Here is a 115,343-nt window from a genome sequence, read left to right on the forward strand (position 1 = left end):
CCTGTCAGTCTCACAGTCAAGCTCCCTTGTGCACTTGCACTCGACACCTGATTGCCAACCAGGCTGAGGGAACCTTTGGGCGCCTCCGTTACCCTTTGGGAGGCAACCGCCCCAGTTAAACTACCCACCAGGCACTGTCCCTGAACCGGATCACGGTCCGAAGTTAGACACTCAGTACGATCAGAGTGGTATTTCAAGATTGACTCCACAACCACTGGCGTGGCCGCTTCACAGTCTCCCACCTATCCTACACAAACCGAACCAAGCACCAATACCAAGCTATAGTAAAGGTCCCGGGGTCTTTCCGTCCTGCCGCGCGTAACGAGCATCTTTACTCGTAGTGCAATTTCGCCGGGCCTATGGTTGAGACAGTCGAGAAGTCGTTACGCCATTCGTGCAGGTCGGAACTTACCCGACAAGGAATTTCGCTACCTTAGGATGGTTATAGTTACCACCGCCGTTTACTGGCGCTTAAATTCTCAGCTTCGCCCCGAAGAGCTAACCGGTCCTCTTAACGTTCCAGCACCGGGCAGGCGTCAGTCCGTATACATCGTCTTGCGACTTCGCACGGACCTGTGTTTTTAGTAAACAGTCGCTTCTCGCTGGTCTCTGCGGCCACCTCGCCCTAGCCTGCAAGAGGCTTCAAGCGCTGTGGCCCCCCTTCTCCCGAAGTTACGGGGGCATTTTGCCGAGTTCCTTAACCATAGTTCACCCGATCGCCTTGGTATTCTCTACCTGACCACCTGTGTCGGTTTGGGGTACGGGCCGCGTGGAAACTCACTAGAGGCTTTTCTCGGCAGCATGGGATCACTCTACTTCGCCTCATTCGGCTATGCATCACGTCTCAGCCTATGTGTGACACGGATTTGCCTATGTCACGGCCTACACGCTTACACCAGTCACCAACTGCTGGCGGAGCTACCCTCCTGCGTCACCCCATCGTTTGGCTACTACCGGATCAGGTCCCGCGCTCCACGCACCAGACCCGAAGGTCCGGATTGCTTTGGGCGGTTAGTATCACCGAGCTCACCAGGGACGCGTCCACACGGGTACGGGAATATCAACCCGTTGTCCATCGACTACGCCTGTCGGCCTCGCCTTAGGTCCCGACTTACCCTGGGCGGATTAGCCTGGCCCAGGAACCCTTGGTCATCCGGCGGAAGAGTTTCTCACTCTTCTTTCGCTACTCATGCCTGCATTCTCACTCGCACAGCCTCCACGACTGGATCACTCCGCCGCTTCCATGGCTGCACGACGCTCCCCTACCCATCCACACCACTGCACCCGAACCCGAAGGAACGAGTGGATGTATTGTGTGAATGACACAGCTTCGGCGGTGTGCTTAAGCCCCGCTACATTGTCGGCGCAGGACCACTTGACCAGTGAGCTATTACGCACTCTTTCAAGGGTGGCTGCTTCTAAGCCAACCTCCTGGTTGTCTGGGCGACCCCACATCCTTTCCCACTTAGCACACACTTAGGGGCCTTAGCTGGTGTTCTGGGCTGTTTCCCTCTCGACTACGAACCTTATCGCCCGCAGTCTCACTGCCGCACTCTAACACACCGGTATTCGGAGTTTGGTTGATTTCGGTAAGCTTGTAGGCCCCCTAGACCATCCAGTGCTCTACCCCCGGCGTGAAACATGCGACGCTGCACCTAAATGCATTTCGGGGAGAACCAGCTATCACGGAGTTTGATTGGCCTTTCACCCCTACCCACAGCTCATCCCCTCAGTTTTCAACCTAAGTGGGTTCGGGCCTCCACGACGTCTTACCGTCGCTTCACCCTGGCCATGGGTAGATCACTCCGCTTCGGGTCTAGACCACGCGACTCAAGCGCCCTATTCAGACTCGCTTTCGCTACGGCTACCCCACACGGGTTAACCTCGCCACGCAGCACTAACTCGCAGGCTCATTCTTCAAAAGGCACGCCATCACCCCGAAAGGCTCTGACGGCTTGTAGGCACACGGTTTCAGGTACTCTTTCACTCCCCTCCCGGGGTACTTTTCATCTTTCCCTCACGGTACTAGTCCGCTATCGGTCATCAGGAAGTATTTAGGCTTAGCGGGTGGTCCCGCCAGATTCACAGCAAATTTCACGAGCTCGCTGCTACTTGGGAACACTCTCAGGAGACACCGGGTTTTCACGTACGGGACTCTCACCCTCTACGGTCGCGCTTTCCAGCAACGTTCCACTAACCCAAGTGTTTTCTAACTCCTCGACCGTCCGGCAGAACGATCAGAAAGGTCCCACGACCCCGAACACGCAACCCCTGCCGGGTATCACACGTATCCGGTTTAGCCTCATCCGCTTTCGCTCGCCACTACTCACGGAATCACGGTTGTTTTCTCTTCCTACGGGTACTGAGATGTTTCACTTCCCCGCGTTCCCTCCACACACCCTATAGATTCAGGTGCGGGTGACACCACATGACTGATGCCGGGTTTCCCCATTCGGACATCCTCGGATCTCAGCTCGGTTGACAGCTCCCCGAGGCTTATCGCAGCCTCCTACGTCCTTCATCGGCTCCTGATGCCTAGACATCCACCGTATGCCCTTAATATCTTGCTACAAAGATGCTCGCATCCACTGTGCAGTTCTCAAACACCAACCAGAAACCCACCACATCCATTGAAAACACGTTCTCGACCGTGTCGAGTGTTTGTCTTCTGTGGTGGCCCTGACCAGAGGACAACCCCACAACGGGTGTTGTCTCAGGACCCAACAGTGTGCCGACACACATCCACTCCACAACCCCAGTCCTCAGCGTTCCACGCGCACCCTTGCAGGTGTGCAGTACTAACCGGATGACCGGCGCCGCGAGTCTCAGCTCGTCCAGTAGTTCCACAGCGAATGAGCAACCACCCACAGCGCGTTCGGCTGCAGCGTGGCCCTCCCACACGGTCCAGCAAGCTGGTCCGCGGGTCAGATGCTCCTTAGAAAGGAGGTGATCCAGCCGCACCTTCCGGTACGGCTACCTTGTTACGACTTCGTCCCAATCGCCAGTCCCACCTTCGACCACTCCCTCTGCAAGCAGTTGGGCCATGGGCTTCGGGTGTTACCGACTTTCGTGACGTGACGGGCGGTGTGTACAAGGCCCGGGAACGTATTCACCGCAGCGTTGCTGATCTGCGATTACTAGCGACTCCGACTTCACGGGGTCGAGTTGCAGACCCCGATCCGAACTGAGACCGGCTTTAAGGGATTCGCTCCACCTCACGGTCTCGCAGCCCTCTGTACCGGCCATTGTAGCATGTGTGAAGCCCTAGACATAAGGGGCATGATGACTTGACGTCATCCCCACCTTCCTCCGAGTTGACCCCGGCAGTCTCCTATGAGTCCCCGCCATTACGCGCTGGCAACATAGAACGAGGGTTGCGCTCGTTGCGGGACTTAACCCAACATCTCACGACACGAGCTGACGACAGCCATGCACCACCTGTGAACCGACCACAAGGGGGCCTACATCTCTGCAGGTTTCCGGTCCATGTCAAGCCTAGGTAAGGTTCTTCGCGTTGCATCGAATTAATCCACATGCTCCGCCGCTTGTGCGGGCCCCCGTCAATTCCTTTGAGTTTTAGCCTTGCGGCCGTACTCCCCAGGCGGGGTGCTTAATGCGTTAGCTACGGCACGGAGAACGTGGAATGTTCCCCACACCTAGCACCCACCGTTTACGGCGTGGACTACCAGGGTATCTAATCCTGTTCGCTCCCCACGCTTTCGCTCCTCAGCGTCAGTATCGGCCCAGAGACCCGCCTTCGCCACCGGTGTTCCTCCTGATATCTGCGCATTTCACCGCTACACCAGGAATTCCAGTCTCCCCTACCGAACTCAAGTCTGCCCGTATCGACCGCAGGCCCAGGGTTAAGCCCCAGGTTTTCACGGCCGACGCAACAAACCGCCTACGAGCTCTTTACGCCCAATAATTCCGGACAACGCTCGCACCCTACGTATTACCGCGGCTGCTGGCACGTAGTTAGCCGGTGCTTCTTCTGCAGGTACCGTCACTTGCGCTTCGTCCCTGCTGAAAGAGGTTTACAACCCGAAGGCCGTCATCCCTCACGCGGCGTCGCTGCATCAGGCTTTCGCCCATTGTGCAATATTCCCCACTGCTGCCTCCCGTAGGAGTCTGGGCCGTGTCTCAGTCCCAGTGTGGCCGGTCGCCCTCTCAGGCCGGCTACCCGTCGTCGCCTTGGTAGGCCATTACCCCACCAACAAGCTGATAGGCCGCGGGTTCATCCTGCACCGCCGGAACTTTCCACCACAACACATGCGTGAAGTGGTCATATCCGGTATTAGACCCAGTTTCCCGGGCTTATCCCAGAGTGCAGGGCAGATTACCCACGTGTTACTCACCCGTTCGCCGCTCGTGTACCCCGAAGGGCCTTACCGCTCGACTTGCATGTGTTAAGCACGCCGCCAGCGTTCGTCCTGAGCCAGGATCAAACTCTCCAATAATGAATGTTTGATAAACCTGACAAACAGACACCAAAACTGGCATCAATTCATCTCAAAGGAACCCACTAAGGGGTTCTATATTTAAGCTCTACTGGCTTAAATCGGCACACTGTTGAGTTCTCAAACAACACACGCACATCTGATTCGGCCACAGTCTATCGGGGCTTCTTCTAGAGGCTTTGTTGGCCCTCGCTCGTTCCGGTTTGTCCGGCCCGTTCCGCGCTGACTTGGATAAAGTTACACGGTGCCTAACGGGGGATCAAATCGGGGGTCCCATAGGCCGTCACGCGGTGTTCCGTCAACCGCGTTTCCCTTGCGCCACAACGGATCTGGGCGGCACCGCCGACAAGCCGCCGCGCCGGGGCGGACGGGTCGCCGCTCCCCCGCCGGATCGGCCGTTCGGGCACGTTCCCGCTGATCATCCACCCTGCGCGCACGACTTGTGTCCACTGTGGACTCCTCGACAACTCCGTGAATGAAGTGTTTGTGATCGCGGTCACTTTCCGACTGAGTTGGCCCAATACGCGGGTACTCACCGCGACCAGGTGCCACCCGTTAGCCGTATTGCGGCTGGTGGAGACGCTCCTAGGTTGAGAAGCGGCGGCGACAGATCTCGCCGCCGTCCCTGCGGCCGACCGGCCCTGCGCACCCGGTCCAGGCCTCGGCCCGCCCACTCGGCGGGCCAATACTCAGAGGAGTCCCTGCATGTTCCGACGAACACTCGCCCTGGTCGCGGCCAACGCCGCGGTCGGTGCCGCGGTGGTCCTGGGCGCCGCGCCCGCCACCGCCGCGCCCGCCCCCGCTCCGGCGGCGATGGCGGCGGTCACCATCACCTACGACGACAGCTACGCCGCCGAGTTCAAGGAGGCGGTCGCCCAGGGTGTCGCCATCTGGAACCAGTCGGTCACCAACGTCCGCATCGTCAAGGCCGCGGCGGGCACGCGCGCCAACGTCCGCGTCATCGCGGACAACAACTGGCCCCGGGCCACGCTGGGGCCGGTTCGCCCCGGCGGCAGCGGGACGGTGTGGATGGGCCGACAGGCTGTCCAACAGGGGTACAACGTCGTCCGGATCGCCGCGCACGAGTTCGGGCACATTCTCGGGCTGCCGGACCGGCGGACCGGGCTGTGCTCTGACCTGATGTCCGGGAGTTCGGCTCCCACGTCCTGCGCCAACGCGAAGCCCAGTTCGGCCGAGGCCTCGCAGGTGCAGCGCAACTACGCGACCGCGCTGACTCAGGCGCCCACGCGGGAGATCATCTTGGTGGACGCCGCCTAGCGGGGTCCCTGGGAACGTGACAGGGGCGGTGTCCGAGTCGGACACCGCCCCTGTTTCTGTCTCGGTCGTGCTTACTGCTTGGCGACCAGAGTCAGGACGTCGTACTTGGCGACCGACTCGCCGCCCTGCTTGGTGACGTCGGCGTCCCAGCGGACCTCGCCGTACTCGGCGTTCTCCCGCGGGGTGATCTGCTTGGCGGTCAACGTCACCGTCAGCTCGTCGCCGGGGAAGACCGGGGTGAGGAACCGGAGGTTCTCCAGGCCGTAGTTGGCCAGGACCGGGCCGGGCTCCGGGGAGACGAACAGGCCCGCGGCGAACGACACGATGAGGTAGCCGTGGGCGACGATGCCGCCGAAGAACTCGTTCGCGGCCGCCGCCACCGGGTCGGTGTGGGCGTAGAAGGTATCCCCGGTGAACTCGGAGAAGTGGTCGATGTCGGCCTGGGTCACCGTGCGCGGGCCCGCGACGACCGAGTCGCCGACGCGCAGGTCGGCCAGGGACTTGCGGAACGGGTGGACGTCCTCGGTGCGCCGGGGCGCGCCCGCGACCCACTGGCCGGTGATCTCGGCCAGCATTCGGGGGCTGCCCTGCACGGCGGTGCGCTGCAGGTGGTGCAGCACGCCTCGAATGCCGCCCATCTCCTCGCCGCCGCCCGCGCGGCCGGGGCCACCGTGGATGAGGCCGGGCAGCGGGGAGCCGTGGCCGGTGGACTCCTTGGCGTCCTCGGCGTCGAGGACCAGGAGTCGGCCGTGCCAGGGAGCGACGCCGTGCACGACCTCGCGGGCGAAGTCGGCGTCGGCGGTGACGACCGAGCCCACCAGGCTGCCGTGGCCGCGGGCCGCCAGGTCGATGACGTGGTCGGTGGAGGTGTACGGCATCAGGGTGCTGACCGGGCCGAACGCCTCGACCTCGTGCGGCTCGGCGCGGTCGGCGTCGGCGCGCAGGAGGACCGGGGACATGAAGGCGCCGCGCTCGGGGTCGGCGTCGACGACGTCGACCTTCTCCAGGTCTCCGTAGACGATGTCGCTCGCGTCGAGGAGGGCCTTGAGGGAGCGGCGGACCTCTGCGCGCTGTTCGAGGCCCGCGAGGGCGCCCATGCGCACGTCGGGGTTGGCCGGGTTGCCGATGGTGACCTTGGCCAGGCGCTCGGCGGTGGCCTGGGCGACGTCGTCGAGCACGGCGGCCGGGACGAAGGCGCGCCGGATCGCGGTGCACTTCTGGCCCGCCTTGGTCGTCATCTCGGCGACGAGCTGCTTGACGAACAGGTCGAACTCGGTGGTGCCGGGCGTCGCGTCGGGGCCGAGGATGCTGCAGTTGAGCGAGTCGGCCTCGGCGTTGAAGCGCACCGAGTTGCGCACGACCGCGTCGTGGGTGCGCAGGCGCAGGGCGGTGGAGGCCGAACCCGTGAACGAGACGAGGTCCTGCGCGGTGACGTGGTCGAGCAGGTCGCCCGCGCTGCCGCAGACGAGCTGGATGCTGCCCTCGGGAATGATGCCGGAGTTCACGATCAGCTCGACGAGCTTCTCGGTGAGGTACGCGGTCTGGCTGCCGGGCTTGATCAGGCTGGGCACGCCCGCGACGAACGCGGGGGCGAACTTCTCCAGCGGACCCCACACGGGGAAGTTGAACGCGTTGATCTGCACCGCGACCCCGCGCAGCGGCGCGGCGATGTGCTGGCCGACGAACGTGCCGCCCTTGCTCAGCGGCTCGACCGGGCCCTCGACGTAGACCTTGGCGTTGGGCAGTTCGCGGCGGCCCTTGCCGCTGTAGGCGAACAGGACGCCGATGCCGCCGTCGACGTCGACGAGCGAGTCGCGGCTGGTGGCGCCGGTCTTCGCGGAGAGCGCGTAGAGCTCTTCCTTGTGTTCCAACAGGTGCGAGGCCAGCACCTTGAGCAGCGCGGCGCGCTGGTGGAAGGTCAGTTCCCGCAGCGCGGGGCCGCCGGTGCGCCTGCCGTAGTCGAGCGCGGCGGCCATGTCGACGCCATCGGAGGAGATCCGGGCGATCTCCTCACCGGTCACCGCGTCGTGCAGGGGTGCTCCGTCCGAGGCGGCGGTGTGCCACCGGCCTGAGACGTAGCTGCGCAGAAGCGCCATCGAGTTCGACCTCCTGAGTCCGGCGGGCGGCTTCGTCGCCTGCCCGCGATCCCGATGCTAATGCGTTCGCGAGGGTGGGAACGCGATGGGAAAAAGAGAGACTTGTCGCGCCCACGATCGGGTGAAAAAGTAACCATCGAACGGTGATCAACCTGTCGCTGACAGAGATCCGCCCAGGTCACCACCCGGACGACGTGGGCTGCCGTTCGTCCCGATCGTCACCGATCGGGTTCCCGATTCTCCCTGCAAACGAATCGAGAAACCACGTATGTTCAAGACCAAGATTCTGCTGACCGTCGCCGGTGCGGCCATGGCCCTGCTTGGCGCCGCTCCGTCCGCGGTCGCGGCTCCCGAGCCGGGCCCGACCGTCAGCCCGATGATCATCGATGGCAACACGGCCTCCAACGCCCCCTGGGCGGCGCGGCTGTTCGCCAACGGCAGGCAGGCCTGCTCGGCGACGATCATCGCCCCGCAGTACGTCCTCACGGCGAAGCACTGCGTCGCCAGCGGCGCGATCTCGTTCCGGATCGGCAGCCTGGACCAGACCAGCGGCGGCACCATGGCCAACGCGGTCTCGATCACCCGGCACTCCGGCTCGGACCTGGCGATCGCCCGCCTCGACCGCAGCGTCTCGGCGACCTACGCGCCGCTGGGCACCTCCAGCGACGTGTCGGTCGGGCAGACCGTCCAGGTCTACGGCTGGGGCGCGACCTGCACCAACCAGCCGGAGATCAACTGCCAGTCGCGCTACCTGAAGTACGCCAACGTGCGGGTCAGCTCCGTCAACGCGCGTGACTACTACGGTGGCGTCGCGGTTCGCGCGACCCGCATCGACGGCATCACCGCCGGTGGCGACTCGGGCGGCCCGATGTTCGCCTCGGGCAGGCAGGTCGGCGTGGCGTCGACCAGCGACCGCCAGTCGGTCACGAACTACACCAACGTGACCTCGTACCGCAGCTGGATTCGCAGCGTCGCGGGCGTCTGATCACCTCGGGCGGGAAGAGGGGCCGCGGCACCAGCCGCGGCCCCTTTTTCGCGCGTTCAGGCGGCGGCCGGGGCGGTGCGCTCGTCGAACTGCGTGCGGTACAGCTCCTGGTAGCGGCCGCCCGCCGCGAGCAGGCCGTCGTGGGTGCCGCGCTCGACCACGCGCCCGTCCTCGATCACCAGGATCAGGTCGGCGGCGCGCACGGTCGAGAGGCGGTGGGCGATCACGATTGCTGTCCGCCCTTCCAGTGCCTCGCCGAGTGCTTCCTGCACGTCGGCCTCCGAGGTCGAGTCCAGGTGGGCCGTCGCCTCGTCGAGGATGACCACCCGCTGCTGTGCCAGCAGCAGCCGGGCGATCGTGAGGCGCTGGCGTTCGCCGCCGGAGAGCCGGTAGCCGCGCTCCCCCACCACCGTGTCGAGGCCGTCGGGCAGGGAGCGCACCAGCTTGTCCAGCCGGGCCCGCAGCAGCGCGTCCCACAGGTCGTCCTCGGTCGCCTCCGGGCGGGCCAGCAGCAGGTTGGAACGGATCGACTCGTGGAAGAGGTGTCCGTCCTGGGTGACCATGCCGAGGGTGGCCCGGATGGAGTCGGCCGTGAGGTCGCGGACGTCGACGCCGGAGAGGCGGATCGTGCCGGAGTCGACGTCGTAGAGCCGGGGCGTGAGCTGCGCGATGGTCGACTTGCCCGCGCCGGAAGACCCGACGAGTGCGATGAGCTGGCCGGGTTCGGCGCGGAACGACACGTCGTGCAGAACCTCGACACCGCCGCGGTTGTCGAGCGTGGCGACCTCTTCCAGGGAGGCGAGGGAGACCTTGTCGGCGGCCGGGTAGGAGAAGGTGACCTTGTCGAACTCCACCGCGACCGGGCCGTCCGGCACCTCGCGCGCGCCGGGCCGGTCGGAGATGAGCGGCTTGAGGTCGAGGATCTCGAAGACGCGCTCGAAGCTGACCAACGCGGTCATCACCTCCACGCGCGCGCCCGCGAGCGCGGTCAGGGGCGCGTAGAGCCGGGTGAGCAGCAGGGCGAGGGCGACGACGGCGCCCGGGTCGAGTGAGCCGCTGATGGCGAGGACGCCGCCGAGTCCGTAGACCAGGGCGAGGGCGAGCGCGGAGACCAGGGTGAGCGCGGTGAAGAAGACCCACTGCAGCATCGCGGTCCGCACACCGATGTCGCGCACCCGGCCCGCACGCACGGCGAACTCGCGTGACTCGTCGGCGGGCCTGCCGAACAGCTTGACCAGAGTCGCGCCGGGTGCGGAGAAGCGCTCGGTCATCTGGGTGCTCATGGCGGCGTTGTGCTCGGCCGCGGCGCGCTGCAGTCCCGCGAGCCGCGCGCCCATGCGGCGGGCGGGGATGACGAAGACCGGCAGCAGCACGAGGGCGAGCAGGGTGATCTGCCAGGAGATCCCGATCATCACGACCAGCGTCAGGGCGAGTGTCACCAGGTTGCCGACGACACCGGAGAGCGTGTCGCTGAACGCGCGCTGGGCGCCGATGACGTCGTTGTTGAGCCTGCTCACCAGCGCGCCGGTGCGGGTGCGGGTGAAGAACGCGATGGGCTGGCGCTGGACGTGGTCGAAGACGCGGGTGCGCAGGTCGAGGATGAGCCCTTCGCCGACTGTCGACGACAGCCACCGCGACACCAGTCCCAGGCCCGCCTCCAGGATCGCGACGACGGCGATGATCCCGGCGAGCGTGACGACCACGCCGCTGTCGGCCTTGCCGACGATCGCGTTGACGACCCGGCCCGCGAGCACCGGGGTCACCACCGCCATCGCCGAGAGCGCGACGCTGACCACCAGGAACCAGGTGATCGTCACGCGGTGCGGGCGGGCGAAGCCGAAGATCCGCCGCACGGTGTCGCGGGAGATCCCGCGCTGGTCGTCGGAGGCGTTCATGGCCTTGTAAAGGGAGGTAAACGCTGTCATCTGCATGTCCACGTGATGACGGTAAGACCTCAAGTAATCTAGAGGTCAAGTCCGCAATAGACTGCGCGCGTGATCAAAGACTTCGGGACCGGGTTCGGTCTGCTCCTGCAGGGATTCCGCATCGTGCTGGGCAACCGCTCCATGCTGCTGCGCGGGGCCATCCCGGTCCTGCTGACCAGCGCGCTGATGTTCACCGGGCTGACGCTGCTCGCGGTCAACCTGGGCGGGATCGTCACCTGGGCCACCCCGTTCGCCGACGACTGGGCGCAGACCTGGCAGCAGGGCGTGCGGATCGCGGCGGGCCTGGTCACCGTGGTCGCGGCGGTCGCGGTGTCGGTGGTCCTGTTCGCCGGGCTGACCCTGGCGATCGGCGGACCGTTCTACGAGAGCATCGCCGAGGAAGTGGAGGACACCGTCCTGGGCGGCGTGCCCGAGGCGGAGACGATCGGCTGGGCGCGCGCAGCCTGGATCGGCCTGCGCGACACGGTGCGGCTGGTGCTGCGGGCGCTGGTGTGGGCGATCCTGCTGTTCGCCTTGGGGTTCATCCCGGTGATCGGGCAGACGGTGGTCCCGGTCCTCGCGGTGGCGGTAGGAGCGTGGCTGCTGGCGGTGGAGCTGACCGCGATCCCGTTCATCCGGCGCGGCCGGGACCTGAAGACCCGGCGGGCGACGTTGAAGAGCGGGCGGGCGATGACGCTGGGGTTCAGCGTGCCGGTCTATCTCGTGTGCCTGATCCCGTTGGCGGCGGTGGTGGTGTTCCCGGCCGCGATGGCGGCGGGGACGATCCTGGCGCACCGGTTGTTGGCGCGGTCTTCTCGTTGATGACGACGATCCGGTGTTCCGACGCGTCGGAACACCGGATCGTCAGGTCAGTTCAGTGGAATCAGCTGGTCGTCCACAGCGTCGCCCGGTAGCTCTCACCAATGGGCGGTGGGTAGTTGGCCATCACCTGGGTGGCCCAGGAGGTTCCGACCACCTTGCCGTTGTCGGCGATGTCGTACGGGTAGCTGTTGTCACCCTCTGACGGGGGCAAGGCAATGACCTCGCCCGATCGCCACAGGTACGCGCGGAGGCAACTTCTTCCATTGATGGTCTGGCGGTCGTAGAAGACCACGTCGTTCTGATCGTTCACCGCGGTCGCGCCATTGTTGGTCGCCGCGGCGGGGGCGAGTTGGATGCGGAAGGTTCCGCTCCCCCAGAGCACCGCCCTCCCGCTCGTCGCGGTGTTCATTCTTCCGACCGCGTAACCCTGGTTGTTCAGATCGTTGACCCACCCACCTCGCCCGTCGGTGTTCAGCAGGCGCACGGACGTGCCGGTCCACATGGCCGGGTGGGTCACGCCGTTCGCACTGAGGTTGCCCACGATCCGGCCGGAGTTATCGAGGTCCACGACCCGTTCGATCGTGTAGCCCGCCGGAACCGGCAACTCGACGCACTGCGCCAGGTCACAGCGCCACAGGCGCTGATCGGTGACGAAAACAAGTTGCCCGCTGTCGTTCAGCCGCTGCACCGCCACGGCGCCCGCCGCGATCGGGCTGGCGGCGGGGACGGTCCGCAGGGTGCCGGCGCTCCAGATCGAGTACGACTCGGCGGTGCCGAAACGGCCAACGAGCACGGACCCGCCATTGTTGATGGCGTACGCGCTCGTGTTCGGCGTGGAGTCCAGCAGGACGCGACTGCCGTCGCTTTCCTGGCGGAGCGCGCGATAGACGCCCGAGCTGTACTCCGTGATCGCGTACTGGCCGCGGTCGTTGAGCCCGTTGATCGTCCAATAGGCGGGCAACGTGTGCGGCTGCCCGGCCCGCCAGTACTGAAATTCGGTTTCATGGTTCGCGCGGCCCACGATGCTGCCGTCGGCACCGATCGTGGTGGCCCAGTAGATGCTTATGCCCGCCGGCTGGGCGAGAGTCTGCGTGGTCACCGCCTGTGCCGTCGCCTCGGCGGGCGCGGCGGTGATCAGTGGAATGGCGATGGCGAGCACGATGGCCGCCATCCGAGGTCTTGCAGTATGTGTCCCCATGTGATCGTCACCGCTGTCCGGCGGCGACTACCAGTACGGGTTGCAACTGTTGGTGCCGAAGCACAGGTTGTACAGGTGGGTGATCAGCTCATTGCCAGGACCGGACACGAGCCCGGTCATCAGCGGCGAGAGGTTCTCTGTCACGCCGCACCCGGTGAACGCCGGGATCGCATATCTCGTCTCGATCGTGCCCGCCCGGTTCGCCTCGGTGACCGGCTGGGTCTCGGTCACCGCTTTGACGCCCAGGTTGATCGTCCCGGACAGGTCGAGATCGACTGGGGTGACCGTGTGGCAGTTGGGGCCGACGTCGAGCGGCACGCCGTTCTGCTTGACCTCGCTGATCACCAGGTTGAGCTTGACCTTGACGATCGCCTTCGCCTTGGTGAGGTCGGTGAGGTCGATGCTTCCGGTCGCGTCGCCGACCTGGACGAAGGACGTGTTGTTGGTGACCGGCATAAAGCGGAAGACCACGAAGTAGCCCGGAGCGGGCGGCATCAACAGCTCACCGATGAGCGGGTTCGGCCGGTCATCATCGACGGCCTTGATAAGCGCCTTGAACTTTCCGCGGCCGATCGACATCGCCTGGCCCAGCTTGGCGATCTTGGTCATTCCCTCGACCCGCAGCACGGACTTGAAGTCCCCGGGTTCCGGTGGCGGAATGGCCGCAACAACCCGCACATCCGCCTGCTGAGGCCCCGCGACGGGCTTCTCCAGCGGGGTCGAGGCGAGCATGGTCGCGCCGACCACGCCACTTACTCCGAGTGCGACACCGAACGACCGAAGTAGCTTCATGGGGGCGCTGCTCACCTGCCAGACTCAAGAAAGTCATTTGCCCGCGGGCAATTCAGCGCGCGGCTACTCGGCGGTACGTTACCCACGTGTCATGGGGGCGACAACGGACCGGGCGAACGGCTGGGAAATGGGTCGGAACGTTGTCACGACCTCAAGAATTTCGGTGCTGTACTTGTGCGCGCGCCCACTACGGCTTGCGCGCGACCGCCCCGAGCATCGCGAAGTTCAGTGCCGACAAAGGCAGCAGCCGCGGCCCCGACGGCCACCAGTCGTGCGGGTGGGCCAAGCCGGGCGGGACGTATTCGAGGCCGCGGAAAAACGTCTGGATCTGTTCGCGGGTGCGGGGCGTGGTGCTGATCGGGGTGTCGGCGAACATCTTCTCCAGGGTGCGCACCAGGGTGCTGGCCTCGGACTGGTCGGCCGGGTCGTACTGGTGGCTGAGCATCAGATAGGACCCCGACGGGACCGCGTCGAGCCACGCCTGGACGACCTCGACGGCCTGCGCGTGGTCGGGGATGTGGTGCACGACCGAGCACATCATCAGCGCGACCGGCCGGGTGAGGTCGAGGTGCGGCCGCAACTCGGGGTGCTCGAGCGCCTTCGCCGGATCGGTGAAGTCGCAGCCCGCGACGTGCGTGCGGTCGTTCTCCTCCAGGATGGCCCGGCCGTGCGCCTGGACCACCGGGTCGTTGTCGACGTAGACGACCGTGGCCTCGGGGTTGTACCGCTGGACGACCTGGTGGGTGTTGTCCACCGTGGGCATGCCGGAACCGAGGTCGACGAACTGGTCGATGTTGCGCTCGCCGACCAGCAGCCGCAGGACCCGGATGATCCAGTCGCGGTGGTCGCGGGCGAGTTGGCGGGCCCCGGGGGCGATCCGCAGGAGCTGGTCCATCACGGCCCGGTCGGACGCGTAATGGTCACGCCCGCCAAGCAGCGCGTCGGTGAGCCTGGCCATGTTCGGCCGGTCGAAGTCGAGCGGTGTGAGCCGCGGGACGGTGTCCCACGACGACCGGTCGGCTGAGGGCATCTTGGCGGCTCCCCGATGTGGCCAATACAACAGAACGTATACACAGTAGGACATGGCGTGATCGCTGGGTATCCGGATCAGCCGTTTGTCGTCGACCGAAGGCTGCCCCCTGCTCCCCCGGAAACCGCCGCCTGACCCGCTTTCGTCACCCTGCGTGGCCGACGGCGAGGCGGACCTCGGCACTCGTGTCCTGATCCGGCTCCGGCCGGTCCCAGGTCAGCGCGGCGATCACGCACGCGAGCGGGCGGGATCCACCCGGGTGAGATCCACTCGCCGGTCCAACGAGCCCGCACGGGCCAGGTGACGGCCTCGGCCCGGACGTCACCCCAACGGGGGTGATCAGCGCCAGGACCAGCGGATTCCGTAGCGGCCCGGCTCGAGGTCCATGGCCAGCGCGTGGGCGGTGTGCGCCGAGTCCAGCGTCAGCGCCTTGACCCGTTCCTTGCCGTCGACGTCGGAGAACCGCACGACGTGCGCGGGCGGCGCGGCCGGGTCGAACCGCACCTCGATGAGGTACTCGCGGACCGGCAGCCTGCTCACCCGTTCGTGCTCGTAGGCCTGCGACAGCGGCTCCGGGCAGCGGATCTCGTGCTCGATGAGCACCGTCTCGCGCTTGGCGAGGGTGTGGCCGAAGAGCAGTTCGGTGGCGACCTGCCCGGTGCGCTCGTCGCGGCTGACCCGGCCGATGGCGCAGTTGCGGACCGGGACGACCTCCGGCACGGGCTCGTCGGGGCTCTCCCCCCACGCCACGATGACCAGCCGGTCGACACCGTCCTGTTCGGCGCGCAGGACCTGCCGGGTGCGCTGCACGTGCTTGGCGCGGTCGGCGCCCACGACGATCAGGTCGTGCACGCTGAGCCGCGTGAGCTGGTTGTCCTGGCTGATGTCGACGCCCACGACCATCCGGTCGAAGCCCTCGGGGTCCGACCACGGTGCGGCGCTGTCGATCGGCTCGGGCAAACGGTGCACGGTGCGGCCGCGCGGCTTGGGCGATTCCAGGAGCCTCCCCAGTTCGCCCGCGGGCAGGCCCAGCAGGTGTTCGACGTTGGCCAGCGCGGCCAGTGACTGGGGGCGTTCGGGCTGGCTGCGGCCGGACTGCCAGTAGCTCAGGGTCGCCAGGCTCACCGGTGTGCCGCGCTCGCGCAGCCGCTCGGCCAGCCGGTCGAGGGTCACGCCGCCCGCGTGGATCGCCGCTCGCAGTGCTTCGGCGAACGGTCTGGCGGGGGCCAACTCTTCGGTCACCCGACGAACGGTAGTTCGTGCGGCAGGCGGAGGAAAGTGCGTGCTACACCGTGTCCCAGGCGTCGCACGGGCCGCCTGAACTGGGACCACACCGGCGGACTCACATTCTTCGCGCCTCCGACCTAATTCGACGGGCCTTACTGTGAATGGGAATACAACCAGCCGGAATAGGGGTGGCGCGGCAGGTCCGAATTGCCGTAAGCAGCGGCCGGACTGGGAATGAACCGGCAATATCCGCATGTCGGGACGACCTTGTGAGCCTGGCGGTTACCGGACAGTATTGACCGGTAAGCGTGGTCGGCGTAGGTGAGGGCATACGCGGAACGCCGCGCTCGCATTCCTCCGGCGCCGAGATTCGGCGCTCCCCTGTAGGAGGTCAATCGTGAAACGCAAACGTCTGTCACTATTCATCGGCGCCTTGGCCGCGGCCGGCTTGCTGGTGTCGATGAACGGCCCCGCCTCGGGTGTCCCGGCCGGTCAGGAGCGCGCGACGGCCGAGTACCACGTCTCGGGTGTGCGGACCGCCGAGCAGCGGTCCGCGGTCGCCGCGACCGGCGCCGCGATCAACGGCGTCGAGGACAGCCGCACGCTGATCACCGCCACACCGTCCGAGGTCGCCAAGATCCGGTCCCTCGGCTACAAAGTCGAGGCTGAGGCGGCGCCCCTGTCGACCCAGGGTGCGAGCGGGATCCAGGACTTCCCCAGCGCCGACTCCGGCTACCACAACTACGCGGAGATGACCGCCGAGCTGAACAAGGCGGTCGCCGACCACCCGGGGATCATCACCAAGCAGGTCATCGGCAAGTCCTATGAGAACCGCGACCTGTACGTCATCAAGATCTCGGACAACGCGGCCACCGACGAGAACGAGCCCGAAGTCCTGTTCACCCACCACCAGCACGCCCGCGAGCACATCACCGTGGAGATGGCGCTGTACCTGGTTAACCTGTTCACCGACGGGTACGCGACCGACAGCAGGATCAAGGGACTCGTCGACACCCGCGAGATCTGGATCATGCCCGACGTCAACCCCGACGGCGGCGAGTTCGACATCAGCACCGGCTCCTACAAGAGCTGGCGCAAGAACCGCCAGCCCAACGCCGGATCGTCCTACGTGGGCACGGACATGAATCGGAACTGGGACTACAAGTGGGGCTGCTGCGGCGGTTCCTCCGGCAGCCCCAGCTCCGACACCTACCGCGGCCCGTCGGCCGAGTCCGCGCCCGAGGTCAAGGCGGTGTCGAACTGGGTCCGCTCCCGCGTCGTCAGCGGTGTGCAGCAGCTCAAGACCGCGATCGACTTCCACTCCTACAGCGAACTTGTGCTGTGGCCGTTCGGCTGGACCTACGACGACACCGCGCCGGGCCTGACCGCGGAGGACCAGAAGGTCTTCTCCACGATGGGCCGCGCGATGGCGCAGACCAACGGCTACACCCCGGAGCAGTCCTCGGAGCTCTACGTCACCGACGGCGCGATCGACGACTACCTGTGGGGCGCGCACAAGATCTGGGCGTACACCTTCGAGATGTTCCCGGCGAGCGGCGGCGGCGGCTTCTACCCCGGTGACGAGATCCTGGCCAGGGAGACCGCGCGCAACAAGGCCGCGGTGCTCTACCTGCTGGACTACTCCGACTGCCCGAAGCGCGCGATCGGCCTGACCTGCGACGGCACCCCGCCGCCCACCGGCAAGGTCTTCGAGAACGCCAACAACGTCAACATCCCGGACAACGGCGCCGCGGTCACCAGCGACGTCGTCGTCACCGGGGTCGCGGGCAACGCGCCCGCCGGCCTGCAGGTGGGGGTCGACATCAAGCACAGCTGGCGCGGCGACCTCGTCGTCGACCTGGTGGCCCCGGACGGGTCGACCTACCGGATGAAGAACTCGTCGAGCAACGACTCCGCCGACAACGTGATCACCACCTACACCGTGAACGCGTCGACCGAGATCGCGAATGGCACCTGGAAGCTCAAAGTCCAGGACATCGCCGCCCAGGACACCGGCTACATCGACAGCTTCAAGCTCGTTTTCTAAGCCCTGCCATCCGGCCGGTACCTAAGGGGACCGTGACGAAAGCCGACCACGGTCACCTCCAAATCCGCACCATCACATGCCAGGTAACCCAAACCCAAAATTTCGGGGAGGCGGAACAGTGTTTAGGAAAGTTCTTCTGACAGCGGTCGCGGTGGCCGCGGTCGCCGGCACCGCCGCTGGGCAGGCCCTCGCCGCCCAGCCGCCGTCGGATGACGTGTCACCGCAGGTCGTCGGCGGCAGCCCGGCGGCGCAGGGCGAGTTCCCCTGGATGGTCCGGCTCTCGATGGGCTGCGGCGGGGCGATGTACTCGGACCTGCTGGTCCTGACCGCCGCGCACTGCGTGAGCGGCACGGGCAACAACACCGGGATCACCGCCACCTACGGGGTCGTCGATCTGCAGAGCACCAGTGCGGTCAAGCGGACATCGTCCTACGTCTACAAGAACCCGGGCTACACCACGTCGGCGGGCGGCGACTGGGCGCTGATCAAGCTGTCCAGCCCGATCACCGGCGCGGCGAAGCTCCCCATCGCCACGACCACCGCCTATGACAGCGGCACGTTCACCGTCATGGGCTGGGGCGCCGCGTCCGAGGGCGGCAGCCAGCAGCGGTACATGCTCAAGGCCGACGTGCCGTTCGTCAGTGACACGTCCTGCAAGTCGTCGTACCCGTCGCTCAAGCCCGCCGTCGAGATCTGCGCGGGCTTCACCCAGGGCGGCGTGGACACCTGCCAGGGCGACTCCGGCGGCCCGATGGTGCGGCGCGACAACAACAACGCGTGGATCCAGGTCGGCATCGTCTCCTGGGGCGAGGGCTGCGCCCGGCCCAACAAGCCCGGCGTGTACGCCGAGGTGAGCGCGCTGTCCACGGCGATCGCCACGAAGGCCAAGGAACTCGACCCGAACTCCGGCGGCGGCGACCCCAACCCGCCGACCGGCAAGGTCTTCGAGAACACCAACAACGTCAACATCCCGGACGCGGGCACCGCGGTCACCAGCGATGTCGTCGTCACCGGCGTCACCGGCAACGCGCCCGCGACCCTGCAGGTCGGCGTCGACATCAAGCACACCTGGCGCGGCGACCTCGTCGTCGACCTGGTGGCGCCCGACGGCTCCACCTACCGGATGAAGAACTCGTCGAGCAACGACTCGGCCGACAACGTGATCACCACCTACACGGTGAACGCGTCGACCGAGGTCGCCAACGGCACCTGGAAGCTCAAGGTCCAGGACGTCGCCCGCTACGACACCGGCTACATCGACTCCTGGAAGCTCACCTTCTAGTCGGAAAGCCGGGCCGGTAAGCCGCGTGGTGCGGCGTACCGGCCCGGCTCTCTGTCACTAGGCGGGTAGACCGAGGCCGGCTGCCAGCACCGGCCAGGAGGCTTTGAGCTCGCGCTGCCAGTAGGGCCAGATGTGGCTGCCGCCGCCGTAGTAGTTGGTCGTCACCGGAATGCCCACCTGCTTGAGCTTGTCGGTGAAGGCGCTCGACGACAGCTTGGCGAGCGGCTCGATCATGAGGTCGGGACTGTTGCCGGGCGGGTCCAGTGGTCCGGTACCGCCGTCGCCCGAGGACACGTAGAGCTTGGTACCGCGCAGCTTCTCGACGTTGTCGTAGGGATTGTGCGCCGTCCAGATGCCGCGCTGCATCCACTCGTTGCCCCACAGGCTGTAGAAGTTCAAGCCCTCCCGCATGAGGATCATCTGGATGAAGTTCGGCACACCGTAGATGGTCGTGTTCAGCACGCCGCTGTAGCTGGCGGCTGCCTTGAACATGCCCGGGTGGCGGAACGCGTAGGCCATCGCGCCGTACCCGCCGATGGACAGCCCGGCGACCGCGCGCACCGTGCCCGCGCCGTAGCCGCGTTCGAGCAGCTGGCGGATCTCGGTGACGTGGAAGGTCTCCCAGTCCGGCTTTGTCGAACCACCGAAGTTCCACCACGCCGAGTACATGCCCGCCTTGCCGTCGCTGGGCAGCACCACCAGGACGTCCTTGTCGGCGGTGAACGCGGCGGCGTCGGTGAAGGCCGTCCACGACTTGTAGTCCTGGACCTCACCGGCGCCGTGCAGCAGGTAGAGCACCGGCCAGGTGCGGCTCTGGGTGTCCCAGCCGCGCGGCAGCAGCAGCCGCACCCAGCCCGACGTGCCGAGGGCGGGCGAGGTGATCCGCAGGTCCAGCGTGCGCTCGTCGACGCGGATCTCCTCGGCGATCCGGGCACCGTCGTCGGCGACCGCCGTGGTCCGCGCTCGCGACACCGCCTGCGCCTCGGCGGGCCCGTTCGGCAGCGCCACCACCACGGCCGCCGCGACCACGGCGGCGCACACCGCGGCTACCCACTTGGATCTGCGTAACATCGGCCGACCTCTTTCATTGCTGCAGATTGCTGGTTTTTGCTGTTACAGGGGGATGTTTCCGTGCTTGCGGGCGGGGACGGGCGAGGTCTTGCCACGCAGGGCGCGCAGCGCCGCGGTGACGGCGAGGCGGGTGCGGGCGGGTTCGATGACGCTGTCGACGTATCCGCGTTCGGCCGCGGGGTACGGGCTGTCCTGGTGCTGGGCGATCAGCTCGCGCTCACGGGCGGCGCGCTCGGCGCCCGACAGCGCCGCCAGTTCGCGCCGGTGCAGCACCTGCACGGTGCCTTCCGGGCCGACGACGGCGATCCGGGCGGTCGGCCAGGCCAGGTTCACGTCCGCGCCGAGATGCTTGGAGCCCATGACGGCGTAGCCGCCGCCGTAGGCCTTGCGCACCACCACGGTGACCTTCGGGACGGTCGCCTCGGCGTAGGCGTAGATCAGCTTCGCGCCGCGGCGGATGATGCCGCCGCGTTCCTGGTCCAGGCCCGGGAGGTAGCCGGGGACGTCGGCGAAGGTCAGCAGCGGCAGGTTGAACGCGTCGCAGAAGCGGACGAACCTGGCCGCCTTCTCGGAGGCGTCGATGTCGATCGCGCCCGCGCCGAAACGCGGCTGGTTGGCCACGACGCCGACCGACCGGCCGCCGACCCGGGCGAACGCGCAGATCATGTTGGGCGCGAAGGCGCCGTGCACCTGCAGCAGGTCGCCGTCGTCGACCACGCGGGTGAGGACGTCGATCATGTCGTAGCCCTGGTTCGCGCCGTCCGGCACGATCCGGTTGAGCTCGAGGTCCGACGCGGTCACCTCGGGCGCGGTGTCGTCGTCGTACTCCGGTGCGCCGTCGCGGTTGTTGGCGGGCAGATAGCCCAGCAGGGTCTTGACCCAGTCGATGGCGTCGGGCTCGTCGTCGGCCAGGTAGTGGGCGTTGCCGGACACCGTGGCGTTGACCCGGGCGCCGCCGAGGTCGTCGAGGGTGATCTCCTCGCCGGTCGCGGCGCGCAGGACGTCGGGGCCGGTGACGACCATCTGGGAGAGCTTGTCGACGACGACGGTGAAGTCGGTCAGGGCGGGTGCGTACACCGCGCCGCCCGCGCAGGGGCCGAGGATCAGCGAGATCTGCGGGATCACCCCGGAGGCGTTGGTGTGCCGCACGGCCAGTTCGGCGTACCGCGCCAGGGACGTCACGCCTTCCTGGATGCGGGCGCCGCCACCGTCGTTGATGCCGACGACGGGCACGCCGGTGCGGATGGCGAGGTCCATGACCTTGTTCACCTTCGCCCCGGACGCCTCGCCGAGGCTGCCGCCGAAGACGCTGAAGTCCTGGGCGTGCACGCAGATCGGGCGACCGTCGACGGTGGCGTGCCCGGCGACGAGGCCGTCACCGGTGGCGCCGGAGCCGTGCCGCGCGAACTCGTCGATCTCCACGAACGAACCGGGGTCGGTCAGCAGGGCTATCCGCTCCCGCGCGGTCAGCTTCCCCTTGGGGTGCTGGCGTTCGGCAGCGCGCTTCTCGGCCAGCCGGACGGCTTCCTCGCGGCGCAGCAGCAGGTCGTCGATGAGTTCACGGGTCCGGTCAGCCATGGCGCGCCTCCGTCTCGGCCAGGGCGGCGGCGAGCGTGGTCACGCCCGGCGGGTCGATCATGCTGAGGTGGTCGCCGGGAACCCGGACCACGCGCAGGTCCGCGCAGAGCTCGTCCCAGCCGAGGGCTTCGTCCTCACGCAGGTACCGCGGGTCGAGGGTGGTGGTCAGCGGGTGTGGGTCGGTGGCGCGCAACAGGAGCACCGGCCCGGCGTAGGGACGCGGGCGGTACCGCTCGGCGACCCGGGCGTCCACATAGGATGTGTACTGGTGGTGCAGGACGGCCTCGCCGATGCCGGGGACCGCGGCGAGCCTGCGCATGACGACGCCGATCTGGGCGTCCTCGTCGAGGGTGTCGAGGTCGTCCGGCAGGTCGAGCGCGACGCCGTAGGTGGACTCGACGTGCTCGGCGAACCGGGCGAAGCGGTCGAGCAGCACCCGGTCGTGGTCACCGCCCAGCTTGGGCAGGATCGTGTCGATGAGGAAGACCTGCTCGACGGTCTCGCCGACCTCGGTCAGCAGGTGGGCGATCTCGTAGGCCAGGCACCCGCCGAACGACCAGCCGCCCAGGCGGTAGGGGCCGCGCGGCTGGTTCTGCTTGAGGAGTTCGACGTAGCGGACCGCCTTGCCCTCCACTGTGGACTCGTCATCGATGCGTTCGTAGCCGTAGACCGGGAATCCCTCGCGGAGTGCGGCGACGAGCGGGCGGTAGACGCTGGTCGGGCCGCCCGCGGGGTGGAATAGGTGCAGCGGCCTGCCGTCGCCGTCGGCGCGCAGGACGTTGACCACTCCGTCGGTGGCGCCTTCGAGGTCGGCGCGCAGCAGGTCGGCCATCGCGGCGATGGTGGGCCGCTTGAACACGACCTCGGGCGGCGGCGGATCGGCGATCCGGTTGCTGATCGCCTCGTAGACGCGGCGCTGGGCGTCCTCGTCGGTGAGTTCGCGGTGCACACTGCCCGGGTCGCCGCCGAGCGCGTCGGCCCAGGCCAGGGCGAGCCAGCGTTCGCTGGGGTCGCGGGGACCGATGGCCACTGGTGCGGCGACCGCCCCGGAAGCCGGGAGTTCCAACTCCTCGCCGAGGTGGTCGGCGATCGCGGCAAGGCTGGCGCCGCGCAGCAGCAGCGAGACCGGCGGGGTGGTGCCGAGATCACGCTGCATCGCGGCCCGCAGGCGCATCGCCATGAGGGAGTCGAGGCCCAGGCCGGTGAGCGGGGCCGTTCGGTCCACTGTGTCCGGTGCGGCCCCGATGAGGGCGGCCAGCACGGCGGCGAGGTGGTCTTGGAGGACGGCCCGGGGATCCGGCTGCTCACGCAGCGCGGCGAGCCCAGCCCACCCATTGGGTTCCACGACGGTGGGAGCCGCGCCGATGAGCCCGGAGAGGAAGGGACGACGCGCCAGATCGGGGAACAACGCGAGGGTTCGCGCGGTGTCCAACCGGGCCACACCGATCCCGGACCGATCATGCGCCAACAACCCGGCCAGTGCCGAAAGCCCTTGCGCCGCACCAAGTTCAGCAAGCGCCGCCGCCGCACGAACCCCACCGCGACCCGAAACAACCCCCGCCGACACCCCCGCCCTTCCCTGGGGGGCGTCCCTGGTCCAGTCTATCGGCGCCTCGACCTCGGGGACAGGGGTGGCGTTGGGCTGTGGATCGTTCGGCGTGGATGTGGACAACTCCGAGGCGGTCCAGGCGCCCCAGTTGATGGTGATTCCGGGGAGGCCCTCGGCTCGACGCTGGTCCACCAAAGCGTCGAGCCACGCGTTGGCGGTGGCGTACGCGGCCTGCCCGGGTGAGCCGACCAACGCTGCCACCGACGAGAAGGCGACCCACCAGTCCAGCGACAGGTGCCGGGTCGCCTCGTGCAGGCGCAGGCCGCCGTGGACCTTGGGGCGCCAGACGCGCGCGATGCTCTCGGCGGTCAGGTTTGCCGCGGGGCCGTCGTCGAGGACGCCTGCCGCGTGCACCACTCCGCGCAGGGGTAGGCCGTCCCGGGTGGCGTGGGTGACGGCTTGTTCGGCGAACCCGGGGTCGGCGATGTCGCCGAGGAACACCTCGACGGCCACACCCCGCAGTGCCTCCATGGCCTCCGGGCGCGCGGTGCGGCCGCACAGCACGATCCTGGTCGCTCCCCCGTCACCCAGCAGCCGGGCGACCTGGACACCCAGTTCGCCGAGACCACCGGTCACGAGGTACGCGCCATCACGCACCGGCAGCTTCTCGGCGGTCTCGACCTGAGCCCGCGCGAGCCGAGCCCGCAGCCGCTTGCCGTCGCGCCAGCGGACTTCGTCGTCGTCGCGGTCGGCGTTCAGTTCGGCGGCGACGGCCTCAGCCCCATCAACACTGAGCAGGGTCGCCCGCAGCTCCGGGTGCTCGAAAGCCAGGACCCGGACCAGCCCACGCAGGCAGGCCACGCCAGGATCGTCGCCGCTGGTGACGATCCACAGCCGCGTCTCCCCCGCGTTCGCCGCCGTTCGCGCGGCGGTCAGCAGCAGCCGCTCCGCCGCCGCCGGGTCCGCCGCCGGTCCGGCGATCAACACGACTCCCGCGCGGCCGTCGAGCAATGATGGGACCAGTGACGGGTCGGGTGTGACCACGCGGTCCACCAAACCGGCCGCGAGCGCCGGGGATTCCTCGTCGGAGACGACCACCCACGAACGGGGCTGAACCACGGCCGCGGGCAGCGGGGCCGGGTCCCACCGGCGTTCCAACGCCAGCTCCGGCCAGCTTCCCGGCGCGCTGCCGAGCGCGGCGGCGCGGACGCCCGAGAACTCGACGACGACACCGCCCGCCTCGTCGAGCAGTTGCACGGTCCCCAGCAGTGTCCCGCCGTCCGGGCGCAGCGTCGCGACGCAGCGGACCCCGATCGCCGGGTTCCCGACGACTCGGACCCCGCCGATCGCGGTCGGCACATACCGGCCGTGCACCCCGGGCAGCCCGAGCGCGGCGGCCACCAGCGTCTGCAGGCAGGCGTCGGCCAGCGCCGGGTGCACCGCGAACCCGCGGTGCCCGCCCGCCTCCGCGGGCAGCCGCACCCGCGCGATCGCGTGCCCCGGCGAGGCGACAACCTCGGTCAGCCCAAGGAAAGCGGGCCCGTACTCCTGTCCGCCCGCGGCGAGGGCGGCGTAGACATCGGTCGGCTCACCCGCGGGCGGCGACGGCAATGGCGTCAGCGGCGACGAGTCGCGGCGGGCGGTGGCGGTGGCGTGGGTGACCCAGCCGCCGTCGGCGCGCGCCGACATCGTGATCCGGCCGTCCGGCTCGACCACCGTCGTGAGCTTGGTGTCCGGGCCCGGCACCAGGAACTCGGCGAGCACGAGGTCGGTGACAGCCACCCGGTCGGTCCCGAGCGCCTGGCGCGCGGCGGACAGCGCCACCTCGACGAACGCGGTCCCGGGCAGCACGACGACGCCGTACGCACGGTGGTCGGCGAGCCAGGGCAGCGGGTCCGCGCCGAGGTCGGCCTGCCACACGTGTCTGCCGTCGTCGGGCAGCTCCACGTGGTCGCCGAGCAGCGGATGCCGGTCGTCGGGGGCGCGGCGGGCGCTCACCCAGTGTGGCTCGTGCCGCCAGACCGGCCCGGGCAGGTCGACCACGGGCGATCGCGGGTACCGCGCGGCCAGGACCTTGGGGTGTCCGTTGACGTGCAGGGTCGCCGCCGCGTCGAGCCAGCAGGCCACCCCGGTGTCGCGGCGCAGGCTGGGCACCGCGAGCACGGGCACTCCCACCGAAGCGGCCGTCTGCTCGACGGCGGCGGTCGCGATCGGGTGCGGCGCGATCTCGACGAAGGCGCGATGTCCGGCGGCGAGCGCGGCCGCGACGGCCTGGGTGAAGCGCACCGGCCTGCGCAGGTTCGCCGCCCAGTACTCGACGTCGAACGCGGGCGGCTCGTCGGCGACGCTGGAGAAGCAGCGCACCCGTGGTTCGCTGGGCTGGATACCGTCCAGCCCAGCGCGGAAGTCGTCGAGGAACGGGTCGACCGCGGCGGAGTGGCCCGCGCCGCCGACTTTCAGCGCCTTGGCCAGCCTGCCCAGACTGTCCACATAGGAGACGAGGGCGGCGACAGAGGCCGGGTCGCCGGTGACGGTCAGCTGTTCTGGCGAGGCGTGGACGGCGATCCCGACCCCGGGGAACCGGTCGGCGACGGCGGTGAACTCGGCCTCCGACAGCTCCACCGCGGCCATCGCGCCCGCACCGGAGTCGTTGATCCCGGCCAGCAGCGCCGTGCGCGCGACCACGATCCGAAGTCCCTGGGCCAGATCCAGCGCGCCCGCGACCACCGCGGCCGCGACCTCGCCCACCGAGTGGCCGAGGACCGCGGCGGGCACGACCCCGTTGGCCCGCCACAGTTCCGCCAGCGCCACCTGCATGCCGAACAGCGCGGGCGCGGCCACGGTGAACTCGCCGATCGTGTCGGCGGAGAGCGCCTCCCGCAGGGAGAAACCCGCCTCCGCACGGAACAGCAGGTCCGCCTGGTCGACCGCGGCGGCGAACGCCGGTTCGGCCAGCAGCGCCCGCCCCATGCCCGGCCACGACGACCCGAACCCGGAGAACACGAACACGGGAGCTTCGGGGAAGTCCGCTGTCACGGGCGAACCCAGCGCCCGCAACCCCGCCACCAGCTCCGCCCGGTCATCGGCGACCACGGCCGCGCGCGAGGAGAGGTGGTCGCGCCGCACCGCCAGGGTCCCGGCGACGTCGGCCACCGCGATCTCCTGCCCGGCAGGCGACTCCAGCCAGTCGGCCAGGCGTTCCGCGCGGGCCCGCACCCCGTCCGCGGTGGGCGCCGACAAGGCGACCACCTCCGGCCGCGTGCTCTCCGCGGCGACCCCGGCCCGCGCGGCGGGCCATTCCTCAAGAACCACATGGGCGTTGCTGCCGCCGAACCCGAACGCGGACACCCCCGCGGTCGCCAGACCGCTGTAGCGCGGCCACTCGCCCGCGGTCGCGGCCACCCGCAGGCCCAGCGCGTCGAAGTCGATGTGCGGGTTGGGCGAGCGGTAGTGCAGCGTCGGCGGGATGCGGCCATGCGCCAGCGACAGCACGACCTTGATCAGGCCGACGATCCCGGCCGCGCCCTCCAGGTGGCCCAGGTTCGTCTTCACCGAGCCGATCAGCAGCGGCCGCTCCTCGCCGCGACCCGCGCCGAGGACCGCGCCCAGCGCCCCGGCCTCGATCGGGTCGCCGAGCAGGGTGCCGGTGCCGTGCGCCTCCACGTAGTCCACAGTGGACGGATCGACTTCGGCGGCCGGGTACGCCTGGGCGAGCAGCGCGTGCTGCGCGGCCGGACTCGGCGCCATCAGACCGTTGGAGCGGCCATCGGAGTTGGTGGCACTGCCGCGGATCACCGCGAGCACCCGGTCCCCCGCCTTGCGCGCGTCGGTGAGCTTGCGCAGCACGACCACACCGCAGCCCTCGCCGCGGACGATCCCGTCGGCGGCGGCGTCGAACGCCTTGCACCGGCCGTCGGGCGCGAGCACCCCGGCCCGGTCGAACGTCGCCGTGATCCCCGGCGTCAGCAGCACGTTGACCCCGCCCACCACGGCGAGGTCGGCGTCGCCGTGGCGCAGCCCCTGCACCGCCTGGTGCACCGCGACCAGCGACGACGAGCACGCCGTGTCGGTCACGAGACTCGGGCCGCGCAGGTCGAGCAGGTACGACAGCCGGTTCGCCACGATGGACGCGGCGGCGCCGGTGCCCGACCACGCGTCGACGGCGGTGTGGTCGGCCATGGTCATCGTGCCGTACTCGGCCGCCGACACTCCCATGTAGACACCCGTGCGGCTGCCGCGCAGCGAGCCGGGCGCGATCCCGGCGTGCTCCAGCGCCGCCCAGGCCACCTCCAGCACGATCCGCTGCTGCGGGTCCATGACCGCGGCCTCACGCGGGCTGATCCCGAAGAACGTCGCGTCGAATCCGGCCACATCGTCGAGGTAGCCGCCCGCGGCGGGCACGTCGTCGGCGCCGCCGGGCCAGCGCCCATTCGGTCGCGTTCCGACCGCGTCGCGCCCGGTTTCCAGCAGGTCCCAGAACTCCGCGGGCGAGTCCACTCCCCCGGGCAGCCTGCAGCCGAGCCCGACAACCGCGATCGGCTCACCCGGCGCGATGCTGGGCGCCGCGAGCACCGCCGCCGCACCGTCCGTGGCGGCGGCCGCGAGGGCGGCGATGGTCGGGTGCTCGTAGCCGAAGGTGGACGGCAGCACCCGCCCGACCCGCTCGCCAAGCTCGGCGACCAGCCCCACGGTGTCGCGTGAGGACAGTCCGTACTCCTGCAGCGGGCGGTCCGGATCGATGACCGCGATTCCCGTGGCGTCGGCGACCCGGCCGACCAGCCAGGCCACAAGCTCCCGGGTGCTCACACCGCCTCGGTCAGGATGTCGGCGAGGTAGCGGGTGCGGCACGCGCTGCGGGAGATCTTGCCGCTGGTGGTGCGCGGCAGCTCCTCCGGCTCGACGAGTCGGACCTCGCGCAGGGCAAGGCCGTGGGCACGCGCGACCGCGGCGCGGACCGCCGCGGCGACCTCGTCCGGGTCGACGCCGTTCACCGCCTTGGCCCGCTCGGCCAGCACGACCGCGCTCTCCCCGTCGGAGCCCGCCACCGAGAAGGCCACCACGTTGCGCGGACGGATCGCGCCGTGCGCGGACTCAGCGGTGCGCTCGACGTCCTGCGGGTAGTGGTTGCGGCCGTCGACGACGATGAGGTCCTTGATGCGGCCGGTCACGAACAGCTCGCCGTCGCACCACACGCCCAGGTCGCCGGTCGCCAGCCAGGAACCCTCGTAGCCGGGCACGGTGTTGCCGAAGGTGCGCCGTGACTCCTCCGGCCTGCCCCAGTAGCCCTGGCCGACGTTCGGCCCGGCCACCCAGATCTCCCCGACCTCGCCTGCGGGACGCGGGATGCCGGTGTCCGGGTCGACCACGAACACCCGCTGGCCGATCGACTGTCCACACGAGACCAGCCGGATCGAGTCCGGGTGGTTCGCCGACGCCGCCACCGCGTGCCCGGCGGCGAGTTCGGCCCGGTCCAGCCTGCGGATCAGGCCGCCGCGGCCCGCGGAGACGAAGACCGTGGCCTCGGCGAGCCCGAAGGACGGGCTGTACACGTCCGGCTTAAGCCCGCACTCGGCGAAGGCGGCGTAGAACCGGTCGATGACACCGGCCTGCACGGGTTCGCTGCCGTCGATCAGCGCCAGCACGGTGTCGAGCCGCAGCCGCGCCTTCTCCCAGTCCGACACCCGCGCGGCGCAGTAGCCGTAGGCGAAGCTGGGGGCGGCGGTGATCGCGCCGGGGTTGGCCGAGAGCGCCTGCAGCCACCGCTCCGGCTTCTCCAGGAACGCCAGCGGGTCCATCAGGACCGCGCGCATCCCGCTGGTCAGCGGCGCGGCGATCGACAGGACGAGGCCCATGTCGTGGAACAGCGGCAGCCAGCTCACCGACACCGAGTCCTGGCGCACCCCGTAGGCCGCGCACGCCTGGCGCGCGTTGGCGACCACGTTGGCGTGGGTGATCATCACGCCGCGCGGGTCGCCGGTCGAGCCGGAGGTGTACTGCAGGTAGGCGATCGCGTCCTGGGCGGGCGGGATCGGCGCGAAACCCGCGCCGAACGTCGCGGGCAGCTTGTCGACCGAGACGATCTGGTCGACCGGCAAACCGTGGGTGCGCAGGAAGTCCTCGACCTCGACGGCGGTGTCCTGAATGGTCAGGACGGTCTTCGCCCCGCAGTCGCGCAGCACTGACGCGAGCCGCTCACCGTGCCCGGGCAGGCCGGGCGGGAACAGCGGCACGGCGACCATGCCCGCGCGCAGGGCGCCGAGGAAGGCGGCGTGGTAGTCCGGTGTCTGTCCGATCAGGACCGCCACGGTGCCGCCTGGGCGCACCCGGCCGCCCAGCCACGACGCGACGGCGTCGACCCGCTCGTCGAGTTCGCGCCACGACCACTTCGTCAGGACTCCGCGCGGGTTCACCCGGTAGTCGAGGTGGCTCACCGCCGGGTCGTCGGGACACCGCCGCGCCCACGCCGCGAGCAGCCCGGGGAGATCATCGGCGGTGGTCTCGCCGTCGCCGAAAGAAGTGGAATTCATCTGCACCGTCCTCACCCGTGGGGCGACTGTGACACCAGGCGATAAGAGGCGACTTTCAATCCCCGCCGGGAGAAATGCTCGCTGCGCCAAGTTAAGCCTGCGTCTCATTTCAGGTCAACCGAGCGCTTATTCGGTCGTCTTTTTTATCAGCGGCCCGAGAACTCCGCCGGTTCACCGTGTGAATTCGACTAAGTCGGACCGCGAGCGCGGCGGCCGCCAACTGCAGCACCGCCGCGGCGATGAGGGCGTCGGTGTACCCGGCCGCGAAGGCGTCCACCCGCCCGCCCATGAGGACCGCCACGGCGGCCACCCCGAGCGCGCCCGCGAACTCCCTGGTGGAGCTGAGCAGGCCGGACGCGGCCCCGGTCTGGTCGTCGCCCGCCACGTCCAGCGCGAGCGTCGTGAGCGGCACGGTGAACGCCGAGCCGATGCCGACCAGGACCAACCCGGGCAGGCGCGGCCAGACCAGCGGCACGTGGTTGACCACCGCCACCATGATCAGCCCGGCCGCGACCAGGACCAGTCCACTCGCGACCGTGGCGCCCGGACCCAACGCGGCGAGCACCCTGGGCACCCACGGCGCCGTCACGATCAGCGCGACCGCCACCGCGACCAGCGGCAACGCGGCGTCGGCCGGGCCGAGGCCCAGGATCCGCTGGTGCGCCAGCGGCGTCACCACGCACACGCCGGTGACACCGAGCCCCCACAGCAGTTGCACCACGAGCGCCGTCCGAAAGACCGGGAGCCTGAGCAGGGCGGGAGGCAGCAGAGGGGCCGCGGTAGTGCGTTCCCGGAGCGCGAAGAGGGCCGCGACCAGCACCGCGGCGATGGTGAGGGCCGACGCCGCGGCGCCACCCTCGGCGAAAACCAGCAAGGCGGCGGTGAGCAGCAGCATCGTCAACGCGGCGAGGCCCGCCCCGACCGCGTCCGTGCGCCGCGCCCGGGTCGGTCCGGCGGGCGGCAGCACCGCCAGGCAGCAGGCCACGACCGGCAGCGCGCCCCAGAACACCCAGCTCCAGTGCGCGTACTGCGCCACCACCCCGCCCAGCGCGGGTCCGGCGGCGAGGGCCAAGGCGAGCGCGATGGTCCACAGCGCCGCCGCTCGCGGCCGAGCTTCCGGCGCGAGCCGGGTGCGCAGCAGGCTGAGGGTGGCGGGCACGAGCAGCGCGGCCGCAAGGCCCTGCGTGACCCGCCCGGCCAACAGCGGCTCCACACTGCGAGCCGCACCCGCGACAACCGTGCCCGCGGCGAAGGCGAGCAGGCCCGCGCGCAGCACCACGCGCTCCCCGAGCCGGTCGACGACCGCGCCCGCGGCGAGCAGCAGCGCGGCGAACGGGAGCAGATAGGCGACCGTGATCCCCTGCGTCGCGGTCACCCCGAGTCCCAGGTCGGCCGCGATCGACGGCGCCGCCGCGGCCACCACTGTGTTATCCGCGGCGGCGAGAAACGCTATCAACGCGACCGTGGCATGCACCCTGCTCATCCAGACCTCCGCGCGAAAGCCGGGAAATGGCGCGGAGAGGACATGGCGCGGACGTTAACTTCCTTAACCGTGTGATGTCGACGACCAGATAAATTCCTTGCGGCCCCGCACGAGGTTTCCCGAAATTCATTGTCACGGCAGTGCTAAATGTTCGGCCCGGGTGCGCGGCGGCCACACCCTGGGACGGCCCTGACCGAAGCGTCGACTTTTGCTACGTTCGGCCCAGTCGTCGGTGAGGATGAGGTCGCGTGAACAAGCTCGTCGGAGCCGGTCTGGACCGGAAGAGCCACACCCCGCTGTGGTCGCAGCTGCACGCGGACCTGCTGCGCCGCGTCGGCCTGGGCGAGTTCGACGACGCGTTCCCCGGCGAGTTGGCTCTGGCCGCCGAATACGAGGTCAGCCGCAACACCGTGCGCGAGGCCCTGCGTCGGCTGCGCGCCGACGGGGTCGTCGTCGCCGGCCGCGGGCAGCAGCCCCGGATCGGCAAGGCCACGGGGATCGCCCAGCCCCTCGGCGCCCTCTACAGCCTCTTCGCGTCGGTCCGCGCGTCCGGCATGGACCAGCGCAGCACCGTGCGCATCCTCGACGTCCGCGCGGACGCGCTGGTCGCGGTGCGCCTCGGGTTGGAGGAGTCGACGCCGCTGCTCTACCTGGAACGGCTGCGCCTCGCCGGTGCCGAACCCCTCGCGGTGGACCGGGTCTGGCTGCCCTACTCGGTGGCCGCCGCTCTGCGCACGGTCGACTTCACGCACACGTCGCTCTACCACGAACTCGACACCAGGTGCGGGGTCCGGCTGACCGGCGGACAGGAACACATCAGGGCGGTCGTGCCGACACCGGCCGAGCAGCGCCTGCTGGAGATCCCGCCGGGGGTGGCGGCCCTCGCCATCGACCGCACCGGCACCGCGGACGGGCAGCCGGTCGAATGGCGGCACACCCTGGTGCGCGGCGACCGGTTCAGCGTGGTGGCCGACTTCTCGGCCCGCTCCGGCTACCAGCTGCTCGACGTGCGAGCCGGGAAAACCTGACCTACCAGTTCGCGGGGACCGCTTCGACGCACAGCCCGTAGGACGAGTCGATCACCGTCGGGAAGTACGGGGCGGCCACGCTCGGGAACGCGCACGGCGCCCCCGGGGACTGGTGGTACCGCAGCCACAGCGGCGGCGCGGGAACGGCGGGTGTGAGACCTCCCCTGAACCCCCCGACCGCGGAATGCGGTTCCGGTTCAGGCGAGGCCCCGGGCCAGCACCCCGGTGATCCCATCAAAACACCCTTCCCGCACGGGCAAGATCAGCCTGCGAGCCGACCGGGCGGGGGCATCGCCGTCGCGTCGTCCGCGGGCCGAACTCGTCCGCGCGCACCACTTGCGAATCGGTCGACTGTGCAGAAAGGGACAGACACGGACCCCGCCAACCTCGGGCGTAAGGCGGGCAATGCAGCGGGGTCCGTGGCTGCTACGGGCCGGATTCCCACCGGGCCCGAGTTCTTAGGCACGCTATTGCGTTGTGCTGTGGTGGTCGCCCGGGAGCGGTTGGTTTGCGCGCCCAGTCGCCCCGGGCGACCGAGGACAACGTTATTCGCGGGCCTGGACCCGAGCATCGGGGAAAACCCTAGGGTGCCCTAACGGCCGGTGAACAAGGCTCTGACCTGGCTTAATCCCGTTCCACCAAGTGCCCCACGACATCCGGTCCAGGGTGTGCGTGACCGGATCCGTCGCGGCGCGCGTCGGCCTCCGGCAACTCGACCGCGACCCCGGTCAGGCTCGACCCCGCGGGCCGTGGCCCGACCCAGGCCAGGGCCAGTTCCGTCTCGCCCTTGAGGAAGCGGTGCGACCGCACACCGCCGGTGGCCCGGCCCTTCGGCGGGTAGACGTCGAACGGGGTGACCTTGACGCTCTGGCCGGTCGAGGTGACCAACTGCGGGGCGCCGTGCTCGGGGTCGTCGGTGCGAACCGCGCCGAAGAAGACGGCCGAGGCGCCCGCGGCCAGGTTGATGCCCGCCATGCCGCCGCCCTTGAGGCCCTGCGGCCGCACCAGCGAGGCGGCGTAGCGCAGCAGCGACGAGTCGGAGGAGACGAAGACCAGGCTCTCGGAGCCGTCGGTGAGCCAGGTCGCGCCGACGATCTCGTCGCCGTCCTTGAGGCTGATCACCTCGAACTCGTCGGACCGCACGGGCCATTCCGGCGAGCAGACCTTCACCACGCCTTGGCGGGTGCCTATCGCCAGCCCGGGCGATGTGCCCTCGTCGAGCGGGGCGATGCCGATGACCCGCTCGCCCTTGTCCAGCGACACCAGTTCGCTCGCCGCCATGCCGCCGCTGAGCGAGACCGTGCCGCTCTGTTCGGGCAGCACCGGCAGCGGGAGCACGTCGGTCTTGACCGCGCGGCCCCGGTTCGTGATCAGCAGGACCTGGCCGCGGGCGGTCGAGTGGACCACCGCGGCGACCGCGTCGTGCTTGACCCGGCCCTTTCGCCTGCGTGCCTCGGAGGACTCCTCCGACTCGGCGGCGGTGCGGGCCACCAGGCCGGTGGCCGACAGGATCACCTGGCACGGGTCGTCGGTGACCTCCAGCGGCCCGGCGGGCTTGGACGCGGCCAGGACCTCCTTGAGGTCGCCGTCGATCAGCGCGGTGCGGCGCTCCTCGGCGAGGTCCTTCGCGACGGCGGCGAGTTCGGTGGAGACGACCTTCCGCAGCACGGCCTCGTCGTCGAGGATCTTCGACAGCTCGGCGATCTCGGCCCGCAGCTTGTCCTGTTCGGACTCGAGCTCCAGCTTGTCGTAGCGGGTCAGGCGGCGCAGCGGGGTGTCGAGGATGTAGGTCGCCTGGATGTCGGAGAGCTTGAACTTGTTCATCAGGCCGGTTTTCGCCGCCGACGCGTCGTCGCTGCCGCGGATCAGCTTGATCACCGCGTCGATGTTGAGCAGCGCGATCAGCAGGCCGTCGACCAGGTGCAGTCGCTCCTCGCGCTTGCGGCGGCGGTAGCGGGTGCGGCGGGTGACGACCTCGTAGCGGTGGCGCAGGAACACTTCCAGCAGCGCCTTGAGCCCGAGGGTCTGCGGCTGGCCGTCGACGAGCACCAAGTTGTTGATGCCGAAGGACTGTTCCATCGGGGTGAGCCGGTAGAGGTCGGCCAGGAGCGCCTGCGGGTTGACCCCGACCTTGCACTCGACCACCAGCCGCGTCCCGTTCTCGCGGTCGGTGAGGTCCTTGACGTCGGCGATCCCGGTGAGCCGCTTGGACTTGGTGACCTCGTCGGTGATCTTCTCGATGATCTTCTCCGAGCCCACCTGGTAGGGCAGCTCGGTGATCGTGATGGCCTGACGGCCGCGACTTCCTTCCAGCGGCCCGATCTCCACCTTGGCGCGCATCCGCACCACGCCGCGGCCGGTCTCGTACGCCTTGCGCACCTCGTCGAGACCGAAGAGCATGCCGCCGGTCGGCAGGTCGGGGCCGGGGATGAACTCCATCAGCTTGTCGAGGGAGGCATCCGGGTGGTTGACCAGCCAGCGCGCGGCGGCCACGACCTCACCGAGGTTGTGCGGGATCATGTTGGTGGCCATGCCGACCGCGATGCCGGAAGTGCCGTTCACCAACAGGTTCGGGAACGCGGCGGGCAGAACTGTGGGCTCCTGCAGGGAACCGTCGTAGTTCGGCCGGAAGTCCACAGTGTCCTCGCCGAGCTCCCCCACGAGAAGCATCGCGGCTTGGGACATGCGGGCCTCGGTGTACCGGCTGGCGGCCGGCCCGTCGTCGGGGGAACCGAAGTTTCCATGCCCGTCGACCAACGGGGTGTTGAGCGAGAAGTCCTGCGCCATGCGGACCATGGCGTCGTAGATCGCCATGTCACCGTGCGGGTGGTACTTGCCCATGCAGTTATGGATGATGAAGCCCTCGACGACGAAGGCGTGCTCATCCGAACCGACCTGGATGTCGAACGTCGTGTCCGGCTCAACGGGTTCGACCGACTCGACTTCGAGGAACGAAAGCCCTGACAGGGTGTCAAGCCGAGCCGCGAGCGGCGAGCCCATCCTCGCGAGCTTGGCAGACCAGCCATCGGCTTCGGCACGCCAGAGTGGGAATGAGCGGTCGGCCAGCGAGTTGCCGTGCCGATCCTTGCCGTAGCGAACACTCGTGCCGGTCACCGTCGACAGACTGGATCGGAACGACTTGCCGTCGCGACCCTTGAACCATCCGCCACCGAGATGCGCGGCCGTGAACTCTGCCGCGACCGCCCGCCACGGCAGCCGATCGTTGCCCTGCTTGCCGCCATAGGAGTAGGAGATATCCCTCAGATCGTCGAGCCCGTCCTGCTTGTATCCGATTCGCACCCAGGGGCGCAGCAACGAGGCCAGCGTGGCCGCATCCCTCCCGGATACGGAAAGACCCATCAAGGAGTCTTTGCCCTCAGTAGGCGGGTTCGCCCAGCGATGGCCATGAATGCCTAGGTCAGCCAAGATCGAATGGACCTGACGCAGCATTCTGCTGCTCGTGCTGACCAACACGATCTCACGATTGCGCTTGCGCACATACCCGTCGCCGTCGAAGAAGCCCGCGAGGAACGGCATCCATGCGGACCGATCGGCCAAGACCGACATGGGGACCGACTTCAGCGCACTGAGCGGCGTACCAGCCTCCAGCAGACCCTCGTGCCTTGCGAAGGTGACGATGTGCTGGTCGCGGTGCCTCGGGTTCTTGGCTTCCCGCTTGCCACGGGTGACATTGAGGCCTGCCGAGATCGCCCAGCCGTGCGCCACGTCCAGCGGCTCGGTATCGACCATGTGGATCCGCACGCGGCCGTCCGCGCTCCTCGCTCGGTCGACGGCGAATCCCTCAGCCGCTACGAGTCCGAGCACGTACGGGTAAACATCGTCGCCGCGCTCATCCGACTCGTGCCTGCCGCTCCCGAATGCGACCGTCCGGCAACCGGTGAGGTCGCGCGCCTCGGTCCATCCTGTCGTGAGGTCGTCCGCGACGGTACGGAACCGCTGACCCGGGGTGACCAACATGGTGTGCCCGTTAGACCAGGTGACCCTGACCAATTCGGAAACGGGGTTCTCGTAGACGGCGGTCACCGGCACTGGGCGGCCTGCGGGATCGAGTACCAGTTCGCCCAGTTCGATGTCCTCGATGGGACGCAGCCCCTCGGGCGTGGACACCAAAGCGCCGCGGACGAAGCAGTCGCCGACGACACGGGAGGACTTCACGTAGGCGTGGGTCGGGCGATAGCCCTGCTCGTTCATCGAGAACAAGATGCGGCGGTGGACCGGCTTGAGGCCGTCGCGCGCGTCGGGGAGGGCACGGGAGTGGATGACCGAGTACGCGTACTCCAGGTAGGAGTCCTCGATCTCGACCTTCACCGGGTTGTCGAAGACCTGGGCTCCCGCCCGGTCGAACGCTGCGGGGTCGATCTTCGTCGAAGTGCCCTTGCGGCGTGCCATTGCTCAGTGCTCTCTTTCGTGCGGACTGCTCAAGTCACATGTCGATGGCGGACTGGTCGACCCGCGCGGCCGACTCGACGAGCCAGTTGCGCCGGGGTTCGACCTTCTCGCCCATCAGCAGTTCGAGGGCGGCCTCGGCGGCTTCGGCGTCGTCGAGGGTGATGCGGCGGACCGAGCGGGTGGCCGGGTTCATCGTGGTGTCCCACAGTTCGTCGGCGTCCATCTCGCCGAGGCCCTTGAAGCGGGGCACTGGGGTGACGATCGACTTGCCCGCCTTCTCCAGCCGCGCGACGGTGGTCTCCATCTCGCGCTGGCTGAAGGTGAAGTGGGTCTCGGGGTTGCGGCCCTTGGTGGTGATCTTGTGCAGCGGCGGCATGGCGGCGTAGAGCCTGCCGTCCTCGATCACCGGGCGCATGTACTTGGCGAACAGGGTGATCAGCAGCGTCCGGATGTGCGACCCGTCGACGTCGGCGTCGGCCATCAGGATGACACGGCCGTAGCGCACGGTGGACAGGTCGAACGTGCGGCCGGTCCCGGCGCCGAGAACCTGCACGATGGAGGCGATCTCGACGTTGCGCAGGGTGTCGGCGAGGCTGGCCTTCTGCACGTTGAGAATCTTGCCCCGCAACGGAAGCAGCGCTTGATACTCCGACACCCGGGCCATTCGCGCGCTGTTGTGGACGAAGACGCCCGCTTCGAGCGCGAAGTTGTGGTAGCCCTCGACGGTGAGGTCGTAGACGTCGGCGGTCTCGGTCAGCGGCTCGACCGACACGACCTTGTGATTGACAAGTGAAGCGGCTTCGCGCAAGCGCTGGAAGTCGCCTTCATAGCACTGGAGCAGACGGTCGAAGCGCAGACCTGTGCGTGCGGTGCCGAGTCGAGTGGTCTCGTACGCCTCAGCCAGCTCCGTGTCGGACAGCGACTCCATCAGCGGTGCGAGACGCCGAAGAGCGGCCAGCCTGCGGCCGTCGTTCTGTTTGGCGACGCGCTCCGCTCGGGGAACCGTCTCCACGTACCGCGCGCGGCCCGCCTGAGCGGCGGCCAAATGCCCGTTGGACGGGTCGCTCAGCCGCGCTCGCATCCGAACCGAATGACGCTCGCCGAACTCGGGATTCTGCCGGTGCCACGTGATCACCGCGGCCCGCTGGCGTTCCCGCTCCGCGGGGTCGGCGAACTGCTGGATGGTGAGCTTCGACCGCCACGCCAGCAGTTCCTCGTCCTGCCACTGCGCCTTCGACCGGGCGCTCCACTCCGCTCGACGCGCGGGGTCGGCGAAGAAGGCGCGCACGCGGGCAGCGGCCGCCAAGCGGTGCTCGGGATGTGCCCAGTACTCCGCCTGCAGTTCCCGCATCCGTTCTGCGTAGGCCGCCCGTTCGGCGTCGTCGAGAGAGGCGTACCAATCCTGGAAGCCCTGCTCGATGCGCTCGCGGAAATCGGGATCGGAGTTCAACGCGGCGAGACGGTTCAAGCATGCCTCGCGGAAACCGGGGTCCTTCCACTGCGCGGACAACATCGCGGACTTGAACTCGAGTCCACCCTTGTCCAGCCAGGCTCGATACCCGGCGTGGACGTGCTCGCCCATCATCGAGGCGTGCAGCGCCGAGTGGTCCTCCCACGTCATCCGCCGCAGGTTGCGTGGGTCGTTGTTGCGCTTGTCCACGTCTATGTGGTGGCGCACGTTGCCGTTGTCCGTGCTGTCGGCGCCATGCCGCAGGTTGTACGCGTCCGCGAGATAGTGGGTGTAGACCCATTCCTCCCGGTCGTTCATCCAGACTTTCTCGTAACCGTCCAGCTTGTCACCGGCAGACTTCGCTGAGAGAGACCGATAGAGCGGCATCAGTGAGTCGTCCGGCCGCAATGCGTCCGCGCGCCGGTATGAACCGTCGCGGAGGCGGAAGCGATGATCCGGCGTGCATCGGACGGATTCGCCGTTGTCCAGGGTCACCCGAACCAGCGGGGCACCACGTTTGGTGAGTCGGGGCTCAACCAAGGGCGCCACCACAACCCGGCCCGCCTTGTTCGTGGTGTAGCCGAAGTGCGTGACCCCGTTGGCCCAGTCGGCAGCCAGGTCCTCGAAGGACATGGTCCGCCCGGACGCCAGCGCGACCATCGTGTCGCCGGTGAAGCAACCCAACGCGCTGTCGCCCTCGACGAGGAACAGCTCGCTGCGGGCGACACCCGTTGCGCGGCAGTCGACCAGTTTCGGCGGCATCGCCGCGCCCTCGAGCGCTGTCTTGCGGCGTGCGGCGTCCTTCTGCTGCTTCTGCGCGACCCGCACACGACCGGCGTCGACGATCTTCTGCAGGACGACCTTGGCCTCGGACTTCGTCTTGCGGTCGTCGATCCACGCCTTGAGGTGGCGCTCGACGACCCCGCCGATCACCTTGGTGATGCCCGCGGTGGACAGCTCGTCCTTGGTCTGCGAGGTGAACTGCGGCTCCGGGATGCGCACATGGACGACCGCTGTCATGCCTTCGAGCACGTCGTCGAGTGTCGGGAGGTCTTCCTTGGGCTTGAGCAGGCCGCGGGTGCGGGAGATGGCGTCCTGCAGCGCTTTCACCGCCGCGCGCTCGAAGCCCTTGCGGTGGGTGCCGCCGTGCATGTTGCGGATGGTGTTGGTGAAGCACTCGACGGTGCGCTCGTAGCCGGTGCCCCAGCGCAGCGCGACCTCGACCTCGGCCTTTCGCTCCACTTTGGACCGCATGACGCCGTTCTCGTCGGCCGCGTTCTCCAGGTAGGTGCCCTCGCCGAGGATCAGCAGGGTGCCCGAGACGGCGCGCTCGCTCGACGGGGCGAGGAAGTCGACCATGTCCGTCAGGCCGTTGGGGTAGTGGAACGACTCCTCGGAGATCGCGTCCTCGATGGCCGTGCGCAGCACGTACTTCACGCCGGGGACGAGGAACGCGGTGTTGCGCAGCTTGGCCCGCACCGCCTCCACGTCCAGCGCGGCGGCGTTCTCGAAGTAGCGCGCGTCATACCAGTAGCGGATCGAGGTCCCCGTGGCCTCGCCACGCTTCATCTTGCCGACGATGTTGAGGCCGGACTGGCGGGTGAACTTCGCCTTGGGGCCCGGCCCGTCGAACACCCCGGGCACGCCGTGGGCGAAGGACATCTGGTGGACCTTGCCCTCGCGCTTGACCGTGATGTCGAAGCGGTGCGACAGGGCGTTGACCGCGGACGCGCCGACGCCGTGCAGGCCGCCGGAGGTCTTGTAGCCGGAGCCGCCGAACTTGCCGCCCGCGTGCAGCCGGGTGAGCACCAGCTCGACACCGGAGAGGCCCGACTTGGCGTGCACCCCGGTCGGGATGCCGCGGCCGTCGTCGTCGACCTGGACGCTGCCGTCGGCGTGCAGGGTCACCGTGACCTTCGACGCGTGACCGGCGACACCCTCGTCGGTGGAGTTGTCGACGATCTCGCTGAACAGGTGGTTGATGCCCCGGCTGTCGGTGGAGCCGATGTACATGCCGGGCCGCTTGCGGACCGCCTCCAGACCCTCCAGATGGGTCAGGTCGTCGGCCCCATAGAGGGTCTCGGCTGTCACTGGCTCGCTCTCCCGGCTTCGTCTATCGCTCGAACAGGTGTCCCAAGGTACCGGAGGCCGTCCCCGCCCTTGGGCAACCTGGCCGTACCGATCCGATCCGAGTACGCGCGGTAACTCTGTGAAATTCCCGCCCCACCCGCGGATCTTGACGCCATCCGGACCCCGACTTATGGTCTAGACCATCCGAGCACCCTTGAGGCAGCAGGCGTCCCACTGCTCCCGCACCGTGCCCCGCGGCACGGAATCGCCGCTGTGGAGGACCCTGTGAAACGTCGATTCGCCCTGGCCGCCGGAGCCGCTCTCGCCCCGCTCCTGCTCGTCGTCATCCCAGCCACCCCGGCTCTCGCCCACGGCTACGTGTCGTCCCCCGCCAGCAGGCAGGCCATGTGCGCGCAGGGGAAGGTGCCCGACTGCGGCCCCATCGTCTGGGAGCCGCAGAGCGTCGAAGGACCCAAGGGGCAGCGCAACTGCCACGCCGGGCTGAGCCAGTTCGCCCAGCTCAACGACGACTCGCGCCCCTGGCCCACCACATCGGTCAGCGGCCGGGTCACGTTCAACTGGGTGATCACCGCCCGGCACTCCACCCGCGACTGGGAGTACTACATCGGCAACACCCGGGTCGCGTACTTCAACAGCGGCGGCGCCCAGCCTGGGGCGACGGTGAGTCACCAGGTCGACCTCAGCGGGTTCTCCGGCAGGCAGAAGCTCCTGGCGATCTGGAACATCGCGGACACCCCGATGGCCTTCTACTCGTGCGTCGACCTGCAGATCGGCGGCGGCACCACGCCACCGACCACCACGCCACCGACCACGACTCCGCCGACCACCACTCCCCCGACGACGACCAAGCCGCCGACCACGACCCCGCCGTCGAGCGGGACCTGGACTCCCGGGACGGCGTACGCGACCGGGGCGGTGGTGACCTACAACGGCGCCTCCTACACCTGCAGGCAGGCCCACACGGCGCTGTCGGGCTGGGAACCCGACGTCACCCCCGCGCTCTGGCTGCGGAGCTGACCGTGGCGCGCCGCATCCTGGTCGCCCTCACGGCCCTAGCCGCCCTCGCCGGGTGCGGCGCGCCCGCCTCAGCCCCGACGCTCGCCCCGGTGCCGGGCGTGGAGTTCAACGACACCGATGTGATGTACCTGCAGATGTCGATCGCCCACCACCGCCAGGGCATCGACCTGGTCCGACTCGCCGCGGGACGCCCGGTGCGGGCCCAGGTGGGCGAGTTGGCCAGGGCGATCGAGCTGACCCAGGCCGAGGAGGTCGAGTCGATGACCAGGTGGCTCACGGAGTGGGGCAAGCCCGCCGACGCCGACCCGGACCCGGGCGCGCACGAGGCGCACGGCGGGCTGCCGGTGACCGCCCCCGACACCATCGAGAACCTCAGGACCACCACCGACGGCGAGTTCGAACGCCGCTTCGTCACCGTGCTGACGGGGCATCAGCACGGTGCGGTGGAAATGGCCCGCGCGGAGCTGGCGGGCGGTGTCAGCCACTCCGCGCGGGCGCTCGCCGACCGGGTCGTCCGGTCCCGCAAGGGTCAGATCGAGCAGCTGCTCACCCTGACCGGGCAACCCGGCTAGCCCGACAAGTCCTCAGTGGATATATGCCAAGACGCTAGTCGGCTCGCCGGAATCCGTACGCGCGTTCTACTTTTGAGATCCTCAGCTCGAAGCCGGAGTACCACTCGGCGCGGCCGCGCGCGCGTGCGGCGGCGTGCTCGGCGTTGTCGCGCCAGGTCTTGATGGCGGCCTCGTCGGTGAAGTAGGCCACGGTGATGCCCAGGCCGTCCGCGCCGCGCGCGCTCTCGTGGCCCAGGTAGCCGGGGCTGTCGGCGACCAGCTTCGCCATCAGCGCGGCGGTCTCGTAGTAGCCGTCGTGGTCCGGCCGCAGGACCGAGGTGAAGACCACGGCATAGTAGGGCGGTTCGGGAGTGCTTGCGATGTCCCCAGTGTCCATGTCCGACATTCAACCAGCGTTCACCCGGTGCGGTCCCACGATCGGTCAGAGGTGTGCACCCGGTGCGCCGCTTGGAGATCATCAGCACTAATCTTCGACGGCATGGCGGGCGTGGAAGAGATCCGGACAGGGATCGCGGTGGCCACCGAAAAGGCCCAGGCAGGTATCGCGGCGATTTCACAGGCGTCGCTCCAACTAGACGAGGCGCGCAGCGCTTTGGCGACGGCGACTCAAGGCAGTGGTCAAGCGGACGTGGCGCAGGCGCACGGGCTGCTGGCGGAGGCACTGCAGGTGCTCGCGGGCGCTCAGGCGACGGTCCAGGCGAGCATCACCACCGCCGAGGGCTACGCGGCACGGCTTTGACGATCTCGGAGCTGGCCGAGCGGCTGCGCGAGGTGTCCGACGCGTTGGACCGGACCGCCGCCTACACGGCGGCGGCCGTGCCCTCCCTCGAGGACGCCAAGGCGGTCCTCCTCGGGGTGAAGCGGGTCGAGGACGGCTGGTACCCGGCCGAACTCGAACTCGCGATCGCCGAGGTGAACCGGGCGAGTGAGCTGATCGCGCGCGGGCGCCAAGCCGTGATCGACTATCTGATGAGGCTGTAGATGCTGGGCAAGGGCGAGCGTCGCAATCGGGCCGAGCAGGCGCTGGCGGAGCTGCGGAGTGTGCTGGGGCTGGCGCTGGGCGCGGCCCAGAACCGGCGGACGCGGGCCGAGACCCGCAAGCGGCAGCTGGAGTTCGAGCGGGCCGTCTACGGGATGGGTCTGGCGACGGCCGCCCGCGATTCCGCCCTGATGGCGAGCCTGGCGGACGACCCGGCGCGGCGCGCGGTGTGGCAGCGGGTGACGGCCGAGCGGGACCGCAACTACGCCGAGTGGCACGAAAGTGGCCTCGGCGCGGTCCGCGACGTGGTCGCCGCCGAAGCGGTCGGCCCGGCCGGGCTGCCGTGGGAGGACTGGCTCGGGAAGGTCGGGCGCGACCCCGGCGCCTCGGCGCCGCGGTTGTGGCGGATCGGGTCGGCGCGGGTGGAGCACGCCCCGCCGGAGCACGGATTCCCGCTGGCGGTGCCGCTGCTCGACGTGGGGCACCTGCGGCTGAACTCGGTCGCCGACAGCCGGGCGGCGGTGGACTCGATCGTGGAGTCGCTGCTGGTCCGGATGCTGAGCACGTTCGTCCCGGGCGCGATCAGGGTGCACCTGTGGGACATCGGCCATCTGACCGGTCCGCTGCCGAGGCTGCACCCGCTGACGGCGGCCGGGTTGATGGTGGTGCACGACCCGACCCGGCTCGACGACCTGCTCGCCGGTCTCGCGGGGCACATCCGCAAGGTGCACGCGGCGACGCTGCGCCACGGCGCCGGATCGCTGCGGGAGACGTGCGCGGCGGCGGGCAAGCGGGTCGAGCCGTGGCAGGTGGCGGTGCTCTTCGGCAACGGCGAGCGGCCCGCGGACGAGCTCTACCGCGAGCTGAACCGGGTGGCGCGCACCGGGCCGGACGCGGGGGTGCACCTGATCCTGGTGGACGTGCCGGTGGCGGGGAACAGTCCGATGGAGACAGTGACCTTCGTCGACGGCGAGCACGCGACGAGCAGCATGACCGGGCCGGGCGTGGTGGTCCGGGCCGACGCGCCCGCGCCCGCGGCGTCGGTGAGCCGGGCGGCGAGCGCGATCGGCGAGGTCGTGCTGTCGCGGCGTGGCAGGCCGCGCACGTTCGCCGACCTGCTGCCGGACACGCTGTGCCAGGAGTCGGCGCGCGATGAGCTACGCACCCCGGTCGGGTTCCACGACGGTGCTCCGGTCGAGGTGGTGATCGGCGACGCGACGCCGCACGCGCTGGTCGCGGGGCCGAGCGGGTCGGGCAAGACCAACTTCCTCTACGCGATGCTCGGCGGTCTCGCCGCCCGGTATCCGCCGTCCGAGCTGGAGATGTACCTGCTCGACTTCAAGGAAGGTGTCTCCTTCGCGGGCCTCACCCCGGGCCGCAAGGACCCGAGCTGGCTGCCGCAGGCGCGACTGGTCGGGGTGAACGTGAACACCGACCGCGAGTTCGGGTTGGCGCTGCTGCGGTTCCTGGCCGAGGAGCTGGCCAGGCGGGCGGAGGCGGCCAAGCGCCAGGAGGTCACCAAGCTCGCGGAGCTGCGGGAGGCCGACCCGGACGGGCACTGGCCGCGCATCGTCGCGGTCATCGACGAGTTCCAGGCGCTGTTCGGCGGCCGCGACCAGATCACCCAGCAGGCGGCGTCGCTGCTGGAGGACGTGGCGCGGCGCGGGCGCTCCCAAGGCATCCACCTGGTGCTCGCGAGCCAGGACATCGCGGGCATCGAGGCGTTCTGGGGCAAGCCCGCGGTCTATGACCAGTGCACACTGCGGATCGCGATGCCGAAGGCGAAGCGGGTGCTCGCCGAGCACAACAACGCCTCGGTCACGCTGCCGCGCTGGCACGCCGTGCTCAACCACGAATCCGGTGTGGCGCACGGGAATGAGATCGCGCACATCCCGGACGCGTCGAGCCGGGGGACGTTCGACGCGCTGCAGCGCAGGCTGTGGGAGGAGCAGTCCTCCCCCGTGCCGCGGCTGTTCGACGGCGCCCACCAGCCCGAACTGCTCACCGCGGCGGCGTACGCGAACCCGACCGGTCCCGTGCTGGGCCAGGTCATCGACGTGGCCGACCAGTCGGCGTGCCCGCGGCTGGACCCGGTGCCCGGCCGCAACCTGGCCGTCCTGGGCACGGCGACGGCGGACGCTCTGTCCATTATGGAGAGTGCGGCGCTGTCGCTGGCCCGGCTGCACGCGCCGGGGACGTGCGACTTCAGCCTGTGGTGCCCGGTGGCATCACTGCACGAGCGGGTCGGGCGGCTCGCCGAGGTGCTCACCGGTCTTGGGCATGTGGTCGATCTGCGGACCGGCGAGGACATCGCGACCCTGACCGAGGAATCCGCCGAGCGTCCGCGGTTCGTGTTCTTCTACGCCGTCGACGCGGCCCACCCGTGGCTGGAGGTCAAGGAGCCGCCGCTGATGCGCAGCGGGCTCGACCGGCTGCGGTCCCTGCTCAAGAACGGACCGACCGCCCACGTGCACACGATCGGCTGGTGGCGCGGTGTCGGCAGGCTCAAGGACACCCTGGGCTTCGGCGGCACCGACGACGTGGGCGCCTGGGTGGCGCTCGACGTGCAGGGCCAGGAGCTCAACAGCATCGCGGCCGGTCAGCTCGTCGACTGGTCGCCGCGCCCGCACCGCGCGGTGTTCTTCGACCGCACCACGCACGCCCGGCCGCAGGTCGTGATCCCGTTCGACACCTCGACCGCGATGGACCCCTCATGACCGACGACCCGAGCGCGCGCTACAAGGAACTCCTCGACACCGCGCACCGAGCGGCCCGCACGCACTCCGAGCACGAGCGAGCCCGTTCGCTCGCCCTGATCGGCGAGATCGCCGCCGAGGACAAGGAGATCACGGCGGCGAAGGAGGCCGAGGCGAAGGTGACCGAGGAGGTCACGGGCTGGTGGCGGCGGCAGGTCGCGGCGCCGCTGGCCGACGTCAGCTGGCTGACCCTGGGGTCACTGCCCGCCGCGGACCCGAGCGCGGACCCGGAGAACCTGAAGGACTACCTCGCGCAGGTCGAACCCGCGACCGACGCGCTCAACGCCGCGGTCCGCCGGGCCAGTTGGCCTCGTCGCTGCTGACGGCTGGCGGGCTCGGGCAGGCGCGGGCAGGATCGGGGGCATGGAAACCCGACGGATCGGCAAGACCGAGGTCAGCGCCATCGGACTGGGCGGGATGCCGCTGTCGGTCGACGGCAGGCCGGACCGCGAGCGCGCGTTCGCGACGATCCGGGCCGCGGTCGACGCCGGGGTCACCCTCATCGACACCGCCGACGCGTACTCGCTCGACGAGACCGACTTCGGCCACAACGAGGAGCTGATCGCCGAGGCGCTCAAGGGTCTGGACGCGGACGTGCTCGTGGCGACCAAGGGCGGGCACACGCGCGGGCCGGGTCGGGCTTGGGGGCTCGACGGGCGGCCGGAGTACCTGCGCAAGGCCTGTGACGAGTCGCTGCGGCGGCTGGGGGTCGAGGCGATCGGGCTCTACCAGTTCCACCGCCCCGATCCGACCGTGCCGGTGGCGGAGTCGGTCGGCGCGCTGGCCGAACTGCTCGACGCGGGCAAGATTCTGCTGGCCGGGGTGTCGAATTTCGATCCCACGCAAATCCGCGAGGCGAACGACATCCTCGGCGGGCGGCTGGCCGCGGTGCAGAACCAGTTCTCACCGGCATTTCGCAGCAGCGAACCGGAATTGGAGCTGTGCGCGGAACTGGGAATCGCGTTCCTGCCGTGGAGTCCGCTCGGCGGCATCGGCGGGGCCGCCGACCTGGGCAGCCGGTTCCGGCCGTTCGCCGACCTCGCCGTGGAACGCGGCGTCAGCCCGCAGCGGGTGTGTCTGGCCTGGATGCTGGCCAAGGCACCGGTGGTGATCCCGATTCCGGGGTCCTCGCGGCCGGAGAGCATCCGCGATTCCGCCGCTTCAGCGGACTTGCGGCTCGACGACGCGGAGATGGCCCGGCTCGATGGCGGCAATTCGCCGTCCCATTGACCCGGTGCGAGGGATTTCCCTTACGCCATCCCATTTTCCCAGTTAACCCATATCGCAATGCTATGTCTTGATGGGATTGGTGGAGCTGTTACGTTCGGGGCAATCTGGCGGAAATCCTCTCGTCCCAGGAGGTTGTCCTTGTCCCCCACTCGACGAACCGCGGCCACGCTGGGCCTCGCGGCGGCCGCCACGGCCGCCGTGCTGCTCAGCGCCCTGCCCGGCTCCGCGGCACCCACCGCCCCCGCCGTCGCGGAGGCGACCGGCCCCACCTACGTGTACCGGATCACCGGCGGGGCCGCGAAGGCCGACGCCCTGCTGACCGCAGGCTTCGACGTCCTCGAAGACCGTGACGGCGACGACCTGTTCGTCATGGGTCGCAACGACACCGGCGGCAGGCTGCGCGGCGGCGGCTTCCGGGTGTCCATCGAACAGGTGCTCGCCCCGCCGAAGTGGACTCCCCCGGCCCGCAGCGGCCAGGCGGCGGTGCTCGACGCCGCGGTCGCCGAGGAGACCTACTACGGCGGCTACCGCACGGTCAACGCCCAGTACGCGCACCTGAACCAGGTCGCGAGCGACCACGCCGCGCTGGCCACCGTCGTCGACTACGGCGACTCGTGGCGCAAGACCCGCGGCGCGGGCGGCTACGACCTCAAGGCCATCTGCATCACCAAGAAGGCGGCGGGCGACTGCGCCCTGAGCACCAGCGCGCCCAAGCCGCGGCTGTTCGTGATGGCCCAGCTGCACGCCCGCGAGATCACCACGGGCGACGTGGCGTACCGCTGGATCGACCACCTGACCGACGGCTACGGCGTCGACAGCCAGGTCACCTCGCTGCTGAACTCGACCGAGGTGTGGGTCGTGCCGATCGCCAACCCCGACGGCGTCGACATCGTCCAGCGCGGCGGCGGGTCGCCGTACACGCACCGCAAGAACGCGAACACCACCAACGGCCCGAACTGCGGCACGACCGGCGGCACCAGCCAGATCGGCATCGACCTCAACCGCAACACCAGCTCCGGATACGGCACCGGCAGCAGCACCAACCCGTGCTCGGAGACCTACCGCGGCCCGAGCGCGAACTCCGAGGTCGAGACCAAGGCGCTGCAGCAGCTGTGGCGCAGCCTGTACAAGGACCGCCGCGCCACCGGCACCTCGGCCGCGGCGCCCGCCGACACGACGGGTGTCGTGATCAGCATGCACAGCTACTCGAACATGGTGCTGTTCCCGTGGGGCTTCAGCTCGACCTACCACACCGGTAACGACGCGAGCCTGCGCGCGATGGCCAAGGAGATGGCCCGGATCGCGGGGGGCTGGCGCTACGGGCAGCCCGGCGAGGTCCTGTACAACGCGGGCGGCTCCACCGACGACTGGGTTTACGACGACCTGGGCGCGGCGAGCTTCGTGTGGGAGATCGGCAACACCAGTGGCAGCTGTGCGGGGTTCCTGCCCGCGTACTCCTGCCAGAGCGGCACGTACTGGCCGAAGGTGAAGCCGATGCTGACCTACGCGGCGAGCAAGGCGGCCCGCCCGTACGGGCCGTGACCAGGTAGAAGACCACCGGGGTGGCCAGGCCGTCAGGGGCGACCGCCACCCCACCCGCGACCGGTGATGCGAGCACCGCCGCGGGTCCGCAGGAAAGGCGAGAGCCGGACGTACCTCACACGCCCGGCCCTCGCCTTTCCGTATTCCTGATGGCGAATCGCGGAACTCCACCCGTACGGGTCGCGGTACCCGTGAGTAGTGCCCTACAGTGGGTCACGTCTCGCCGGTTAGGGCGCCTCACCGGAGCGGGATGCGTTCGCGGGTCTATGCCCTCGCTGTGACCCGAGCGCCGGGTCTGGCCGTGTCATGCAGGGGCTCGGCCAGACCCTGAGGCCCTTGTCGGTGCCGGATGCGATGCTCTTCGCATGACCGGATCAGATCCCAAGGCGGAACTCCACCGCTACCTCAACCTCGGCCGCGACGCGCTGCTGTGGAAGCTCGAAGGCCTCTCCGAGTACGACATCCGCCGCCCGATGACGCCGACGGGGACCAACCTGTTGGGGCTGGTCAAGCATGTCGCCGGCTGCGAGATCGCCTACTTCGGCGACACCTTCGGCAGGCCGTTCGAGCAGACCTTCCCCTGGATGGCCGACGACGCCGAACCCAACGCGGACATGTGGGCGACGGCCGACGAGTCGCGGGCCGAGATCCTCGGGCTGTACGAACGGGTGCGCGCCCACTCGGACGCGACGATCACAGCGTTGACCCTGGAGTCCCTGGGGCGGGTGCCGCATTGGGATGCCGACCGCAACACGGTCACACTGCACCGGATCCTGATCCACATGGCCACCGAGACCCACCGCCACGCCGGGCACGCGGACATCGTGCGGGAACTGATCGATGGAGCGACCGGCCTTCGGGTCGACGCCGACAACATGCCCAGCGACGACTCGGCCTGGTGGTCGGAGTACCGGGAGCGACTGGAGACGACCGCCCGCGAGGCTCAGTAGAGCTCGCACTCCCACGGCTCGATCTCGGGTTCCCCCGGCGGCTGGTTTCCTGTGCAGTACTCGTAGAGCCAGCACGCGGCGCGGTGCTCGGCGTGCTTCTCGTTGGTGGGTTCACCATCGTCGTCGAGTTCGAGGACGTTGGCGAAGACGGCGAAACAGATCTCCATCGAGGAAGGCGAGTCGCGCAGCGCGTCCCAGTAGTCGATCCCTTCGAGCATGGGGTGACCGACCGAGCCGCGGGCGACCCATCCGGCGAAGCGCCGGATGGCGCCGGAAGCGCCGTTGCTGAGATGTGTGGGCATGCGGGGAACCTAGCCGACACAAGGCAGACCGGATTCCGATGCGCTCGCGGTGCACGCGGAGTTCTTCTCCGGCATCGGGTTGGTCCCCGTCGAGCACACCGACACGTTCTCCCCCGTCGTGGCGATCGGCCGACCGCGGACCTGTCACACGGCTGGGGTTCGAACTCCTGCGCCACTGTCGACGCCGCGTGCTCGTCGGGCGCCCTCGCCGTGCACCTGGCTTGCCAGAGCCTGCGCACCGGCGAGTGCGACACCGCCATCGCCGGCGGGGTGAGTCTGGTGCTGGGCACCGATCACACGGTCGGCTACTCCGCGGCGGGCATGCTGTCAGCCGCGGGCCGCTGCCGCTTCGCCGGCGAGGACGCCGACGGGTTCGTCCGCGCCGACGGCGTCGGCGTGATCGTCCTCAAGCGACTGAGCCACGCCACGGCCGGGGGCGACCCCGTGCACGCGGTGATCCTGGGCAGCGCGCAGGCGAGCAAGTGCCGCACGGCGAAGGCGATCATCGCACCATCGGTGGAGGGCTACCTCCAGGAGATCGGCCGGGCGTGCGCCACCGCGGGCATCGACCCGGCCGCGATCGGCTACGTCGAGGCCCACGGCAACGCCGCCCCCGCGGGCGACACGATCGAACCGCGGGCGCTCAGCGCCGCCATCGGGGTGCACCGCCCGCCCGGGCGGCCGTGCCTGGTCGGCTCGGTCAAGACCAACATCGGCCACCCCGAGGCGGGCGGGCTCGCCGGGTTGATCAAGGCCGCCCTGGTCGTGCGGCACCGCCTGGTGCCTGCGAGCCCGCATTGTTCGAACCCGACTTCCAGTGTGGACTGGAAGAACAGCGGGCTCGCCCTCGTCCCCGACACGGTCGAATGGCCCGCCCCGGGCCCGGCTGTCGCGGGCGTGAGCACCTACGGCCTGTCCGGCACCTTCGTGCACCTCTTGATCGGCGAGCCACCCGCGACTTTGCGGAATCGGCCTCATCCGGGGGTTGGCGGGCGGTAATCTCGCGCCTGGTCGCCACCATCCACAAGACAGCCCGAGGTGCACGGAGATGAAGTCGTCCACCGCGGTCCACGACGTCGTCACCAGGTTCGGCTTGGAACCGACCGTGGCCGCCCTCGCAGGCGGTGGCGACCTCCGATCCCTGACGGCGGAGGTCTTCGACGCCCTCGCGGCGGGTGAGTCGCCGCTGGAGCGATGGATGGATCCGCCGCGGGAGCGGCAGCTCGACTTCGCCGACCGCGAATCGCTGATTCCGCTGCGCACCGGCGTCCAGCACTTCCTGTTCTCCGCCCACGTGACGAACGCGACCCGGCGCACCGCGCGGCAAGAGGACGCACTCACCTGTTTCCTGCAGGCGATCGGAGCCTCGCAGGACACGCCACTGCATTCGGCGATCGCCCACCGCTGGCTCATCCTGGTCGCCCTGGCCCTCGGCGAGACCCAGGCCGCGGCCGCCGCAGTCACCCGCGCGGGCGTGGTGGCGGTGTCGGCGGGGCTGGACTGCCACCGGCGGCTGGCCCAGGACCCACGCGACGCCACCGCGGCTCTCGACCTCGCCGCCACCGCGGACTTGCTCACCGAGCTGTCCGCGCTCGCCGAACCACTCGGTCTGCCTCCGCTCGGCGCGGTGGAGGCGGCAGGCACCACGTGGGTGTGCGACGTGGGTCGCGACGGAACCCGGATCGGGCCGATCCGGTGCTCGGTCGACCTCGAGCGACACCAGGTCATCCTGGAGATCAACCGGGCGTTTCCGCACGACCTGGCGCTGTGGGAACCCCGAAGCACGGAGGGCAGCCGGATCGACACCGACGCGTACGCCCACCACATCGTGCGCCAGCTCAGGGTCTCACCCGCCGAACCCACCTCGGCGATCCTCGCGGTCGGGTCGCCGGACGCGGCGGAACCGCTGATCGTGTTCCGGTCGCTCGGGCTTGTCCGTGGCCGCAACGGCCTGCAATGGGCGCAGTCGACCTGACTGGCCCGTCAGAGTGGGATGTTGCCGTGCTTGCGCCGCGGCGCCTGCTTGCGTTTGGTGCGGAGCATGGCCAGTCCGCGGGCGATGGCGGCGCGGGTCTTGGTCGGGTCGATGATGTCGTCGACGAGGCCGTGTTCCGCCGCGTAGTACGGGTGGGTCAGTTGGTCGGCGTACTCGGCTCGGAGGGTGTCGCGGAGGGTTTCGGGGTCGGGGGCGGCGGCCAGTTCTTTGCGGAAGAGGATGTCCACCGCTCCGGCGGCGCCCATGACGGCTATTTCGTTGGTGGGCCAGGCCAACGCGAGGTCGGCGCCGATGGAGCGGGAGTCCATCACGATGTAGGCGCCGCCGTAGGCCTTGCGGACGATCACCTGGATCCGGGGGACCGAGGCCTCGCAGTAGGCGTAGAGCAGTTTCGCGCCGTGGCGGATGACGCCCGCGTATTCCTGTTCGGTGCCCGGTAGGAAACCTGGGACGTCGACCAGCGTCACCAGTGGGATGGCGAAAGCGTCGCAGAAGCGGACGAACCGGGCCGCTTTCTGGGCCGCCGCGGCGTCGAGGACGCCCGCCAGGACCAACGGCTGGTTGCCCACTATGCCGACGACCTCGCCGTCGACGCGGCCGAAGGCGCACAGGACGTTGGCGGCCCAGTTCTCGTGGACCTCCAGGTAGTCCTCGTCGTCGACGATCTCGGCGACGACCGAGCGCATGTCGTAGGGCTGGTTCGGCTCCACGGGCACGATGTCGGCCAGCGCGGGCCGCACGTCGTCGACGGCGCCCTGGGTGGGCCCGGCGGGCGCGGTCTCGAGATTGTTCGCGGGCAGCAGGGAAAGCAGGTACCGCACGTCCTCGAAGCAGCTGTCCTCGTCGTCGTGGACGAAGGTCGCCACCCCCGAGCGGGTCGCGTGCACGTCGGCCCCGCCGAGTTCGGCGTGCGTGACCCGCTCCCCCGTCACCGCGGCCACCACGTCGGGCCCGGTCAGGTACATGTTCGCCGTGTCGCGCACCATGAACGTGAAGTCCGCCAGCGCGGGCGAGTAGGCCGCGCCACCGGCACACGGCCCGAGCACGACGCTGATCTGCGGGATCACCCCGGACGCCTCGACCTGGCGGCGGAAGATCCCGCCGTACCCGTCGAGGGACAGCACACCCTCCTGGATGCGCGCTCCCCCGCTGTCGTTGAGCGCCACGATCGGCGCCCCGGCGGCGAGCGCGAGGTCCATCACCTTGTGGATCTTCGCCGCGTGCGCGGCGCCCAGTGACCCGCCGCAGATCGTGAAGTCCTGCGCGTAGACGAAAACCCGGCGCCCGTCGATGGTGCCGGACCCCACCACGACACCGTCGGAGTGCGGCCGCGTCTCATCCACCTTCAGCCCGCGGGCCTGGTGCCTGCGGAACATCTCCAACTCGGTGAACGATCCGGTGTCGAGGAGCAGTTCCAGCCGCTCCCGCGCCGTTCGCTTGCCCTGCGCCCGCATCCGCGCGTTGGCCTCGGGCTTGCCTTCGAGGACAGCGTTCTCCAACGCGTCCCGCTCGGCGCGCAGCAGCCGCATGGACCGGGCAGGCGGGGCGGGCGGCTCGACCCGACGCAAATGCCTGCCGGGCATCCGCTCCCCCAGCGGAGGCGGCGGCGAGTCCGGTAACTCGAACTCCGGCGCGCTCATCGCGCGGTCCACAAGAGACAGACAACCACTCGACTCACCCTCGTCCCGTCGGCGGGCGCCTCACCGCACCCGCACCCCGCACCGCCACTGCCGTCCGGCCACCCTGAGCGAGGCCGGACACATCACGTCACGCCGCGAACTGGCCAGGCGTTCGACCGTCGCCGGCGGGCCCGCGGTACGCCTGCGCGATCTCCAGCCAGGCCGTGGCCTCCGGGCCCGCGGCCTCGACCGCCAAGTCGCTGTGGTGGCGCCGCCGCGTGACCAGCAGGCAGAAGTCCACCGCGGGCCCGGAGATCCGGTTCGCCGCGTCGGCGGGTCCGAATGTCCACAGTGCCCCCGAGGGCCCGGTGATCTCGAACCGGAACTCCGCGTCCGGTGTGGGCAGCGCGCGAGCGAGATACCCGAAGTCCCACGTCCGCACCGCGAACGCCACGAGGTGGCGCAGCCGGTCGGAGAACGTCCGCCGAACCCCGAGCGCGTCGGCGATGTCCTGCCCGTGCCCGAAGAGTTCCATCATCCCCGCGCAAGCCAGGATGGCGGGCGGCAGCGGCCGAACCAGCCAGGGCACCATCGACTCCGCCGGAACCGCGGCCAACGCCTTGATCGCGTCGTCCCGGTCCGACCGCCAGCGGGAGAGCAGCACCTCGGTCGGGTCACCGAGATACTGCGACATCGCCATGGTCACGTTCGCGTCGAAGTCCGGGCTCAGCGTCGCGGCCAGGGCGCCGAAGGCGGCGGGGTCGGACGCGGCCAGGCCCGCCAGCCGGAACGTCGCCGCGAGGTGCGCGACCTGGTGGGTGACCGTCCACCCCGGCGACGGGGTCGGCGTCCCCCACTGCTCGGCGGTGAGGCCCGCGACCATTCGGTCGACCTCTTCGCCCTCAACGGTCAGCGCGATGATCACGTCTTGCAGATCGGACACGGCGGTTGTCCTTTCGCGAGCGAATGACTTCCAGGATCCGTCAGGCCGCCCCGCGGGGTCGTCTCCACGTTTGCGGCCCGCACGGCACGTCCGGTGCCGGGTCGGCGGACGGCGGCTAGGTCGAGACCCCGGCGACCGCGTACGGAGCCAGCGCCCGGCGCAGCTCCAGCGGAACCCGAGCGGGCACGGTGTTGGGGTAGGGGCCGCGCATGCACGCGATGCGCTGCACCCCTTGCGCCACCAGCGTCTCACCGTCGTCGTGCAGCTTCACGTAGTCGAAGGTGAACTGGGCCTGGGTCTGGGTCAGTTCTTCGAGCCGCATGCGGATCGACAGGTCGTCGAACGCGGTGATCTCGGCGAAGAAGTCGCACTCGGCCTTGAGGGTGAACAGCTTCAGGTCCCCCTTGACCTCCTCAAGGACCTCCGGGGCCTCGGTTTTGAGGAACTTCTCCCGGCACAGTCCCTGCCACCGCAGGTAGTTGACGTAGTAGACGTTGCCGACGAGATTGGTCTCCTCGAAGCCCACCGTGTGCCGGAGCTCGAAGTAGTCCGCCATCAGCGTTCCTCTCCCGACAGGACCGCGAAGACGACCGGGTCGGGGCGGTCTTTGACCGTCGTGACCCAAGTCGCGATCTTGTCGTCGCCCGCGGACAGCACCACCCAGCGATCGGGGTGGACGCGGTCGAGAGTCAGCGCCTGGCCCGCGGCCCCGGTTTTGCCCAGTGCCCGCAGCGCGGCCCGGATCCGGGTGCCCGCGACCGCGGCGCTGTCGGCCGCCTCGGTGGTGAGCAGGTCCCGCAGGGCGAGCTGCTCGTCGAGCAGGCCCGGCCAGTCCACGTCGGCGGCGGACTCGATGGCGCAGTCGAGCCTGCCGGAGCCGACGACCACGAAGGTCAGGCCCGCGCCATGGGACATGGCTACGCCGTCGGGGAGGCGGCGCACCTCGGCGGTCCGCCCGAGTGCCCTGCTGACGGCGAGTGTGGTCTGGCGCCGCCCCTGCGCGTCGGGCTCGACGACGACGGACCGGCTGCCGCCGAACACCCGCTCCAGCGAGCGTTCCACAGTGGACCCAAGCAGCGCGGGCGCCCACGGCGCGCCATCGCGGCGGCCGACAGACCGCAGCAACAAGCCTTCCCAGCGCTCGACGACCTGGCCGTCGGGCGTGCGCACGTCGACGTCGAAGATGTGGCACTCGCCGTCGTGGCGGCGTTCCCGGGCGTCCATGACCACCGATTGCGGGTCCTCTTCGGACCACTGTGCCAAGTAGAGCCGCTCGACACCTTGCGGGAGCAGGATTTCCTCGGGGACACAGCACTGGATGGCGTGCATGACAGCGTCGCGGGTGCCGGGGTCGGCCAGCAGCAGCCGCCGCGGCAGGTGCGCGGCGAACCAGGGAGCGGTCGTCGTGCCGCCCAGTTCGGCCACCACGTGGCGCGCGCTGACCTTACGGTAGGCACGAACGCGCTGAAACCGCTTGCCCTGGAACAGAACGCTGCCATACAGCTCGGCCGGGTTCAAGGCGACCGCGGGGAGCCGAGGGTCGGGGGCGGCCGACCGCGGCGGCTCCGGGCGCGCCTTCAGGGTGGCGCGGACGTGGTCCACGCTGAACCCGTTCTCCTCGCCGCGCACCACGACGTCGACGGTCTCGGTGTCGCGGACCAGCGCGGCCAGCCGGAGCTTGGTGGACCCGCCGGGGTGGACGGTGATCGGGCGAAGGAATTCGACGTTCTCCAGCAGCGGCGCGCTCTCCGAACCGCTCAGCGCCGAACCGACCTGCGTCATGGCTTCCAAGGCCATCGTGGCGGGGAAGTGCGGCTCGCCGTCGAGCAGGTAGTCCGCCAGGTACGGGTCGTCGGCCACGGAGAGTTCGACCTCGGTGATCAGCTCGATGCCCGGATAGTGCGCGACCACGTGGTCGACGAACCGGGTCATCGTCAGCTCGATGTCCTCCATCACGGGCTGACCAGCGGTGCGGCCGCTGATGAGCACCACCGGTCCGGCGCTCGGGTCGGCGAGCACCTCACGCAGGACAGCGATGCCCTTGTCCGGGGTGACGCCGTCAGCGTCCGACCACTTCAGCGCCAGCACCCGCGTGTCCGGGTGCTTCCCGCCGAATTCGACCGTCAGCTCGGACATCCAGTCGGTCGCCGTGGGGTGATGCGCCGCACCGGCCGGGCCGAAGGTGACCAGCAGCTTGAGCTTGCCAGGGTCCACCGCACCAAGCACCGCGCGCAGTTCGGTGATCTCGGGCGCGGACGTCCGTCCGAGGTCCTCTTCGGACGGACTGGCCCGGGTGCCGTGCAGGACCGCGGTGACCGGACCCAGCTCGGCCTCGAATCGCGCGACCGCGGCGGCGACCTCCTCCGCGGCGGCGACGTCGGCCCGCTGGTAGCGGTAGTCGACGCCCGCGGCCGCCATCCGGGCCAGGGTCCCGGCCAGCGTGGGGTTCTCGCTCGGGTCGGCCTCACCGAGCAGCGCCAGCTTGGCCGTGGAATCCTGGGCGATGGCCAGCACGCAGTCGGCTGTGATGGTGTTGCCCGCACCGGTGACCAACAGGACGTCGGTGCCGTCAAGCGGCGAGGAGCCGATGGGGCGGGCGGGTGCGATCAGCGCCTTGAGCACCGGGATGGTGCGGGTGCCGTCGGCGCCGTAACGGACCTCGGAGAACCAGTTGGTGGCGGCCGCTTCGCCGACGACCCGCCCGACGGCCACCCTGATCGAGTCCGGTGTGGACGGTTCGGTGTCGGCCAGCCCGACGACGGTTGTGCGCGTCGTCGGCGTGTCGAGGCGCACCGTGCGGGCGAACTCGGCGGCGCCGCGGCGGTGCTGCACGGCGACGAATCGGCCTTCGTCGGCGACGGCGGCCTTGCCCGCGGCGAGGACCAGGTCGACATAGGGTTCGCCGTCATTCGGCAGGCACAGCAGGACACCGTCGCCGATGCCCGCCTTCGCCAGTGCGGCGCGCAGCGGCTCGGCCAGCGGGTGGCCCTCCGGGGCGAACACCTGCCACTGCCCGGGCGCGCCGATACCGGAGACGACCGACGGGCGTCGCTGCGGGACGTGCTCGACCAGGAACGGGCGGACCCAGGGACCGCCCGCGGCGGGGTCGTCGACCCGCGTGTCCGCCGGGGTCGCGTCCGCTGGGGACAAGGGGGTGGAGCCCCCCGCGGACGCGACCCCGCCGCCATGGCTGTCCTGGTGGAGGGGGGCCACCAGGTCCGCGCCGATGGCGGGCGCGGCCTCGCACTGGCTCGACGAGGGGGTCGTCTCACCGTCGAGTGCGAGGAGCAATCGGTCACCGAACAGCGCGGAGGTGTCGACCGGTGCGCCGAGGACGAACGCCGCGCCCGCCACGGTGAGCAGCGGGCTGAGCGAGTCGCTGTCGGTGTCGAGCGCGAGAACGGGCTTGTCCGGTGCGATCTGTCCGAGCAGGCTGGTGAGGCCGGCGGCCGCGCCGACCTCGATCAGCAGGTCCACGTCGCGGGCGGCGCGGGCCGCGGCCTCGGTGAACCGCACCGGGAGGAGAACCTGGTCGACCAGCAGGGCGCGCGGGTCGGTGTCGGGGTCGAGGACGTCGCCGGTGACCGTGGAGGCGACCTGGCGGACCAGCCGCTCGAAGGGCCGCTCGGCGAGCCGGTCGGTCATCGCCTCCGCCGCCCGCCGCACCAGCGGCGAGTGGAAGGCGTGCGGGACGTTGATCCGGATGGCGGTGACGCCCTCGGCGGCGGCCTTGGCGCACACCGCGTCGACGGCCTCGGCGGCCCCGGAGATGACGGTCTGTTCGGGGCTCTCGTACCCGGCGATCACCACCGGGTGGCCCGCCATCAGGCCCTCGGCGCCGGCGGGGTCGATGAGCATGGCGGCCATCGCGCCGCCGCCGTCGCTGGCCTGGGCCATGATCCGGCCGCGGATCCCGGCCAGCTCCTGCAGTTCGGGCCCGCCCATGGCGCCCGCCCAGGCCAGCGCCGTCAGCTCGCCGAGGCTGTGGCCCACGGCGATGTCGGCCTCGATGCCCAGGGTGTGCAGCACGCGCAGCCCGGCGAGCGAGCCGGTGACGACGCGTGCCTGCACGACCTCGGGTGCGGTCGGGTCGCCGACGAGCGTGTCGGAGTGGAAGACGTGGTCGGCGGCCGGGAACCGGCGGCGCAGGGCGCCGACTCCGCGTCCCGATCCCCGGCCAGGGAACAGGAACCCCAGCTTCGGCGCGACTGACCGGCTGTCCAGCAATACTCCCTCGGCCGGGGAGAACAGTGCGGTCTGCCCCGCGTCGAGCGCCGCGACCAGCAGGTTGAGCTTGCGCTCGGCGTCCTCGGGGGAACTGGTCACCACCGCCGCGCGCAGTGGCCCGCCCGCCAGTTCAGTGGAGAGCGTGGCCGCGAGCTCGGCGGGCGCGAGTTCGTGCGCCCGCGCGGTGACCCGGGTGAGCTTGGCGCGCAGCCCCTCGACGTCGTCGGCGTCGAACAGCAGCAGCTCCGCGTCCTGGTTGGTGATCAGATCCAGGATGCCCGCGGTGCCCCACTCGGAGACGCGGGCATAGATCTTGCCGCCGCGGGCGATGGCATCGGACTCGCGCATCAGCACGAGGACGCCTGCTGCCACGCCCGGCCGGAAACCGTTGGGGTCCTTCAGCTCGCCGGTGGTGGACGCGCCCGCCTTGGCGAGGCCGACGACCTTGAACGGGTCGATGGCCAGGTCGAGGCCACCCACGATGGCGACGTCCAGATCCCCGTCGACCAACGCCTTGGCGGTGGTGGCGACGGACAGCGGCGACGACGAGTGGGTGTCCGCGAGGGCGAAGTGGTCGCGGACGCGCCCGGCGACGGTGCCGGTCAGGCCACGCGCGAGGGTCTCCATATTCGCGCCGGAGAACTCGCCGGTGAGGCGGTAGTCGAACGCGACCCCGGTGGACCGCTCGGGCAGCCCGTCGCCCTCGGGGAAGCCCGCGTCGGCCAGCGCCGCGGTCGTCACCGCGAGGGCGAGCCAGTCGGCGGAGGCGTATTCCTCCCGGGAACCCGCGCCGGGATGACGAAGACCAATGCCGACGATCGCGATCCGCTCACTGCCCACGCCTCACCACCCCTGGACCGATTTGGACCGTTCCGGCACTGTTCACATTTCCGGGCCGCGCATAAACAATCGTCGCAACCATTTCGCGAGTCCAAGTTTGCGGCGGAACGCGATCGGTGTCGTCTCCGGCCGTGCGAGTACCGATCTTCGATCCTGCGCCGTATGGGTGACCCCTGATTCGGACAACCCCTTTCAACGTGCGGATTTTCGCCGACTGACGCATTCCCGCCGGCCCGCTCAGTACGATCCCCAAGTCTCGAATGTCCGCCATTCGCAGGCGCACCTGCCACTTATCCGAAAAGGACAGCGCATGAGCAGCAGCGATATCCGACAGGCGCGGGAGCCGGTCGCCGAGCAGGCATCGACCTCCACGTTCGTCAGCGGCGTCTTCCCGCGCCGCCGGGGGCTGGTGATCGGACTGAGCGCGCTCGTGGGCTTCCTCCTGACCGTGGTGTGGTCGGCGAAGTTCGTCGACAGCACCATCGGCGACAGCATCGCCGACAGCATGCTGGGACACCCGGCCAAAGGCGCCGAGATCGGCGGGATCGCGGGCGGGATCGCCTTCGCCTTCGTCACCGGCCTGGCGGGCACCTTCACCGCGTGCAACATCGCGGTATTCGGTGCGATGACACCGATCCTGGGCACCACGGCGACCCGCTGGAGCCGGGTCCGAGCCACGCTGCGGCCACTGCTGTGGCTCTCGGTCGGCATGACCGCGGTGTCGGCGACCTACGGTGCGATCGTGGGGCTCGTGGGCACGTCGATGCCGCAGTTCTCCACCGCCAAGAACGTCGCGGGCACGCTGTCGGGCCGCAGCATCCAGTCGATGATCGTCTTCGGCCTCATCGGGCTGACCATGGTCTACCTCGGCCTCGCCGCCCTCGGTGTCGTGCGCGACCCGTTCGCCAAGCTGTCCCAGCGCTTTCCCAACGCTCCCATGCTGTTCATGGGCGCGCTGGTCGGCGGCTTCCTGATCGGCAGGCCGTTCGGGCTGTTCCGCCAGCTGTTCCGCGACGCCGCCGAGAGCGGGAACCCGCTCTACGGCGCCGCCGCGTTCACCCTGCAGTCCCTCGGCAACATCCTGATCATGGCGGTGCTGCTGCTGGTGACCAGCGCCGTCCTGGGCGGCAAACTGCGGGGCTGGTTCGCCGCGGACCCCCGCCGGATGGCCATCGTCACCGCGTCCGCGCTGATCGCCGCGGGCGTGTTCACCTTCCTCTACTGGGATGTCCGGCTGCTCGCCGGGCGCGGCATCCTGCCGTGGTATCCGCTCGCCCCCTGGACCTGATCGCGCACTGAACGAGTGGAACGCCCTGCCGATTCGGGCAGGGCGTTCTTCTCATTCGATTCCGCACTCTGGGAGATGCGCGGGGAGTAACGGACACCCGACCATGGTCGGGAAGGCGGGGTGACATCGATGCCGACAATTCTCGGCACGCTACGCAGAGTTCTCCTGACACCCGGTTTGGCCGACGTGACCTTCCGCGTCCGCGGCTTCCCGGGTGCGGACTCACCCGCCGCCGAGACACTCGAGGCGATTCCGCGGTCGGTGATCTGCGGGTTCGAATGGGGCATCGAGGCGAAGACGCTGTGGGAGGTCGAACAGCGCCTGGCGCTCGTCGAGCCGCGGCAGCGCGGCTTCGCCTACGAGGGCGCGGCGATGGCGGCCACCGTGCGCGACGCCATGGCGGGCGGACGCGGGAAGCGCGCCAAGGAACTGCTCGACGGTCCCGGCGAGCCGCACCTCTTCCTGACCTACATCGGCATCGGGTTCGCCATGGCGCGGCTGCCGCGGGTGCTGTGGAAGAAAGTCATCCCCGAACTGGCCGCGTCGCCGTACCACCCGACGATGACCTGGCTGGCCGTCGACGGCTACGGCTTCGACCGCGCCTACTTCCAGACCAGGCGCTGGGTGGACCAGCAGCGGGTGCCCAAGCCCTACCCGTGGGAAGGCTCCGGCGAGTACTTCCTGCGGGCCTTCGACCAGGGGGTCGGCCGCGCGCTGTGGTTCATCCACGGGGCCCGTCCCGACGCCGTCACCGAAGCGGTGAACCGGTTCGCCCCGCACCGGCACGCCGACCTGTGGAGCGGTGTCGGCCTGGCCGCGACGTTCGCGGGCGGCTGCGACGAACCCGGCCTGATCCGCCTGCGCGCGGCGTCCGGGGCGCACTGGGCGGAACTCGCGCTCGGGGTGGTGTTCGCGCTGAAGGCGCGGACCTACGCCGGGTTCACTCCCCCGCACAGCGAACTCGCCGCCCGGGCCCTCACGGGGCTCTCGGTGTCGGCGGCGGTCGAGATCGGCGACGGCACCGCGGCCGACCCGTGGGGCACGGGCCTCGATCCCGCGTACGAGCGCTGGCGCGAGCGGATCCGCACCCGGCTCGTCGCCACCACAGTCGCCCAAGCGGTGGCCCAGACGTCCGCGGATCGAGTCCCCGAGGGGGAAGCGTTGCACTGAAGACCGTGCCGTCGCGGCCCGCGGATCAAGGTCGTCCGGCAGCTCCGGCCGCACCCGCGTCCGGTGTGGACGTTCGATGACGGCGGTGGCCATGAGCGGATTGAGGGAGATCACCCAGGTGATTCTGAGCGTGCCGGGACCGCAAGCCAGCAAGGCGGAAGTGGCGGCCTGGTACGAGCGCAAGGCACGGTTGCTCGAGCAGATCGCGGCCGAGGGCGGCCCGGACTCCGATCAGGTGAGCGCGTTGGCGCTGTTGGCCCATCGGCGTTCGGCGGCCTTGATCGACCGTGCGGCATGACGAATGATCACCCGCGGGTCCACCGTGCCGGTCGGCCCGCGGTAGGCGAAGAGAGGCGGGCGTGATGGCAGTGCAGGCGGGCGCGGGCAGACGTGAGGGAATCGTCGCGGCGCTCAACGGGAAGTACCACAAGGCAGCCCTGATCGGGTTCGCGGTGATCGTCATCGGTCACTGGGCCGAGCATCTCGTCCAGGCGTGGCAGATCTTCGTCCTCGGCTGGCCCCGGCCGAAGTCGCTCGGGCTGGTCGGGCACTACGTCCCGTGGCTGTTCACCTCCGAGTGGATGCACTACGGCTACGCGGTGGTGATGCTCATCGGGTTCGTTGTGCTGCGCCACGGCTTCACCGGCCGCTCGCGCACTTGGTGGCTGGCGGCGATGTGGATCCAGGTGTGGCACCACTTCGAACACCTGCTGCTGCTCGTGCAGGCGCTGACCGGCTCGAACCTGCTCGGCGAGGCGAAGCCGACGAGCATCGTGCAGCTCATCGCGCCCCGGGTGGAACTGCACCTGTTCTACAACCTCGTCGTGTTCGTCCCGATGGTGGTGGCGATGATCGCGCACCTGCGGCCTCGCGTGGAGGAACGTGCCGAGATGGTGTGCTCGTGCGCCGCACCGGTGCCGGTCGGATGACGCGGGGGGTGGGTCGTCCGGGTGGGTGGTCCACCCCTGGCTCCCGGCCACACCGCACGACCGGGCGGGCCCGCACCACCGCGCACCCGGTCCTGCGCCGGGTGGCGCGGCCGTTCGCCGTCCTTCCGCTCGTCGCGCTGCTGCTCGTCGCCGGGGCGGTGCCCGCGGTGGCGCAGCAGCACGGGCACACGCTGTCCGTGCCGGTCGCGTTCGGGCCGCTGGCACTGAAGGTCGCGCTGTTCTACGCCGTTCCCGCGGTCGCCGGATTCGCTTTGCTGCGCGGGTTTCTCGAGCGGCCGAGCAAGTACACCGCCGCCTTCGTCTGCGGCAGCGCCGCGCTCGGAGTGGTGCTCGAACTGATGCTCGCGGGCAGGCTCGAGGTGACCAACCGGATCGTCTTCGTCGCCTTCGTGGCGGGCTGCCTCCCGGTCTTGCTCACCCTCGCGCCCGTGTCCGGGAACTTGGCCGCCGCCGCCCGCCGGACGGCGCCGTACGTCCTGGCCGTCGCGTCGGTCGCCGCCGTCCTCCACTTCGCCAAGGCGTGGCTGGGCGCGGGACTGCCCGCGACCCTCCACAGCGGCGTGATCTTGGCGCTGGCGGGCCTGGCGTGGCTGCCGCTGGTCGGGTGCAGGCGCCGCGCCGCCCGGTTCACCGTGCACGCGGGTTCGGCGCTGGTGGCCACCGCGCTGCTGGCGGCCACCGCCCAGGCCACGGTCGCCGTCGGGTTCTGACACCGCACGGCGGCCGGTGTCACGAGACTTTGCTTGTTTGCCCACGTTTTGGGGAGGAACGCCATGGGAGCCATGCACGCAGCGACCGACCAGGTCGAGTCCGGGGTCGGGACACTCGACCCCCCTATCCTCCCGCATGCCCCAACCCCTATCGCGTCCGCTGAAGCGGACAACAGTGGTACAAACAACTATGGCGTGGGCGGGCGAAGGATGCGTGGAGACGTGATCAGAGTATTGATTGCCGAGGACATGCACATGGTCAGAGGCGCGCTGGTCGCGCTGCTGAACTTGGAACAGGATGTCGATGTCGTCGCCGAGGTGGCCTCGGGCGACGACATCCTTTCGTCGGCACGGAAATCGCAGGCCGATGTGGCGGTGATCGACATCGATCTGCCGGGCAAGGACGGCCTCACCGCGGCCACCGAGTTGCACGAACACCTTCCGGAATGCCGCACCCTGATCCTCACCAGCCTCGGCAGGCCCGGCACCCTCCGACGGGCCTTGGCGGCCAAGGTGGGCGGCTTCATCCTCAAGGACGCCCCCGCCGACAAACTCGCCAACGCCATCCGCGGCGTCGCCGCGGGGCGGCGGGTCGTGGACGGCGACCTGGCCCTCGCGGCCTGGGACGGCGCCGACTGCCCCCTGACGGGCCGCGAGATCGAGGTGCTGCAGATGGCGGCGGGCGGCGCGAACGCGGTGGACATCGCCACGCGCCTGTTCCTGTCGGCGGGCACGGTGCGGAACTACCTGACGACCATCGTCACCAAGCTCAACGCCCGCAACCGGGTGGACGCGATCCGGATAGCCACGGAGTCCGGCTGGCTGTAGCAGCGGCGACGGCAGACGCGGTCAAGCAGGAACCTCTGCCCTGAGCCGGAACATGCCGTCATCCCCGACCCCAGCCACAAGGTGCCCACCGACCACGGCCACCCGCTCGGTCAGGTTCCGGATCCCATTCCCCACACCCTCACGCGCGAACGGCACCGAAACCCCGTCGTTCACGATCTCCAACACCACCATGTCCGCGTGCCGCCGCACCGAGATCTCGCAATGCGCCCCGCGACTGTGCCGCAACACATTCGTCACCCCTTCGCGCAACACGGTCGCGAGCACGGTGCGGACCTCAGGCCGCAACTCCCCGTACCGCAGGTCCATCCGCACATCGACGTTCGCCGCGGCCAGCACCGACTCGACCGAGCGCGATTCCTCGTTGAGCGACAGATCCCGGTAGCCGCCCGCCACCAGCCGGACGTCTGCCAGCGCCAGCCGGGCGATCGAGACGATCTCCCCCAGCTCCGCGACCACCCGAACCGGGTCCACCTTCATCGCCCGGTGCGCCAGCTCCGCCTTGAGCGTGATCGCCGACAGGCTCAACCCCAGCAGGTCGTGCAGGTCCCGCGCGAACCGCTGCCGCTCCCGGGTCACCGCCGCGCGCGCCAGGGCGCGCCGGGCCGCGCGCAGCTCCGAGACCGACCCCGCCATCCACGTGAGCCCGTAGGTGACCAGCCCGGTGATCACCGTGGCGGTCACGGCGAGGATCACGTCGATCAGCTCGGAAGACCCCTGCGCCCAAGGGACACTGGCCACCACCGCGCCGAACCCGAGCCACCCCATCGCGGGCCGGAACACCAGCAGCGCGGTCCCCGCGAGCAACCCCGGCACGCTGGCCCACGCGTGCGGGAACACCGCGAGCGGCAGGTACACCAGCATCGCCTGGACGGCGACCACGACATACCGTGAGGGCGAACCGATGCGCACGCCCGGCCTGCTCACCCAGAGCAGCTGCAGGGCGACCAGCGCCAGCAGGCATCCCGCGCCGAACCACAGCACGACCGGATCCCGTGTCAGGTAAAGCAAATGGAGCATCGCCGCGCACCCGAAGCCGACGAACACCACGTTCATCAGACCGGTGGCGAGCAGCGTGGCGTAGCGCGGGCCTTCCTCGATCTCGTCGGACGCCGCCGCGTGCTCCACCCGCGAGCCCACCGGGATCGCCAGGTGCAGACCGAACCGGCCGTCGGGGTCCGGCCCCTCGGTGAGCGACCCGCCCAGCGCGCGGACGCGGTCGGCCAGACTGTCCAGTCCCCCGTCGAAGGAACTGTCCTCGGTGGCGCAGCGGCCGGTGACCCCGTCGTCGACGATGTCGAGCGCGAGGGTCCGACCGGCCTGGCGCATGGTGATGTCGCACCGGGCGACACTCGTGTGGTGCAGGACGTTGGCCACCCCGGCGCGGAGCACGGCGACGACGACGGAGCGGATGTGCGCGGGCAGCTCGCCGTGGTTGAGCTCCATCCGAACGTCCACATTGGACGCGGCGAGCAGCGCCTCGACCGTGCGGGACTCCTCGCGCAGCGACAGCTCCCGGTACCCGCTGGAGATCAGCCGCACGTCGGCCAGCGCGTGCCGGGCCACCACCAGGATCTCCCGCAGTTCCGCCCGGGCCTTGTCCGGGTCGGTGGTGAGCGCCGCGCTCGCGGCGGCGCTCTTGGGCCCGATGGCCGCGAGGCTCAGCCCGAGCAGGTCGTGCAGGTCGCGGGCGAACCGGGTGCGTTCCCGGGCGACCGCCACCTTCCCCAGCTCCGAGCGGGCCGCGTGCAGGTCGGTGATCAGCCCGGCCAGCCGGGTCAGCCCGAACACCTCCAGGGCCGCCACCAGGCCCCCCGCGACGATGTAGGCGACGTCGAGCACCGAGTGCGTCAGCATCTCCTGGGTCCGCGCGGTGACCACCAGGATGGCCACGAACGCGGTCACCGCCGCGGCGGGCGGCAACACCAGCAGCACCGTGCCCGCCAGCAGGCTGGGCAGCGCCACCCACGCCTGCCCGAACTGCTGCGCGGGGACGAAGACCAGGCACGTCTGCGCCGCCAGCACCCAGTACGTGAGCGGGGACCGCGGCGGCCCGCCCGGCCTGCTGATGTAGCAGACCTGCAGTGCCAGCAGGATAAGCAGCGCGACCGCGGCGAACAGCGCGACCGAGAACGCCGGCGCCGACTCCAGGACGTGCAGGAACGCCACCACACAGAGCCCGGAGTACACCGCGGCGACGATGGCGCGGGCGAGCAGGGGCGCGAGGAGCGGGCCGGATGCGAAGGGCGTGCCGTGCGGCCTCCACGGAGTGGAGCTAAGCCGGAACCAGCGCACGGAGCCGGAACGATCCGTCTGAGTCCAGGCCGGCGGTGAGCCTGCCGCCCACCGTCGCGACCCGGTCGGAGAGGTTGCGGATGCCGCTGCCGCTGCCGGGACCGGAGTCGCCGACCCCGACACCGTCGTTGACGATCTCGAGTTCCACCATGTTGTCGTGCTGGCGCACGGTGATCTCGCACCGCGCGCCCCGGCTGTGCCGCAACACGTTGGTGACTCCCTCACGCAGCACCGTCGCCAGGACCGTGCGCACCTCGACCGGCAGCTCCCCGTAGTGCAGGTCCATCCGCACGTCGACGTCGGCCGCGGCCAGGACCGACTCCGCCGACCGTGACTCCTCGTTGAGGGAGAGGTCCCGGTAGCCGCTGGCGACGAGCCGGACGTCGGTGAGGGCGAGCCGGGAGATCTCCACGATCTCCATCAGCTCGGTGGCCGCCCGGTCGGGGTCGGCCTTCATCAGCCGCTGCGTCAGCTCGGTCTTGAGGGTGATCGCGGACAGGCTCAGGCCGAGCAGGTCGTGCAGGTCGCGGGCGAACCGCATCCGCTCCTCGGCGACGGCGGCCTCCGCGAGCGTGCGCCGCGCCGCGCGCAGCTCCCACACCGACCGAGCCATCAAGGTCAGGCCGTAGGTCACCAGGCCGGTGGTCATGGTGGCACCGACGTTGTAGGCGATGCTGAGCGCGTCGACGTGGAAGTCCGCCTGCGCGAACGGAACGCTGACCACCACGGCGACGAACCCGATCCAGGCCGCGACTGGACGCAGCACCAACAGGCAGGTCCCAGCGAGCATGCCGGGAACGCTGATCCAGGCGTGGGGAAAGAGCAGGGCGGGCACGTACACCATCGCGGCCTGGGCGGCGATCACCAGGTATCTCGTCGGAGAGGTGAACCGGGTTCCCGGTTTGCTGACGTAGAGCAACTGCAGCGCCGCCAGCCCCGCCATGCAGAGCCCGCTGACGGTGAGCACCACGGCGTCCCTGGTCAGGTACAACAAGTGCAGCAGCGCCGCGAGGGCCATCCCGGCGAACACGACGTTCATCAGCCCGGTGGCGAACAGCGAGGCGAAGCGCGGGATCTGCTCGACCTGGTGGTCGGGTTCGGCCTTGGCGTCGCCGTGCTCGCGGGAGACCGGAATGGTCAGGTGCAGGCCGAAGCGGCCGTCCGGGTCCGGTCCGACGACGAGTTCACCACCCAGCGCGGTCACCCGCTCGACCACGTTCTCGAGGCCCGAGTCGGCGTCCGGGGTGAGCGGGCACATCCCGGTCATGCCGTCGTCGATGATGTCCAGGGTCACCGTCCGGCCCACCTGGCGCAGCACGATCTCGCACCGGGCCACCCCGGTGTGGTCCAGCACGTTCGCCACACCCGCGCGCAGCACTGAGACGATCAGCGAGCGGAGGTGCACCGGCAGCTCGCCGTGGTTCAGCTCCATCCGGACGTCGACGTTCGAGGCCGCGAGCAGCGACTCGACCGTGCGGGACTCCTCGTGCAGCGACATCTCCCGGTAGCCGCTGGCGATGAGCCGGACGTCGGCGAGCGCGTGCCGGGCGACGGCCAGGATCTCCCCGAGTTCCCGGCGCGAGCGTTCCGGGTCGGTGCGCAGCTCGCGTCGGGCGATCGCGCCCTTCGGGCCGATCGCGGCGAGGCTCAGGCCGAGCAGGTCGTGCAGGTCGCGGGCGAACCGGGTCCGCTCCCTGGCCACGGCCACCTTGCCGAGTTCGGCACGGGCCTGGTGCAGGTCGGCGATCAGCCCGCCGAGCCTGGTCAGGCCGTAGAGATACAGGGTCACGCCGACGAAGCCGACCGACAGATACGCGACGTCGAGCCACGATCCGGTGAGCAGCCACTGCTTGGACACGACGATCGCGATGATCGCGGTTACGGCCACCCAGGCGATCACGCGCGGCAACACCAGCAACGTGGTAGCGGCCAGCAGCAGCGGCATCGGCAGCCACGGGTCACCGAATTCGGACAGCGGGACGAACGAGACGTAGGCCTGCACGGCGAGGGCCGCGTAGCCCACCGGGGACCGCGCCGAGTCCCCCGCCCGGTTGAAGTAGAACAGCTGCAGCGCGAAAATCACCAGCAGGTAGACCACAGCGCGGACCACGGTGCTCGCGCCGACCCCGGAGCTGGCGATCGGCAGGAAAGCGAACATCCCGAGCGAGCAGATCACCACCACGGTGATCCCGCGGGCGAACCGGGGGGCGATCAGCGGCATCCGGTACGAATCGTCTTCGGCCCCCGACCCGACTGACCCTTTGGGGCCGCTGGGTAACTCTTCGTGCACGGCGACCGGGTGCATTGTGTCCCCCTCGTTGAGCTGGTTCGACCCGCGCCCCCACCCGAGCTCGATCGGTCCGCAGTCTAACGGCTTGGCGGGTGCCACTGTCTGTGTTCCGCCGTTTGCCGACGGTATCCGAACGCGAACTCCCCTACTCCTATCTCGGCAGGCCACTCCAGCCGCAGCGCGCTGTCCACGACGTCGCCCGGGTCGATCGCGGGCACGCACGCGGTGAGGCCCATCGCGGTCGCGGCGAGGCACAGTGTCTGCTGGAGCGCACCCACATGGGTGAGCGTGAGCGAGTACGCGATGCCGCCGTACATCCACGACGACCGCTCGGCGCGCGCCGTCACCGTGATCATCGCCGGCGGCCGCTGTGTCGTTGCACTGCCGATCATCGCGTAGTCGAGGACTTCGTCGAGTTCACCCGCGTCGTCGTTGACCAGGGTGAGCGAATGCTCCCGCGGGTCGAAGTGGAAGATCCCGCGCGGCAGGCCGGTGCAGTTGTGCAGCAGCAGGTAGATCTCCAACTCGTAGAGGCCGTGGACGCTCAGGTAGGGGCGTTCGGAGATCTCGTAGGTCACCTCGCCGCCCGCCGAGGCGGACGAGACCGACCGCACCCGCGCGGCCCGGAAAAGCAGTTCGCCGACCTGCTCGGCGGTCACCGGCCGGTCGGAGAGCTCATGGCACAGCCGGGTGTTCTCGATGACCTCGGTCATCGTCGGGTCCGCGGCCATCAGCCGGGAGAGATCGGGGTGGAACAGCGGATACCGGACCCCGCCTGCCAGCTGTTTGACCAGCGGCGGCGGCGGCATCGTCTGCGCGGTCGGGAACAGCACCCCGGACAGGCCGCCGTAGCGGCCGAGCCGGGTGCGGGAGTGGAACAGCAGATCGTGGTGCGACCAGTTCACCAGCTTCGGGTCGGTGTCCTCGACGAACCGCGGAACGGTGGCCGTGGCGCCGTCGGCCCACTCACCGAGCAGCACGATGCCCGCCGCCGTCATGAACGAGACGATGTCGCCGACCAGCGCGGGCTCGAATCCCAGCGCGGTGGTCAGCGCGTCGACCGAGGTGGCGGCGCTGAGCCCGACCACGACGCGGGAGGCGATCCGCCGGTGCAGCACCACGCGGTAGTCCGCGAGCGGCGACTCGACGACGAGATCGCCGTCGGCCGTGCGCAGTGCCGCGAACCGTGAGAGCCGCACGGGCAGGGCGGTGTCCACATCGGCGAAGGCGAACCGGGCCGACCGTGCGATCGGGACCGCGGACAGCATCGGCCCCTCCCCGGTCCGCGTGCCCAGCGAGTGCACGACCGAGTCCGACAGACGCAGCAGGACCGACTCCAGCCGTGCCACGTCGGCCGGGGAGCCGTCGCGCGGGCCGAGCACGTTGTCCAGTGACACCGGACCCAGGCTCATCCTGCGCAGCGACTCCCACACCATCTCGCCGGCGTCATCGATCTTGGTCTCACCCCAGCGGGTGACCACGACCAGTCGATCGTCCTGTGGTTCGCCTTCCACGAGAACGTCTTCTCGCAGCGACCACAGCCGTATCCGGGGATCGGAACGGCGGCCGGGCTCGATGGGCACGATCACACTCCTCGCACGCTGCTGGGGTGCAGCTTGCTTTGTCTGCTTTCAAAGGAACATGGGCAAAGGGTTGAGGTCCTCGTAGCGGGTGTGCGCGGCCAGCCTGCCCAGCCGCACCGGCACGTCGAATAACCGCCCCGGGGCGAACCGGGACCAGAAGTGCCGCAGTCCGGGGACGATCACCTTCACCACCGGGAGGCCGATGTCGGGCCGGGTCTGGTCGAGTACGAGGACACCGTGCCCGCTGTCCTCGACCCGCTCGCGGACCGTCGTGACGTCGGTCAGCAAGTCCGACGACGGGGTGTAGCCGAAGTCCTCGGGCACGCGCGGCCGCACCGCCGGGTCGCGCGTGAGATAGGGCTGGTTGGCCACGGTCGCGGTCCGCCACCAGTGCACGGCGTCGGGGTCGTCGGAGTCGTACTCCCCCGCCCGCGCGTCGACGACCGCGGGCATCATCTGGTTCAGCTCGCTGAGCGCGCGGCGCAGGGCGACATGCGGGTCAAGGTGGGCACCGAAGCCCATCATGATGTCCTCGGTGGCGCCGTCGACGCGCCGGGACAGGGCGACGATCACCGGGACACCGATGTCGGAGGTCAGGTCCAGCGCCCACACGGCGCGGCCGAGACCGGCGTGGACTTGACGAGTCTCGGCGGTCCACTTGTCGTCGAAGGCGGCGAGGTCGATCGCGGGCTGGCGGGTGCGGTTGTACCACCACAGGGCCACCGCGTCGCGTTCGACGACTTCGAGAAGTCCTTGCAGGACGGCGTCTTCCAGGCTGCTGCCCGCGGCGCTGCCGTTCGAGTCCGCCGTCATGAACCCCTGCCCGGGCGCGCCGTAGTAGAGCAGCCCGGTCGGCAGCAGCCGGTGGCGCTCGTCGGTCATCGACCACACCGGCGTCCAGTCGAGCACCGCGTCGGCGTCGAAGGGGGCGGACACGTGCTGGAACGGCGCGTGCGTGGCATTCCACTCCGCGCGGCCGTGGAATTGGCGCTCGTCGTAGAGCAGGCACTCGTTCGGGTGTATTGCTTGCTCCCCAAGGGATCGCAGGCTGCCGCTGACCCGCTCCTCGTCACCGTGGTAGGTCCCAGAGTAGCGTTCGATGGCCTCGCACAGGGCACTGACCTCGGCGTGCACCGGGGTGACGCCCTTGCCCCCGTTCTCCATGCGCACCACCGCGCGCAATGTGCCCACGTCGCGGGCGCGCGCGGCCGCGTTGGCACCGGAGCGGTACGAATTGAAGAACGCGGGGCCACGCAGGTCGCGCTTGATCTCCTTGATGATGCCGGTGACCGGGCTGACGAGGTGGCAGTAGCGGTCGCGGACCTGTTCGGGGGTCATGGAACGGTGTCCGCCACCGCCGTCGGCGACCTTGGTCCGCGACGACAGCCGGACCGGCCGGTGGGAACGCGCCCGAACCAGGGCCGGGTCGCCGCACGAGCGGCACTGGGGGTAGACCGGGATGTCGTGGTGGGCGCCCCGCAGGTCGAGCGTGTCGAGGGTCCACACCGAGCGCTGGCCGCTGTACCGCAGGCCCGAGACCCACTTCAGGGCTTCCGCGGCGACCAGGTGCAGGGCCATCGCGCTGGACGCGGGCGTCGCCGCGGCCGGACTCGACGCGGGCCCCTCCCTGCCCATCAAGCCCTGCAGGCAGCGCTCCGCATTGCGGTGGCCCCAGAGCCTGCGGGCCAGGCAGTGCCAGCAACCCGCCTTGGCGGGCTCGAACACCGGGCCGAGCCAGGTCTTCGTACCACCCGGCTTGGCGAGCAGCCACGGCACGCCGGTCTCCCGGTGCGCGGCGTCGATGTCGGCCAGGGCCGGGTTCAGGTAGTCGTCACACAGCACGACGCCGACCGTGGCCCGGTCGGCGTCGTCGGCGACGGTGAGTCCCGCCGCGCGTAAGGCGGTCGTGGCGACGTCGGCGTCGATACCGCCGACGACCCGCAGACCCACGGTGGCGGTCGTGGTGGCGCCGAAGGCGGTGGGGGCGTCGAGGCCCGCCGCGTCCCAGTAGGCGAGCGTGCTCGGGTTCGCCCCTTCACGCACGGGCCGGAACGTGACCAGACCGGCCCGGGCCAGCGAGGTGAGCACCCCGCCTGCCTGCTCAGGGCTGACGTCGTCGGGCAATTCCCCGAGCACGCCGGGAAGGTCCCTGGTTCCGTCCATGAGGGACACGACCGACTCGATCGCCGATCCTTTGAGGACGGTGACACCGTCCTCGGAGAACAGGTAGACGCCTTCACCGGCCGCGATCTCGGCACGAAGGTGCCGCTTGAACGCGACCAGCGGCCCCTTCGCGCCGTCGGTCGTCATCAGACCAGCTGCTCAGCCGGGAAAGCGATGGTGAAGCAATTCACACATGACTTGCTGTTCGGGCTCTGGTCGTCCACCCACTGGGCGAACCGGTCGATCCTGAGCTCGGCGGAGCGCTCCATCGGAGCGGCGTCGACGCCGAGGGTGGCTAAGAGGGTGATCATGTTGTCCACGTCTGACGTGACCATCAGTTGACTCCCAGGTGTGCGGTGAATCGGTGGTGGGAGGCCAATTCTGGGAGTCCGCGACGGCGCCCGGCCAGTGTCAGTGTCACCGGCGGTCCATGTCTTTTTCATACCCCGGGTGGACCTGTTTTCACGGGGCCCCACATGGCGCCATCACTGTCGGCCACGCGCTCATTCTGCGAGTGTTCTGGGCGTGCTGTCCGCGGTCACCGGATAAGGCGATCCAAGGGCGACGGAGGGAGTGAAGATGTCCTGTCACGCTATCGGAGCCGCTCCGACCGGTGAAATCCGGGTTCCTCGGGGGGAGCCCGGTTGCGGCAGAACCCACAGGTCACAGCCACTTCTCCGGCGCGGAGAGGCGCGTTCCGCACAATCGTGCGCGCCTCGGCCGGATCACTTTCGAATCGACGGTTGCCCCGTCTCAGTGATATCGAGGATATCGAGGATACGGCTGCGCCTGAGTTCATCCAGCCGTCATGTCCGCTCGACGGCACACTTGCAGGGGAGACAAGATGCCAACTTTCACCCACGGGATCGACGTCACGAATGAATTAGGCAAGGAACTGATCGCGGCGGACTTCGGCCCGTTCTACGCGACACCCTGCGCCATTCTCTCACCATTACACCGAATGCTCGACGAACTGGCCGGAGTGCTCACCGTCGCACGTGAGGACAACGCGGTCGGCATCGCCGTCGGCGCCTCACTGACCGGCCGCAACCCGGTGGTCCTCATGGAGAACGCGGGCCTGGGCCTGTCGCTGAGCGCCATCGCCTCGCTCGTGGTGCCCTACCGGATCCCGATGCTGTTCGTCGTGGACGTGCGGGTCACCGCGGACGGGCAGCCGGACGCGGACCTGCCCGGCGAGAGCGTGATCCTGCGCAAGCTCACCGTGCCGCTGCTCGTCGGACTCGGCGTCGAGACGTTCGAACTGCGACCGGAAACCCCGATGGCGCAACAGGTGAACCTGATCCAGGAGTGCGTCCAGGACCAACGCAGGCCCGCCGCCCTGCTGCTCGCCTCCGACACCGCCCGGTTACCGCGATGAACAAGACCGCTGCCATCCAGGCGATCATCGAGGCGACCTCGACCACCCAGCCCGTGGTGTTCACCACCGACTCCACCTGCCGGATCGCGCAGGTCGTCAAAGACCGCCCGAACCACTTCTACCTCACCGCGGCGACCGGGCTGGCAGGCTCGCTCGGCATCGGGATCGCGCTGGAGACCCGGCGCGCCACGGTGATCGTGGACTCCTACAGCAACCTGGTGCGCAACCCGGTCGGGCTGATCACCGCGGGCACCCTGGTCGACCTGCCACTGATCCACATCGTGCTCGACGACGGGCTCTACGGCTCCGGGAACACCTCGCCCGCGCCGTCGGACCGCGCCGACGTCCTCGCGCTCGCGCGCGCGTCGGGCTACGCCGACGTCTCCACCACCGCGCAGCTCGACAAGTTCACCACGCTGCTGCGCGGGGGCCTGGCGAATTGCCACGCACCGGTGCTGGTGCGCGCGGTCCTCACCCATCCGGACTCGCCGCTGCCCTATCCGTCCGATGCCGACCCGGCGATTCACGCGAGCCGTTTCCACGCCCACCTCTCGATTCTTGACGGCGGCGCCCAGGCGGCGTGATATCCGCACAATTTTCGGGTGCATATTTCATGTGCGCCTTGAGAATGTGGCACGCGTAGTCGTGCGTGAAACACTTGAAAGCCATTCCCGCAACTCTGGAGAATGCTTTTTTGAGCTGTATCCATCACAGTCACAGATGTTCCACTGAAAGGGAACCGCCATGGACGAGATGGTCGTGCGAGCGGTCGAGCGGGCTATCGACACGATGCGGCGTGGCCTCGCCGATCGACTCACCATCGACGACATGGCCAGGTCGGCCATGTTCAGCAAGTTCCACTTCTCCAGAGTCTTCCAACAAGTCACCGGGGTCTCCCCCGGCCGCTTCCTGTCCGCCATGCGGCTCGAGGAGGCCAAGCGGCTGCTGCTGACGACGTCGCTGACCGTCGCCGACATCAGCCACCAGGTCGGGTACAACAGCGTCGGCACGTTCAGCTCGCGCTTCCGCAGCACGGTCGGCCTGTCGCCGATCTCGTACCGGCAGTTCGGTGGCTCGACCACCGAATTACCGGAGGACATCCCAGTTCCCGGGCCCGCGCGGACGTCGACGATCCGCGGCCACGTCACCCCGCCGCGGGGCGGGCAGGCCGGACTCGTGTTCATCGGGCTGTTCCCGAGCCGGATGCTTCAGGGCTCCCCGGTCCGCTGCGCGGTGCTGGACCGGCCTGGTCCGTACGCGCTCAACGACGTCCCCGAGGGAACGTGGCATGTGCTCGCCCACGCGGTGCCGCCCGGCGCCGAGGAGTCGCTCGACCCGGCGCCGTACGTCGGCGCGCACGGCCCGGTCACCATCCGGCCCGACATCATCGCCCGGATCGCCGACGTCTCCCTGCACGAGATGCGCACGTTCGACCCCCCGGTCCTCAGCGCCCTCCTCGACGTCCGTTCCGCCGCCCTCACCCGCCGCCGCACCACCCTCACCCGCCAGGCCAGCTAGCCGCGAGTCGCCCCTTCCGGCAAGTGAGTCGCCCCTTCCGGCAAGCGAGTTCAACATTCAGAACCGTGAGTCCCCCGTGAGTGCGGGGGACTCACTGCGTTGACTGGTTCTGAATGTTGAACTCGCTTGCCGGAAGGGGCGACTCACTTGCCGGAAGGGGCGACTCGCGACCGGGCAAAGGAAGAGCCCGGCGCGGGAGGGCGCCGGGCTCTTGGGGGGTGAAGGTCAGGAGACGGGGACGGGGACCGGGGTGATCTGGAAGAGGCTGACGAAGCGGGGGAACAAGGACGCGTCGCCGGTCAGGCCGACGTGGCCCGCCTCGATGGCCTGGGCGGGCGTCATCTCGCCGCTCATCAGCATCTTCAGCGCCGGGCCCAGCTCGACGACCAGGTCGGCGTCGGGAAGGGAACCCGCGCCGGTCTTGAGGACGCCGTCGACGACCTTCGCGTGGATGGTGATCTGGTCCAGGCGCAGCTCGAAGCTCGCGGTGAGCCCGGCGGCGGCCTCGGCCTGGTAGGTCGAACGCAGCGCCATGATCACCGAGTTCTCGGTGATGATGTCCTCCGGCCGCGGGTCCTCCAGCGACAGCGCGCCCCACCGGCTCAGCGCGAGGACGACCTCGTCGAGCGCGCGACCGTAGGCGGTCAGCTCGTAGGTCATGTCGCCGTCCTTCATCGTCTCCTCGACCACCCCGAAGTGCTCCATCTCGCGGAGCCGGGCGCAGAGCACGTCGATGGACAGCCGCGGGAAACCCTCAGCCAGGTCGGTGAACGACTTCGGGCCGACCAGCAGATCCCGGATGATCAGCAGCGCCCAGCGCTCGCCGATCATCTCCACCGCTCGGGACAGGCCGCAGAACTGTCCATAGGTCCGGCGGGTCATCGACTGCAGCTCGGAGATGATGCCGTCGAGCTGACTCGACTCCATCGCCTCGATCACGGCCTCATCCGGCGCGGGCACGGCGCCCGCGGCGGTCAGCCGGAACCGATCGCTGGCGATGGTCACGCCCTCCCGGTCGACGACCAGTTTCCATTGGTTATCCGTCATGTGTCCGCATCCAATCTGCGTCGTCCCCGCAACCGATGACATTCCCGTCGCCGCAGGCGTAGTCGACGATGGGTTCACTCCGTAGGATTGTTTTCTGCGGTTGTACCGTTCCATCGTGCTGTCACGCCGTTCGCGGTGCATCTCCACAATTGCCGCTGCCGTTCCGGCGACAACAGTGGTGTCCAGTCGAAAAACCGCTGAACTCATCCTCGGCGAGCAAACCCGCGCCCATAAACTAAACGGTACTCGTCCGGCGACACCAAAGGTCGTGAGCTATTACGGCGCCCGAGATGAATAACGCATGCGACCGACATGCGTTTCTCACGAAATGGAGACCTAGGCCTGCTCGCGGAGCAACCGGATCAGCTGGGTCCGCGACCGGATCCCGAGCTTGCGGTAGAGCCGGGTCAGCGTCGCCTCCACCGTCTTCACGCTGACGAAGAGCCGGTCGGCGATCTCCCGGTTCGTGGCTCCCTCGGCCACCAGCTCCGTGATCCGCGATTCGCCGGTCGTCAGCGGCAGCGCGGTGGGCGGCGCGGTGTCCGAACCGTCGAGGCGGGAGCGCATCTGCTCGGTCTGGTCGATCCATGGCCGGGCGTGGGCACTCTGGAAGACCTCCGTGGCCGCGTCCAGGGCCGCGCGGGCGGGGGCGAAGCGGCGGCGGAGGCGTTCGGTCTTGGCCCGGGTCAGGTGGGTCTTGCCGACTTCCAGCGGCTGGCGCAGCTCCGCGAACGCCGCTGTGGCGCGGTCGAGCAGGGCGATGGCGCCGTCGGAGTCGCCCCGCGCGACGAGCAGGTTGGCCTCGGCGCGGTCCAGGCGGGCGCGCACGCCGTCGGTGTGCGGCCTGCCGTCGATGGTGGCGCGGGCCTGGGACAGTATGCGCTCGGCGTCGTCGAGTTCGCCGGTGGCGACCAGGCCGATGACGAGGTCGCCATGCCACCGCAGGATCGACGGGTTGCCCCCGGTCGGTTCGGATTCCGCGACCCGGCGCAGGGCGGCGACCGCCTGCGCGGGCTGGCCGGACCGCAGCAGGGCCTGACCGAGCACATGCAGGTGCCGCCGGACGAACACGCCGTCGGCCTCCTGCTCCGAGGCCCGGATGCCGCGTTCGGCGAGGAACTGGGCGCGGGCGACGTTGCCGCCGGCGAGTTCGGCCTCCGCGCTGGCGTGCCAGCAGGGGCCGGGGCTCATCCTGGCCTCGCCCGCGATCCGCAGCGCGCGGTCGGCGTAGTTCAGCGCGTCGCGGCAGCGGCCCAGGCCGACCGAGACCTCCGACAGCGACCGCAGCACGTGCACGAGTTCCTCGGCCGCCCCGTGTTCGACCAGGGCGAGCATGTCGAGCAGGTCGGAGCGGGCGTCGTCGAGGCGGTCGTCGAAGATCGCGAAGCGGGTGCCGATGTAGCGCGGCGAGAGGTGCGTCCAGCCGTCGACGTCGGGGGCAGGCAGTGCGAGGGCGGCGCCGAGTGCCGACCAGCTGTCGGGCCGGCCGACCACCCGGAACTGCAGGGCGATCGCGGCGGCGGCGAGCGCCTCGGTGTTGTGGTCGCCGACCTGCCGGGCCAGTTCGACCGCGCGCTCGGCGTCGGCGATCGCCTTGTCGGAGTCGGCGGCGACCATGGCCGCCCACGACTGCCAGAGGAACAGCAGGGCCTGGGACGCGGCGTCGTCGCCCGCGTCGGCGATGGCGGCGGCGAACATCTCGCGCATGCCGCCGAGCCCCTGTCCGGCGAGGTGGATCACCGCCATGCGCACCCGGACCCGCTGCAGCGGGCGGGCCTCGGCGGCCAGCAGGGCGCGGGCGGCGCGGTTGGCCTGCTCGGGCAGGCCTGCGTTGGCCGCGGCCTCGGTGGCCGCGACCAGCCAGTCCAGCCGCTGGCTGGCCAGGTCGGCGGGCGCGCGGTCGGCGGCGAGGAGGTACAGCTCGGCGGCCAGGTCCCGGGAGCCGCGGCGGATCGCGGTCTCGGCGGCGACGACGAGCGAGCGGGCCACCTGGGCGTCCGGCGCGGCCGAGGCGAGCGCCAGGTGGCGGTCGCGCTGGTCGTCGAAGGTGACCGCCTCGGCCAGTTGGCGGTGCGCCTCGGCGCGCTGCTCGGCGTCGGCGAGTTCGGCGACGATGGACGCGGCGGCGGGCGGGGTGAAGCGGATGTTCTCCTCGTCGGTGACGACGAGCCCGGCCTGCACGGCGTGGCGGATGTCGTGGCGGGCGTCGGCGCGGCCCGCGCGCAGCAGCAGCCGGATCGTCGGCCGGGTCGCCAGCGCGCACATCAGCAGGGTCTGCCGGACCCGGGGGGCCACCCCGGAGAGTCGTTCGTGCACCAGCGCGGCCACGCCGGGCGGCAGTGGCGCTGGCGCGCGCAGGCCGGTGCGCTCGGAGAACGCGCCCGCAAGGGTCAGCGCGAGGTAGGGGTTGCCCTCCGAGTCGGCGTGGATCGCCACGGCGGTGCGGGCGGGCAGACCGTAGGCGTCGAACAGCTCGGCGAGGTCGTCGGCGGTCAGCGGCGGCACCGGCAGCCGCAACAGCGGCCGCGGCGCGAGCAGGGCGGGCGGGACCGGCCGCGGGTCGGCGCCGTCGCCGTCCTCGGCGAGGTCGGTCGGCTCCTGGACGCGGCCGGCGACCACGACCCGCACCGCGCTGCCGGGCAGCCGCCGCGCGGCGTAGGCGAGGATGTCGGCGGAGGTGGCGTCGATCCACTGGACGTCGTCGAGCAGCACCAGGACCGGTGCGTCGGCGGCAAGGCCGAGCAGCAGTGAGTGCCAGGCCATGCGCAGCGCGGGCGATCCCTGCGGGTCGACCCGCTCGCCGCTCAGCACACCCTCGACCGCTCGGCGCTGGGGTTCGGGCAGGTCGGCCACGGCCGGACCGGGGACTTGGGCGAGCAGGTCGGCCAGGGCGGTGCCCGGGATCCACCGCTCGTTCTCCGCGCTGGTGGCCCGCAGGACCCGCCCCTGCGCGTCGGCCGCCACCTCGTCGAGCAGGGTGGTCTTGCCGATGCCGCTGGGCCCGGTGAGCAGCACCCCGCCGCCGTCAGCGAGATGGCCTCGCAGGCTCCCCAATACCCGTGCCCGACCGACGATGCGCGCCGCCCGGTCCGCGGACGGGCGCACATCCGCGCTGGGACCTACCTCGCCGTCCACAGCGAAGAGGATATGACGCATCCGCTCGACACCGACGTTCGGGCATGCCGAGACGATCTCCACGCGGCCCTGGGCGGCCGCCGGGGTGTCCACGAAAGCGGCGCTACGCGGCGCGATGCCTGCCCGCGGGTCGGAGAAATCCTTGCCCTGGGCCACGTTCGGCGGGCCTGCGGTCGTCGAACCGCGCGGTGTCGGGATATTCCCCAGGCGTGCCAACGGCGTCACCCTTTCCGGGAGTCGGCGCGGCGGCGTCGCGGCGCACCAAGAGCAGCAGGCACAAGGCGAACACGAGCACGCCGTGCCCGCCCACGCGGGAGGCGGGGACGGCGCCTGCGAACAGGTCGTAGACCGAATAGCCCAGCAGCACCACGACGAAGCCCGCCAGCACCGGGATCAGCCCCGACGCCGCGCGCGGCCGCAGCGCGGCCCAGGCGAGCCCGATCCCGAGTGCGAGCGTCCACGCGGTGCTCTCGTTGACCAGGTGCCCGGCGAACGGCCCGGCGTGCCCGTGCCCGACATGCGCCATGGCCGTGTCGACGCCGACGATCTGCGCGACGGCGAGGGTCGACTGGGCGATGGCGACAACTCCCAGCCCGACCCGCGGCCACACCCTGGTCGCGGCGGGCGCCGCGGCGAGGATGGCGTCGGTCAGGTCGGGCACCGCCACCGCTTCGCGCACGCGCAGCGATCGGGCCAGCGCCACGACGCCCGCCTGCCACTGCCGACAGGCCGCGCACTCGGCGAGGTGCCGGTCAGTGGCCTCGGCGGGCGCGGGCTCACCTTCGCCGTCGAGCCGTGCGGACACGGCTTCACGGCACGTCATACAGTCCACATCACAGTTGGTCGCCCATTCGGCCCTCGAAGTTCCCTCGACTTCCTCCGCTACGCTGCGCGTCGTGGGAGCACCAGAGGGCGACCAGGGCGACGGCCACGACGAACTGACGGTGTGCGCGCTCGCCGCCGGGGCGGGCGACCGGCGTGCCCTCGAGAGATTCGTCCACGCCACCCAGCGCGACGTCTGGCGGTTTCTCGCCCATCTGACCCGCGTCGACCTGGCCGACGACCTGACGCAGGAGACCTACCTTCGCGCCCTGCCGAGCCTCCCCCGTTTCGCGGGCAGGTCGACCGCCCGCACCTGGCTCTTCTCCATCGCCCGCCGTGTCGCGGTGGACAACGTGCGGTCCGCGCTGACCCGGCCCCGAGTGGCGGCGACCGACGACTGGGCCACCTCGGCGGAAACCCGGCACGCGTCGACGCATGAGGCGGCGGCGGGGTTCGAGGACATCGTGGAGCTGAACCTGCTGTTGGCGGGCCTGTCGGACGACCGGCGGGAGGCACTGGTGCTGACCCAGGTGCTGGGCCTGTCCTACAGCGAGGTGGCGGAGATCAGCGGCTGTCCGGTAGGGACAGTCCGGTCGCGCATCGCCCGCGCCCGTGAGGATCTGCTGCGGGCGGACGGAACGCGCCGGACCTCCTCAGGCTGAGTCCGAGTCCCAGCGGCTGAGGTCCTCCCGGCGCAGCGCGGCGGCGAGCAGGTCGCCGAAGCGGTCCGGGGTGCAGGCGAAGGCGGGCACCCCCAGCGCGGCGAAAGCGGCCGCGTTGTCGTGGTCGTACGACGGCGCACCCGAGTCGGCCAGCGCCAGCAGCGCGACCAGCTGCACGCCGGACTCGACGATCATCCGGACCCGGGTCAGCATCTCCTCGCGGTTGCCGCCCTCGTACAGGTCGCTCACCAGGACCATCAAGGTGTCCTCGGGCTTGGTGATCAGCCCCTGGCTGTAGGCGAGTGCCCGGTTGATGTCGGTCCCACCGCCGAGCTGGGTGCCGAACAGGACGTCGACCGGATCGTCGAGCAGGTCCGACAGGTCGACCACCGCGGTGTCGAACGCGATCAGCCGGGTGCGCAGGGCCCGCATCGACGCCAGCACCGCGCCGAAAAGGCTTGCGTACACCACGGATTCGGCCATCGAGCCGGACTGGTCGATCGCGAGGATGACGTCGCGCTGGATGCTCTTGTTGCGCCGCCCGTACCCGACAAGCCGTTCCGGCACGACCGTGCGCAGCTCGGGCGAGTAGTTGCGCAGGTTGGCGTGGACCGTCTTGCCCCAGTCGATATCCGCGTGCCGGGGCCGCGCGCTGCGGGCCGCACGGTCGAGCGCCCCGCGCACGGCCGCGCGAGTCGGTTCACCCAGCCTGCTTTCCAAGTCGTCGACAACTTTCCGCACGACATCGCGCGCCGTTTCCTTGGTGCGCTCGGGCATCACGGAGTTGAGCGACAGCAGCGTCCCCACCAAGTGGACGTCCGGCTCGACCGCGGACAGCAGCTCCGGTTCGAGCAGCAGCCGTTTGAGGCCCAGCCGGTCGACGGCGTCGCGCTGCATCACCTGCACGATGGAACTCGGGAAGTACGCGCGGATATCGCCCAGCCACCGGGCGACCCGCGGCGCGGACGCGCCCAGTCCGGCCGAGCGCGGCGCGCCCGATTCCGGCTCGGGCTGGTACAGGGCGGCCAGCACACCGTCCATTTTGGAGTCTTCGGCATCCAGGCCGACGCCGGTGCCGTCCTCGTCGCCGCCGAGGACCAAGCGCCAGCGCCGCAGGCGTTCGTCGTTCATCGCACCCCCAGCAGCGTCGCGAGCACCGGCACGGCGGCCGCCGCCCGCTCTTCGTCGATCTCCGCCACCACCTCGGGAACACCCGAGCCGCGCCGGGCCGCCCGTTCGCCGATCGTGCGCCGCTCCGGGCCGGCGAACGCGCCGAAAGTGCGCCGCAGCAACGGAAGTACCTGGGCGAACTGGTCGCCGGCGATACCCGCGAGCCAGCGGTCGAGGACGTCGAGGAGCGTGTCGTCGTGGATCAGCAGCAGGGCACCGCCCGCGAAGAAGCCCTCGATGTAGGCGGCGGCCGCGGCGGGCGCGACACCGGCGGTCAGCTCCCGGCCCAGGCGCAGCGCGACCTCACCGGTGGCCACGCGGTCGGCGTCGTGCAGCAGCCGGGTGACCCGGCCCGCGAGCAGGGGCGGCGCGGAGTCGCGGGCGGCGACCGCCGCGAGCGCGTCGAGCCATTGGCCGGTCGCGGTCTCGCCGAGCAGGCCGGTGGCCTCGTGCACGCCGTCGACCAGCGCGCACAGCTCCTCGGCGGCTTGGTCGTCGAGGCCGTGCGCGGCGCGCGGCAGGCCCGCGCAGACCCTGGTCAGGATGCGTTCGCTGACCGCGGTCAGCGCGGCCGTGTCGGTGCCCCGGACGTCGCCGTAGCGCGCGGCGCGGGCCAGCGGCGGGAGCGCGCCCATGAGCGCGGCGGCGTCCGCGTCGGCGGCGGCGCGGGTGTCGAGGGCCGCGAGCGCTTCGGGCAGGGCATCGGCGAGGTCGGCGAGCAGGCAGTCCTCGATGGCCCCGGTGATCTCCGGCAGCGAGGACTCTGCCGTGGTCCGCGACCGCACCACGGAGGTAGCGGCGGCGACCACCGACGTGCCGTGCACCCCGGCCGCGACGAGGTCGACCTCGAAGGCGGGTTCCCAGGCCAGCGACCACGTCTCGCGGAACGTGCCCTTGGAGCGGCGGGCGGAGATCGCCGGGACACCCCAGTCGATGCCGAGGACCCGCAGCCGGTGCAGCAGCTTGGAGCGCTCGGCGCCGTTGGTGTCGCGCAGGTCCAGATCGAGTTCGCGTTCCTGCGGGTCGCGCTTGAGCCGCAGCCTGCGGGCCTGGGCGGTGAGGTCGGCGGCGACCGGCGCCTGCGGGGTGCCCTCGGGCACCTCCCCCAGCCGCTCCCCCACGACCAGCCGTCTGGTGACGAGGTCCAGTTGCAGCTCGTCGCCGCCGCAGAGGACCGCCCGGGTGGCCTCGGTGACCTCGGAGAGCCCGGCGACGGCCCGGCCGCGCAGCGCGGCGAGGGTGTCGGCCAGCCGGACCGCCTCGATCACATGGGCGCTCGACACCGGCAGGTCCTCGGTGCGCAGCACCCTGGCCACATCCGTCAGCCACCGGGCGGTGATGTGGTCGGTCGCGGTGAACAGGTGGTGGTACCAGCCGGGTGAGGTGATGCCAGCGCCGTAGCCGCTGGTGGTGGCGAGCCTGCTGTGCGTCCACGGCACCCAGGTGCACGCGACCTTGCGCTTCGGGAGTCCTTTGAGGATCCGCTGGTCGTGCGCGGCGGGCGGGAAGGGCTGGCGCAGCGCCGGGACGTGCCAGGCACCGCAGACGACGGCGATCCGCTCGTGACCGTCCTTTTGCGACTTGCGGATGACCTGGCGCATGTACGCCTCACGCTGCCGCTCGCGTTCGTCGGTGTCCTGATGCTCCTCGCGCAGCGCGCCCATCGCCTCGGCGATCACCTCGAACGGCGGCTCGCCGTGGCGGCCGTGTTCGATCATCTCGTCCCACCAGCGCTCGGCGTCGTCGTAGCCCGCCAACTGGGCCAGCGTCCCGAGCGGGTCCTCCGTGCGACCACGGCAGCGGGTGGGTTCGGCGGCGAACTGGTGGGCGGCGGGCAGGTCGCAGAAGCGCACCGGGACACCGGCCTCGACCGCGTAGCGGATCGCCTGCCATTCCGGGCTGAACACGGCGAACGGCCAGAACGCTGCGCGCGCCGCGTCGTCTGCGGCGTAGGCCAGCAGCGCGACCGGCGGCACCATGGTGTCATCGGCCGCCCACGACACCAGGGCGTCGGCCTCCGGCGGCCCTTCGATGAGCACGAGGTCCGGGGCCAGGTCGGCGAGCGCGCGCACCACGGCGCGGGCGGAACCCGGGCCGTGGTGGCGGATGCCGAGAAGGGTGACCGCTTCGGTCATCCGCTCAGCTCCCGGCACGCCCGGTAGAAGTCCGACCAGCCGTCGCGCTCACGCACGACCGTCTCCAGGTACTCCATCCACACGACCCGGTCGGCGGACGGGTCTTTCACCACCGCGCCAAGGATTCCGGCCGCCACGTCGTGCGGCCGCAGCACCCCGTCGCCGAAGTGCGCGGCGAGCGCGACACCGCCGGTGAGCACGCTGATCGCCTCCGCGGTGGACAGAGTGCCCGACGGGGACTTCACCGCGATCCGCCCGTCCTCGGTGCGCCCGGCGCGCAGCTCGCGGAACACGGTGACCACGCGGCGGATCTCGGCCAGGCCCGCACTGTCGGCGGGCAGCGCGAGCGAGGCGCCGAGATCGCTGACCCGACGGGTGACGATCTCCACCTCGGCCTCCGCGGTGTCCGGCAGCGGCAGGACGACGGTGTTGAACCGCCTGCGCAGCGCGCTGGACAGCTCGTTGACGCCCTTGTCGCGGTTGTTGGCGGTGGCGATGACGTTGAAACCGGGGCGGGCCTGCGCCTCGGACTCCAGCTCCGGGATCGGCAGGGTCTTCTCGGACAGGATGGTGATGAGGCTGTCCTGCACGTCGGCGGGGATGCGGGTCAGCTCCTCGACCCGGGCGAGCCTGCCCTCCCGCATCGCGCGCAGCACCGGGCTGGGCACGAGCGCCTGCTCGCTGGGACCTTCGGCGATGAGCCGGGCGTAGTTCCAGCCGTAGCGGATGGCTTCCTCCGCGGTGCCCGCCGTGCCCTGGACCAGCAGCGTCGAGTCCCCGCTGATCGCGGCGGCGAGGTGTTCGGACACCCAGGTCTTCGCCGTTCCCGGCACGCCCAGCAGCAGGAGCGCGCGGTCGGTGGCGAGGGTGGCGATCGCGACCTCGATAAGCCTGCGCGGGCCGATGTACTTGGGGGTGATCACGGTGCCGTCGGGCAGGGTCGTGCCCAGCAGGTAGTTCAGCACCGCCCACGGCGAGAGCCGCCACGAGGGCGGCCGCTGCCGGTCGTCGTGCTCGGCCAGCGCGGCCAACTCGGCGGCGTGGGCCTGCTCGGCGTGCGGGCGCAGCACGGTCTCGGTCATCGCTCATCCCTCTCACTGCGGCAGATCAGGGTGGTCATGGCGGCGTATGGCGGCGCAACGCTCGCGTGGCCGATGGGAGCCGGCTTCATCGCAGCTCCTCCGCCATCTCCCGGCGGAACACCAGCGTCTCGGACAGGTGCCGCCGCCAGGCGGGGGCGTCCGGGGGCAGCGGCTCGACGGCGACCCGGTGGCGCAGGCACTCGGCGGGCACCGTGCGGGCGATCATTCCCGCCGCCCTGGCGACGGCCCGGTGGTCGGTGTGGCCCGCCAACCAGTCCAGGAGGGCGTTTCCCAGGTCGACGGGCCAGGGGGCGGGTAGCGCCACCACAAGTTCGGCGAGATCGGCGGACTTGCGAGCGCCACCGAGCTCGGCGACCGTGCGGGCCCGCTCGGCGGCGGGCAGCACGTTCACCAACGCGGCGGTCTCCGGGGTGGTGAGGTCGTCGGTGGTGAGCAATGCCCGAGCCCAGGCGACGTCGCGCTGACGGGCGGCGGCGGCGGCCCACGCCTCGAGCAGGATGCCCGGATCGCAGCCCTGGACGGGCATCCCCAACAGGTCGGCCGGGTTCCGCTCCCACCCGGCGAGTGGGGCGGCGGCCACGATGTGCCGCAGCCAGGCCGTGCGCTGCCCACCCCGCGCGGGGGCGGCGGGGACGCCGTCGCGCGCCATGCTGTCGTCGCGGGTGGTCGGGAGGCGGACGGTGATCGTCGCGTCGGCCACCGTCACCAGGGCCCGCAGGCGCTCGGCCATCCGGGCGGCGAACGCCGACGCGGGTCTGCCTGCCAGAATGTCGGCGGCGAGCGCCCGGACCTCCTGGGCCCGATCGTCCAGGGCGGCTTCGAGGAAGTCGTCCCCGACCAGGTCCCGGACGGCGCGCAGGAACCGCACCCGATTCGCGGCGGGCTCGGCCGACCAGTCGCGGGCCAGCGCCTCGCCCGCGGCGGCCGGATCGGCGGCGAACGTCTCGCGCAGCCACCGGACCCGTTGGTCGGTGTCGCCGTAGCGCCACACGTCGGCGATGTCGGACCGGTGGTCGGCCAGGTAGCTCCACTCGGGATTGAGCGCGCCCAGCCAGCCACCGCGCGCACCGGCGACCTCGGCGAACGGCGAGCGCAGGGCGTGCCGGGTCCGGGCCAGCTCGGCCAAGATCGGCAGCCGCTCCGGCGGCAGCCGCAGGTCGGTGCGGCGCACCAGGTCCAGCCAGTCACCGAGCAGGTCGGTGTGGTCGCCGCTGAGCATCCGGTCGAGCCGCCGCCTCGCCACGGCGGGGATGACGGCCCGACTGTCCTCAGCCGCCGCCTGCACCGGCAGGCCACCGGTCTCCGGCACCCGACCCGCCCGCCGGTAGCCGGCCATGAGCGCGGCGGCCGTCAGCAGCCGGGTCGCTGGGTCTTCGTTCTCGGGCACCAAGGCCCGCACGGATTCCGGCAACCCTTCGGTGTGCACCACCCGCCGCCGCGTCCCCAGCAGCGCGGCGGCCACCAACTCATCCCACCCGCTCACAACCGCACCGCCCGCTCCCCGTCCCAACAGGACAGCGGACGCAACCCACTCACCGAAAGCTCCGCCGCCACCGTCAGCGGCCGCCCACCCGACACCGCCAGCAGCGTCCACGGGTCCACCCCCGCGCCCAGCGGCAGCACCGATCCGTCCACAGAGGACAGTCCCCATTCCTTGCCCAGCGACACCGGCGAGACGTCGTGCAGCACCACCGGGAGCCGGTCGAGCCATGGGTCGAGTGCCAGCCCGGCGGCGAACGCGGCCAGCGCGTCGTCGACGGTTCCGCCGGAGGGCACCGGGGCGGGTACGGCGTCGTCGCGGTCGGCGACCAGTGCGCGCAGCGGGAGGGCGCCCGGGTAGAACGCCAACGTGGCCGGGACGAGGGTGCCCGACACCAGCGAGGTGTCGAGAATCCGCCCCGGGCCCGCGAACGACAGCACCAGCGCCCACCGCCCGCTCGCCGAACCCCGCAGCCACGTCCGCCGGGAGACCAGTTGGTCGTTCTCCTGGTCGACGTGGCCCGCGACCAGCCACTCGTCACGCACCCGGTCGCCGGAGGCCAGGACGTCGGCGGTGTCCACGGTGAAGCCCAAGCGGGTGCGCACGGTCGCCGCGAGCGGAGCGGGTAGGTCGTCGATCCGGGCGTACGCCACCGCCAGCGTCCGCAGCAGCGCGAGGTCTTCGAGCAGCCGGGACGGCCAGTCGCGCCCGCGCCCGGGGAGCATCGCGGCCCGCCGCAACCCCGACGCGAGGCCGGGGGCCTGGGCGTCGACCATGCGGGCGGCCACGGCGTAGAGCACGTCAGGGCTCTGGTCGAGCACCGCCAAGCCGGTCGTCACCTGGTCCCCGAGCCAGCCGATCAGCTCCGCGGCACCGCCCGCGACCCGCGAGGCACGCTTCTCCGCGCGCCGCGCCGCCGCTTCCTCGTCGCGCTCACCGGAAGACTCGGCCCGCTTGGGCCGGGCCAGCCACGTGTCGACCCACTCCGGCTCATCGGACTCCGGGACCGCGCCGTCAGCCCACAGCAGCAGCAACCCGAGAGCGTGCTTGCACGGGAACTTCCGGCTCGGACATGAGCACTTGAACGCGGGCTCGGACAGGTCGACGCCGACTTGGTACGGCGCCTTCCCACTCCCCTGGCAGGCACCCCAGACCGCATGCGCCGAGGCTCCCAGCGACGGCCACTTCGCCGGACTCGCCTGGCTCCGACCCGCCTTCGCGGACGCGGCGTCGGGCGCGAGGTCGAGCACCTGCTCAGCGGTCCACCGCACCCCGCGCCCTCGTCTCTGCCGGCACCTGCCCCGTCGACCCGAGCATGCCGGCTGACACCGACACCGACGGTGCCAGGTCAGTTCACACAGTCCGGCGCGGCAGGCATGTCCCCGGCCATGGCTGCCTGGACGAACGGCCGCACCGCCTCCGGCGAGACCTCGAGCCCAGCGCCCTGCGTCGAGTTCACCACCTCACCCACCGGGATCAGCGCGACCCGCACCCCGCCACGCGTCTTGGCCAGGCCCTCCGCGAGTCCGAGCAGATCCGCGTCGGTGACCACCTGATCGCGGACAGCGGCCAGCACCGAGGCCGCGTTGGCGGGAGTGACGCGGCCGATCAACCCGGACAGGAACACCTGCTGGCGCTTGATCCGGTCCAGGTCCCCGTTGGGCAGCCCGTGCCGCTGCCGCACGAACGCCAGCGCGGTCGAACCGGCCACCGTCTGCCGGCCTTCCCGGAAGTCGGCCTGGGCGAACGGGTCCCGGGTCGCCGCCCGCAGACACACCTCGACACCGCCCACCGCGTCCGCCGCCCGCCCGATCGCGGCCATGTCGATCACGAGGTAGTCGTCGATCGCCATGCCGGTGAGTGCGCCGACAGCCGTCATCGTCAGCTCGGCGCCCGCCTTGTCCGCCTCGCCCTGGCTCGCGCCCGCCGACAGGGCGGCTTCCCGCCCCCGGCTGAACGCCGAGTTCACCTTCCCCTGGCCGAACCCGGGGATGTCGACCAGCGTGTCGCGCGGCACGGAGATCGCCGTCGCCCGCTCCCCGGCCAGCCGGGTCAGCATGATCGTGTCCGCGCGGCTCCCCTCGTCCCGGCCGAGCACCAGAACCGTGCGTTCCTCGAGAACGGCGCCGGGGGCGGCGGGCGGTGCCTGATCGCGGCGCACCATTTGCGGGATGACCACGGCGGACACCGCGGCGACCACCACCGCGACCGCCGCGAACACCAGCGGCATCGACCGCCGCGGCCGCTCACGCCGCAGTGCGCGCAGGACGGTCGAGCCGTCCACCGCCCGGCCCGCCTGCTCGGTGACGGCTTCGCGGATCAAGGACTCGGTCTTGTCGAACGTCATGAGAGGACCTCCGTCACGGTCAGGTCGGCGGCGCGCAGGGTGCCCAGCGCGCGCGAGATGTGGCTGCGGACAGTGCCCGCGGAGCAGCCGAGGACCTCGGCGATCTCGGCGTCGGTGCTGTCCTCGTAGTAGCGCAGGACGATCGCGGCCCGCTGTTTGCGCGGCAGCGTGGCGATCCGGACCCGCATGGCCTCACGCTCGGCGTGGCGCACGGCGGGGTCACCCCCGGACGGCCCGATCGCCTCCAGCGTCGAATGCGCCGAGGTGATGTCACGCGCGGCGCGCTTGCGCCGCCACGAGAGGTACTCGTTGGTGACCATCCGCTTGACGTAGAGGTCGGGCGCGTCGAGCCTCCCGATCCGCCCCCATCGTGACTGCGCGCGGAGCAATACCTCCTGGACGACGTCCTGCGCGAGATGGGGATCGCAGGTCAACGCCGTGGCGTAGCGCAGCAGCCGGTCTATCCGTTCGGCCGCGAACGCGTCGAAACTGTCCGGCACTCATCGCTCCTTTCCCTGGTCGACACCCCACAAACGCGGTGACGGCCGCGTTTGTTGAGTGCTCCGGGAAAGAAACTCGTGACACCGGATCAGTAGGCCGACACTGGCGACCGATCCGGTGTGACGACGTCTTGCCGCATCGCCGTCGGGGGCGACGTCCCACTGGTCGGTCGGGTGCGGACAAAAGTTCCCACACCACCCGATCGAGTGACAAAGCGGTGGCCCATCCCGGGCGCGGGGGATGGGCCACCTGTCATTCAGGAGCTAGCGGTTCGCTAGAACTGCAGGCTCCAGGCATCGATGTATCCGGTGTCGTAGCGGGCCACGTCCTGGACCTTGAGCTTCCAGGTCCCGTTCGCGACCTCCGTCGACGCGTTCACCGTGTACGTGGTGAGGATGTTGTCGGCGGAGTCGTTGGAGCTGGAGCTCTTGAGCCGGTAGGCCGAGCCGTCCGGGGCCACCAGGTCGATGACCACATCGCCGCGCCAGGTGTGCTTGATGTCGACGTTGACCTTCAGCGTCGACGGCGCGTTGCCGGCCTGGCCGGTCACGGTGACGTCGCTGGTGACCGCGGCGCCCGCGTCCGGGATGTTGACGTTGTTGGTGTTCTCGAACTTGCTCCCGGTGGGCGGGGGCTCGGTGGTGCCGCCGGTCTGCTGGTTGATCCAGGTGAGGTTGGCGGCGATGCCGGTGTAGAGCGTCGTGGTCGCGCACTCGCCGTTGTTGTCGCCCGGGCCCTTGGTCTCGCCGACCAGGGTCCAGTTGCCGCGCGAGCCGACCAGGGCCGGGCCACCGGAGTCGCCGTGGCAGGCCGAGTGGGTGCGGTCGCCGGAGATGCAGACGTCGGTGGCGCTGCCGCCGCCCGGGTAGCAGCGGCTCGACTCCAGCACCGTCAGGTCGATCTCCTGCAGGTAGGAGGGGTTGCTGCAGTTCGGCCAGCTGGTGCAGCCGAAGCCGATCAGCCGGGCGGGCGTGCCCGGCGCCGGGTTCGACGTCGCCATCTTGATCGGCGTCATGGTCGAGGGCTGCGACAGGTGCATCAGGGTCAGGTCGGTGCCCGCCTTGTCGACTCGGCGGTCGACGCTGCGGACCTCGCCGCCGGAGGAGCGGTAGACCGAGCCGATGCGGGCCGACGACGCGTTGCCGCAGTGAGTGGCGGTGACGATCCACTGCGGGGCGACCAGGCTGCCGCCGCAGCCGTTGCTCATGCCCGCGTGGAACGAGTAGGTCTCGGTGGCGTTGCCGCCGCCGATGATCTGGATCTCCTGAGGCGGGTCGTCCGACGGCGGCGCGGCCAGCGCGGCCTCGCCGACGGTCACCGCCAGTCCCAATGCCAGCGCGGCGGCCGCGACGCGGCCCAGCCAACGGTGCTTCATGTGTTTGCCCTCTCGGATGACGCTGCAGGGTGGGCGGGACCAGGCAGGCGGCCCCGCTTGTCTCGCACGATGGCCCCGGCCGGGGGCCGCGCATCATCAGAGATGGGTATTCAGCGAACTGATGCCCCCGTCGCGCTGTGTGATCGACTTTCCCTCGACAGCCCCGTGTGCCTGTCGGATGTGGTGTGGCACAAGCAATCCGACCGCCACCACAAGTAGTCGAACGAGATTCACGAACCTCCCTCGGAACCCATCTGTGAACTGGTGATGTCCACGCGGGGAAACCGGCCAGAAGCGCTCGATCGTGTGGTTGCCGGGTCGAAGCCTTGGCGAGGCCCCGGCCGCTTTGGTTTCGTGGACAAGGTCGAGATCAACGCCGACCATCGCCCCACTCCCCCGAAACGGCAGGTACCACCCCATGCAGCCCTTCGAGCTGCCCGAGTTCTATCTGGTCCACCCCCCACGGCTGAACCCGAACGTGGACCAGGCCCGGCGCAACAGCAAGGCCTGGGCGTACGCGATGGACATGATCGACGTCCCCCAGGCGGGCACCCCGATCTGGAGCGAAGCCGACCTCGACTCCCACGACTACGCCCTGCTGTGCGCCTACACGCACCCGGACGCGTCCGGTCCCGAGCTGGACCTGATCACCGAGTGGTACGTCTGGGTGTTCTACTTCGACGACCACTTCCTGGAGCTGTACAAGCGCTCCCGCGACATCCCGGGCGCGCGCGCCTATCTCGACCGGCTGCGGCTGTTCATGCCGGTGCGCGGCGAGATCACCGAGACGCCGACCAACCCGGTCGAGGCCGGGCTCGCAGACCTGTGGGCACGCACGGTGCCCGCGATGTCCGCCGACTGGCGCGAGCGGTTCGCCGAGAGCACCAAGAACCTGCTCGACGAGTCGCTGTGGGAACTGGCGAACATCAGCGAGGGCCGGGTGTCGAACCCGGTGGAGTACATCGAGATGCGCCGCAAGGTCGGTGGCGCGCCCTGGTCGGCGAACCTGGTCGAGCACGCCGTCGGCGCCGAGGTGCCCGCCGCCATCGCCGCGTCGCGGCCCATGCACGTCCTGCGCGACACGTTCTCCGACGCGGTACACCTGCGCAACGACCTGTTCTCCTACGAGCGAGAGGTCCTCGACGAGGGCGAGCTCAGCAACGGCGTGCTGGTGTTCGAGAAGTTCCTCGGCTGCACCACGCAGGAGGCCGCCGCGGCGGTCAACGACCTGCTGACGTCGCGGCTGCACCAGTTCGAGCACACGACGTTCACCGAGCTGCCCCCGCTGTTCGACCAGCACGGCCTCGACCCGGTGCAGCGCGCGGGCGTCTTCGCCTACGTCAAGGGCTTGCAGGACTGGCAGTCGGGCGGCCACGAGTGGCACATGCGGTCGAGCCGGTACATGAACGGCGGCGGCGCCGAGGAGCCGGCGCTCGGCGGTCCGAAGGGGCTGGGCACGTCGGCGGCGCGGATCGTGACGTCACTGGTGAACACCGCCGAGCAGCGGACTCGTTCGTTCACCCACGTCCCGTTCGAGCGAGTCGGGCCGCTTCCGGTGCCGGAGCTGTACCTCCCCTACGCCAACACGCTGAGCCCACACCTGTCCGCGGCGCGGGACAACCTCGTCGGCTGGTGTGCGCGAATGGGCATCCTGGACTCGGTGGTCTGGCACGAGCACACCCTGCGCGCCGCCGACCTGCCGCTGTGCGCGGCGGGCATCCACCCGGACGCCACTCCCGCCGAACTCGACCTCACCAGCGCCTGGCTGGCCTGGGGCACCTACGCCGACGACTACTACCCGCTCGTGTTCGGCCGCACCCTCGACCAGGCGGGCGCCCGGGCCTGCACCGACCGCCTGCACGCCCTGATGCCGGTCGACGGCGAACCCACGCCCGTCCCCGTCAACGGGCTCGAGCGCGGCCTGGCCGACCTGTGGGCGCGCACGGCGGGTCCGATGGGCGTCGAGGCGCGGCGCACGTTCAAGGCCACCGTGGTCGACATGACGCGGAGTTGGCTGTGGGAGTTGGACAACCAGGCGATGAACCGGATCCCCGACCCGGTCGACTACCTCGAGATGCGGCGTCAGACGTTCGGCTCGGATCTGACGATGAGCCTGTGCAGGCTGTCCCACGGCCGGACGGTGCCGCCCGAGATCTACCACTCGCGCCCGATCAGGGCGATGGAGAACGCCGCCGCCGACTGGGCGTGCCTGGTCAACGACCTGTACTCGTACCAGAAGGAGATCCAGTACGAGGGCGAGATCCACAATGGTGTGCTCGTGGTGCAGAACTTCTTCGACTGCGACCTGGACCACGCGGCGGCCGTGGTGGTCGACCTGATGACCTCGCGGATGCGCCAGTTCGAGCACGTCGTCGACATCGACCTCCCGACCTTGTTCGACGACTTCGGCCTCGACGCGACCGCGCGCGCCACCCTGACCGGGTACGCCGAGGAGCTCAAGCACTGGATGGCCGGAATCCTGAACTGGCACGCGCAGGTGGACCGGTACAAGGAGTCCTATTTGGACCAGACCGCTCCGGGCCATGCTCCCGCGGTCGCCCGGCACCTGGGGCCGACCGGCTTGGGCACCGCGAGCACCCGAATCCTTCCCGGCCGGGCCGCGAAGATCCCACTGCCCACGCCCTAGCCCCTTCGCGAGTCCCCAACTCCCGACAGTGAGTTCTCAGTTCAATTGAGAACTCACTGTCGGGAGGTGGGGACTCGCGAAGGGTCAGTCGAAGGTCCGACCCGGCATCCGTCGAAAGGTGGACGCCCCGGGTCGGCGGCGCCGGCTAGCGTCGACTCCGTTGTGCGACAACGGAGGGGGACTCATGGTCGGGGGACGCGTCGCGGCCCTGGATGTGCTGCGCGGAGTGGCGATCCTGGGCACGCTGGGCACGAACATCTGGATCTTCACCACACCCGGCGGCGCCGCCGGGTTCCTCAGCGGCGGCGGGTCGGGGTTCGCCGAGACGTTCCTCAGGTTCCTGAGCAACGGGAAGTTCCTGGCGCTGCTGTCCATCATGTTCGGCATCGGCCTGGCGATGCAGCATGCCTCGGCGCTGCGCCGGGGTGAGCGCTGGCCCGGCTGGTACCTGTGGCGCTCGGCGCTGCTGCTGCTCGAAGGGCTCATCCACTATGTGCTGATCTTCGAGTTCGACGTGCTCATGTTCTACGCGCTCGTGTCCGTCCTGGTCGCCTACCTGGTCGGACGCAGTGCCAAGGTGATCCGCGGGTGGATGATCGGCCAGGCCGTCCTGCTGGTCACGATCATCGGCCTGCTCACGTGGGCGTTGCTCGCGAGCAAGGCCGGTGGCCCGTCGGGTGGGCTGCCCGCCGACACGTCCAGTTGGCTCGCCCAGGTCCAGGCCCGGCTCGACTACGCCGGTCTCTACCGCGCTGAGGCGATCTTCGCCGTCCCGCTGAGCACGGTCCTGTTCCTCGCGGGTGTCCGCCTGCTGCGGGCGGGTGCCCTGGAGGACTCCGAACGCGGCAGGCTGATCCAGCGCAGGCTGACGGCCTGGGGGCTCGGGTTCGGCATCCCGCTCAACGCGGTCACCAGTTTCGCCGGGGCCGAGTTGTTCCTGGTGGACCGGTACCTGTGCGCGCCGATTGTCGCTTTCGGACTGCTCGGCCTGATCACCATGGTGGTCAACCGGATGCGCGCCGAGGCAGGCATGGCACGGCGTGGCCTCACCGCAGTCGGGCGGACCGCCCTCACCTGTTACGTCGGGCAGAACGTGATCGCGTCGATCCTCTGCTACGACTGGGGTCTCGGCCTCAACGGCCACGGACCCGCGGTGACCGCCGCGCTGTGGCTGGCGATCTCGCTCCTGCTCATGGCCGGAGCGCCGTGGTGGCTGCGCCGCCACGAGCGCGGTCCGATGGAGGCGCTGTGGCAGTGGGCCTACCGCGTTCCCCAGCGCCAACCCGCCCCGCGCTGACCCGCCGCTTGTTCCGGTCCCGGATCAGCCACGCCTCGACCACCACCAGCGGCAGCACCCAGCCCAGCCAGGACGACAGGCCCGCGACGGTGAACATGAACGCGATCTCGCTCCCGCCGAACAGCGTGTCGATCTTCGGTTCGAGCAGGACCGCGGCCAGCGGGGCCCACCCACGGTTGGTGATGGTCGAGGCGGTCAGCGCGTAGCTGCGGATCATCCACTCCCGGTGCTCGGCGAACCGCCGCTGCCGGGCCCGGCGGTAGCCGAGGATGGTCGTGGTGAGCCACAACGTCACCAGCAGCACCGCGCTGACCTGCGAGAGCGGCCCGAACACCGACGTCACGCCGACCACCAGACCGGCCAGCCCGGCGGGGACCACCCCGCCGAGGACGTACACCCGGCCCGCCATCCGGTGCCACCGCCGGTGCGTGCGCCGAAACCAGGGCCACACCTGGAGGAAGCCGGTCACGATCGCGACCGTGCCGAACGCGATGTGGGCGATCAGGAAGTAGTACTGCTCCGGGAATCCCGCGGGCTGCGGCACCCGGGAGCGTGCGGGGTCGAGCCCCAGATACGGCGGAATCGAGAAAGCGAGGAAGGCGGCGATCAGCGCCCCCAGGGGCAGCACCCAAGGTCGCCGCCACCACCCCGGATGTGCCCTCGGCCCGGTGTTTCGGGTGTTCACGTCAGCAGCCATCTCGTCCCCCATGCCTCGACGCTGATCTTGGTGACCACGGTAGGAACCAGCCGGGCCCGGACCCATGGGGCGCACACCAGAATCGACGGTAGGGGTAACCCCCGGTTCACATCTGACTACGCGTAGCAAATTCAGGCGCAATGGGACAGATCGGAACGAAACGCCACCCGTCCGAGCAGCGACTCCCCCAGATGAGGGAATTGCTTGTCGAACGCTTGGACCACGCATAACGTCCATCGGCTGGATTCCCGCCTGACCTACCCGGAGGCGAAAATGCGTGACCCGCGCAGATCGCGAGCACGACAGACCGGCCTACTCGGCGCTGCCGTTCTCGTAGCCAGTGTGTTGACCACGGGCGTGTCGAGCGCCCACCCCGACCATCCCGGCGGCGGCCGGGAGGACTTCCCCGGCGAAGGCGTCGCCGACGGCATGTACAAGCAGCACGACGGCGACGAGGGCCACCTCCCGCCGGTCAACAACAACGTCACCCTGGTCGGCAAGGGCGAGGTGACCAACCCGGCGGGCACCGGCAACACCGGCCGCGTCGCCGACGTGACCGCCCACGGCGACTACGCCTACCTGACCGCGTTCCGCGAGCCGACGTGCCTGCAGACCGGCGTGCACGTCATGGACATCTCCGACCCCGCCAACCCCACCGAGGTCCTCGACGCGTTCATCCCGACCAGCGCCGGGTCCTACGCCGGTGAGGGCATCCAGGTCCACCACGTCGCCAACGCGTTCTTCACCGGCGACCTGCTGGCCCACCAGAACGAGACCTGCCCCGGCGTGACCCCGCCGCCGCCGAACCTGGGCGGCATCTCCCTGTGGGACGTCACCGACCCGCGCGACCCGAAGCCGGTCGCCCTGCACGCCGGTGACTTCAGCAACCCGAGCGGCGCCACCGACCCGGCGCCGAACCAGACGCACAGCATGCGGATGTGGACCAACGAGTTCGACGGCCGCACCTATGTCGTGCTCGTCGACGACGAGGAGCTCACCGACGTCGACATCATGGACATCACCGACCCGTTCCACCCGGTGATGGTCAACGACCAGCTCGACCTGGTGCACCTGTTCGGCGTCGACCAGCCGACCCCGGACAACCTGACGTCGCGGTTCAGCCACGACATGATGGTCACCAAGATCGGCCAGCGGTACGTGATGAACATGAACTACTGGGACGGCGGCTACGTCCTGCTCGACGTCACCGACCCGCGTCCGGGCAAGGTCTCCCTCATCGCGGAGTCCGACTACGCCCAGCTCGACGAAGAGCGGCTGGCCCGCGGGCACTCGATCTCGCCGGAGGGCAACGCCCACCAGTCCGAGCTGTCGCCGAACAACAAGTTCATGATCGGCACCGACGAGGACTTCAACCCGTTCCGGGTGACCGCGACGATCGACTCCGGCCCGTACGCCGGCCAGTCCTACATCGCGACCCAGGCGAGCGACACCCCGCCGATCGATCAGGACACCACGATCAGCGGGCCGACGACCTACGTCGGCGACGCGTGCGCCACCCTCCCGGCGGGCACCGGAACCGCGATCGCCGAACGCGGCACGTGCTCGTTCCAGATCAAGCTGGACAACATCACCGCCGCGGGCTACTCGGCGGGCATCGTGTTCCAGAACGTGCGCGCGGACTGCCTGGCGGGTGTGACGATGCTGGCGAGCGGGACCACCATCCCGTACGTGTTCGTCAACCGGCTCAACGGCCTGAAGCTGCTGGGCGTGCCCGGCGTGACCGAGGCCAACGCCTGCACCACCGCGAGCCCGGCGACTGGCCCGGGTGAGTCCACCACGATCCAGGCCGTGTTCGACGGCTGGGGCTACGTGCGGCTCTTCTCGACGAACATCCCGCACAAGGCGGGCGGGACCGGTGGGATCAACCAGCTCGACACCTACAGCGTGCCCGAGGCGCAGGACGTGGCCTACGCGACCGGATTCGGTGACCTCTCGGTGCACGAGGTCGCGATGGACCCCGACAACAGCAACCTCGCCTACATCTCGTACTACGCCGCCGGATTCCGCGTGGTGAACTACGGGAAGAACGGCATCCAGGAGGTCGGCGCCTTCATCGACGAGGGCGGCAACAACTTCTGGGGCGTCGAGGTCTGGAAGGACGAGAACGGAGTGAAGTACATCCTCGGCAGTGACCGGGACTTCGGTCTCTACGTGTTCCAGTACAACGGCTGACCGACGGTGAGACCGCGGGCGGCGCCGATCCGGCGCCGCCCGCGCTCGCGTGAGGTCCGGTCTGACTAATACTCGTCGCCGCCGGAGAAGATCTCCTCGATCTGGTCGGCGGTGCCCGCGAGCAGGCTCAGCGGCTCGGTGAACTCGTGCAGGTCCAGCGTGGTCAACGGCAGCGCGTGGCGCAGCACGACGTGGTCGCCCATGATCGCCGCGCCGCACGCGATGGTGGTGTGGCCGACCTCGGTGAGCAGGGCCTTGAGGTCGATCTTGTCGGCCAAGCCCACCGGGGAGGCGATCTGGACCCATTCGTGCTGCTTGTCGAGCACCTCGCGGGCCAGGAAGATCACCTGGGTGCGCTCGTCCTCGTCGTCGTAGTGCTCGAAGTTGAACAGGATGCGGATCTCGCCCTCATCCTCGGACAGCACGTCGTAGGTCTCGTTGACGTACGCCGCCAGATCGCCCCATGTCGCCATGGCGATCATCTTAGGGACGTTTCAGATCCCGTAGGCGCGGATTGTGGTCTGCTCCACGGTATTCCCGTTGGCGTCGGCGGCTTTCGCGCGCAATGAGACAAATCGGGCCGACCGCGGGTGGTCGACCGTCGCCACTCCCCCGGCGACCGGCACCGCCCGCCAGGTGCGGCCGTCGTCGAAGGACGCCTCGACGGTCAGCGAGGTGAGCGGCACCGGGTCGAGGCCCTTGTTCCACTGGACGGCCACCGGCACCTTCGCCGAGTCGGCGGTGGTGCGGTTGCCGTCGTCGAGGCCCTGTGGGGCCGCGCGCACGACCATCAGCGGGAGCGGCACGCCACCCTTGCCTTTGCCCGGCGCGTCGTCCGGCGGGCGCACGGAGGTGAACGTCCACACGGTCGACACCGACGTCGAGTAGCCGGACACGCCCGAGCGGGTCGCGGTCGTCTCCAGCCGGTAGGCCGCCTGCTCGGGCCGGACGTCGAACGATCCCTGGCCCGCGGTGTCGGTCTCGCCGACCTTGACACCGTCCATGAACAGAACGGTCGACCCGCTGTCCATTTCGGACACACCGACCCGGTCAAGGCCGGCGTCGGCGTACATCGGGATCGACAACGACATCGTGTCGCGGGACCGGGATGCCTGATCGACCCGGAAACTCGGGCCGAACACCGCGGTGTTCCAATCGTCCACATAGGACTTGCCAGCTTCGTGGGCGACCGCTCCCCCGGTCACGACCGTCTCGGTGTGCAGGGACTTGCGCACCTTGCGCCACTGCTGGAACTCCGCCGACCACGACAGGCCGTCGACGTTGTGGAACTCCGTGCGGGTACGCGGCAGCTCGAACGGGATGCCGTAGCCGACAGCCGTGCCGTGCACCGGTTCCTTCGCCACCCAGATCTTCGTACCGCCGCGCCGGGCGGCCTGCTCCCGGTACGTGGTGCGCACTTCGGCGAGGTCGGAGTCGACGACGTGCTTGGCGAACCCGGTCGGCAGCCTGCCGTAGTCGAACCACGCGAGGTGGTAGGCGACGGCGGCGCGGGTGACCTCGCCGAACCGGTCGGGGACGGCCCAGGCGCCGCCGATGTCGGCGACGAACTCGGCTTCGGGCAGCGGTTCGCCGACCTGGCCGATGAAGATCCGCTCGAAGGTGTCGCCGAGCACCCCGGTGAACACCGCCCGCTCCCCGCTGACCCGGCCGTAGCCCGCGCCGACCGCCTTGGGCCGGACGTCGGCCCGGTCGAAAGTGACCGCGATGGGTTTCGCCGAGCGCGCGTCGAGCACGACGGTCGTGTCGGCGGTGACGTCGATGGTGGGGTGGACGACCTTGTTGGAGTTGACGGTCACGCCGTCCGGCCGGGGGGTGTTGATCACGGAGTCGAGGTGGTAGCTGCCTTTGCGGACCCGGACCGTGCCGACACCGTCGATCGTGGGCACTCCCCGGTAGCGCGAGGGGTCGATGCCGAAGAGGAACGAGAAGTTGTTGTCGGACAAGGCGCCGGTGGTGTCGAGCGTCTTGATGGTCAGGTCGTAGCTCTCGGGTTCCCGGTCGATGGCGACGGGCGTGGTGACCCGGCCGGTCGCGCTCTCGGCGGTGACGCGGGCGCTGAACGCGCCTTCCGCGGCGTCGCCCTTGGTGTCCGCGGTGAGTTGCACGGTGGCCTGGCCGCGGGCGGGGATCGTCAGCTCGGTGGCGGAGAGGCGGAACATGTCGGGCGCCGGTTCGCCGCCCGGGCCCGCGGTGGTGAGTGTCAGCCGGACGGTGACGGGCTGGTCGCCGGCGTTGGTGTAGGCGATCGGCTTGGTGACCGGGGCGTCGTCGTGGTGCGGCCAGGCCTGCCTGCCCATCGACACGGCCGCGGGCTCGGCGTAGAGGGTTTGCTTGACGGCGTGGGCGATGTCCACCCGGCCCGCGCCTTGGTCGTAATTGCCCGCTTCGATGGGCATGGCCGAGGCCATGAGCGCGGCTTTGAGCTGCGTGCCGGTCCATTCGGGATGCCGCTGCGCGAGGATGGCCGCCGCCCCGGCGACGTGCGGCGTGGCCATGGAGGTGCCGCTGAGTTCGCGGTACTTCTCCTGTGGCTTCCCAAAGGAGTGGCGCGACCGGGCCGCCATGATGTTCACACCGGGCGCCACGATCTCCGGCTTGAGCGCCGCGTCGTGGATGCGCGGCCCCCGCCCGGAGAAGCTCGCGAGCGCGTCGTCACCGTCGACCGCCCCGACCGCGAGCGCGGCGTCCGCGCTGGCCGGGGAGGACACCGTCTCGGCGCCGTAGGACCCGTCATTGCCCGACGCGACGACGAACAGCGTCCCGTGCCGGGCGCTGAGCTGGTTGACGCCCACCTCGAGCGGATCATCCCCGCGCGCGTCCGGCCCACCGAGGCTCAGGTTGACCACCTTGGCACCGGACTCGGCGGCCCACCGCATCCCGGCCAGGATCGCCGACTCCGGGCACCCGCGCGGCCCACAGACCTTGCCCACCAACAGCTTCGCGTCGGGCGCGACCCCGGTGTACTTGCGGTCACCCCGCCCGGTCCCGGCGATGGTGGAGGCGACGTGCGTCCCGTGCCCGTCCTCGTCGCGCAGGGTGCCGTCGGTGAAGTTCTTGGCCTCGATCACCCGGTCGCGCAGGTCGGCGTGGGTGGCGTCGACCCCGGTGTCGAGCACCGCGACCGTGACCCCCTTGCCGGTGAACCCGCCTTGCCAGGCCTGCGGCGCCCCGACTTGGGGGACGCTGGTGTCCAGGCTGGGCTTGCGCATCCCGTCGAGCCAGAGCTTGCCGGGGTCGCGGGACTGTTTGCGCTGAACCCAGAAGTCCCCGTCTTTGGCGGCACTCAGGGAGGTGAGGTCGTCGGCGATCAGCGGCAGCGCGGCGGCGTTCTTGTCGTCGTACCCGTCCCGGATCAACAGGGCGACGTCGAAGAGCCGAAGGTCGAGCCGCCCGGCGTTGACGTCCGTCCAGGCGTCGGAGGGGATGACGTGCAGCCTGATCCCATCACCGGTGGTCGCGAAATGCACGTGCTCGCGGCCTTCCGCGGGGTCGACGGCGGGAACCAGTCGCGCCCCCACCCGACGAACCGTGACCCGGTCCCCGGTAATCAGCGTGACGGCGCCGAGGTACTCGCCATCGGCGGCGGGCTCGGCGGCGCCGGCGGGCACCGACACCCCCACCAGCGCCGCCGCCACCACGGCGGCCATGGCGGCGAACTTGGTGACCAGGCGCATCGCGACCTCCCGAGCGGACGTGTGCACCCAACCAAGTGCAGTCGCCGGCAACCGTCAACAGACGAATGGAGGAGTTCGTTACCAGATGCCAAAGGTCAGGAAAGCTGCCGATCCCTCAGCAGCGACCGCACGCCCAGCCGCCTGCGCACCTCATTGCCCTCCAACGCGTCGACAATGACCGCGACCCCAACCCAGGTCGCCTCGACGTCGAGGACCAGTTGACGGGCGCCCATCGCCTGCCCGCCGGTGTCGATCCAGTCGTCCACCAGCAGAACCCGGTCGGCGGGCCGCACCAGCCTGCGCGGGAAACCCAGGGTCAACTGGCGATCGCGGTAATCCGGTGGCGTGTCACGACGAACCCACGCATCACTGTCGGCCAGCGGCGAGGGATTCTTCCGCACCTCGACGAACCCGGCCCCGAAGGCGACCGCCACCAACGGCCCCAACAGACACCCACGGGACTCGATCCCCAACACCACAGTCGGCGGCTCGTCCTCGAACAGGCCCGCGATCAGCGGCCCAAGCGCGCCAAGCAGGACGGGATCCCGCCACCACCCCGTGACGTCGGCGTAGGAGCTGTCATCCCCCCGATCCCCCCGCCACACGAACGCCGCCCGAACCCGCTCGATGGCCTCCCGCCTGTCCATACCGGAACCATAGCCGGCATCCGCACCCCGGATCGCCACCACGCGAAGGTGACGGCCCGATCCCAACGGCCTGTTTGGGTTGCGGACACCATCCAAGTCCCGCTTGACCCAGCGCAACGGGCCGATCCCAACTGCCTGTTTGGGTGGAGTGGTTTCTTTGGGGGAGAAGAAAGGCCCCTAAACTCGCTGTGGTCGTGGGCCGAAGGCTCCCCACCCGCTCTTCCACGACAGGGGCCTTTCTTCATAGGGGCCCCAAAGAAACCACTCCACCCAAACAGGCACCCCAGCACGAAACGCCGGGAGCCGCCTACAGACCCAGCCACGCCTTGGCATCGGAAGAGATCCGCGAGACGTACCGACCGATCCCCGGAGCCACCCCACCACACCCCCGACCCGGATCCAGCCCGTCCAAACAGAAGTGGATGTCGTCGTTGTCCGCCCGCAACCGCGTCACCCCACCGAAAACCTCCGGCTCCGTGCAAGCCGGAGTCCCGCGCTCCTCAGCCGTGCATGGCAGGAACCGGGTGAACTCATACCGATCCCGCGGCAAGTTGTCATACGGATACGCCGCCATGCTCACCGAAGCACCGGCATCACTCACCCGGTCCCCCGCCAGATCCGCCGCATACGTGTAGATCCCGTTGAGCCGCCGAGGCACATCCCGCTGCGGCGAAGGCATCGGTGCCTGCAGGACCCACAGCATCTTGGGCCGCGGCAGCCCCACCGCGTCCGCCGCCGCGGAGATCTCGCGGCGGGCGGAGAAGGCGTTCCACAGGTACTGGTCGTAGAAGGTCTCCGTGCCCCGCCGGGTGTGTTCGACGCACGGCGAGTAGTAGTCGTTGCCCCAGAACTGGAGGATGACCAGGTCGGGCCGCACCTCCCGGATCAGGTTGTCGAACTTCGACGACGCGGGAAGCCAGGTCGGCGTTCCCGCGAGGTAGTCGCAGATGCCGGTCCCACCCAGGGTCGCGTCCCGCAACGATGCCGGGGCCAAAGCGGCCGCGAGGGCGGAGGAGTTCTGGGCGGCGACGGAATCGCCGACGTAAAGGACCGTCAACGGTTCCGTGGCCCGGGCGGTCACAGGCACGAACATCAACGCCAACACCACGGCAAGCACTCGCATCGTGAACCCTCCCCAGGACCGGAGCCGGACGATAACACCGACGGGTGAGACAGTGACCCTCGTGAGCGACACACAATGGGATGGCGACGACTACCAGCGCCGGTTCGACGAGCTGGCCGCGACCGGGGTCGACGTGCACGGTGAGGCGACGTTCGTGCGGGCCTACGAACCCTCGAGCGTGCTCGACGCCGGGTGCGGGACCGGGCGGGTGGGCATCGAACTGGCCCGGCACGGGATCGAGGTGGTCGGCGTGGACGTCGACGCCTCCATGCTCGCCACCGCGAGCGCCCGCGCCCCCGAAGTCACCTGGGTGCGGTCCGACCTGGCCGAGCTCGACCTCGGCCGCACCTTCGACGTCGTGGTCATGGCGGGCAACGTCCCGCTCTTCACCGCGCCGGGCACCGAGGCCGCCCTCGTCGCGGGCGTGGCGCGCCACGTCGGGCGGCTGCTCGTGGCCGGATTCAGCCTCGATAGGGGTTACACCGTCGCCGACTACGACGCCCACGCGGAAGCGGCCGGGTTGTCGCTGGTCGAACGGTTCGCCACCTGGGACCGGGAACCCTTCTCCGGCGGCGACTACGCGGTGTCAGTCCACAAAGTCGGGTAACAGAACCCTTGCGCAGCCGCGCAAACTAGGCGCACGATCGTCCGATGGTGGACATGGACCGACGCACCGTCCTCCGAGGGGCGGTCGCGGGCGCACTGCTCGGCGGCCCCTTCCTCGGCTTCGTCAACCGCGCGGCCGCGGCGCCCGGGGTGTCGTATCCCCTGGGCCCGGTGCCCGACCTGCGCGACGGCGCCGTGCGGCTCTGGCTGCCCGACGGCTTCCAGTACCGCTCCTTCCACGACACCGAGTTCACCGTCGTCCTCGACGACAAGACGGTGCTGCCCGGCAGGCACGACGGCATGGGCGCGTTCAAAGCCCATGGCACCAACGTCATGCTGGTGCGCAACCACGAGGTCAACGGCACCGGCACGGCGTTCGGCGACGTGTCCAAGGCCTACGACGCCAAGGCCATGGGCGGCACCACCACCGTCGAGGTCACCCGGTACGGCGAGGTCGTGCGCTCCTACACCAGCCTCAACGGCACGCAGATGAACTGCTCCGGCGGCCAGATGCCGTTCGGTTCCTGGATCAGCTGCGAGGAGACCATCAACGGCCCGGACGTGGGTCCGGACTTCACCGGCGTGTCCAATGTCCCGCTGACCAGGCCGCACGGCTTCATCTTCGACGTCCCCGCGCACGGCGAGTCCGACGGCGAGCCCATCACCGCGGCGGGCCGGTTCTCGCACGAGTCTGTGGCGTATGACCGCGAGGGCGGCTGCCTCTACCTCACGGAGGACGATTTCGGCTTCCCCTCGGGCTTCTACCGGTACAAGCCGCGGATGGACCCGATGGAGTACGGGCGCCTGGACAACCTCGGCAGGCTGCAGATGCTCAAGGTCAAGGGCGAGTCCAACGCGCACCTGGAGGCCGGTCAGCCCGCGGGCACCACCTACCAGGTCGAGTGGGTCGACATCGAGGACCCGGCGCCGACGTTCCCCTACACCCCGGGCCAGACCGCACCCACCACCAACAACCAGGCGATCACCTACGTCGCGAGCCAGGGCTGGGCGCAGGGCGCGGCCTTCTTCTCCCGGCTGGAGGGCGCAGCCATCGACCGCGGCGTCGTGTACTTCACCTCCACCCAGGGCGGCGGCCCCGCCGAAACGGGGCCGGACACGGTCCTGGGCTACGGCAACGGCACCGGCCAGATCTGGGCGTATGACACCCGCGAGCAGGTCCTGCGGCTGCAGTACCAGTCCCCCGGGCCGGACGTGCTCGACTTCCCGGACAACGTCACCACGAGCAACCGGGGCACGCTCGTCGTCTGCGAGGACGGCACCAACAACAACTACATGCGCGGCCTCACCAAGCAGGGGCAGCTCTTCGACATCGCCCTCAACCGGCTGGTGAGCAGCACGGGCACCCCCAGGTTCAACGACGAGTTCGCCGGGTCGACGTTCAGCCCGGACGGGCACACGCTGTTCGTCAACATCCAGGCCAGCCGCGGCATGACGTTCGCGATCTGGGGTCCCTGGGGGAAGATCGGGGTCTGACCGTCACACCTGGCCCGCGAGGATCTCCGCACGCAGGTCGGGGTGGTTGGCCGCGACGTGTTCGAGGATCTTCCCGATCGGCGTGCCGTAGTTCTCCTGGTTGATGGTCCGCCCCCACACCGACACCGATCCGCCGGTGATGGTCTGGAACCCGCGGTGCAGCGCCGCGGCGAACCAGGCGTCGTCGCAGATCGGTGAGCCCGACGACCCGCCGGCGGTGTCGGTCAGGTAGCTGAGGCGCTCGGCGGTGCCGGTGACGACGAAGTTGTTGCGGAACCCCAGGCGCATCGGGTTGCCGCCGGGGTGCTGCAGGACGTTGACCCGTTCGCGCAGCGCCCGGTCCTTGGGTTTGAGGATCGGGCTGGTCCGCAGCCGCAGCGGCGGCCGCGGCGACGCGTCCGGGGCGAGCCGCAGGATCGCGTAGTCCAGCGTCTTGTCGTGGGCCACGCAGCCCGCCGACACCGCGGTGTGCACGGCGGCATCGGGGGTGTAGAAGTCGAACAGCGCCCGGATCGCCTTGCCCTGCAGGTCGAAGTCGGCCGCGCTCGCGTCCGGTTCGCTGGGGACGCGGGCGTTGACGACGTGGTTGTTGGTGATCAGCAGACCCGGCCCGATCATCCAGCCGGTGCCGTGGCCGACGTCGGGCGCGTTGCCCGCCAGGGTCGCGGGCACGCCGTCGAAATGCCGGTGCACCACCAGTTTCGCCACCGACCGGGACACGTCGGTCCCGGTGTGCAGGAACGCCACGTCCAAAGTGTCGTCCTCGAAGATCACGACCTCGAGTTCGCCGTCGCTGCGCGGCAGATCGTCCATGTCGGCCAGCACCGGGGTCGGGTCGTCCCCGGGGGTGGTCCGCGCGCGGCCATCGGCGGACATCAGCTCCAGCGCCCGCCGGAAGACCATCTCCTCCGGCTGCCCGCCCGCCATCGGGATCGCAGCGCCCAGCCACTCCCGCAGCGGGACCTCGCCCGAGACCAGGGCCCTGGTGGTGTTCATCCGCGCGGTCAGCGACATCAGCTTCGCCATCGGCGTGCCGCCCTGCGTCGCGGTGGCCACGAACGCCCGCGAGATGGTCGCGGTCAGCGCCGCGCTCTGGTCCGGGTCGGCGAAGCCCAGGGCGACGGCCGCCTGCTGGACTTCCCTGAGCTCGTCAGAGGTCAGATACGCGAACGTCATGACTTGCTCCTGCCATCGGGGCCGGCGACCGGCCGAACAAGCGTGTCCACGACCATCCGGCGGGCCTGACCGGCGTCACGCGCCCAGTCCAGCCCGACCACGACCGCCTTGCCGGTCCGGCCGGCGCGCACCACCCAGCTGGCCAGGTCCTCGGTCTTCCACCGACCGGACAGCCCGACCTCGGCCGCCAGGTCCGCGAGCGCGGGCGCCGCGTCGGGTGTGGTCGCGTGGAGCAGCCGGGCGATCGCGAACGGGTCGTGCTGGAACACGCCGTCGTCGGCCTCGGTCTGGTCCCCCACCTGCGTCGCGGCGTGGTGCAGCACGGTGTCGTCCGCCGGGCCCGCTGTGTGCAGCACGCGGCGCACCAGGTCCACGTTGTCCAGCAGCTCTGACCGCGACAGGTTGGTGAAGCGGGAAGCCAACTCGCCGCGGAGGTCTTCCCCGGCGTCGTCGAGTCCGCCCAGGATGCCGACCGCGTCGGTCAGCACGTCCACGCCGCGGGTCTGGTCGCCGAGCAGGTCGCAGCCGCGCACCGCCCACTCCGCCGCGCTGACCACCCCGGACCCGTCACCCCGCAGTCCGCGGACGACGACGGCCTGCTCGGCCAGCGCCACCTGGGTGTCGCGGTCGTCGGATTCGGCGGCCGCGGCCATCCCGCGTTCCAGGGCCGCCGCGGCGCCGTCGACGTCCGCAGCCGCCAGCCTGGCCCGCACCTCCACCAAGTGGAGTCTGGTGTCGGGAAGCCGCTCCGTGCGCTCGGCGAGCACGGACAGCGCGCGGGCCGGGTCGCCGGAGGCCAGCCACGACATCGCCCGCCCCTCCGCGTCGGCCTCCCAGTCGCGCTGGTCCCATTCGGCGCGGTCGTCGGTGTCACCGAAGCCGAGGCGCCTGCTCAGCCACGTCCACGCCCTGGGCGGCAGCGGCTCGCCGAGCGCGGGGGCCAGCAGGGGCCGCAAACCCGGCTCCCAGACCCGGTCGAGGTAGCGGGGGTCCTCACCGATCATCAACCGGTGGTAGACCTCTTCCGCGCGGTCTTCGATGCCCGGGCGGGCGTGGTAGTAGTCGATCGCGCGCCGGTGGACGCGGGCCACGACGGCGGCCAGGCCGGGTTCGTCCATCATGGACCGCAGCATCAGCGTGCGGACGTCTTGGCGGTGCCGCAGGGTGTCCGGCCCGTCAAGCTCGAACAGGCTGACCTCGAACCGCAGCTTGTCGAAGATCAGCTCGGCGTGGGTGGGGTCGAGGTCGCACGGCTCGGCGAGCACCTCGCGCAGCACGCCGACGGTGATCCGCCGCACCGCCAGGCCCGGGTAGGCGATCCGGCGGACCTCCGGGTCGGCGATGTGGCTCAGGATGCGCCCGTAGAGCATCCCCTGGACCTGCTCGATGGCGATCCCGGCGAGCGCGTCGCCGCGCGCGGCGATGTCGTCGAACGCCGTGGTCCCGGTGCGCTCCAACGCCTCCGCGGCCAGCCGCAGGGTCAGCGGGTGGCCGCCGAACTTCGCCACGATGCTCGTGCGCAGCGCCGGATCGGCGACGCCGAGGTCGGCGAGCACCGCGTCGGCGGCGGGCGGTTCCAGCTCGCCCAGGGTCAGGATCAGGTTCTCGAAACCCGTGAACGTGGTCGGGTCGCCGCGCCCGGAGACGATGACCCGCATATCGGGCAGCGCGGCGAGCAGGTGCTCGATGAGCCTCTCCAGGTCGCGCACCGCGCCCGGGCCTTTGAGCTGCACTTCCTCGTACGTGTCCAGGAAGAGCACGAGCGGCGTCCGGTAGCCGGCGGGTCCGTGGAGGTCCATCAGCTTGTGGAGCCGGTCGGCGAGGACGCCGACCATCGCGGCCAGATTCCCCTGGCTGTCGAGGTCGATGTCGAGGATCGCCGAGGCTTTCTCCAGGTCGGAACCCCAGTAGACGCTTTCGGTCGCGGCCAGCTCGCGGGCTTCCTCGGTGGTCGCGTGGAGCAGCCGCAGCTGGCGCGCGATCTGGCGCAGCAGGCCGATCGGGTCACGCGGGTCGTTGCGCGCCCGGTCGAAATCGAGGTAGGCGAACGGGATCGCCGCGTCCTCGCCCGCGGCCCGCTCCAGTCCCAGGAGGACTTTGCCGAGCAGGCTGGACTTGCCGACCCCGCCCGGCCCGCGCAGGCACAGCAGCATCGGGTTCGCCACCCCGTACACGAAGGCGTCGAACACCGCCAATTCCCTTTCCCGGCCATGGAAATGGGTGCCCACGAGCGCCCGGAGCGGGTCGAGCAGCGCGCGGCGCTCCAGGGTGGCGTCGACCTCGGTGCCGACGGTCTCGTCGAGGATGCCCGCGAGTTCCAGCCAGCCGGTAACGACCGCGTACTCCTCGAGTTCGGCCGTGGCGAGCCCCGCGAGGCTCGGACGCCCGCCCGCGAGCAGCTCGCGCACCTTGTCGCGCTCAGCGTCGGGCAGCTCGGCGTTGACCGCCAGCGCGTCGTCCAGGGCTCCGGTCTCCCAGAGGTGGCGCAGGCACTGGGTTCGGACGTCGTCGAGCAGGATCCAGCTGCCGTCGATGGCGGTGTGGCTGAACTCGGCGAGCATGGCGACCGCCGAGGTCGGCGTCGGCCGCAGCGGACGCAGCTTCGCCGGGAGGAACCGCCCCAGCACCGCGGCGGCCGCGGTCCACGGCAGGTGCTCTGCGTCGAGCGCGACCTCCTCGTCGGAGGGGACCGCCGTGTCCGACAGTGCGGCGTTCAGCTTGGCGGCGAAGTCCGCGTACTTCGGGGGCAGCTCGGGGACCACCGGAACGTCCACAGCGGACACACCGAGAAAGGACCTGGCCACGTCGGCGATGTCGGCGGCCCGGTCGGGAAACCGCCTGGTGAGCGCGGCGAAGAGCCGCTCGTCGACCTGCCCGCGGCGAAGTAGCTCCATCGCCACCTCGGCGGCGAACGACGACCCTTTGCCACCCGGGCGGACGCTCACCCGGACACCTTCGAGCGCCAGGAAGCTCTGCAGCTCCCGGGGGTCGTCGAACAGGACCGCCAACAGCTCCTGCAGCCGCTCGCCGCCTTCCATCAGGCCTCCTGCAGCAGCACGCGGTGCGCGTCGACGCACTTCTGCGCCAACAGGCGCAGGCGCATCCTCGGCGTGGGCGCCAAGGCCGCCACGTGGCTGATCACCTGGTCGGCGGTGTGCCGGTAGTAGGCCTCGTCCTTGCCGGGCACCGCCGCGGCCAGCCACCCGGCGACCTCCGCCTCGGAGATCTCGGCAAGGGTGTACCGGGAGTTGATCCCCGGCAGGTTCTCCAGCGCGACCGCGGCGAAATCGGCCAGCACGGTGATCCGCAGCTTCTTGGCCAGCAACGGGGTCGTCTGGACCTGCCGCAGGAGTTCGCCGAGGAACTTCAGCACCCCAGCGTCCTGCTCCGGCTCGACGAGGTTGGCGACGAACCAGACCGGGGTGCGGCTGTGCACCGCGAAGCTGCCGAGGTTCGCCGCGAGGGTGACCGCCCGGCGCTCGGGTTCCGGGTCGATCGCGGGCGGAACCACCACGCCCAGCTTGAGCCGCAACTGGTCGGCGAGGTAGTCCACCATCCGGTTGTCGTGCAGCCGCTGCAGGTGCTCGACGACGGGGGTGAACACGCCGTGTCTGCGGGCGCAGTGGTCGATGTAGGCGCACATCGTGCGCTTCCCGTGCCCGGCGGGGCCGTCGATGGTCGAGGCGGTGGGGCCGTCCCCGCGGGCGATGTCGCCCAGGTGGGTCCGCAGGGGCTCCCGGTCGGCGAACGGCCACTCGGCGGGCATCCACAGCTCGTCGATGCCAAGGCCCGCCCAGTCGATCTGCCCGGCCCGCAGCTGGTTCACGAGCTGGTGCACCTTGGTGAGTTCGCCCGCGGCGTCGACCTGCAGCACCACGTTGACGAAGATGTCGGCCGTGGGCAGCCCCAGCGCCCAGTCCAGCAGCCACTTGGCGTGGTTGTGCGGGTTGAGCCCCGCCGGGACGGCACGCAGCGCCTCCGGGCCGAACAGGTCCCTGGCGATGCGGCCGTATCGGGCCTCGCCGAGGTGTTCCGTGATCAGGTACACGACCTGCTTGTGCTGTTCGTCGGTCAGAAGCACCGCGCCCGCCTTAGTCCGTCACGCCCACCATCCCGTTGAGCAGGTCGAAAACCCTTGCGAGATAGGGAGACTGGTCGAGATCGGCCTCCTGCCCCGCGCCCATGATCTCCAAAGTGGACTCCGCGCGCCCGGCGAGGTCGGAGAGCTCGTCGGCGGCGTGCGGGTAGAGCAGCTGCAGGCCGCGCTTGTCCCCTTCGGAGAGGTCGAGACCGTTCCCGGTCGGGGCGCACGCGCTCGGCGCGGAGTGGTAGAAGAACGGCTCGAACTGGTAGAGCATCACGGATTTGGCGTCGAACGGGCCCGCGATCACGTCCGGCGACTCCTTGGTGCGCAGGTTGTGGTCGACCTTGGCCCGCGGCCACTTGTTGGGCTCGCCCGCGAGGTAGGTGTAAATGCCGGGACGGCGGCCGTTCGAGTCCGGCACGAACCTGCCCCGGTTGTCCTTCGTCGGGACATAGCCGGGATCGTCGTCCCAGCGGAACTCGTCCTCACACGGCCCGCGCATGTTCTGGTGGGCGTGTTTGAACGCCAGCGCGTGCAGGAACTCGTGGCGCACGGTGCCCTGCCACCGGTTGGGCTTGGCGGTCTTGAACCCGCCGAGGTTGAGGCTGCGCTGTCCGGGTCCGCCACCGATCGGGCTGCCCGGGCCGCCGATGGTGCTGTCGTTGCTGTCGGTGCCGACGAGCGACCAGAAGCCGCCCATGTCGAAGCTGACCCGGATGTCCGCGGCGTGCTCGGTGTCGAGGACCGTCCACCGGCGGAACTCGCCGCTGCCGGAGTCGAACCCGAAGTCGAGTTCCAGGTTGCAGGCGTCGGTGATCTGCGCCGTGGCGTCGACGATGTCGCGGTGCAGGTCCTTGTCGCCGTCGAGGAACGCGACCCGCACGGCCGAGCCGGGCCGCCAGCGGGCCAGGTCGTCGATCAGGAACTCCAGGCCCTCACGTTGCGAGGCGACCCGCTCGCGCCAGGCGTCGCGCACCTCAAGGGAGGCGACCAACTCGTCCGGCAGCGCATCCAGCACGAGATCGGTGCCCTGCCCGTCCACTCGTGTGTCCATATGAGGGGAGTCGCTCGCCGGTGGAGCCGGGTTAGCGTCGCCGGCTACGCGCGAACGGGTGAATCACCCAGGGTCGTCGCCGGTGACGACCCGTTACTTCACGCCTCCCGCCGTCAGGCCCGCGACGATCCGGCGCTGGAAGAGCAGGACCAGGATGACCAGGGGGATGGTGACGATGACGCCCGCGGCCATCTGGGTGCCGAAGGGGGCGTCGAACTGGGTGGTTCCGGTGAACTGGCTCGTGATCACCGGAGCCGTCTTGAGCTCCTTCTTGTTGACCACCGAAAGGGCGATGATGAACTCGTTCCACGCGGCGATGAACGTGATGATCGCCGTGGTGAACACACCTGGCGCGGCGAGCGGCAGGATCACCTTGCGGAACGCCTGGGCGGGCGTGCAGCCGTCGATCTGGGCGGCTTCCTCGAGTTCGACGGGCATCTGCCGGAAGAACGCGGTGAGGTTCCAGACGGCCAGCGGCAGGGCGAAGCTCATGCTGGGCACGATCATCGCCTGGTAGGTGTTGATCCACCCGATGTTGCTGAACAGGTCCAGCAGCGGCACCAGCAGCGAGATCCCGGGGAACATGCTGGTCGTGATGATGATCGCCAACACCAGGTTCTTGAACCGGAAGTCCAGCCGCGCCAACGCGTACGCGGTCAGGATGCCGATGATCAGGACCGCCACCGTCGTGGTCCCGGCGACAAGGAAGCTGTTGCCGAGCGCGCGGAGGAAGCCGTTGGCCGGAGAGAACGCGGCCGTGTAGGAGTCGGTCGAGAACGGTGACGGGACGGGCTCGGAGGCGAAGATGTCGCTGGTGCGCCGCAGACTCGACACCAGCATCCAGTAGAACGGTGCGAGGCAGTAGATCACGATGGCCGCGATACCCACGTAGGGCAGCCATCGCCAGCCGCTCTTCTTCGGCTTCGCGGGTGGGGCTTCGGTGCGTTCCAGCGTGGCGGTCATCGGTTCCTCCCGGTCCGCGCGCCGACGACATCGGCACCCAGCAGCTTGACGAACACGAACGCCACGACGGCGACGTAGACGAACAGGAAGATCGCGTACGCGGACGCGGGTCCGTACTTGGTGAACTTCACCGCTTCCTCGAACGCCAGGATCGTCACCGTGTCAGTGGAGTTCTTCCCCGGCCCGATCAGCGTGTACGGCAGGTCGAACATCCTCAGTGTGTCGAGGATGCGGAACAGGACCGCCACCATGAGCGTCGGCTTGACCAGCGGCAGGGTGATCGACCAGAACGTCTTCCACGGCGACGCGCCGTCCAGTTTGGCCGCTTCGTAGACCTCGTTGGAGATGACCTGCAATCCAGCCAGGACAAGCAGTCCGATGAACGGCGCGGTCTTCCACGTGTCGGCGATGACGACCGCCAGCCACGCCTGCGGCCCGTCGGTCGTCCACAGCACCGGGTCGCCGGGCAGCAGGTCGTTGGCCACGCCGTCGGCCTGGAAGATCCACCGCCACAGGATGCCCGCGATGGCGGTCGGCACCGCCCAGGGCACCAGGATGCTGGCCCGGACCAGCGCGCGGCCCTTGAAAGCCTTGTGCATCACCAAAGCCATCAGCACGCCCAGGATGACTTCCAGGCCGACGGCGACGATGGTGAAGCTGGTGGTGTTCCACAGGGCGTTGAGGAACCTGGCGCCGGTGGCGCCGCTGAACATGTCGGTGAAGTTGTCGATGCCGACGAACTTGTTGCCCGTCTCCAGCACGCCCGTCTCCGGGTCGATGCCCTCATTGCGTTGGTAGAACGCCAATCGGATGGCGGACACGATGGGATAGGCGACGACGATCCCGAGCACCAGCAGGGTCGGCGACACGAGCAGGGCGGCGAGCTTCCCGACTCCCTGTCTGCGGCCGACGGGCTTGGCGGGCTTGGGATCGACCGGCGCGCCGATGAGAGTGGCCATGGGTTGCCCTCCGCGAACCGAAGGCGGGGTTCCGGCGGCACCCGGAACCCCGCGTGCCGAAATCAGCTACCGGTCAGGGACTCCAGCTTCGTCTGCAACGAGGCCAGCGCGTCCTGGCTGCTTGATTGACCACTCATCGCCGCGTACGCGGCTTCCTGGATGGCGGAGGACACTTCCTGGTACTTGACGACCGCGGGGCGCTTCTTCGCCTTCTCGATCGACTTCTTCAGCTCGGTCAGGTACGGGAACTTCTCCACCAAGGCGGGCTCGTCGTAGAGCGAAGCCCAGGTCGGCGCCAGGCTGGTCTTCTCCAGGCTGGCCCGCTGCTGCTTCTCGTCGACCATGTACTTGATGAAGTCCAACGCGCTCTTCTTGTTCTTGGCGAACGAGCTGATCGCGTAGTTGTGCCCGCCCAGCGTCGAGGAGCCCGGGCCGTCGAGACCCGGCAGCGGCGCCACCGCGAACTTGCCCGCGACCGTCGACGAACCGTCCGTCGCGTTGGCCTTGGCGTACTGGTACGGCCACTGGCGGTGGAAGACCAGCTCACCGGCCTGGAACGCCCGGCGACCCTCTTCCTCCTTGAACGTGCGCGCCTTGGCGGCGATCTTGCCGGACTTGACGCCCTCGACGAGGAAGTCCAGACCCGCCTTCGCCTTCTCGGTGTTCACGTTCGGCTTGCCGTCCTCACCGACGACGTCACCACCGGCGGAGTTGACGGCCTCGCTGAAGTTGACGGTGAGGCCCTCGTACTTCTCGAACTGACCCGCGTAGCAGGACACCGCCGGGTTGGCCGCGATCACCTTGTCACACGCGGCGTTCATCTCCGCCCACGTCGTCGGCGCCTTCGCGCCGACCGCGTCGAGCAGGTCCTTGCGGTAGTAGAGCAAGCCGCCGTCGCTGTTGATCGGCACCGCGTAGAGCTTCTTGAAGTACTTCGCGGTCTCCACCGTCGCGGGGAGCAGCTTGTCGATCGGGAACTGGTCCTCCGGCAACTGGGTGACCCACTGGTTGGCCGCGAACTCGGCGGTCCACACGACGTCGAGGTTGAGGACGGTGTACGCGTCGGACTTGGTCTGCGCGTTCTGCACCATCTGCTGCCGCTGCGCGTCGGCGTCCTCGGGCAGCTCGATCAGGGTGACCTTCTGGTCGGCGTGCTCGGCGTTCCAGCCGTCGACCTGGTTCTGGAGGTTCCCGGAGGTGTCCTTGCCGGTGACCAGGGTGATCGGCCCGACCCCCTCCAGCGCGGCGGGGCCCGGCTGTGTGCCGCCGCCACCGCCCGAATCCGATGTTCCACACGCACTGAGGCTCAGCACCAGCGCGGCTGCGAGAGCCACTCCGCGTGCGACAGGTCCTCGCGTAAACACGACACCTCCAGTGGATCGATGAACGCTCCCCGCGCGCTGGGCGCGCGGCTTTTTGGTGTTAATCGGACTGTTCTCGC

Annotated in this window: 78 protein-coding genes, 2 rRNA genes and 5 pseudogenes (1 of these 85 running past the window's edge); 34 read left to right on the forward strand and 51 right to left on the reverse strand. The window is 70.0% G+C overall.

The window, feature by feature from the left end; translation table 11 throughout:
- Both C8E96_RS27620 and C8E96_RS27625 read right to left on the reverse strand, forming a co-directional pair.
- Positions 1–2,570 (reverse strand): 23S ribosomal RNA (locus C8E96_RS27620) (it extends 539 nt beyond the left edge of the window).
- Between the two features lie 369 nt (positions 2,571–2,939).
- Positions 2,940–4,457, reverse strand: a 16S ribosomal RNA gene (locus C8E96_RS27625).
- The 16S and 23S rRNA genes sit together here, the layout of an rRNA operon.
- A gap of 705 nt (positions 4,458–5,162) precedes the next feature.
- On the opposite strand from C8E96_RS27625, the gene C8E96_RS27630 reads away from it, so the two are divergent.
- On the forward strand, positions 5,163–5,735 hold the full coding sequence (locus C8E96_RS27630) for a snapalysin family zinc-dependent metalloprotease (protein ID WP_091383620.1): 573 nt from the start codon (positions 5,163–5,165) through the stop codon (positions 5,733–5,735).
- 71 nt (positions 5,736–5,806) lie between these two features.
- Here C8E96_RS27630 and paaZ read toward each other — a convergent pair whose 3' ends face one another.
- Entirely contained in the window at positions 5,807–7,831 is a 2,025-nt protein-coding gene (paaZ, locus tag C8E96_RS27635) for a phenylacetic acid degradation bifunctional protein PaaZ (protein WP_091383619.1), read from the reverse strand.
- A 268-nt stretch (positions 7,832–8,099) separates the two neighbouring features.
- On the opposite strand from paaZ, the gene C8E96_RS27640 reads away from it, so the two are divergent.
- A complete protein-coding gene (locus tag C8E96_RS27640; RefSeq protein ID WP_091383618.1) occupies positions 8,100–8,816 on the forward strand; it encodes a S1 family peptidase in 717 nt (238 codons plus the stop codon).
- Between the two features lie 56 nt (positions 8,817–8,872).
- On the opposite strand, the gene C8E96_RS27645 is transcribed toward C8E96_RS27640, so the two are convergent.
- Entirely contained in the window at positions 8,873–10,741 is a 1,869-nt protein-coding gene (locus C8E96_RS27645; RefSeq protein WP_228772110.1) for an ABC transporter ATP-binding protein, read from the reverse strand.
- 69 nt (positions 10,742–10,810) lie between these two features.
- Here C8E96_RS27645 and C8E96_RS27650 point away from each other — a divergent pair, with 69 nt between their 5' ends.
- On the forward strand, positions 10,811–11,563 hold the full coding sequence (locus C8E96_RS27650; protein ID WP_091383616.1) for an EI24 domain-containing protein: 753 nt from the start codon (positions 10,811–10,813) through the stop codon (positions 11,561–11,563).
- 61 nt (positions 11,564–11,624) lie between these two features.
- On the opposite strand, the gene C8E96_RS27655 is transcribed toward C8E96_RS27650, so the two are convergent.
- The 4 genes from C8E96_RS27655 to C8E96_RS27670 all read right to left on the reverse strand — a co-directional run bounded on the left by C8E96_RS27655 (position 11,625) and on the right by C8E96_RS27670 (position 15,825).
- Positions 11,625–12,734 (reverse strand): hypothetical protein, encoded by a 1,110-nt coding sequence (locus C8E96_RS27655; RefSeq protein WP_091383615.1) that lies wholly within the window; start codon positions 12,732–12,734, stop codon positions 11,625–11,627.
- 54 nt (positions 12,735–12,788) lie between these two features.
- Positions 12,789–13,553, reverse strand: a complete 765-nt coding sequence (locus C8E96_RS27660; RefSeq protein WP_133794827.1) for a hypothetical protein — start codon at positions 13,551–13,553, stop codon at positions 12,789–12,791.
- 187 nt (positions 13,554–13,740) lie between these two features.
- Complete coding sequence (locus C8E96_RS27665; RefSeq protein WP_091383613.1) at positions 13,741–14,583, reverse strand: SAM-dependent methyltransferase; 843 nt, start codon at positions 14,581–14,583, stop codon at positions 13,741–13,743.
- Between the two features lie 339 nt (positions 14,584–14,922).
- Positions 14,923–15,825, reverse strand: a complete 903-nt coding sequence (locus tag C8E96_RS27670; protein ID WP_091383612.1) for a helix-turn-helix domain-containing protein — start codon at positions 15,823–15,825, stop codon at positions 14,923–14,925.
- A 445-nt stretch (positions 15,826–16,270) separates the two neighbouring features.
- Between C8E96_RS27670 and C8E96_RS27675 the strand changes: the two are divergent.
- The 4 genes and pseudogenes from C8E96_RS27675 to C8E96_RS34685 form a co-directional block, all read left to right on the forward strand.
- Positions 16,271–17,449 (forward strand): annotated as a pseudogene (locus tag C8E96_RS27675) (M14 family metallopeptidase); the annotation flags it as partial.
- Positions 17,450–17,620: 171 nt separating this feature from the next.
- Positions 17,621–17,857, forward strand: coding sequence for a proprotein convertase P-domain-containing protein (locus tag C8E96_RS34275; protein ID WP_267464202.1), 237 nt, complete (start codon positions 17,621–17,623; stop codon positions 17,855–17,857).
- A gap of 76 nt (positions 17,858–17,933) precedes the next feature.
- Positions 17,934–18,752, forward strand: a pseudogene (locus C8E96_RS34515) (S1 family peptidase); the annotation flags it as partial.
- A gap of 144 nt (positions 18,753–18,896) precedes the next feature.
- The gene (locus tag C8E96_RS34685; RefSeq protein ID WP_407642686.1) at positions 18,897–19,139 is read left to right on the forward strand and encodes a proprotein convertase P-domain-containing protein; all 243 of its coding nucleotides are present in this window, start codon (positions 18,897–18,899) and stop codon (positions 19,137–19,139) included.
- A 57-nt stretch (positions 19,140–19,196) separates the two neighbouring features.
- On the opposite strand, the gene C8E96_RS27685 is transcribed toward C8E96_RS34685, so the two are convergent.
- From C8E96_RS27685 to C8E96_RS27705, 5 genes are all read right to left on the reverse strand, one after another.
- On the reverse strand, positions 19,197–20,210 hold the full coding sequence (locus tag C8E96_RS27685) for an alpha/beta hydrolase (RefSeq protein ID WP_091383610.1): 1,014 nt from the start codon (positions 20,208–20,210) through the stop codon (positions 19,197–19,199).
- Between the two features lie 42 nt (positions 20,211–20,252).
- Complete coding sequence (locus C8E96_RS27690; RefSeq protein ID WP_091383609.1) at positions 20,253–21,788, reverse strand: acyl-CoA carboxylase subunit beta; 1,536 nt, start codon at positions 21,786–21,788, stop codon at positions 20,253–20,255.
- A complete protein-coding gene (locus tag C8E96_RS27695; RefSeq protein WP_091383608.1) occupies positions 21,781–28,143 on the reverse strand; it encodes a type I polyketide synthase in 6,363 nt (2,120 codons plus the stop codon). Before C8E96_RS27695 ends, C8E96_RS27690 begins: the two co-directional genes overlap by 8 nt.
- On the reverse strand, positions 28,140–29,864 hold the full coding sequence (locus C8E96_RS27700; RefSeq protein ID WP_091383607.1) for a fatty acyl-AMP ligase: 1,725 nt from the start codon (positions 29,862–29,864) through the stop codon (positions 28,140–28,142). The genes C8E96_RS27695 and C8E96_RS27700 overlap by 4 nt, the downstream gene beginning before the upstream one ends.
- Before the next feature lie 109 nt (positions 29,865–29,973).
- Positions 29,974–31,347 (reverse strand): MFS transporter, encoded by a 1,374-nt coding sequence (locus tag C8E96_RS27705; protein ID WP_091383606.1) that lies wholly within the window; start codon positions 31,345–31,347, stop codon positions 29,974–29,976.
- A 248-nt stretch (positions 31,348–31,595) separates the two neighbouring features.
- On the opposite strand from C8E96_RS27705, the gene C8E96_RS27710 reads away from it, so the two are divergent.
- A complete protein-coding gene (locus tag C8E96_RS27710; protein ID WP_091383605.1) occupies positions 31,596–32,375 on the forward strand; it encodes a GntR family transcriptional regulator in 780 nt (259 codons plus the stop codon).
- Between the two features lie 624 nt (positions 32,376–32,999).
- Here the strand turns inward: C8E96_RS27710 and C8E96_RS27715 are convergent.
- The 4 genes and pseudogenes from C8E96_RS27715 to C8E96_RS34535 form a co-directional block, all read right to left on the reverse strand.
- Complete coding sequence (locus tag C8E96_RS27715; protein ID WP_091383604.1) at positions 33,000–36,785, reverse strand: DNA topoisomerase (ATP-hydrolyzing); 3,786 nt, start codon at positions 36,783–36,785, stop codon at positions 33,000–33,002.
- Between the two features lie 34 nt (positions 36,786–36,819).
- Positions 36,820–37,458 (reverse strand): annotated as a pseudogene (locus C8E96_RS34525) (toprim domain-containing protein); the annotation flags it as partial.
- A gap of 6 nt (positions 37,459–37,464) precedes the next feature.
- Positions 37,465–38,919 (reverse strand): annotated as a pseudogene (locus tag C8E96_RS34530) (Hint domain-containing protein); the annotation flags it as partial.
- Positions 38,914–40,326: pseudogene (locus C8E96_RS34535) on the reverse strand (ATP-binding protein); the annotation flags it as partial. The pseudogenes C8E96_RS34530 and C8E96_RS34535, both read right to left, overlap by 6 nt.
- Before the next feature lie 264 nt (positions 40,327–40,590).
- On the opposite strand from C8E96_RS34535, the gene C8E96_RS27725 reads away from it, so the two are divergent.
- Together C8E96_RS27725 and C8E96_RS27730 are read left to right on the forward strand one after the other, a co-directional pair.
- Positions 40,591–41,343 carry a lytic polysaccharide monooxygenase gene (locus tag C8E96_RS27725; protein ID WP_091383602.1) on the forward strand — a complete coding sequence of 251 codons (753 nt, stop codon included), beginning with the start codon at positions 40,591–40,593 and terminating at the stop codon, positions 41,341–41,343.
- A 2-nt stretch (positions 41,344–41,345) separates the two neighbouring features.
- Positions 41,346–41,915, forward strand: coding sequence for a DUF305 domain-containing protein (locus tag C8E96_RS27730; RefSeq protein ID WP_091383601.1), 570 nt, complete (start codon positions 41,346–41,348; stop codon positions 41,913–41,915).
- A gap of 34 nt (positions 41,916–41,949) precedes the next feature.
- On the opposite strand, the gene C8E96_RS27735 is transcribed toward C8E96_RS27730, so the two are convergent.
- Positions 41,950–42,300: an antibiotic biosynthesis monooxygenase family protein gene (locus C8E96_RS27735; RefSeq protein ID WP_228772109.1), complete on the reverse strand. Its 351-nt coding sequence runs from the start codon at positions 42,298–42,300 to the stop codon at positions 41,950–41,952.
- A 93-nt stretch (positions 42,301–42,393) separates the two neighbouring features.
- On the opposite strand from C8E96_RS27735, the gene C8E96_RS27740 reads away from it, so the two are divergent.
- From C8E96_RS27740 to C8E96_RS27770, 7 genes are all read left to right on the forward strand, one after another.
- Entirely contained in the window at positions 42,394–42,654 is a 261-nt protein-coding gene (locus tag C8E96_RS27740) for a hypothetical protein (protein WP_091383600.1), read from the forward strand.
- Positions 42,651–42,896: a hypothetical protein gene (locus C8E96_RS27745; protein ID WP_091383599.1), complete on the forward strand. Its 246-nt coding sequence runs from the start codon at positions 42,651–42,653 to the stop codon at positions 42,894–42,896. The genes C8E96_RS27740 and C8E96_RS27745 overlap by 4 nt, the downstream gene beginning before the upstream one ends.
- The gene (locus C8E96_RS27750) at positions 42,897–45,611 is read left to right on the forward strand and encodes an FtsK/SpoIIIE domain-containing protein (RefSeq protein ID WP_091383598.1); all 2,715 of its coding nucleotides are present in this window, start codon (positions 42,897–42,899) and stop codon (positions 45,609–45,611) included.
- Positions 45,608–45,973 carry a hypothetical protein gene (locus C8E96_RS27755; protein ID WP_091383597.1) on the forward strand — a complete coding sequence of 122 codons (366 nt, stop codon included), beginning with the start codon at positions 45,608–45,610 and terminating at the stop codon, positions 45,971–45,973. The genes C8E96_RS27750 and C8E96_RS27755 overlap by 4 nt, the downstream gene beginning before the upstream one ends.
- A gap of 40 nt (positions 45,974–46,013) precedes the next feature.
- The gene (locus tag C8E96_RS27760; RefSeq protein WP_091383596.1) at positions 46,014–46,880 is read left to right on the forward strand and encodes an aldo/keto reductase; all 867 of its coding nucleotides are present in this window, start codon (positions 46,014–46,016) and stop codon (positions 46,878–46,880) included.
- A gap of 138 nt (positions 46,881–47,018) precedes the next feature.
- A complete protein-coding gene (locus C8E96_RS27765) occupies positions 47,019–48,422 on the forward strand; it encodes a M14 family zinc carboxypeptidase (RefSeq protein ID WP_228770321.1) in 1,404 nt (467 codons plus the stop codon).
- 365 nt (positions 48,423–48,787) lie between these two features.
- Complete coding sequence (locus C8E96_RS27770; protein WP_091383594.1) at positions 48,788–49,372, forward strand: DinB family protein; 585 nt, start codon at positions 48,788–48,790, stop codon at positions 49,370–49,372.
- Here the strand turns inward: C8E96_RS27770 and C8E96_RS27775 are convergent.
- Complete coding sequence (locus C8E96_RS27775; protein WP_228770320.1) at positions 49,366–49,674, reverse strand: DUF7677 family protein; 309 nt, start codon at positions 49,672–49,674, stop codon at positions 49,366–49,368. The genes C8E96_RS27770 and C8E96_RS27775 overlap by 7 nt on opposite strands.
- Here C8E96_RS27775 and C8E96_RS27780 point away from each other — a divergent pair.
- Together C8E96_RS27780 and C8E96_RS27785 are read left to right on the forward strand one after the other, a co-directional pair.
- Positions 49,663–50,673, forward strand: a complete 1,011-nt coding sequence (locus C8E96_RS27780) for a beta-ketoacyl [acyl carrier protein] synthase domain-containing protein (RefSeq protein ID WP_091383592.1) — start codon at positions 49,663–49,665, stop codon at positions 50,671–50,673. The two genes, C8E96_RS27775 and C8E96_RS27780, sit on opposite strands and share 12 nt — an antisense overlap.
- Before the next feature lie 49 nt (positions 50,674–50,722).
- A complete protein-coding gene (locus C8E96_RS27785) occupies positions 50,723–51,649 on the forward strand; it encodes a hypothetical protein (RefSeq protein WP_091383591.1) in 927 nt (308 codons plus the stop codon).
- Positions 51,650–51,657: 8 nt separating this feature from the next.
- On the opposite strand, the gene C8E96_RS27790 is transcribed toward C8E96_RS27785, so the two are convergent.
- From C8E96_RS27790 to C8E96_RS27805, 4 genes are all read right to left on the reverse strand, one after another.
- Positions 51,658–53,253, reverse strand: a complete 1,596-nt coding sequence (locus C8E96_RS27790; protein ID WP_407642687.1) for an acyl-CoA carboxylase subunit beta — start codon at positions 53,251–53,253, stop codon at positions 51,658–51,660.
- A gap of 184 nt (positions 53,254–53,437) precedes the next feature.
- The gene (locus C8E96_RS27795; RefSeq protein WP_091383589.1) at positions 53,438–54,232 is read right to left on the reverse strand and encodes a TIGR03084 family metal-binding protein; all 795 of its coding nucleotides are present in this window, start codon (positions 54,230–54,232) and stop codon (positions 53,438–53,440) included.
- Positions 54,233–54,347: 115 nt separating this feature from the next.
- Positions 54,348–54,788 (reverse strand): acyl-CoA thioesterase, encoded by a 441-nt coding sequence (locus tag C8E96_RS27800; protein WP_091383588.1) that lies wholly within the window; start codon positions 54,786–54,788, stop codon positions 54,348–54,350.
- Complete coding sequence (locus C8E96_RS27805) at positions 54,788–59,299, reverse strand: acyltransferase domain-containing protein (RefSeq protein WP_091383587.1); 4,512 nt, start codon at positions 59,297–59,299, stop codon at positions 54,788–54,790. The genes C8E96_RS27800 and C8E96_RS27805 overlap by 1 nt, the downstream gene beginning before the upstream one ends.
- Positions 59,300–59,609: 310 nt before the next feature.
- Here C8E96_RS27805 and C8E96_RS27810 point away from each other — a divergent pair, with 310 nt between their 5' ends.
- The 6 genes from C8E96_RS27810 (at position 59,610) to C8E96_RS27835 (ending at position 64,245) form a co-directional block, all read left to right on the forward strand.
- Positions 59,610–60,587, forward strand: coding sequence for a hypothetical protein (locus C8E96_RS27810; protein ID WP_091383586.1), 978 nt, complete (start codon positions 59,610–59,612; stop codon positions 60,585–60,587).
- Between the two features lie 129 nt (positions 60,588–60,716).
- On the forward strand, positions 60,717–61,757 hold the full coding sequence (locus C8E96_RS27815) for a DUF1702 family protein (protein WP_091383585.1): 1,041 nt from the start codon (positions 60,717–60,719) through the stop codon (positions 61,755–61,757).
- Positions 61,758–61,833: 76 nt separating this feature from the next.
- Positions 61,834–62,055, forward strand: a complete 222-nt coding sequence (locus C8E96_RS27820) for a hypothetical protein (protein WP_228770318.1) — start codon at positions 61,834–61,836, stop codon at positions 62,053–62,055.
- A 64-nt stretch (positions 62,056–62,119) separates the two neighbouring features.
- Positions 62,120–62,686, forward strand: coding sequence for a hypothetical protein (locus C8E96_RS27825; RefSeq protein ID WP_091383584.1), 567 nt, complete (start codon positions 62,120–62,122; stop codon positions 62,684–62,686).
- Positions 62,683–63,417 (forward strand): DUF6239 family natural product biosynthesis protein, encoded by a 735-nt coding sequence (locus tag C8E96_RS27830; RefSeq protein ID WP_133794829.1) that lies wholly within the window; start codon positions 62,683–62,685, stop codon positions 63,415–63,417. The genes C8E96_RS27825 and C8E96_RS27830 overlap by 4 nt, the downstream gene beginning before the upstream one ends.
- Before the next feature lie 210 nt (positions 63,418–63,627).
- Positions 63,628–64,245 carry a response regulator transcription factor gene (locus C8E96_RS27835; RefSeq protein WP_176926853.1) on the forward strand — a complete coding sequence of 206 codons (618 nt, stop codon included), beginning with the start codon at positions 63,628–63,630 and terminating at the stop codon, positions 64,243–64,245.
- A gap of 21 nt (positions 64,246–64,266) precedes the next feature.
- On the opposite strand, the gene C8E96_RS27840 is transcribed toward C8E96_RS27835, so the two are convergent.
- The 5 genes from C8E96_RS27840 to C8E96_RS27860 form a co-directional block, all read right to left on the reverse strand.
- Positions 64,267–66,558, reverse strand: coding sequence for a sensor histidine kinase (locus C8E96_RS27840; protein ID WP_091383581.1), 2,292 nt, complete (start codon positions 66,556–66,558; stop codon positions 64,267–64,269).
- Complete coding sequence (locus C8E96_RS27845; RefSeq protein WP_166658138.1) at positions 66,539–68,779, reverse strand: sensor histidine kinase; 2,241 nt, start codon at positions 68,777–68,779, stop codon at positions 66,539–66,541. The genes C8E96_RS27840 and C8E96_RS27845 overlap by 20 nt, the downstream gene beginning before the upstream one ends.
- Before the next feature lie 146 nt (positions 68,780–68,925).
- The gene (locus C8E96_RS27850; RefSeq protein WP_228770317.1) at positions 68,926–70,431 is read right to left on the reverse strand and encodes a SagB family peptide dehydrogenase; all 1,506 of its coding nucleotides are present in this window, start codon (positions 70,429–70,431) and stop codon (positions 68,926–68,928) included.
- Positions 70,432–70,479: 48 nt separating this feature from the next.
- Positions 70,480–72,741 (reverse strand): TOMM precursor leader peptide-binding protein, encoded by a 2,262-nt coding sequence (locus tag C8E96_RS27855; RefSeq protein WP_091383579.1) that lies wholly within the window; start codon positions 72,739–72,741, stop codon positions 70,480–70,482.
- Positions 72,741–72,929 carry a hypothetical protein gene (locus C8E96_RS27860; RefSeq protein WP_091383578.1) on the reverse strand — a complete coding sequence of 63 codons (189 nt, stop codon included), beginning with the start codon at positions 72,927–72,929 and terminating at the stop codon, positions 72,741–72,743. The genes C8E96_RS27855 and C8E96_RS27860 overlap by 1 nt, the downstream gene beginning before the upstream one ends.
- Positions 72,930–73,438: 509 nt before the next feature.
- On the opposite strand from C8E96_RS27860, the gene C8E96_RS27865 reads away from it, so the two are divergent.
- From C8E96_RS27865 to C8E96_RS27875, 3 genes are all read left to right on the forward strand, one after another.
- Positions 73,439–73,972, forward strand: coding sequence for a hypothetical protein (locus C8E96_RS27865; protein WP_091383577.1), 534 nt, complete (start codon positions 73,439–73,441; stop codon positions 73,970–73,972).
- Positions 73,969–74,556 (forward strand): thiamine pyrophosphate-dependent enzyme, encoded by a 588-nt coding sequence (locus C8E96_RS27870; RefSeq protein WP_091383576.1) that lies wholly within the window; start codon positions 73,969–73,971, stop codon positions 74,554–74,556. Before C8E96_RS27865 ends, C8E96_RS27870 begins: the two co-directional genes overlap by 4 nt.
- Positions 74,557–74,716: 160 nt before the next feature.
- On the forward strand, positions 74,717–75,490 hold the full coding sequence (locus C8E96_RS27875) for a helix-turn-helix transcriptional regulator (RefSeq protein WP_091383575.1): 774 nt from the start codon (positions 74,717–74,719) through the stop codon (positions 75,488–75,490).
- A 225-nt stretch (positions 75,491–75,715) separates the two neighbouring features.
- On the opposite strand, the gene C8E96_RS27880 is transcribed toward C8E96_RS27875, so the two are convergent.
- The 3 genes from C8E96_RS27880 to C8E96_RS27890 all read right to left on the reverse strand — a co-directional run bounded on the left by C8E96_RS27880 (position 75,716) and on the right by C8E96_RS27890 (position 80,495).
- Positions 75,716–76,537: a winged helix-turn-helix transcriptional regulator gene (locus C8E96_RS27880; protein WP_228770316.1), complete on the reverse strand. Its 822-nt coding sequence runs from the start codon at positions 76,535–76,537 to the stop codon at positions 75,716–75,718.
- A gap of 336 nt (positions 76,538–76,873) precedes the next feature.
- Entirely contained in the window at positions 76,874–79,828 is a 2,955-nt protein-coding gene (locus tag C8E96_RS27885) for a helix-turn-helix transcriptional regulator (protein WP_228770315.1), read from the reverse strand.
- Positions 79,776–80,495 (reverse strand): zf-HC2 domain-containing protein, encoded by a 720-nt coding sequence (locus C8E96_RS27890; RefSeq protein WP_228770314.1) that lies wholly within the window; start codon positions 80,493–80,495, stop codon positions 79,776–79,778. Before C8E96_RS27890 ends, C8E96_RS27885 begins: the two co-directional genes overlap by 53 nt.
- A gap of 73 nt (positions 80,496–80,568) precedes the next feature.
- Here C8E96_RS27890 and C8E96_RS27895 point away from each other — a divergent pair, with 73 nt between their 5' ends.
- On the forward strand, positions 80,569–81,156 hold the full coding sequence (locus tag C8E96_RS27895; protein WP_228770313.1) for a sigma-70 family RNA polymerase sigma factor: 588 nt from the start codon (positions 80,569–80,571) through the stop codon (positions 81,154–81,156).
- Here the strand turns inward: C8E96_RS27895 and C8E96_RS27900 are convergent.
- The 8 genes from C8E96_RS27900 to C8E96_RS27935 form a co-directional block, all read right to left on the reverse strand.
- On the reverse strand, positions 81,148–82,287 hold the full coding sequence (locus C8E96_RS27900; protein ID WP_091383573.1) for a VWA domain-containing protein: 1,140 nt from the start codon (positions 82,285–82,287) through the stop codon (positions 81,148–81,150). The two genes, C8E96_RS27895 and C8E96_RS27900, sit on opposite strands and share 9 nt — an antisense overlap.
- Complete coding sequence (locus tag C8E96_RS27905) at positions 82,284–84,461, reverse strand: DUF5682 family protein (protein WP_091383572.1); 2,178 nt, start codon at positions 84,459–84,461, stop codon at positions 82,284–82,286. Before C8E96_RS27905 ends, C8E96_RS27900 begins: the two co-directional genes overlap by 4 nt.
- Positions 84,458–85,543 carry an ATP-binding protein gene (locus tag C8E96_RS27910; protein WP_091383571.1) on the reverse strand — a complete coding sequence of 362 codons (1,086 nt, stop codon included), beginning with the start codon at positions 85,541–85,543 and terminating at the stop codon, positions 84,458–84,460. The genes C8E96_RS27905 and C8E96_RS27910 overlap by 4 nt, the downstream gene beginning before the upstream one ends.
- An 85-nt stretch (positions 85,544–85,628) precedes the next feature.
- Positions 85,629–87,047 (reverse strand): DUF5691 domain-containing protein, encoded by a 1,419-nt coding sequence (locus tag C8E96_RS27915; protein ID WP_091383570.1) that lies wholly within the window; start codon positions 87,045–87,047, stop codon positions 85,629–85,631.
- A complete protein-coding gene (locus C8E96_RS27920) occupies positions 87,044–88,315 on the reverse strand; it encodes an SWIM zinc finger family protein (protein WP_228770312.1) in 1,272 nt (423 codons plus the stop codon). The genes C8E96_RS27915 and C8E96_RS27920 overlap by 4 nt, the downstream gene beginning before the upstream one ends.
- A 77-nt stretch (positions 88,316–88,392) precedes the next feature.
- A complete protein-coding gene (locus C8E96_RS27925) occupies positions 88,393–89,391 on the reverse strand; it encodes an LCP family protein (protein WP_091383569.1) in 999 nt (332 codons plus the stop codon).
- Positions 89,388–89,891, reverse strand: a complete 504-nt coding sequence (locus C8E96_RS27930) for a SigE family RNA polymerase sigma factor (RefSeq protein ID WP_091383568.1) — start codon at positions 89,889–89,891, stop codon at positions 89,388–89,390. Before C8E96_RS27930 ends, C8E96_RS27925 begins: the two co-directional genes overlap by 4 nt.
- A gap of 275 nt (positions 89,892–90,166) precedes the next feature.
- The gene (locus C8E96_RS27935) at positions 90,167–91,267 is read right to left on the reverse strand and encodes a trypsin-like serine protease (RefSeq protein ID WP_091383567.1); all 1,101 of its coding nucleotides are present in this window, start codon (positions 91,265–91,267) and stop codon (positions 90,167–90,169) included.
- A 418-nt stretch (positions 91,268–91,685) separates the two neighbouring features.
- On the opposite strand from C8E96_RS27935, the gene C8E96_RS27940 reads away from it, so the two are divergent.
- Together C8E96_RS27940 and C8E96_RS27945 are read left to right on the forward strand one after the other, a co-directional pair.
- Positions 91,686–93,914 (forward strand): family 2 encapsulin nanocompartment cargo protein terpene cyclase, encoded by a 2,229-nt coding sequence (locus C8E96_RS27940; protein ID WP_091383566.1) that lies wholly within the window; start codon positions 91,686–91,688, stop codon positions 93,912–93,914.
- Between the two features lie 184 nt (positions 93,915–94,098).
- Positions 94,099–95,211, forward strand: coding sequence for a DUF418 domain-containing protein (locus C8E96_RS27945; RefSeq protein ID WP_091383565.1), 1,113 nt, complete (start codon positions 94,099–94,101; stop codon positions 95,209–95,211).
- On the opposite strand, the gene C8E96_RS27950 is transcribed toward C8E96_RS27945, so the two are convergent.
- Positions 95,105–95,920 carry a DUF2306 domain-containing protein gene (locus C8E96_RS27950; RefSeq protein WP_228770311.1) on the reverse strand — a complete coding sequence of 272 codons (816 nt, stop codon included), beginning with the start codon at positions 95,918–95,920 and terminating at the stop codon, positions 95,105–95,107. The genes C8E96_RS27945 and C8E96_RS27950 overlap by 107 nt on opposite strands.
- A gap of 330 nt (positions 95,921–96,250) precedes the next feature.
- Between C8E96_RS27950 and C8E96_RS27955 the strand changes: the two genes are divergently transcribed.
- A complete protein-coding gene (locus tag C8E96_RS27955) occupies positions 96,251–98,101 on the forward strand; it encodes a PA domain-containing protein (protein ID WP_091575091.1) in 1,851 nt (616 codons plus the stop codon).
- A gap of 65 nt (positions 98,102–98,166) precedes the next feature.
- Here C8E96_RS27955 and C8E96_RS27960 read toward each other — a convergent pair whose 3' ends face one another.
- From C8E96_RS27960 to C8E96_RS27980, 4 genes are all read right to left on the reverse strand, one after another.
- Positions 98,167–98,574 carry a type III secretion system chaperone family protein gene (locus C8E96_RS27960; RefSeq protein WP_091383563.1) on the reverse strand — a complete coding sequence of 136 codons (408 nt, stop codon included), beginning with the start codon at positions 98,572–98,574 and terminating at the stop codon, positions 98,167–98,169.
- Positions 98,575–98,595: 21 nt separating this feature from the next.
- Positions 98,596–101,823: a S8 family peptidase gene (locus C8E96_RS33570; RefSeq protein WP_091575088.1), complete on the reverse strand. Its 3,228-nt coding sequence runs from the start codon at positions 101,821–101,823 to the stop codon at positions 98,596–98,598.
- Between the two features lie 68 nt (positions 101,824–101,891).
- Positions 101,892–102,443 carry a phosphoribosyltransferase family protein gene (locus tag C8E96_RS27975; RefSeq protein ID WP_091383561.1) on the reverse strand — a complete coding sequence of 184 codons (552 nt, stop codon included), beginning with the start codon at positions 102,441–102,443 and terminating at the stop codon, positions 101,892–101,894.
- 307 nt (positions 102,444–102,750) lie between these two features.
- Positions 102,751–103,566 carry an SGNH/GDSL hydrolase family protein gene (locus tag C8E96_RS27980; protein ID WP_133794833.1) on the reverse strand — a complete coding sequence of 272 codons (816 nt, stop codon included), beginning with the start codon at positions 103,564–103,566 and terminating at the stop codon, positions 102,751–102,753.
- Between the two features lie 61 nt (positions 103,567–103,627).
- On the opposite strand from C8E96_RS27980, the gene C8E96_RS27985 reads away from it, so the two are divergent.
- Together C8E96_RS27985 and C8E96_RS27990 are read left to right on the forward strand one after the other, a co-directional pair.
- On the forward strand, positions 103,628–104,173 hold the full coding sequence (locus C8E96_RS27985; protein ID WP_228770310.1) for a class I SAM-dependent methyltransferase: 546 nt from the start codon (positions 103,628–103,630) through the stop codon (positions 104,171–104,173).
- 53 nt (positions 104,174–104,226) lie between these two features.
- Complete coding sequence (locus tag C8E96_RS27990; RefSeq protein ID WP_166658139.1) at positions 104,227–105,666, forward strand: PhoX family protein; 1,440 nt, start codon at positions 104,227–104,229, stop codon at positions 105,664–105,666.
- A gap of 3 nt (positions 105,667–105,669) precedes the next feature.
- Here C8E96_RS27990 and C8E96_RS27995 read toward each other — a convergent pair whose 3' ends face one another.
- From C8E96_RS27995 to C8E96_RS28025, 7 genes are all read right to left on the reverse strand, one after another.
- Positions 105,670–106,842 carry a trypsin-like peptidase domain-containing protein gene (locus C8E96_RS27995; RefSeq protein WP_091383558.1) on the reverse strand — a complete coding sequence of 391 codons (1,173 nt, stop codon included), beginning with the start codon at positions 106,840–106,842 and terminating at the stop codon, positions 105,670–105,672.
- On the reverse strand, positions 106,839–109,880 hold the full coding sequence (locus tag C8E96_RS28000; protein ID WP_091383557.1) for an ATP-binding protein: 3,042 nt from the start codon (positions 109,878–109,880) through the stop codon (positions 106,839–106,841). The genes C8E96_RS27995 and C8E96_RS28000 overlap by 4 nt, the downstream gene beginning before the upstream one ends.
- Complete coding sequence (locus C8E96_RS28005) at positions 109,880–110,923, reverse strand: hypothetical protein (RefSeq protein ID WP_091383556.1); 1,044 nt, start codon at positions 110,921–110,923, stop codon at positions 109,880–109,882. Before C8E96_RS28005 ends, C8E96_RS28000 begins: the two co-directional genes overlap by 1 nt.
- 10 nt (positions 110,924–110,933) lie before the next feature.
- Entirely contained in the window at positions 110,934–111,980 is a 1,047-nt protein-coding gene (locus tag C8E96_RS28010) for a zinc metalloprotease (RefSeq protein ID WP_133794835.1), read from the reverse strand.
- Positions 111,981–112,073: 93 nt separating this feature from the next.
- Positions 112,074–112,943: a carbohydrate ABC transporter permease gene (locus C8E96_RS28015; RefSeq protein WP_133794837.1), complete on the reverse strand. Its 870-nt coding sequence runs from the start codon at positions 112,941–112,943 to the stop codon at positions 112,074–112,076.
- Positions 112,940–113,902: a carbohydrate ABC transporter permease gene (locus C8E96_RS28020; protein ID WP_091383554.1), complete on the reverse strand. Its 963-nt coding sequence runs from the start codon at positions 113,900–113,902 to the stop codon at positions 112,940–112,942. Before C8E96_RS28020 ends, C8E96_RS28015 begins: the two co-directional genes overlap by 4 nt.
- A 62-nt stretch (positions 113,903–113,964) precedes the next feature.
- A complete protein-coding gene (locus C8E96_RS28025; protein ID WP_228770309.1) occupies positions 113,965–115,236 on the reverse strand; it encodes an ABC transporter substrate-binding protein in 1,272 nt (423 codons plus the stop codon).
- Positions 115,237–115,343: the final 107 nt, after the last annotated feature.

The sequence above is a fragment of the Actinokineospora alba genome, from assembly GCF_004362515.1.
GTDB lineage: Bacteria > Actinomycetota > Actinomycetes > Mycobacteriales > Pseudonocardiaceae > Actinokineospora > Actinokineospora alba.

What these genes read in the sequence shown, in the direction of transcription:
- C8E96_RS27630 (WP_091383620.1), top strand. Translation starts at nt 5,163, where the DNA reads ATGTTCCGACGAACACTCGCCCTGGTCGCGGCCAACGCCGCGGTCGGT.
- paaZ (WP_091383619.1), bottom strand. Translation starts at nt 7,831, where the DNA reads ATGGCGCTTCTGCGCAGCTACGTCTCAGGCCGGTGGCACACCGCCGCC.
- C8E96_RS27640 (WP_091383618.1), top strand. Translation starts at nt 8,100, where the DNA reads ATGTTCAAGACCAAGATTCTGCTGACCGTCGCCGGTGCGGCCATGGCC.
- C8E96_RS27645 (WP_228772110.1), bottom strand. Translation starts at nt 10,741, where the DNA reads ATGACAGCGTTTACCTCCCTTTACAAGGCCATGAACGCCTCCGACGAC.
- C8E96_RS27655 (WP_091383615.1), bottom strand. Translation starts at nt 12,734, where the DNA reads ATGGCGGCCATCGTGCTCGCCATCGCCATTCCACTGATCACCGCCGCG.
- C8E96_RS27660 (WP_133794827.1), bottom strand. Translation starts at nt 13,553, where the DNA reads ATGAAGCTACTTCGGTCGTTCGGTGTCGCACTCGGAGTAAGTGGCGTG.
- C8E96_RS27665 (WP_091383613.1), bottom strand. Translation starts at nt 14,583, where the DNA reads ATGCCCTCAGCCGACCGGTCGTCGTGGGACACCGTCCCGCGGCTCACA.
- C8E96_RS27685 (WP_091383610.1), bottom strand. Translation starts at nt 20,210, where the DNA reads ATGTTACGCAGATCCAAGTGGGTAGCCGCGGTGTGCGCCGCCGTGGTC.
- C8E96_RS27690 (WP_091383609.1), bottom strand. Translation starts at nt 21,788, where the DNA reads ATGGCTGACCGGACCCGTGAACTCATCGACGACCTGCTGCTGCGCCGC.
- C8E96_RS27700 (WP_091383607.1), bottom strand. Translation starts at nt 29,864, where the DNA reads ATGAATTCCACTTCTTTCGGCGACGGCGAGACCACCGCCGATGATCTC.
- C8E96_RS27705 (WP_091383606.1), bottom strand. Translation starts at nt 31,347, where the DNA reads ATGAGCAGGGTGCATGCCACGGTCGCGTTGATAGCGTTTCTCGCCGCC.
- C8E96_RS27715 (WP_091383604.1), bottom strand. Translation starts at nt 36,785, where the DNA reads ATGGCACGCCGCAAGGGCACTTCGACGAAGATCGACCCCGCAGCGTTC.
- C8E96_RS27735 (WP_228772109.1), bottom strand. Translation starts at nt 42,300, where the DNA reads ATGTCGGACATGGACACTGGGGACATCGCAAGCACTCCCGAACCGCCC.
- C8E96_RS27740 (WP_091383600.1), top strand. Translation starts at nt 42,394, where the DNA reads ATGGCGGGCGTGGAAGAGATCCGGACAGGGATCGCGGTGGCCACCGAA.
- C8E96_RS27750 (WP_091383598.1), top strand. Translation starts at nt 42,897, where the DNA reads ATGCTGGGCAAGGGCGAGCGTCGCAATCGGGCCGAGCAGGCGCTGGCG.
- C8E96_RS27755 (WP_091383597.1), top strand. Translation starts at nt 45,608, where the DNA reads ATGACCGACGACCCGAGCGCGCGCTACAAGGAACTCCTCGACACCGCG.
- C8E96_RS27760 (WP_091383596.1), top strand. Translation starts at nt 46,014, where the DNA reads ATGGAAACCCGACGGATCGGCAAGACCGAGGTCAGCGCCATCGGACTG.
- C8E96_RS27770 (WP_091383594.1), top strand. Translation starts at nt 48,788, where the DNA reads ATGACCGGATCAGATCCCAAGGCGGAACTCCACCGCTACCTCAACCTC.
- C8E96_RS27780 (WP_091383592.1), top strand. Translation starts at nt 49,663, where the DNA reads ATGTGTGGGCATGCGGGGAACCTAGCCGACACAAGGCAGACCGGATTC.
- C8E96_RS27775 (WP_228770320.1), bottom strand. Translation starts at nt 49,674, where the DNA reads ATGCCCACACATCTCAGCAACGGCGCTTCCGGCGCCATCCGGCGCTTC.
- C8E96_RS27785 (WP_091383591.1), top strand. Translation starts at nt 50,723, where the DNA reads ATGAAGTCGTCCACCGCGGTCCACGACGTCGTCACCAGGTTCGGCTTG.
- C8E96_RS27790 (WP_407642687.1), bottom strand. Translation starts at nt 53,253, where the DNA reads ATGCCCGGCAGGCATTTGCGTCGGGTCGAGCCGCCCGCCCCGCCTGCC.
- C8E96_RS27800 (WP_091383588.1), bottom strand. Translation starts at nt 54,788, where the DNA reads ATGGCGGACTACTTCGAGCTCCGGCACACGGTGGGCTTCGAGGAGACC.
- C8E96_RS27810 (WP_091383586.1), top strand. Translation starts at nt 59,610, where the DNA reads ATGAGCAGCAGCGATATCCGACAGGCGCGGGAGCCGGTCGCCGAGCAG.
- C8E96_RS27815 (WP_091383585.1), top strand. Translation starts at nt 60,717, where the DNA reads ATGCCGACAATTCTCGGCACGCTACGCAGAGTTCTCCTGACACCCGGT.
- C8E96_RS27820 (WP_228770318.1), top strand. Translation starts at nt 61,834, where the DNA reads ATGACGGCGGTGGCCATGAGCGGATTGAGGGAGATCACCCAGGTGATT.
- C8E96_RS27825 (WP_091383584.1), top strand. Translation starts at nt 62,120, where the DNA reads ATGGCAGTGCAGGCGGGCGCGGGCAGACGTGAGGGAATCGTCGCGGCG.
- C8E96_RS27830 (WP_133794829.1), top strand. Translation starts at nt 62,683, where the DNA reads ATGACGCGGGGGGTGGGTCGTCCGGGTGGGTGGTCCACCCCTGGCTCC.
- C8E96_RS27835 (WP_176926853.1), top strand. Translation starts at nt 63,628, where the DNA reads ATGCGTGGAGACGTGATCAGAGTATTGATTGCCGAGGACATGCACATG.
- C8E96_RS27845 (WP_166658138.1), bottom strand. Translation starts at nt 68,779, where the DNA reads ATGCCGCTGATCGCCCCCCGGTTCGCCCGCGGGATCACCGTGGTGGTG.
- C8E96_RS27855 (WP_091383579.1), bottom strand. Translation starts at nt 72,741, where the DNA reads ATGACGACCGACGGCGCGAAGGGGCCGCTGGTCGCGTTCAAGCGGCAC.
- C8E96_RS27860 (WP_091383578.1), bottom strand. Translation starts at nt 72,929, where the DNA reads ATGGTCACGTCAGACGTGGACAACATGATCACCCTCTTAGCCACCCTC.
- C8E96_RS27865 (WP_091383577.1), top strand. Translation starts at nt 73,439, where the DNA reads ATGCCAACTTTCACCCACGGGATCGACGTCACGAATGAATTAGGCAAG.
- C8E96_RS27870 (WP_091383576.1), top strand. Translation starts at nt 73,969, where the DNA reads ATGAACAAGACCGCTGCCATCCAGGCGATCATCGAGGCGACCTCGACC.
- C8E96_RS27875 (WP_091383575.1), top strand. Translation starts at nt 74,717, where the DNA reads ATGGACGAGATGGTCGTGCGAGCGGTCGAGCGGGCTATCGACACGATG.
- C8E96_RS27880 (WP_228770316.1), bottom strand. Translation starts at nt 76,537, where the DNA reads ATGACGGATAACCAATGGAAACTGGTCGTCGACCGGGAGGGCGTGACC.
- C8E96_RS27890 (WP_228770314.1), bottom strand. Translation starts at nt 80,495, where the DNA reads ATGACGTGCCGTGAAGCCGTGTCCGCACGGCTCGACGGCGAAGGTGAG.
- C8E96_RS27900 (WP_091383573.1), bottom strand. Translation starts at nt 82,287, where the DNA reads ATGAACGACGAACGCCTGCGGCGCTGGCGCTTGGTCCTCGGCGGCGAC.
- C8E96_RS27905 (WP_091383572.1), bottom strand. Translation starts at nt 84,461, where the DNA reads ATGACCGAAGCGGTCACCCTTCTCGGCATCCGCCACCACGGCCCGGGT.
- C8E96_RS27910 (WP_091383571.1), bottom strand. Translation starts at nt 85,543, where the DNA reads ATGACCGAGACCGTGCTGCGCCCGCACGCCGAGCAGGCCCACGCCGCC.
- C8E96_RS27925 (WP_091383569.1), bottom strand. Translation starts at nt 89,391, where the DNA reads ATGACGTTCGACAAGACCGAGTCCTTGATCCGCGAAGCCGTCACCGAG.
- C8E96_RS27935 (WP_091383567.1), bottom strand. Translation starts at nt 91,267, where the DNA reads ATGAAGCACCGTTGGCTGGGCCGCGTCGCGGCCGCCGCGCTGGCATTG.
- C8E96_RS27940 (WP_091383566.1), top strand. Translation starts at nt 91,686, where the DNA reads ATGCAGCCCTTCGAGCTGCCCGAGTTCTATCTGGTCCACCCCCCACGG.
- C8E96_RS27945 (WP_091383565.1), top strand. Translation starts at nt 94,099, where the DNA reads ATGGTCGGGGGACGCGTCGCGGCCCTGGATGTGCTGCGCGGAGTGGCG.
- C8E96_RS27950 (WP_228770311.1), bottom strand. Translation starts at nt 95,920, where the DNA reads ATGGGGGACGAGATGGCTGCTGACGTGAACACCCGAAACACCGGGCCG.
- C8E96_RS27960 (WP_091383563.1), bottom strand. Translation starts at nt 98,574, where the DNA reads ATGGCGACATGGGGCGATCTGGCGGCGTACGTCAACGAGACCTACGAC.
- C8E96_RS27975 (WP_091383561.1), bottom strand. Translation starts at nt 102,443, where the DNA reads ATGGACAGGCGGGAGGCCATCGAGCGGGTTCGGGCGGCGTTCGTGTGG.
- C8E96_RS27980 (WP_133794833.1), bottom strand. Translation starts at nt 103,566, where the DNA reads ATGCGAGTGCTTGCCGTGGTGTTGGCGTTGATGTTCGTGCCTGTGACC.
- C8E96_RS27990 (WP_166658139.1), top strand. Translation starts at nt 104,227, where the DNA reads ATGGACCGACGCACCGTCCTCCGAGGGGCGGTCGCGGGCGCACTGCTC.
- C8E96_RS27995 (WP_091383558.1), bottom strand. Translation starts at nt 106,842, where the DNA reads ATGACGTTCGCGTATCTGACCTCTGACGAGCTCAGGGAAGTCCAGCAG.
- C8E96_RS28000 (WP_091383557.1), bottom strand. Translation starts at nt 109,880, where the DNA reads ATGGAAGGCGGCGAGCGGCTGCAGGAGCTGTTGGCGGTCCTGTTCGAC.
- C8E96_RS28010 (WP_133794835.1), bottom strand. Translation starts at nt 111,980, where the DNA reads ATGGACACACGAGTGGACGGGCAGGGCACCGATCTCGTGCTGGATGCG.
- C8E96_RS28015 (WP_133794837.1), bottom strand. Translation starts at nt 112,943, where the DNA reads ATGACCGCCACGCTGGAACGCACCGAAGCCCCACCCGCGAAGCCGAAG.
- C8E96_RS28020 (WP_091383554.1), bottom strand. Translation starts at nt 113,902, where the DNA reads ATGGCCACTCTCATCGGCGCGCCGGTCGATCCCAAGCCCGCCAAGCCC.